Genomic DNA, 113,233 nt, shown 5'->3' with positions numbered 1-113,233 from the left:
TCGGGGCGGGCTGGCTGCGGGTGGGAGGTGACTGCAGCGCGGCTGCCACGGTGGCGCCCTCGCGGCGGCCTTCGACAGTGACGTGGGCGTGGTTCAGCGCCAGCGCAAACACGCCGTCGCCCTGCTGCAGCGCCAGGGCGGTACCCAGGGCAATGGTGGCGTGGCCGCAGAAGGGGACTTCACTCTCGGGCGAGAAGTAGCGCACGCGCCAGCCGTCGCCCACCGGTGTGGCAAATACGGTCTCTGAAAAGCCTACCTGGGCGGCGATGCGCTGCATGTCGGCATCGGGCGGCAGTGCGTCGGCCAGCACCACACCAGCCGGGTTGCCGCCGCTGGGGCCGTCGGAGAAGGCGGCGATTTTCTGGATGTGCATGGGGTTCTTTCTACAGCAGGTGGGCGACATGCGGCCCCAGCGAGGCCAGGTTCACAAAGCTGAGTGCGTGCAGGGCCGACAGCCCGGCGGCTTGCGCGTCGCTGAGGTCGGCGGCGCACAGGATGAAGCGGCTGCGGTCGATGCCCAGGCGGTGGCGCAGGCGCAGGCAGGCGTCGATGTCATTGCGCGTTGCCGTGGTGGTGCAGGCCACGCACACGGGCGGCTGGCCTGGCGGCAGGAACAGCACGTCCACCGTGTGCTGCACCTCCTGGCTGGGCACCAGCTTGGCACCCCGGGCGCAGGCATGGCCGGGTGCGCGGTGGGTGAACAGGTCTTGCAGGCGCAAAAACACCGCCCGTTGCAGCCAGCCGCCGTCGAAGAAGTCGCGGATGGTAACGGACGGGCGCAGCGTCAGCTGGATGGCTTTTTCGGGCTTTTGGTACTGGTAGCGGGCAAAGAAGCTGCGCACGTACAGCCAGCCGCACAGGGTGTTGACCGCCTGCGCGTCCTGCGGGGCCTGGCTGCCCAGGTCCAGGTGCACTACGGTGTGGCTGTTGCGGTAGGCGTAGCCGATGCGTTCGATCAGCTCGGCAAACCGGTTGTATTGCGCGCCGATCTGGCGCGCTGCGTCGTCGAAATAGCCGTGGGTATCGACCTGGGCGTGCTCGAAGCGGATGTCGATCTGGCGGGCGGCAAACCAGGCGGTGAGCGGGGCGGTGTGCTTGCTGTCCACGCTGGCCAGCAGCGGCAGCAGGGTGGCAGGCAGGGTGTACGGTGCGGGTGCGCTGGGGATGTCGGAGTTGTCGAGTGTCTGTAGGGCCTTGATTTCGCGCAGCGCAGCAGAGTAGCGCTTGATCAGCTTCTCCACGAAAAACACTGTGCCGTAGACCACGCAGGGCGCGCCGCAGCGGGCACAACCAATCTTTTCGCCGACCGGGGTGGACGTGTCTTCAGCGACAAAGCTGCACTGCTTGCATCGGTAAATCGGCATGGCAGGGTTACTCTGTTTTTGAGAGCAGCTTGTGCTTATGGAATGGGCACGGGGGCCTCATTTGGCTATATTTTTGGTGCCCGCAGCGCCGACTTGGGCCGAAACGCCTTGCACACCGCGTCATCGCTCTCCAGGTACGGCCCGCCGATCAAATCGATGCAGTAGGGCACCGCCGCAAAGATGCCGGGCACGCCGCGCTCGGGCAGGCCTTCCAACGTCTCGGCAATGGCCTTGGGCTGGCCGGGCAGGTTCAGGATCAGCGCCTGGCCGCGGATGACGGCGGTTTGGCGCGACAGGATGGCGGTGGGCACAAACTGCAGGCTGATCTGGCGCATCTGCTCGCCAAAGCCGGGCATGACCTTGTGGGCTACGGCCAGGGTGGCCTCGGGGGTCACGTCGCGCAGGGCCGGGCCGGTGCCGCCGGTGGTCAGCACCAGGCTGCAACCGGCATCGACCAGCTCGATCAAGGTGGCGCTGATGGTGGCCTGCTCGTCGGGGATCAGGCGGGGGACAAATTCAATCGGGTTCTTCAGGGCGCGGGTCAGCCAGTCTTGCAGGGCGGGCAGGCCCTTGTCTTCGTACACGCCAGTGCTGGCCCGGTCGCTGACCGAAACGATGCCGATCTTGACCGGATCGAAGGTGCTCATTCTTCCGCCGTGTCGGCTATGGTGCCGTCGTTCAGCGGGCCGTCGATGTCGGCCAGTTGCTCGCGCACCAGCTGGAAGATGTCGCGGTAGGCGCGGCCATGGCGGGGCAGGGCACCGGGCTTTTCGGGCACCAGGTCTTTGCGGGCCTGGCGCACCAGGGCACGCAGCTGCTGGGAGTCGGTTTGCGGGAACTCTGCAATCCACTCGCCAAAGGCATCGTCTTCAGCGATCAGGCGGTTGCGCCAGGTTTCGGCCTTGTGCAGGGCCAGGTTTTCCTGCGCCGAGCCCGAGTGCTGGATTTTCAGCGTAGCGCGGATTTCGTCGAGCTTTTCGGGCTCTTGCTTGCGCATGAGTTTGCCGATGAACTGCATCTGGCGGCGCTTGCCTTCGAAGTTGGTGATGCGCTTGGCTTCCAGCACCGCGTCATGCAGCTTCTCGGTGAGTTGCAGCTTGGTGAACAGGTCCAGGCGCAGGGTCAGCAGGCTTTCGCCCAGGGCTTGCAGTTCGTCGCTTTCTTTCTTGAGGTCGGTGCGGCTGGAGGCATCCGTGCCCTTGAGTTCGGCTTTGAGCTGGATGTCCAGTTCGCTCCCTTCGGCAACGAATTTGCCCTGGACGTAATAGCCTTTGGTGAGTTTGCGTGACATGTTTTTAGTGCGATGGGCGCGGTGAGCGGGGTATCCGATGGGGGTGCCGCAGAGTGGGCGGCGTGGCCGGTATCATAGCCGCCACCATGAAAAAACCAGTTTCCAACTCCTCTGAACCCGCAACCGGCTTCGCCTACAGCCGCCCCTTCTTCGAAGAACTCGTCGATAGCGCCCTGGCACACGCCAAAAAACTCGGTGCCACCAACGCCGGTGCCGAGGCTTCCGAGGGCTGCGGCCTGAGCGTTTCGGTTCGCAAGGGCGCGCTGGAAACCGTGGAACGCAACCGCGACAAATCCTTAGGCATCACGGTGTACGTAGGCAAGCGCCGGGGCAATGCCAGCACCTCCGATTTCTCCAAGGCCGCCATCCAGCAGACGGTGCAGGCGGCGTACGACATTGCGCGCTTCACTGCCGAAGACCCGTTTGCAGGCCTGCCGGATGCCAAGAACATCGCCAAGCGCCAGGTCGATCTGGACCTGTTCCACCCCTGGGCCATCACCAGCGAAGATGCCGCCCAGATCGCCATGGAATGCGAGGCTGCAGCCCTGCAAACCAGCAAGAAGATCACCAATAGCGAAGGCGCGGGCGTGTCGGCCCAGCAATCGCATTTCTTCAGCGCCCACACCAACGGCTTTCGCGGCGGCTATGCCAGCTCGCGCCATTCCCTGTCGGTGGCACCGATTGCGGGCAAGGGCAGCGGCATGCAGCGCGACTCCTGGTACAGCTCGATGCGCAGCGCCGAGGAACTCGCTTCGCCCGAGGCCGTGGGCCGCTACGCCGCGCAGCGTGCCCTGAGCCGCCTGAAGTCGCGCAAGATCCCCACGGTGGAATGCCCGGTGCTGTTCGAGTCGCCGCTGGCGGCCGGGCTGCTGGGCGGCTTTGTGCAGGCCGTGAGCGGCGGCGCGCTGTACCGCAAGAGCACGTTTTTGCTGGACTCGATGGGCAAGCAGATCTTCCCCAAGCACATCCAGTTGCTGGAAGACCCGTTTGTGAAGCGCGGCAAAGGCAGCTCGCCGTTTGACGACGAAGGTGTGCGCGTCAAGGCCCGCACCGTGGTGGACGCAGGCCGCGTCGAGGGCTACTTTTTGAGCAGCTATTCGGCCCGCAAGCTGGGCATGCAAACCACCGGCAACGCAGGCGGCTCGCACAACCTGGTACTGAGCTCCAGCCGCACCCGCCCCGGCGACGACCTGGATGCCATGCTGAAGAAGCTGGGCACGGGTTTGTTCGTCATCGAGCTGATGGGCCAGGGCGTGAACTACGTGACCGGCGACTACTCGCGTGGCGCCAGTGGCTTCTGGGTGGAAAACGGCGAAATCGCTTATCCCGTGGAAGAGATCACCATCGCAGGCAACCTGAAAGACATGTTCAAGGGCATCCAGGCGATTGGCGCGGATACCTACAACTATGGGGCGAAGACCGTGGGCTCGATTCTGGTTAACAAGATGAAGGTGGCTGGGAGTTGATGTAAGCCTTTTAGGCACCCAGCGCCCATTCCATAAGCGCCACCAGCTATTTAAATGATAGCTGGTGGCGTTTTTGTGTGCGGGGCTCTGGGTCGGGCTTATTTGCCGCGTTTCTTGGCCAGTTCGGCCTGCGTTTCCTGCCACAGTTCCATGCCCACATTGGTAGCGACCAGGGCGTTGACCTTGGTGAGTTTGTCGCGCATGCGAGCGGTCTCGGCGGGGGCGAGTTCGTTGATTTGCATGCCCTTGGTCTTCAGGTCGGCCAGGGCTTTGGCGGCTTCATCGCGGGTGTCTTTGCGCTCGAAGTCGCGGCTGGCCTTGGCAGCATCGAGCAGCACTTTTTGCTCGTCCTTGCTCAAGCCGTCCCACCACTTTTTGCTGGCCAGCACGATCCAGGGGCTGTAGACGTGGTTGGTCACGCTCAGGTATTTTTGCACCTCGTAGAACTTGCTGGAGACGATGGTGTTGAACGGGTTTTCCTGGCCGTCCACGGCCTTGGTTTCCAGCGCGCTGAAGAGTTCGCTAAACGGCAAGGGGATGGCGTTGGCACCCAGCGACTTGAAGCTGCTGAGGAAGACCTCGTTTTGCATCACCCGCAGTTTGATGCCGTCCATGTCTTCCAGCTTGGTGACGGGGCGTTTGTTGTTGGTCAGGTTGCGAAAGCCGTTTTCCCAGTAGACCAGGCCGACCAGGCCTTTTTCCTGCAGCTTGGCCATGACTTTCTGGCCGACCGGGCCGTCCAGCACCGCGTCGGCTTCGGCGGCGTTGTTGAACAGAAAGGGCGTGTCCCACAGCGCCATTTCCTTGGTGATGCCGACCAGGGTGGCGGTGGAGCCGACCATCATTTCCTGCGCGCCGCCGACCAGGGCCTGCTGCATCTGGGTGTCGGGGCCGAGGGCGGCGGCACCGATGGCGCGCAGCTTCATCTTGCCGCCCGAGGCTTTGGCGACCGCGTCGCTAAACACTTTGGCGGCGCGGCCCTGGTTGCTTTGCTCGTTCAGGCCATAGCCAAAGCGGATGATGCGTGGCTTGATGTCCTGGGCCAGCGCGTTGGTGGCGGCACCGACGGTAAGGGCGGCCAGGGTGGCGAGCGCGGTGCGGCGAAGTAGGTTTTTCATGGGGAGTCTCCTGGGGTAAATTGGAAAAAATGGTTTAGCGCATCCACGCGACGGGCGCGGTGACGAGCTGGGGAAAGGCCACAAACAGCAGCAGGATCAGCGTGTAGGTGATGAGGAAGGGGCTGACACCCTTGATGACGGTATGCATGGGCACCCGGCCCACGCCCGCCACCACGTTCAGCACCGTGCCCACGGGCGGAGTGATCAGGCCGATGGAGCCGTTGAGCACAAACATCAGGCCAAAGTACACCGGGTCGATACCGGCCTTGGCGGCGATGGGCAGCATCACCGGGGCGAAGATCAGGATGGTGGGTGTCAGGTCCAGCGCGGTGCCCACCACGACGAGCACCAGCATCATCACCAGCATCAGCAGGCGCGGGTTGTCCACCAGCGGGCCCAGCCAGCCGGTGAGCACCGAGGGCAGGTCGGCCAGGGTGATCATGTAGCTGGCCACCTGGGCCCCGGCGCACAGAAACATCACGATGGCGGTGGTCTTGGCGGCCCGCACCAGCACGCCGTGCAGGTCGCCAAAGTTCATCTCGCGGTGCACCACAAAGGCCACAAACATGGCGTAGAAGGCCGCCACCACGGCGGCTTCGGTGGGGGTGAAGACCCCGCTTTTCATGCCGCCGATGATGATCACCGGCATCAGCAGCGCCCAGAAGGCCCGCGCCGATACCAGCAGGCGCTGGGCAATGGGCAGGGGGGCATCGGCCTGCACGGTGAACTTGCGCAGCTGCATCTTCCAGGCAATGACCAGGCCCAGGCCCATCATCAGGCCGGGGGCAATCCCGGCGATGAACAGCGAGGAGATGGAAGTGTTGGTGGTGACGCCATAAATCACAAACGCCATCGACGGCGGGATGATGGGGCCGATCACGCCACCCGCCGCAATCAAGCCGGCCGACGGGCCCACCGGGTAGCCGTGCTTGCGCATCATGGGCAGCAAAATGGTGGACATGGCGGCGGCATCGGCCAGCGCCGAGCCCGACATGGCCGACAGCATGATGGCCGTGCCGATGGTCACATAACCCAGCCCGCCGCGCACATGGCCAAACCAGGCCTGCGCCATGTCGATGATGCGGCGGCTGATGCCGCCCGAATTCATCAGCTCACCGGCCAGAATGAAAAATGGCACCGCCAGCAGCGGAAAGCTGTCCACCCCGGCCACCAGGTTTTGCGCCAGCAACTGGGTGTCCCAGAAGTCCAGCACATAGGCCATGCCCGCGCCGGTGAGCACCAGCGCCAGCCCCATGTTCATGCCAATCCCCATCAGCACCAGCATGCCGAGGGAGAAAACGATAAATGCTTGGCCTTCGACCGACATCGCGATCACTCCAGGTCAGCGCCAGGACCGAGGTCCAGCGCTTGGTTACAGATAAGTTCGCGCAAGGCCATCAGGCCAATCGCCACCGAACACAGCAAGGCGGGCAGTGGCAGCAGGGCCGTGGAATAGCCCAGCACCACCGACTGGCTGCCCAGGCCCACCTGCACCTGTTGGTACGCGCCCCAGGCCAGCAGGCTGCAGCCCAGAATCACCAGCAGCCGGACCAGTACCGCCACAGCGGCCAGCAGGCGCGGCTTGTCGCGCAGCGCCACCAGCAGGCTGTTGAAGGCCATGTGCTCGCCGGTGGGGTAGGCGGCGGTGGCACCGATGAACACCATCCACACAAACAGCAGGCGCGACAGCTCTTCGCTGGCGGCCACGCCGCTGCCAAAGCCGTAGCGCAGCACCACGTTGACAAAGACCGAGACGGCCATCACCGCCAGGCACAGGGCCATGGCGTTGTTGGCCAGGCGCTGCGGCCAGGGGGTGTGGGTGGGCATATCAAGCGGCTGCATCGGGGGTCTCCTGCGTCCAGCGGACGGCGTGGGGGGTGAGGGCGGCCAGGGTCTGGGTGGCATCCAGCGTCAGCACACCGGGCTCGCCCTGGGGCGCCTCCAGCGTGGCGAACTGGCTATCCACCAGATTGGCCTGGAAGTAGTGGCCGCCCGCGCGCTGCGCCACGCGGGTGCGGGCGGCATCGATGCTCAGGGCCAGGTGCACAAAGCGCAGGCCGGGCAGGGCGGCGCGCAACTGGTCGCGGTAGGCGCGCTTGAGAGCCGAGCAGGTCAGCACCGCACCACCGGGGTGCCGTTGCAGCTCGGCCCCAAGTAGCGCCAGCCAGCCTGTGCGGTCGGCATCGACCAGCGGGATGCCGGCGCGCATTTTTTCCACGTTGGCGGCGGGGTGAAAGTCATCCCCCTCCACCAACGGCCAGCCCAGGGCTTGGGCAACCGCGTGGCCCAAGCTGGATTTGCCGCATCCGGCAACGCCCATGACAACCAAAGAAACCATATTGGACAGCGCTATCCCAAGAGGGTTGAAAAAAGCAGGCCACCACGTGAACGCAGGGCCTGCGGAAAATCCGGGTCTGCAGTTTGCAAATTTGGACAGCGCTATCCTAAGGGCGATGCCAGGCTTCCGTGCTCAGGGTTTTCACCAGCTACTGCTACTTATTTTTGCGATGCCAGGAACCGCTAAAACCAGGGAAAGCCGTGGTTAGAATCGCCTCCAAACCCCATGGACAGCCCTCCCACTCCTCCTCTGCGCCGCCGCGCCACAGGCCGCGCCACCCTGGCCGATGTGGCCGCTGCCGCTGGTGTCAGCGCCATCACCGCCTCCCGGGCACTGCGCGGTGCGCGGGCGGTAGACCCGCTGCTGGTGGAGCGTGTGCAGGTGGCGGCGCAGCAACTCGGCTACGTGCCCGACCCCGCCGCGCGTGCGCTGGCCTCGGCCCGCAGCACGCATGTGGCGGTGCTGGTGCCGCTGCTGTCCAATGCCTTGTTTGTGGAACTGCTGGAGGCCGTGCAGGCCACCCTGGCCCCGGCGGGCTACCAGACGCTGATGGGTGTGACGCACTACCAGCCCGCCGAAGAAGATGCCTTGCTGCGCAGCTACCTGGCGCACCGCCCGGCGGGCCTGCTGGTCACCGGCCTGGACCGCAGCGATGCCGCCCGCCAGATGATTGCTGCCAGCGGTGTGCCCTGCGTGCATTTGATGGAGACCGCGCCCACCCCCGGTGTCTACGGCGTGGGCTTGTCACAGATGGATGCGGCCCGCACTCTCACCGAACACCTGCTGCAGCGCGGTCGCCGCCGCATCGCCTACGTGGCGGGCCAGCTGGATCCCCGGGTGATGCAGCGCGCCGATGGCTACCGGGCGGCCATGCGTGCCGCCGGTTGCTACGACCCGCAGCTGGAGGTGCTGGACCCTGCGCCCACCTCGATGGCGCTGGGCGCGCGCTTGCTGGAAGACCTGCTGGCGCGCCACCCCGATGTGGATGCGGTGTTTTTCTGCAACGACGACCTGGCCCAGGGCGGGCTGCTGGCGGCGCTGCGTTTGCAGGTGGCGGTGCCGCAGCGGATTGCGGTGGTGGGTTTCAACGATCTGGCGGGCAGCGACCAGATGCTGCCGCCGCTGACCACCATCCGCACCCCGCGGGCCGAGATCGGCACCCAGGCCGCCCGCATGCTGCTGGCGTTGATGCGCGGCCAGGATGTGCCGCAGAACGCGCTGGACCTGGGCTTTGAGCTGGTGGTGCGCGGCAGCAGCTGAATGTGGTTTTAGCGGCTTTTTTCAGTGCCGAAATAGCCACTCAGCGCTTATTCCATCAGCACGAGCAGCTCTCTTTATTCATTAAAAAACCATAGCATGCCGCGCAGTCGGCAGAGCCGCGGCTTTACCGGCTTGACTCTTCACCGGAACGTTGGCCCGGCAACAGCAAGCGGCGGCGCGGCTCGGGTGCGCCCGGCTGGGGCTCCACCATCGGCGCGCGCGGTGCGGGGCGGGCCTGCTGCTGTTGTTGTTGTTGCGCCTGGGCGTCGCGCTGCTGCCTTTGCTGCTGGTCGCGCATCTCTTGCTGCATCCGCTGCTGCATCGTCAACTGTTGCTGTTGCTGCTGTATCTGTTGTTGCCGCTCTTGCTGTTGCATCTGCTGCTGTGCGGCCTCGCGCTGGCGCTGCATTTGCTCACGCTGGCCCTGTTGCTGCATCTGGTTGCGGTTTTGCTCTTGCTGCTGGCGTTCGCGGTCTATCTGCTGCTGGCGCTGCATTTGTGCCCGCTGCTCCAGCTCGGCCTGGTTGCGCGGGGCATCCTGCATGCGCAGTTCCGGGCGTGGATGGGGAATGGCCTGCGGCTGCTGCGGCCATACGCCCTGGGGCGCTGGTTGCACCATAGGCTCCACCCGCGTCGGGCGTGGGTCGTTCGGGCGCGGGGCACGGTTCCAGTCTTGCTGCTGGGGGCGGTTGAAGTTGTTGTTGGGGCGCTGGTACTGTGGGTTTTGCGGATACTGGGGCCGCCAGGTCTGGCCGGGAGCCAGCGGAGTCCAGTTGCCTTGCGGGGGGCGGCGGCGGTCCTGGTCGAAACGGTTGGCACCGTCAAACTGCACCAGGGCGGGCGCGTAGCTGGGGCGCTGCTGCCGTGGGCCGGGCACCCAGCCCCATTGCGCGCCAATCTGCGCCCAGCGGCCATAGTGGGAGGGCGCAAAGCCCCAGGGCGCGTTGTCTACCCAGGTCCAGCCCCAGGGGGCAATCCAGCGCCATTGGCCGTTTTGGTAGGGTGCCCATTGGCCCACGGTGACGCGTGGAAACCACACCGCCCCGTATTCGCTGTCGGTGCGCCAGTCGCCATGGCCGTCCAGCTGCTGGTAGCCAATGACTTCGCGCGACACGTAGCGGGCGCTTTGCGATTGGTCTTCGGCCTTGTCGCGGGCATACGACCAGAGGTCGAATGCGTCGCGTTGCAGGTTGGCGCGTATCTCTTCCTGGCCCAGTTGCCGGTCGAAATAGCGGGCTTGCTGCTGGCTGCCCAGGGTGCGGGAGACACCGTTTTCACCGTACACCACGGCACTGCCACTGCGCACGGTGACACCCGTGGTGCCAGAGCGGGCATCCACATCCAGCCGGTACTCGCCGGGCTGGCTGGCGGTGAAGGCCAGGTTGGGGGTGTTGACCTCCAGCGTTTCGCCGGGGTAGAGCTGGCGCACGCGCAGCGCCAGGCTGCCCTGGGTCAGGGTGAGGCGGGTGCTGTTGTCGTCTTGTTCGCTGAGCTCCAGCGCGGTTTGGCCGTTGATGCGCATGGCGGTGGAGCCGCTGTGCAGCTCGGCCCGCGCGCCGGGCGCGGTTTGCAGCCGGTCGCCATTGGTCAGGGGGCGGTTGAACTCTGCCGGGCTCCAGTCGTCGCTATCGGCTGGGGCGAAGCTGACCGATCCTTCCATCAGGCTCAGGCGTGCGACCCGGCCCGGTGGGACATCTTGGGCCAGGGCGTGGCTGGTGGCCAGGGCAATGGCCAGCGCGCCCAGCAGGTGGGCGGCTTTCTGCAAAAAGGTGGATGGCATGGCTTTTACGTCGCTTGCGACGTTCGCGAGAGTGATCACTCTGCTGTTAACGCGGCAGCCTGCCGTTTGGTTGGCTTAAGGCAACGCAAAACAAGTCCCTCGCGGTCTGCGCATCCCTGGCCTCGGGCGGTCTGCGTCGTTGCAAATCCTCGCCATAGCCCAAGCTATGTCTGCGGTTTGCGCCTAGCATCCCATCCCGATCCAGGGCGCGCATCCTCGCGGGGACTTATTCAGCGTCGCCTCACCCGGCTAATGCGGCCTTGACGGCAGCAGATACCTGGCCCATCTCGGCCTTGCCTGCCAATTGCGCCTTGGCGGCACCCATCAGCTTGCCCATGTCGCCCGCACCCAGGGCGCGACCCAGCTCGGCCACCATCGCGGCGGCCAGGGTACGCACCTCGGCGGCCACCTGCTCGGCATCCAGGCGCTGGGGCAGGTAGGCGGACAGCACGGTGAGCTCGGCTTTTTCGATGTCGGCCAGGTCGGCGCGCTCGGCCTTGGTGAAGGCATCGATGGAGTCCTTGCGCTGCTTGATCAGCTTGTCGACGATGGCCACCACGGCCGCGTCGTCCAGCACCACACGCTCGTCCACCTCTTTTTGCTTCAAGGCGGCCAGCAGCAGGCGCACCGTGCCCAGGCGAACGCTGTCCTTGGCGCGCATGGCGGTTTTCATGTCTTCGGTGATTTGTTCTTTGAGGGACATTGGTTGCTCCTGGATTTTCGGATTTTGCAAAACAAAAAGCCCGCCCTGGCGTCCCTGGGCGGGCTTGTCAAACTGCGGACAGTTTGAAAAGGCGCTTAGTACAGCTTTTTAGGCAGCTGCATGGAACGCACGCGCTTGTAGTGGCGCTTGACAGCGGCCGACTTCTTGCGCTTGCGCTCGGTGGTGGGCTTTTCGTAGAACTCGCGCGCACGCAGGTCGGTCAGCAGGCCGAGCTTTTCAATGGTGCGCTTGAAACGGCGCAGAGCGACGTCAAAGGGTTCGTTTTCTTTTACACGGATGGTTGTCATGACAGGAATGGGTTCCGATTTAGGTGCAGGTCTTGTCGAAAGGAAGATCAGGCCGTTGGACGCAACATCTGCGGTGTTCCCCTGCTATTAAATTGATCAGGCAGCAGGGGTTTGCCAGCAAAGCCTTGGATTATAGCCTGTAACCTGCCCGGTTGGCGCGTGCTTCCATCTGGTTAATAGCGTCGTAGTCGGTGAGCGGCAGCTCGGCGAAATCCGCGATGAGCAGCGCCTTGCGGGCATCGGCCAGGGCCGGGTCGCGCATGGCGTGCTGCAGGGCCTGGCGCAGGGCCAGCAGCACCTCGGGCGGGGTTTTGAGGGATGTGATCAGCGGCAGGCCCGGTGCCGGTGCGGTGTGGCCGCAGACCTGCACGCCGCGCACCATCTCGGGGTGGTCGCGCTGCAACAGCGCCAGGGTCACGCAGTCGATGGCGGCCAGGTCGGCCTGGCCGTTGCGCACGCTGTCCACCGAGGCATGGTGCGAGCCGGTGGCCACGGCGTTGCCAAAAAAGTGGCCATTGCGCGCCAGCGGGGCCACCAGCGCCCGCAGGCTGTTGTAGCCGGATTGCGAATCTTCCGAGTTATAGGCCACGGTGCGGCCCCGGAACCCGGCCAGAGGCAGCCCGGCATCGGCGCTGCGGCAGACCAGCTGGCTGCGGTAGCGCAGGCCGTCGCAGCCGGGGGCGGTGTAGCTAAAAGCGCCCACCACCTGCACCCGCCCAGCCAGCGCGTGGGTCAGGGGGTAGCCGCAGGTTTGGCTCAGCAATAGTTCAGGGTCCAGCCAGTGCGCCATCAGATCGCTGGGCTGGGCCAAGCTGACGGGGAGGTTCAACTGCGCGGCCACAGATTGCCACAGCGCGGCATTGGCGGCCGACCCCGCCGCGTACATCGGGAAAGAACTCAGCATCGGGTCAGTGGGTCGAGTGGCTCTTGGGGTGCAGCACCAGGTCTTCGGGCAAAACCGGCGAATCGATGGGCGACAGCGCAAACCGGCGCACCAGATGGCCGTAGCCGGGCACCAGAAAACCGCCGTTGCGTCGCAGGTAGCCCGCGCGGTCGGCCAGGTAAGTGGTGCGCAGCCGGTACCAGGGCATGCTGGGGGTTTCGTGGTGCACCACGTGGAAGTTGTTGTTCAGGTAGAGCAGTCGCCAGAAGAAGCCCGCCTCGTTGATGGCAATGCGGTGCGCCGGGCGGTCGGCCGGGCGGTGCTCGTACAGCGAGCGCAGCATGGCCAGGCCCAGCGCGGGGTAGACGACCAGCAGGTAGTGCAGCGGGTGGATGCCGGCCCAGTGCTGCAAGGCCCACAGCATGCTGGCCAGCAGCAGCAGGTGCTCGGCCCAGCTGGCCGTTTGCGACCAGTCGCCGCGCAGCGGCTTGCGCACGATGTCGGCCCAGGTCGGCACGATGGCCAGCGCCGGGCCTACCACCAGGCGGCCCAGCACCGAACGCTGCCAGCGCCAGCAGACCTTTTGCCAGGCGGGCAGGGCAGCGAACTGGGCGGCGGTGAGGTAGTTGCTCTCGGGGTCGATGCCGGGGCGGGTCAGGTGCTCGTCCTGGTGGTGGATCAGGTGGCTGTGCAGGTACAGGTCAAACGGGTACCACACGGCCAGCGGTGCCAGGCCCAGCAGGCGGTTGATTTTGGGCGATGCGGTGGGGTGGCCGTGCACCAGCTCGTGCTGCAGGCTCATGTACCAGCAGGTCAGCAACAGCAACGCGGCACTGCCCCAACCCGCCCCCAGCTCCGACCAGTAGCCCACCACCAGCCCCCAGCCCAGGTACACGCAGGCCGCCAAAAGCCAGGTCGGCCATTCAAAGCCGTGGGATGCTGCGTCGCTGGTGCGGGTCATGGGGAGGGTACTTGTATAGGGTGGTATGGACAGGTGATGCTAAATGAATTCACCCGGGTTGCGCAACTGAATAATGCGCATAAGCATATTCAATGCCAGTGGCAGGCCCTGGATGTATGCAAACCAAGGCACGCACTAGAATGTTTGTACAGGCTGCCGGTACATGTACATGCAGCCCGGTCTTTTCAACTCCCCTCCAAAGGTATTCCATGCTGAAAAAAATCTGCGCCGCGGCACTGTGCTTAGGCCTGGCCCATGCGGCCCTGGCCGACGACCTGCTCGACACCATCAAGTCCAAAGGCGTGGTGAAGATCGCCATGGAGGGCACCTACCCGCCGTTCAACTTCAAGGATGCCAAGACCGGCGCGCTGCAGGGTTTTGATGTGGACATCTCCAACGCCATTGCCGCCAAGCTGGGCGTGAAGCCCGAGTTCGTGGCCACCGAGTGGGCCACCATCCTGGCCGGTCTGCAGGTGGGCAAGTACGACCTGGTGGTCTCGCAGGTCACCATGACCGAAAAGCGCGCTATGGAATTTGATTTCTCGGTGCCCTACACCGTGTCGTTCGCGCAAATCATCCTGCGCAAGGACGACAAGGCCGAGTACGCCAACCTGGATGCCCTCAAGGGCAAGAAGGTTGGCGCGGGCCAGGGCAGCATCTACGCCGAAACCCTGGCCAAGGTCGGCGGTATCGACATCAAGGCCTACACCTCCGCACCGCTGAACCTGCAAGATTTGGCCAATGGCCGCATCGACGCCGCGCTGAACGACCGCCTGCTGGTGCCCTACATGATCAAGGAAGCCAAGCTGCCCCTGCGCCCCTCCACCGTGCTGCTGGACAACCCGCAAAAGCAGGGCATCGCCTTCCGCAAGGGCAGCCCCAAGCTGAAAGACGCGCTGGACAAGGCCCTGGGCGAGATCGTCAAGGACGGCAGCTACGCCAAGATTTCCATGAAGTGGTTTGGCGTGGACGCATCCAAGTAACGCAAATCCAATTCCTGTGACAATGCGCCCGCCCACCAGCGGGCGTTTTTGCGTGAAGGCCTTGCTAAGTGATCGACTACCTCCAACCCATCTGGGATTCCGCGCCGCTCATCGCCTGGGGCACGGCCTACACCATCGGCTATGCCTTGCTGGGCATGGTGTTTGGGCTGCCGGTGGCGCTGTTCATCACCTGGGCGCGGTTTGAAAAAATCCCGGTACTGGCGGGGTTTTTCGGCCTGTACGTGAGCTTCATGCGCGGCACGCCGCAGCTGATCCAGGCGTTTTTGATCTACTTTGGCATAGGCTCCATGGGGCTGGATTTGCCGCTGGTGGTGATCGGCACGCTGGTGCTGATCGTCAACGCCAGCGCCTACCTGTCCGAGACGCTGCGCGGTGCGCTGAACGGCATCACCCACGGCCAGTGGAGCGCGGGCCTGAGCCTGGGGCTGACCCAATTCCAGACCCTGCGCTTTGTGGTCACGCCCCAGGCGCTGCGGCTGGCGATTCCGGGCATCAGCAACACCTTGATCGGGCTGTTCAAAGACACCTCGGTGCTGTCGGTGATCACCGTGGCCGAGCTGCTGAAGATCATCAACGACGTGATTTCGGCCACCTTCAAACCCTTCACCTTCTACCTACTGGCCGCGCTGATCTACTGGTCGCTGTGCCTGGTCTACGAATACGCGGTGCACCGCCGCCTGGAAGCGCGCTACAGCAAGGCCTACGCGCGTTAAGTTTGCTATTTAATTTGTAGCTTATCGTGCTTATGGAATAAGCGCTAGAGGCCTATTTTTCTTAAATTCGGGCAGGGCTGCGGGGCCTTCACAAATGGCAGCGGCATGGGGATACTGGTTGTTACAACACCGGAGATTCCCATGGACAGTGCCACCGCCCCCGCCGCCTCCATGCCAACGCGGCCCGCGCGCGTCCAGCCCCGGGCTCTGGCCTATACCGGTATAGCGACCGTGGTGGTGTCGCTGAACCTGCTGGCAGCCCAGCAAGCCCTGCACCTGCCCGGCGGCCAGGGCATCGAAGACCTGCTGGGCTGGGTGCGCATCGACGCGGTGGGCCGGGCCGTCCACACCTGGTGCGCGCAGGCCGCCCAAGCCGCTGAGCTCACCAACGCAGCGGAGCAAGTCCAAAGCCTGCCGCAGCACCTGCGCTGGCGCATCGCGTCCGCCTACCTGCTGGTGGATAGCTTTCTGTTCATGCCGCTGTATGCCCTGCTGCTCTTGCTGGTTGGCGCTCAACTGCACCAGGCGATGGCCACCGGCCTGACACCGGTAGGCCTGCACTGGCGGCAAGGGCTGTGGGCCTGGACGGTGGCCGCCGTGGTGGTATTGCTGGCGCTGGACACCACCGAGAACCTGGGCGGAGCCGTGCGCATCGGGCTGGCTGCCGGGTGGATATGGGGGGCGACGGCCTGCGCCGTCGTGCTGGCCAGCGGGCTGTGGTGCCTGGGTTTGTTCGCCGATGCCCCGGTGCGCCAGCGGGCGATGAAAAGGGCCGTGGGTGCACTGCTGGCGGGCATGGCGCTGCTGTTGCTGTCTGTCTTTAACCCGCCGCCCCCGGCCTGCGTGGCGAATCTGTCACTGGACGACCTGCTGCTGGGCGGCTTTGCCCACAGCGTCAAATGGCCCGTGTTCGGCCTGGCCGTGGCCCCGGTGCTGCTGGCGGCGGCCATGTGGTTTTGGGGTTTGGGGCTGAAGCCTGCGGACGACCACAGGCGCCACCGCGCCAGCCTGCGCAGCGGCATCGCCGCCATCGTGGGCCGCAGCCGCTATGTGCTGGTGGGCCTGGCGGTATTTGCCGGGCTGACGCTGGGACTGGACCAGTGCCGCGACCTGCTACTGGGCCTGGCCAAACGGCCCAGCCTGGCGGAGCTGTCCAACGGGACGGGCGGGTGGGGCGTGCTGGTGCTGGTGGCCACGCCCATGGCCGTGGGTTTGTTGGTGTATTCCACCTGGCTGTGGACCCGGCTGGCCTGCCGCATCCAACAGGCGGGGTCGGGCGATGTCCCTGCGGAGGTGCACGCACAGCTGGGCCAGTTTGCCCAGGGCTGGGCGCGGCTGCTGGCCATGCTGCCGCTACTGTGCGTGTACGCACTCACCGCCTACGCGCTGGGCGATGCCTTCACGGCGGCCGCGCCCGCGGGCGGGCCGGTGAAGGAGGCCGATCGCCTGGTGGAAACCGTGTCGATGCTGCTGTTGTTTGGCAGCGGATGCGTGGGCATGGGGCTGGTCTTTTTGGGCTTGCGCACACGGCTGGCGCTGAAAGACCCCAAGGAATATTACAACCATGCAACGAGCGTGTACGACCTGCTGGCCGATGCAAACAAGCCCGAACAGCGGCTGCAGGGCCGGTTCGTGCAGCACACCGCGAAGCTGCTGCGCTGGGTGACCCCGCGCCACCTGCCCATCGTGGCTTTGCTGGGCATGCTGCTGCTGCGCGTGGCCATGGCCTGGGCCCCCGAGGTCACCGCCAGCGCCCCGGTAGCCCTGGCGGTGGTGGCCTTGGTGCTGGTGTGGTGGATGGGTGTGTTTGGCGCGCTGGGTTTGGTCGAGCAGGCCCAGGCGCGGCCCTGGCTGCTGGTGGGCGTGCTGATGGTGGGGGCCATGGGCTTTCTCGGCCTGTCGGACAACCACGCCTTGCCCTGGGCGCTGACCGATGCCGCCTCGCTACCCGCGTTGCGCTTCAGCAGCACCTGGCTACTGGCGACGCTGGTGCTGCTGTCCGTGCTGGCCTGGCTGCTGGTGACCTGGAAGGTGCCAAGCGGCCCATCCACCCTGCTGCGCCGCTGGGGCCGCCTGGGCGGATCGGTGCTGCTGTGGCTGCTGGCGGTGGCGGCGCTGCGGGTGTTCGACGCGCGGATGCCGCCCCCGGCTGCGCTGGCCGATGCCGCCAGCCGCCCCACCGTGCAGGCGGCGCTGAAAGACTGGGTGACCGGGCTGCCGCAGAACACCAAACGGGTGTATCTGGTGGCCAGCGAGGGCGGCGGCATCCGCAGCGCTTACTGGACGGCGCAGGTGTTGGGCAAGTTGCGCGTGCAGTTTCCCGATTTCCACCAGGCCAGTTTTGCGTTCTCTGGCGTGTCGGGCGGGGCGGTGGGCATGGCCGCCTACAGCGCCTGCCTGCGCCAGGGCGAGGCGGGGCTGGATACCTGCTTGAAAGCGGGTTTCAGGCAGCAAGATGCCCTGTCGCCACTGCTGGCCGTGGGTCTGTTTGAAGATGGCCTGGCCCGCCTTTTGCCCACCTCGGGCGGCCCCGGCTGGAACCGCTGCGAGCACCCCGGCTGCGGCAGCATGAGCCGGGCACTGGGCTTCGAGCGCGAATGGTTGCGGGCTTTCCCCGCGATGGCCCAACCCATCCGGAACGTGCCCACAGCGCCCACCGTGCCCAAAGACCAGCCGCATCTGCTGCTCAACAGCACCTGGGTGGAGAGCGGTGAACTGGCCGTGGCCAGCAGCCTGCGGGTGGACGACGGCAGCTTCCCCGCCACCCGTGACGTGCAAACCCGCCTGGGCGCACCGCTCAACCTCATGGCCGCCGCCCACGTGGCCGCGCGCTTTCCGTTCATCAACCCGCTGGCGCTGGTGCAGCCCGTCTCGGGCTACGGCGAAACCGGCCACCTGGCCGATGGCGGCTACTTCGACAACAGCGGCGTGACCAGCACGGCCCACCTGTGGCACGCCATGCAGCAGGCCTTCAAAGATGCAAACCGCACGCCCCCCGAGCCCCTGCTGGTGCTGATCCGCAACGGCCAAAAGAAACCCGGCTGCGACAAGCCGCCCGACACCGGCCCCGAGCCCCGGTGCATCGTCTCCGACCTCAGTCCGCTCAGCCCGCCCGCCGAGCTGGCCCCGCCCGTGCTGCGCGAAAGCTGGGGCCTGTACGCCGACCTGCTCGGCCCGGCGGTGGCCGTGCTCAACGTGTCGGGCATCGGTGCCCATGGCCGCCTGCCGCCCGCCGAAATGCGCCAGGCCCTGGGCGAAGTGCAGCGCACCGGTCCCGCAGCCAGGGTGCTGGTGATCGACCAGCTCACCGACGCGTCGCTGGTGCCGCTGGGCTGGTATTTGTCGCCCCAGGCCCGCGATGCCCTGGACCAGCAGGCCGATGGCGTAGCCCAAGCGTTAAAAGAGGTTTACGGAAATTGATAAGCCAAATCGGCCTCTAGTGCTTATTCAATAAGCGTAAGCAGCTATCAAACCGATAGTGAGCGGAGCTGTGTGAGCGATTGCCGCTGCTGCCCCTGCGCGTCAAAGTTGCCTGCCGCCAGCCACTGCGTGAAGGCTTCTCGCAGCACCGGCCATTCGGTGTCGATGATGGAAAACCAGGCGGTATCGCGGTTGCGGGCCTTGTAGACCACGGCCTGGCGGAAGATGCCTTCAAACTGGAAACCCAGCCGCTTGGCCGCCACCATGGACGGCGCATTCAGGCTGTCGCACTTCCACTCAAAACGCCGGTAACCCAGGTCGTCGAACGCGTACTGCATTAGCAAAAACTGCGCCTCGGTAGAGATGGGCGTGCGTTTGAGCAGGGGCGAAAACGCCACAAAGCCCACCTCGATCACGCCATTGGCCGGGTCCATGCGCATCAGCGCCAGCGTGCCCACGGCGCGTTCGGTGCGCAGGTCGATCACCGCGTAGTGGAGGAAGCCGGGGGCTGCCGCCGCCTGCGTGGCATGGGCCCGGTAGTCGGCCAGCGTGGCAAACGGGCCCACCGGCATGTAGGTCCAGTCGCGGCCATCCGGGGCCTGGCTGTAGGCGGCAAACAGGTCGTCGGCGTGGCGGGCGGCATCCAGCGGCTCCAGGCGGCAAAAGCGCCCCGGCAGCGGGCTAGGCGAGGGCAGGGCGCGGGCGCTCCACTGGGGCAGGGCATCGCCGATGGGCTGGTCGTAGGTGTTGGTGGTGGGCATGGTGCGGTCCTGGGTCAAATAAGCCCTAAAGTTACGCCATCCGTGGCTGCATGAAAAGCACCACATAGCCTTTGATTCATGGTGCCATGACTACTGCCCACGCCCTGTTTGACACTCCGTTGGATAAAGAATCCACCGCCGCGCCCCTGCAGCGCCAGCTGCACCACCGCCTCAAAACCGCCATTCTGGACAACCGCCTGGCCCCCGGCAGCCGCCTGCCCGCCTCGCGCGGCCTGGCCGAGGTGCTGGCCATTTCGCGCAACACCGTCACTGCCGCCTACGAGCACCTGGCGGCCGAAGGCTATGTGCTGCAAGACCGCCAGGGCACGCGGGTGGCGGCCTTGTCTGGCAGCCGCTCAGCGAAGCCCAAGGGGGCGCGCGAGCCCACCGCGCTCCCTGTCACTGCCCAGCGGCTGGCGCAGATCCGCCCCACCGCGCCGCACACCGCCACCGGTAATGCCTTGCGCCCGGGCATCCCGGCGCTGTCGCACTTTCCGCTGGCGGCCTGGCGGCGCGCCTGCGACCAGGCCATCCGCCGGGCCGGGCCCAGCGCCCTGGGCTACGGCGACCCGCTGGGCGAGCCGGCATTGCGCACCGCCATCGCCCGGCACCTGGCCGTGGCCCGCGGCGTGCGCTGCACGCCGGAGCAGATCGTGGTCACCGAAGGCGCGCAGGAAGCCCTGGCCCTGTGCGTGCGCCTGCTGTCCAACCCCGGCGACACCGCTTGGGTGGAAGACCCCGGCTACCGCGGTGCACGGGTGGCCATGCAGGGCGGCGACCTGCGCATCCTGCCGCTGCGGGTGGATGCCGACGGCCTGGTCGCCACCGAGGCCGACTGGAAAACCCAGCCCCCGCGCCTGGTCTACACCACGCCCTCGCACCAGTACCCGGTAGGTGCCGTGCTCACCGTGGCGCGCCGCCTGGCCCTGATCGCCCAGGCCCGCGCGCAGGGCGCCTGGATACTGGAAGACGACTACGACAGCGAATTCCGCCACGCGGGCGAGCCGATCGGCGCGATGCAGGGCCTGGTGGCGCAGGCCCCGGTGCTGTACCTGGGCACCTTCAGCAAAACCATGTTTCCGTCCCTGCGCCTGGGTTTTCTGGTGCTGCCCGAGGCCCTGCTGGAGCCCACCCGCACCCCGCTGCAAGAGATGCTGCGCGGCGGCCACCGGTTTGAACAGCTGGCCCTGGCCGACTTCATCGCAAGCGGCCAGTTCAGCCGCCACCTGGGCCGCATGCGCCGCCTCTACCGCGACCGCCAACAGGCTCTTCGCGAGGCCCTGACTGAGCACCTGGGCGTGCCCCACCGCATCGAAGGCGGCCACTGCGGCCTGCACCTCACCGTGCGCCTGGATACCTGCTACCCCGACACCGCCATCGCCCAGGCCGCCCAGCGTTACGGCATCGCGCCCACCGCGCTGTCCAGCTTCGCGCTGCAACCGCAGCCGCAAGACAACGGGCTGGTGCTGGGCTACGGCAACAACTCGGCGGAACTGTTCGCGCCGCTGGTGCAGCGGCTGGGGGCGCTGGCGCGGGAGCTTGGATGAGGTGCGGGCCTAGCCCGCCACGGCCAGCTTGGGCCTGCCGCCTTTGCGGCCATTGGCGCGGGCGGCTTCCAGTTTGGCGGGACTGCTCTTGCGGCCATTGCGGGCAGCCACCAGACTGGCGGCCATGTCCATGAGGGGCTGGCTGGCCGCTACCAATCCGGCAATCGATATGTGCAAATCGTGGGCATCCAGGCACAGCGCGCTGCCGCCAAAATCCACGGTAAAAGCCTCCAGATCGGCACGTGCCAGATCGGCCAGCTCCGGGTAGTTTTTGACCGGCAGCACCACCGCGCTATGGTCGATGAAGCCCACCAGCAACGACTTCAGTGCTGGGATATAGCGTACCTCCGTGGCATGCACGCCCTGGTCCACCCGCTTGCGCCCCCGTACCACCGCCTGCGCCAGTACCTCGGGGGTCACTGGCGCATCGAAACCGTCCGGGGCCAATGGGGTTTGGGGGCTTGTCATAGTTCAATCTCCACAGGGTGGCTGGAGCCAGCCAATTGCAAAATAGTCCGATAACGCAGAGCATCAAAGTGCGCTTCCAGGATCGTGTGCCTTTGGGCCATGGTTGGCGACGGGGCCAGCACCGTCTGCTTGGCATCGTCCCAATACTGGTTGACCAAGCACACAGATTGCACACTTTGCCACCAGCATTCGCGCGCCCGGCGCAAGTGCGCGGGTATTTTCAGCGCTTGCCGCAAACCCTCCAACACTGCCACTTTGGGTTGGTTTTTGCTTGGGACCACATCCCATAAGCGAACCCCGTTGTGCCAAAAACTGAATTCGAACCGAGCCTGCCATAAAATCCTAACAGCTGGGTTATTTTAGTCCAGCTGCTACAGCTCTGCCAGCCCCAGCGCCATGGCTTTCTGGTCCATGTCTTTCATGCCCGCGTAGGCCGCCGCATCCACCACTTCAAACCCGCCGATCAACAGCTCTGCCCGCGTGGCCGCCAGGGCTGGGTCGGCCATCGCCCGCTGCAGGCTTTGGCGCAGCAGGGCCAGCAGCGCGGGCGGGGTGCCCAGGGCGGTGACCAGCGGCGTGCCCGGAGCCGACGCGGTGCGGCCCAGGATGCGGATGCCTTCCACCACCTCGGGTTGGTAGCGCTGGAATTGCGCGTAGCTGATGCAGTCGATGGCCGCAATATCCGCCTGCCCGCTGCGCACCAGGGCCAGCGAATCGACGTGCGCGCCCGAAGCGACCGCCCGCGCAAAAAACTGCCCATTGACTGTCAGTGGCACCACCATGTCGCGCAGGCTGCGGTAGCCCGACTGCGAATCGGTGGAGTTGTAGGCCGCCACCCGGTGGCGGAACGCGGCCAGGGTGCGGGCCGGGTCGTCGGTGCGGCACACCAGGTGGCTGCTGTAATTTATGCCGTCGCAGCCCGGCGCGGTGTAGCGGAATGCACCGACCACCTGCACCCGCCCCTCCAGCGCATCCACCATCTGGTAGCCGCAGCATTGGCTCAGCAGCAGGTCGGGCCGCAGCCAGTGGGCGGTGAGGTTGGCGTTGGTGGGGATGTCCAGTTCGGCAGGTACATCGCCCGCCCCCGCCTGGCGCAGGCTGTCAGCGATGGTGCGCCACAGCGCGGCACTGCCTGCGGGGTGGGACAGGTACATGGGGAGGGAGGCGATCATGGGGATGCTATTGAAAAGAGAGCTGCTCGTACCTATGGAATAAGCGCAGAGGGGCTAAACGATACGCAAATTAGCTTGTATGTTAATCCGTCCCGTATGCAAGATTTTTTGACTTGCACCTCCTCGTATTAAAGAGTGCTTTAATAACGGCGTGCTAAATACAAGCCATCTTTAAAATGAAACGTACCTCTGGCAACTATGCCACCTCCACCACGTCAGGTGAGTCCGTGCAGGCTTTTGTGCCGTACCCGCTGCCGCCTGCAGCACCCCCGTTGGTGTTGGAGGGATTTTCCGAAGCCAACAACCGTGCCGAGTTGGCCCTGGCGCGCTTGTCCGGGGTGTCGGGGTTGGTGCCATCGGTGGACTGGCTGTTGTACAGCGCCATCCGCAAAGAGGCCTTGCTCACCTCGCAAATCGAAGGCACCCAGGCCACGTTGACCGATTTGTTTGACGAAGAAGCGGGCATCAAAGTGGGTAACACGGACGACGTGGAGGAGGTCACCAACTACCTGCGCGCCTTTCGCTACGTGCAAGACAATTTGCGCGACCCGCGTGGGCTGCCGATCAGCGTGCGGCTGCTGTGCGAGGCCCACCGCCTGCTGCTCGATGGCGTGCGCGGGGCGGGCAAGCAGCCTGGAGAGTTGCGGCGTTCGCAAAACTGGATCGGCGGCACCCGCCCGGGCAATGCCGCGTTTGTACCGCCACCGGCCGGCGAGGTGGCCCGTTTGATGGGCGAGCTGGAGCAATTCATCCACAGTGCGCCGCCTGGTTTGCCGCCGCTGGTGAAGATGGCCCTGGTGCACGCCCAGTTTGAAACCATCCACCCGTTTCTGGACGGCAATGGCCGGATTGGCCGCCTACTGATTGCCGCGCTGCTGGAGCATTGGGGCATGCTGGCCGAGCCACTGATGTACCTGAGCGGCTACCTCAAGCAACACCAGGCCGAGTATTACCGCCGCCTGTCCATCGTGCGCAGCGAAGGCGACTGGGAGGCCTGGATTGCGTTCTTCCTGGAAGGTGTCGCCGTGGCCGCTGGCGATGCCGAACGCAACATCATCGCCATCGCCAGCCTGGTCGCCACCGACCGCCGTCGCCTGCTGGCCGCACCCAAGGCGGGCTCCGCCAGCTACCGCTTGTTTGAGCTGCTGCCCATGATGCCGCGCTTCACCATCGAGCGGGTGCGCAAAGCCCTGGACACCAGTTTCCCTACCGCGAATGCTGCGGTGCAGGTGCTGGAGGAGTTGGGCATCGTGGCGGAGCTTACGGGGCAGAAGAAGAACCGGAGCTATAGCTACCAGGGGTATGTGGAGTTGCTGACGGGGTGATTGTCTGTTTTGTGCTTGGTTTGGAGAGCTTCAACGGAAAACTAAGTCGCTACTGGCTTGTCCCGATGACCAAAGTCTTCCAAGATCTCGAAATGGGTTAGTCCCATGTTCAATTTCATAGCTCGACGCAAATGACGCGTGTACCTGCTTATTGGCAAACTGAAAAAGCATCACCTGTGTGTGCGCATCAAAAATCCGGTGACGCTTTCGAAAGTACTGTCCCTTACCGAGGAATTGCATTTACTCAAGCAGTTCATTCCCGAAAATGGGAATCTTCATGCGTACTTCGCCGAGCACGGGTTCCGCGTTTACCGTCATTTGAATGAATCTTTCAGACGATCCACCATCTTGGTCAATGGCTTTGATCAGTGACGCTACCGCAAACTCGGTGTCATGCGACTGACTCTTTACAACTACCCCAAACAGGTAGTCGACGTGGCTTTTCTTCGAGTTGCAGCGTCGGCATGCAAGGAAGTCTCCTTTATCGTTCTTTCGCTTTTCGCGTAGAACCGTATTGGGCACAAGGTGCTCTACGGATTTGCTGTTTGGCTGATTCTCGGCTTTGATGAGGCGGACGGAGCAATAGGGGCATAGGGCATTGGTGAGCATGTATCACTGCCCAATGTGATGAGCATCGAAAGCCGCGATCTTTAGTGCCCCCCCACACGCAAACCCACTCGCCCAGGCCCACTGAAAGTTATACCCCCCCAGCCACCCGGTCACATCCACCACCTCGCCAATGAAAAACAACCCCGGCTGCTTCGACTCCATGGTTTGGGACGACAAATCCCGCGTGTCCACGCCTCCCGCAGTCACCTCGGCCTTCTTGTAGCCTTCCGACCCGTTGGGCGTCAGCTCCCAGCGGGCGAGCTTTTCGGCCAACTGGGCCAGGGCCTTGTCGGTGGCATCGCAGATGGGTTTTTGCCAGGCGGGGTCCTGGCCTGCCCAGGCATCGGCCAGGCGGGACGGCACCAACTGCGCCAGTTCATTCGCAATCAGTTTGCGCGATGTGGCTTTGGCGCGGGCCAGGGCGGGGGGCAGGTCGACCTCGGGGGCCAGGTTCAGGCGGATGGGGGTGCCCTCGCGCCAGTAGCTCGATATTTGCAGCACGGCCGGGCCGCTGAGGCCCCGGTGGGTGAACAGCAGGTCTTCCAGGAAGGCGGTTTTGGTTTTCTTGGCCCCCACCTCGATCTGCACCGGCAACGCCAGGCCGGACAGGTGGGCGTAGGGGGCCCAGGCTTCGGAGTCGAATGTCAAGGGCACCAGGGCCGGGCGGGGGGTGACCATGCGCAGGCCGAATTGTTGGGCGATGCGATAGCCAAAGTCGGTGGCGCCGATCTTGGGGATGGACAGGCCGCCGGTGGCGACCACGATCTGCGGCGTGGTGATTTGGCCATGGCTGCTATCAATGGTGTAGCTGCCTACGCTGGTTCCATAAGCGCTGGCGGCCGAAAAGGCGATGTTTTTGACGGTGCACGGCTGCCAGCGCGTCACGTTGCCTGCGGCGCATTCGGCCAGCAGCATGGTGATCAGGTCTTCGGCGCTGCGGTCGCAAAAGAGCTGGCCTTTGTGTTTCTCGTGGAAGGGGATGCCGTGGCGGGTCATCAGCGCGGTGAAGTCCTTGGGGCTATAGCGGCTCAGGGCGCTGCGGCAGAAGTGCGGGTTGTCGCTGAGGAAGTTGGCCGGGGTCACGTCCTTGTTGGTGAAGTTGGCGCGGCCACCGCCCGAGATGCGGATTTTTTCGGCCACCTTTTCGCTGTGGTCGATCACCAGAACCTTCAAACCGCGTTGCCCGGCGATACCGGCGCAAAACAAACCGGCGGCGCCTGCGCCGATGATGACAGCGTCAAACTTGTGCATTAAATCGGCCTCCAGCGCTTATTCCATGGGCGTGAGCAGCTACTAAATTCATTGCCCGGCTCCCAGCGCCTTGGCGCGGGCTTGGGTATCGGCCAGGGCCTTTGCATCCGGCGCGGCCTGGGTGGGCCAGCCTTGCAAATGGGTTTGCACGATGCTGCTCAAGGCGGTGATCCAGTCCTGTTCGCCGTTCAGGCAGGGGATGTAGTGGAACTCTTTGCCGCCCGCATTCAGAAAGGCGGCTTTGCCTTCCATGGCGATCTCTTCCAGGGTTTCCAGGCAGTCGCTGGTGAAGCCGGGGCAGACGACATCCACGCGCTTCACACCGGCCTTGCCCATGGCAATCAGGCTGGGCTCGGTGTAGGGCTCTAGCCATTTGGCGCGGCCCAGGCGGGACTGGAAGGTGAGTTTGTACTGCTCTTTGGTGAGATCCAGCGCGTTGGCCAGCAGGCGGGCGGTTTTCTGGCATTCGCAGTGGTAGGGGTCACCCAGCTGCAGAGTGCGCGCGGGCACGCCGTGGAAGCTCATCACCAGCTGGTCGGGCCGGCCGTGCTGTTGCCAGTGGCTGCGGATGCGGCGGGCCAGGGCGGCGATGTAGCCGGGATCGTCGTGGTAGCGGTTGATGAAGCGCAGCTCGGGGATGTTGCGGGTGTGGGCTGCCCAGTCGTACACCGCGTCGAACACGCTGGCGGTGCTGGTGGCCGAGTACTGCGGGTAGGCGGGCACGATGAGCACGCGGGTGACACCATTGGCCTTGAACTTGTCGAGCTGCTCGGCGATGGACGGGCTGCCGTAGCGCATGGCGTAGTCCACCTGCACCCGGTGGCCGCGCTCGCCCAGCCAGCCCTGCAGCAGCGTGGCCTGTTGGGCCGTGCCGGTGCGCAGCGGCGAGCCCTGCGGGGTCCAGATGCTGGCGTATTTGGCCGCCGACTTTGCGGGGCGGGTGCGCAAAATGATGCCGTGCAGGATCACGTTCCACACGATTTTGGGGATTTCGATGACGCGGTGGTCGCTGAGGAACTGCCGCAGGTAGGGGCGCACGGCCGCTGCCGTGGCCGCGTCGGGCGTGCCCAGGTTGCAGTACAGCACGCCGGTGCGGGCGGCTTGGGCGTGGTTAAAAGGGGGTTCTGGGCGAAAGGGAGAAGCAAATAGGGGCATGGCGGTATTCTCCCGTACCTATGCTGACTACTTCCTCCATCCAAGCCATATCCCTCGACCTGGACGACACCCTGTGGCCCGTGTGGCCCGCCATCGAGCGGGCCGAGGCCACGCTGCTGCAGTGGCTGGGCGACCATGCCCCGGCCACGGTGGCCCGTTTCCCCACCACGCTGGCGCTGCGCGCGGTGCGTGAGGAATTGGAGCTAGAGCGGCCCGATCTGCGGCACGACCTGAGCACGCTGCGTCTGGAATCTATCCGTCGGGCGCTGCGCCACGCGGGCGACGACCCGGCCTGGGCCGAAGAGGCGTTTGAGGTGTTTTTTGCCGCCCGCCAGCGGGTCGACTTCTACCCCGATGCCTTGCCCGCGCTGGCCCGGCTGGCGGCGCGCTACCCGCTGGTGGCTTTGAGCAATGGCAACGCCGACGTGCACCGCGTGGGCGTAGGCCATTTGTTCCACGCCGCAGTGAGTGCCCGCGAATTCGGCGTGGCCAAGCCCGACCCGCGCATCTTCCACGCCGCCGCCAGCGCCGCCCGGGTCGCCCCCGAAGCGGTGTTGCACGTGGGCGACGACCCGCTGATGGACGTGGTGGGCGCTGCGAATGCCGGCATGCAGACGGTGTGGGTGAACCGCGCGGGCCACACCTGGAGCCACCCCGTCCAGCCGCACCTGCATGTGGTGGAGCTGGGCGCGCTGTGCCTTGCGTTGGGGATTTAGACAAAATCGGCCTCCAGCGCTTATTCCATAAGCGCAAGCAGCTATTAAATGCATAGTGCGTGACGGCCCGGAGCAGCGGCGCTTTTTCCTACACACACGGCATGGCTTGGCTGACGTACAGGCCCCGCTGCCCGCAGGAAGATGGATGCACTTGCCGAGAAGCCTACCTATCCAGGTCAGGCGGCTCGGTTTCCATTCCACTTCTTGAAGGAACATCTTTATGTCGAACGAAATCAATCTTAACCCTGGCATGCTGGGCAATCTGGGCGTTCCCGTGGGCAGCATCGTTGACGCCGAGCCGACCATGGACAACGACGACGTGGTCGACACGCTGAACGACCTGATCGAAACCTGTTACGACGGCGAATACGGCTTCAAGGCCTGCAGCGAACGCACCAGGGCCTCCAATCTGCAGGCTGTGTTTGCAGCCCGTATGCACGAATGCGCCAGCGCCGCAGCCGAGCTGGCCAGCGAGGTGGTGCGCCTGGGCGGCACGCCCGAAGACAGCGGCACCGTCAGCGGCACGGTGCACCGCGGCTGGGTGGCCGTGCGCGAAATGCTGGCTGGCGACGATAACAACGACCTGGCTGTGCTGGAAGAGTGCGAGCGTGGCGAAGACATCGCCCTGGGCCGTTACCGCAAGGCGCTGAAGCAGGCGCTGCCGTCCGACACCCGCGCCCTGGTAGAGCGCCAGATGGTGGGCGTGCAAAAGAACCACGACACCATCAAGTCGCTGCGCGACGACCACAAGCCTATGCGCTAAAGCCGTTAAAGCCGTTAAAGCCGCTAATTCCGCTGCGCACCGCGCCCTCCAGCGTGGCCGGGTAAGGCCCGTCCACATAGTCGCCGCAGGCCACCAGGCCGGGCGCGATGTGCTGGGCGGGCCGCTGCAGCCCGGGCGTGCAGGCGAAGGTGGCGCGCTTTTCGACCACGGTTTGCACGGCGTGCAGGTCGGGCAGGGCGAGTTGGGTGCGGCCCTGGGCGATGACCGCATCTTCCAACGCCTGTTTGTCGCCCTGGCTGGCACTGGCCACAAAAGCCAGTTGGCCTGCCGGGCCGCCGAGTTGGCCCCGGTCGAACACAAATTGTGCGGGGCCACCCCTCAGGGACAGCATGGGCTGAAAAAGCCGCGCCGTGCTGGTGGCATATACGGTGGCGATGGACTCGAATTGCAGGGCGTGGGTGTGCGCCAGCCACGCGTCTGCCGCCACGCCGCTGCGCTCTACCAGCCGGGCGGCATCCCACGGCGGGCAGGCGAGCAGCACGCTGTCAAACACGTCCCCGTCCACTTGCCATTGCGTGCCTTGGGGCCGCAACGTCTGCACGCGGTGGCCCAGCGTGACGGTGGCTCCGTGGGCTTGCAACCAGCGGTGGGCGGGTACCGGGAACAGTGCGCCCAGGTCCACACGGGGCAGCAGCAGGTTCGAACCCCCAGGGGCTCCGAACAAGGAGTCCTGGATCACGCGCAGAAACACCTGGCCGCTGGAGCGCTGGGCGGGCGTGTTCAGCGCCGCCACGCACAGGGGCTCGACCAGTTCATCCACCACCCGTGGCGTGAGTCCCGCGCACAGGTCGGCCACCGATTGCTGGGGGCTGCACTGGAAGCGCGCCAGCTGCCAGCCCACCGCCGTGCGCAGCAAAGCCGCCTTGTCGCGCCAACCCCAGCCTCGGGCTTGCACGATGCCGACAAAGGCATCGAAAGGGGCGGGCAGGGCGGGCAAACGCAGGCCGTCGCCATTGGGGAACAGCAGGGTCAGCGGCAGGCGCAGCAGGGCCTGGTCTGGGTCCACGCCCACGGTGCGCATCAGCCGCAGGGTATCGGTATAGGCCCCGATCAGGATGTGCTGGCCGTTGTCGAATTGTGTGTCAAATAGGGCTCTAGCCCTTCCACCAACGGCACGGGCAGCTTCAAAAATTGTAGCATGGTGCCCGGCCTGGGTGGCGGTGACGGCGGCTGCCAGCCCGGCCCAGCCTGCGCCGATCACCGCAAGGTTCAGAGAGGACTTTCGCAGCGCCCCCTGTGCCGCCCGCTGGGCGCACAAGTGGTCTTGCGGAAGTCCTGTCATAACTTGTTGAGCGCCTGGACTTTCCATGCCAGCCACAGCTTGCGCAAGGGTGTGAGGCTGACGCGCTGGTGCAGCACCTGGAAGTTGTCGGCCTCGATTTCGCGCAGCAGGGTGCGGTAGATGCTGGCCATCATCAGGCCCGGCTTTTGGGCGCGGCGGTCGGCGGCGGGCAGCATGGCGAAGGCTTCTTCGTACAGGCCGTGCGCACGCTGGGCCTGGAAGCGCATCAGGGCGGTGAAGCGGTCGGAGTAGGTGCGCTTCAAGACTTCGTGGGCTTTCACGTCGAACTGCTGCAGCTCGTTAACGGGCAGGTAGATGCGGCCCATCAGCGCGTCTTCGCCCACGTCGCGGATGATGTTGGTGAGCTGGAAGGCCAGGCCCAGGGTGTGGGCGTAGTGGGTGGTGGCGGGGTCGGTCTGGCCAAAGATCTGCGCCGACACCTCGCCCACCACGCCCGCCACCAGGTGGCAGTAGCGCTGCAGGCCGGGAAAGTCGAGGTAGCGGGTCTGCTCCAGGTCCATGGTGCAGCCTTCGATGATGGCCTGCAGGTGGCGCTGCTCGATCTGGTAGTCGGCGGCCAGCGGCATCAGGGCCAGCATCACCGGGTGGGTGGGCTTGCCCGCAAACGCGTTGGCCACTTCGCCCTGCCACCAGGCCAGCTTGGTGCGGGCGACGCTGGCATCGGCGATTTCGTCCACCACATCGTCCACCTCGCGGCAGAAGGCATAAAAGGCGGTGATGGCGGCCCGGCGCGGCTTGGGCAGAAACAGAAAGGCGTAGTAGAAGCTGCTGCCTGAAGACGCGGCTTTGTTTTGGACGTATTGCTCGGGGGTCATAAATAGTGGCTCACCCCCAGGCTCCGCACTGCGTGTCTTCGCCAACCCCCTTGCAGGGGGCGATACCAGCAGCCCGGCAAAGCCGGTTCTGCGGTATCTCTGGCGTGTAACGTGCCGTGCACTGCGTTGGAGGGGTTGAAATGGCGTGTATTGTTACATCCACAGCGCGCGCCACAGCATCACGGCGTAGTCGGCTTTGCGCACAGTAGGCCTTTGGTGGCGGGTGGCACAGCCCATGGCTTCAATCTTGTCCAGAATGCGCAGGCCGCCTTGCACCACCAGGCGCAGTTCCCACCCGGCACGGCCCGGCACGCGGTGCACCAGGGGCGCGCCACTGAGCATCAAGGCGCGCGCCCAGGCCACGTTTTCTTCCATCAGCTTGGTGAGGGCGGGGCTTTGGGGATTTTGGGCCAGGGCGGCGGCACCTACGCCATGGTGCTGGCTGCGGTCTTGCGGCAGGTAGAAGCGGCCGCGTGGCAGATCGCGGCTGAGGTCTTGCCAGAAGTTGATGAGTTGCAGGGCGTTGCAAATGGCATCGCTGTGTTGCAGCGACTGCGCGTCGTCCACGCCATACAGGTGCAGCAGCAGGCGGCCCACGGGCGCGGCGGAGCGTTGGCAGTAGTCCAGCAGCTCGGTGCGGTCGGCGTAACCCATTTCTTCATCACTTTTGATGACGTCTTGCTTGAATGCGCTGAGCAGGTCGGCCAGCAGTGGCTCGGGCAGTTTCCAGGTGGCGATGGCCGCCTGCAAGGGGCCGAACACCCGGGGCCAGCGCTGCGAGGCGCTGCGGCCTGCTGCGGCATCGGCCAGGTCGGCCCGGTACGCGGCCAGGTCGGCTAGCCGCTGGGCAGCCGGGGCATCGCCCTCGTCGGCTATATCGTCTGCGGTACGGGCAAACCAGTAGATAGCGGCGATGGGCGGGCGCAGTCGGGGCGGGCACAAGACCGATGCCACCGGAAAATTTTCATAGTGGTCCACCGTTTGTGGGATAGCATTTTGTTTCAAAGTAGGTGGTGCGTTCACGCCAGGATTGTCGCTTGACCGGTCGGCGGTTTTGCTGTCTCACTAACCCGCGAGTCAGTAATAATGGTTCTGGAGGCGCTCTTGCCGTCTTTCGTAGTTTTTCCGACTTTTGCAGTGCCCTGGTGTGGGCCTTGGGTCCGCCGACGGACGCTGCGCCAGTCCTATTTTCTTAGGCTCGCCATGTCATATCCATTTTCGTTGCTGCCCCGCCTGCGTCCCCTGTTCCGTGCCAGCGTGTGCTGCCTCGGGGTGGTGGCGGTGCTGGCTGCATGTTCCAAGCCTGAGCCTGCCCCTGAGCCTATCCGTTCCGTCAAGATCTTGACCGTGGCCCCCAGCGGACTGCAGGCTTCGCTGGAGTTTGCCGGTGAAGTGCGGGCGCAGACCGAGTCGGCCCTGGGTTTTCGGGTGGCAGGCAAGATCACCCGGCGCCAGGCCGAGCTGGGCCAGCGCGTCAAGGTGGGCCAGGTGCTGGCCCAGCTGGACCCCAGGGACTACCAGTTGGCCGCCGATGCGGCCCGCGCGCAACTGGCCGCGGCCGCCACCAACCGCGATCTGGCCAGTGCCGACTACAAGCGCTACAAAGAGCTGAAAGAGCAGAACTTCATCAGCGGTGCCCAGCTGGAGCAGCGTGACAGCGCCCTCAAGTCGGCCCAGGCCCAGGTGCTGCAGGCGCAGGCGCAGTTGTCGTCCCAGGGCAACCAGGCGGCGTACACCCGGCTGGTGTCGGACGTGGCCGGTGTGGTCACCGCCGTAGCCGCCGAGCCGGGCCAGGTGGTGGCCGCTGGTGCGCCGGTGGTGCGCGTGGCCCGCGACGGTGCGCGCGACGTGGTGTTTGTGGTGCCGGAGGACCGGGTGGCGGCAGTGACGCTGGGCTCGGCCGTGGAAGTGCGGGTATGGGCCAGCAAGACCACGCTGGAGGGCAAGGTGCGCGAGGTGGCGGCCAGTGCCGATCCGGTGACCCGCACTTTCCAGGTGAAGGTGGCGATCGATGCCAAGACGGCACCCGGCCTGGGCACCACGGTGAGCGTGCTGCCCAAGGCACTGAGCCTGGCGGGCACGCCGGTCATCAAGCTGCCGACCAGCGCACTCAAGCAAGAGGCCAATGGCGCGACGGCGGTGTGGCTGGTCGACCCGGCCACGATGACGGTGAAGTCCCAGCCGGTGGTGGTGGCCACGGCAGATGGCAACGAGACGGTGATTGCCAGCGGTTTGCAGCCCGGCATGCAGGTGGTGGCCGCTGGTGTCCATGTGCTGGCCGAGGGGCAAAAAGTATCCATTTACCAGTCAAAACCGACTCCAGGGCAATCTGCACCAGCGCAAGCAGCTACTGAAAATGTAGCGCCACCCGTGGCGGCCCCCGCATCTGCTGCACAGTGAGTTTTTGATGACGCAACCCCATACCTCTGAGCAGCCCCAACCGGGCTTCAATCTGTCCAAATGGGCGCTGGAACACCCTGCGCTGACCCGCTACCTGCTGGTGGTGCTGATGGTGATGGGCTTTGCCGCCTATTTCCAGCTGGGCCAGGACGAAGATCCGCCGTTCACCTTCCGGGTGATGGTGGTCAAGACTTTCTGGCCGGGGGCTACGGCCCAGCAGGTAGCCGAGCAGGTGACCGACCGGCTGGAGCGTTCCCTGCAGGAGGTGCCTTATGCCGACAAGATCCGCAGCTATTCCAAGCCGGGCGAGTCGCAAATCATCTTCCAGGTGAAAGATTCGAGCAAAGGCAGTGATGTGGCCAACCTCTGGTACATCGTGCGCAAGAAGATTGGCGACATGGCCTACACCCTGCCGCCGGGCGTGCAGGGGCCGTTTTTCAACGACGACTTTGGCGATGTGTACGGCGTGATCTACGCGCTGGAGTCGGATGGCTTCAGCAACGCCGAGCTCAAGGTGTTTGCCGACGATGTGCGCCAGAAGCTGCTGCGCGTGCCCGATGTGGGCAAGGTGGAGCTGTTTGGCGTGCAGGACGAAAAAGTGTACGTGCAGGTGTCGCAAAAGCGCCTGGCCCAGCTCGGGCTGGACATGAACCAGGTGCTGACCCAGCTGGGCCAGCAAAACGCGGTGGAAAGCGCTGGCGCGGTGCAAACCCCGCTGGATGTGGTGCAGGTGCGGGTGGGCGGGCAGTTCCAGTCGGTGGAGCAACTGCGGGCCATGCCGATCCGCGGGGCTACCAGTACCACGGCGGGTTCCGGCCAGCTGCGGCTGGGCGATATCGCCGAGATCACCCGCGGCTACACCGATCCGCCCAGCGTGAAAGTGCGTTTCCAGGGCCGGGAAGTGATTGCCCTGGGCGTGTCGATGGCCAAGGGCGGCGACATCATCAAACTGGGCAAGGCCATGGATGCCATGGCGCTGCAGATCGGCAAAAGCCTGCCCGCCGGGGTCAAGCTGGTGCAGGTGCAAGACCAGCCCAAAACGGTGAGTACCTCGGTGAACGAGTTCATCCATGTGCTGATCGAGGCGGTGGTGATCGTGCTGGCGGTGAGCTTCATCAGCCTGGGCCTGCACAAGCGCCCGGGTAAAAACCCCCTGTGGCGCCGCTACACGCTGGATATGCGGCCTGGCCTGGTGGTGGGCATCACCATTCCGCTGGTGCTGGGCGTGACCTTTCTAGGCATGTGGTACTGGGGCATCGGCCTGCACAAGATTTCGCTGGGCTCGCTGATCATTGCGCTGGGCCTGCTGGTGGACGACGCCATCATCGCGGTGGAGATGATGGTGCGCAAAATGGAGGAGGGCTATGACAAGGTGCGTGCTGCCACCTTCGCCTACGAGATCACCGCCATGCCCATGCTGACGGGCACCCTGATTACGGCGGTGGGCTTTTTACCCATCGGCCTGGCCAAGTCCACCACCGGCGAGTACACGTTTGCCATTTTTGCCGTGACCGTGATGGCGCTGCTGCTGAGCTGGATTGTGTCGGTGTACTTTGTGCCCTACCTGGGTGTGGTGTTGCTGAAGGCCCCGCCGCATGCCAAGGTGCTGCCCGATGGCGCGCCAGAGGCAGGGGCGGTGCATGGGCATGAAAGCTTTGACAGCCCTTTCTACCAGGGCTTCCGCCGCCTGGTGGGCTGGTGCGTGCTGCACCGCTGGATCACCATCGGCCTGACCCTGCTGATCTTTGCGCTGGGCATTGTGGGCATGGGCAAGGTGCAGCAGCAGTTCTTCCCCGACTCCAGCCGACCGGAAATTCTGGTCGACCTGTGGTTCCCCGAGGGCACCTCGTTCGCGGCCAACGAAGCCACGGCCAAGCTGGTGGAGGCGAGCCTGTTGAAGGAGCCGGGTGTGAGCTCGGTGGTGGCCTGGGTGGGGTCGGGCGTACCGCGCTTCTTTTTGCCGCTGGACCAGGTGTTCCCGCAGACCAATGTGTCGCAGCTCATCGTTATGACCAAGGACCTGAAGGCCCGGGACGTTTTGCGCAACAAGCTGCCGACCCTGCTGGCCACCGAGTTCCCCGAGGTGCGCGGGCGGGCCAAGCTGTTGTCGACCGGCCCGCCAGTGCCGTATCCGGTGCAGTTCCGGGTGATTGGTGCCGACCCCGCCGTGTTGCGGCTGCGTGCCGACGAGGTCAAGGCCGAGATGCGCAAAAGCGCCAACACCCGTGGGGTGAATGACAACTGGAACGAGTCGGTCAAGGTGATGCGCCTGGAGGTGGACCAGACCAAGGCGCGTGCGCTGGGTGTCACCAGCCAGTCGATTGCCCAGGCGGCCAAGGTCATCCTGACCGGCGCCACCGTGGGCCAGTTCCGCGAAAACGACAAGCTCATCGACATCGTGCTGCGCCAGCCGCTGGACGAGCGCAGCGCCATCACCGACATTGGCAACGCCTATTTGCCCACCGCGTCGGGGCAGTCGATTCCGTTGCTGCAGATTGCCAAACCGGTGTTCGAGTGGGAGCCCGGCGTGATGTGGCGCGAAAACCGCGACTATGCCATCACCGTGCAGGCCGACATCACCGAAGGCCTGCAAGGTGCCACCGTCACCAACGAACTGCTGCCCACATTGCGCGCCCTGGAGGCGCAGTGGGCGGGCAAAGGCCTGGGGGCGTACCACATCGAAGTCGCCGGAGCGGTGGAGGAAAGCAGCAAGGGCTCGGCCTCTATTGCCGCAGGCATTCCCATCATGCTGTTTCTGACCTTCACCTTGCTGATGCTGCAACTGCAGAGTTTCAGCCGGGCCATGCTGGTGTTCTTGACCGGCCCGCTGGGCATTGCCGGGGTGGCCGGTGCCCTGATCCTGCTGGGCCGCCCGTTTGGCTTCGTGGCGCTCTTGGGGGTGATTGCGCTGATGGGCATGATCCAGCGCAATTCGGTGATTTTGATCGACCAGATTGAGCACGAACGGGCCCGGGGTGTACCGACCTGGGACGCGATTGTGGAGTCGGCCGTGGGGCGCTTGCGCCCGATCGTGTTAACCGCTGCGGCGGCCGTGCTGGCGATGATTCCACTGTCGCGCTCGGTGTTCTGGGGCCCGATGGCGGTGGCCATCATGGGCGGCCTGATCGTGGCCACCGTGCTGACCTTGCTGGCCTTGCCCGCCATGTACGCCGCCTGGTTCCGGGTCCAGCGCGACTCCCGTTGAGGCCCGGGTTGGCCCGCACAAAATCTGGTTTGCGAGCACGCTAAAATAGCGGGCTGACCGATTTCACACAAACGGTCTTGGGTTTACCCCCAAGACCGTTTGTTAGTTCTGAATCTGCGCGGGTGGCGAAATTGGTAGACGCACCAGGTTTAGGTCCTGACGTCCGCAAGGATGTGGGGGTTCGAGTCCCCCCCCGCGCACCACACTTTTTTATACGAGACCGAGACCAAGATGGCTGTTACTGTTGAAACCCTTGAAAAGCTGGAACGCAAAATCACGCTGTCCCTGCCTGTGGATGTGATCCAGAACGAAGTGGCTACCCGTCTCAAGAAGATGGCCCGCACCGTCAAGATGGACGGCTTCCGTCCAGGCAAAGTGCCCATGAACGTGGTCGCCCAGCGCTACGGCTATTCGGTCCACTACGAAGTGATGAACGACAAGGTGGGCGAGGCTTTTGCCGCTGCCGCCAACGAAGCCAAGCTGCGTGTCGCAGGCCAGCCCCGCATCAGCGAAAACGAATCCTCGCCCGAAGGCCAAATGGCTTTTGACGCGATTTTCGAAGTCTTCCCCGATGTCAAGATCGGCGACCTGAGCACTGCCGAAGTCGAAAAAATCACCACCGCGGTGGACGACGGCGCGATCGACAAGACCGTCGAAATCCTGCGCAAGCAGCGCCGTACCTTCGCCCAGCGCGCGCTCGAAGCCGCTGCCGAAGACGGTGACCGCGTGACGGTGGACTTCGAAGGCAAGATCGACGGCGAAACCTTCGAAGGCGGCAAAGCCGAAGCCTTCCAGTTCCTGGTGGGCGAAGGCCAGATGCTGAAAGAATTCGAAGATGCCGTGCGGGGCATGAAGTCCGGCGAAAGCCGCACCTTCCCGCTGGCATTCCCGGCCGACTACCACGGCAAAGACGTGGCTGGCAAGCAAGCCGACTTCATGGTCACCGTGAAGAAGATCGAAGCCGCCCACCTGCCCGCAGTGGACGAAGCCCTGGCCAAGTCGCTGGGCATTGCCGACGCAACGGTCGAAGGCCTGCGCGCCGACATCCGCAAGAACCTGGAGCGCGAAGTCAAGTTCCGCGTGCTGGCCCGCAACAAGCAAGCCGCCATGGACGCTTTGGTGTCCAAGTCGGAACTCGATCTGCCCAACTCCAGCGTGCAGTCCGAACTGAACCGCCTGGTCGAAAACGCCCGTGCCGATCTGAAGCAGCGCGGCATCAAGGACGCAGACAAGGCACCGATTCCTGACGACCTGTTCCGCCCACAGGCCGAGCGCCGCGTGCGTCTGGGCCTGGTCGTGGCCGAGTTGGTGCGCAGCAACACGCTGCAAGCCACCACCGAGCAGATCAAGGCCCACATCGAAGAGCTGGCAGCCAGCTACGAGAAGCCTACTGACGTGGTCCGCTGGTACTACAGCGACAACCAGCGCCTGGCCGAAGTCGAAGCCATCGTGATCGAAAGCAATGTCACCGAATTCGTCCTGGGCAAAGCCCAAGTGGTGGAAAAAGCGGTTGCCTTTGACGAACTGATGGCGCAGAACTGAAGGTTTTGCATTTTTAAAGCAATGGGGTTGGTGTGTGGATTGAACTCCCGCGCACCAGCCCCATTTGTTTTGTCTAAAGTAACATCTATCTAACCTTCGGAGTCATCCCATGTACAGAAACCAAGCTGACAGCATCCCGTTCGGCGCTTACGATTCACTGCAAACCGAGGCCCTGGGTCTGGTGCCCATGGTGATTGAGCAGTCCGGTCGCGGCGAGCGTTCGTACGACATCTACTCGCGCCTGCTCAAAGAGCGCGTTATTTTTCTGGTGGGCCCGGTAGAAGACTACATGGCCAATCTGGTGGTGGCCCAGTTGCTGTTCCTGGAAAGCGAAAATCCAGACAAGGACATTTCGCTCTATATCAATTCGCCTGGTGGCTCCGTCAGCGCAGGTTTGGCGATATTCGACACCATGAATTTCATCAAACCCGATGTATCTACGCTGTGCACCGGTATGTCGGCCAGCATGGGCTCTTTCCTGTTGGCCGCCGGTGCCAAGGGCAAGCGCTTTGCATTGCCCAACTCCAGCGTCATGATCCACCAGCCCTCGGGTGGCGCGCGCGGCATGGCCAGCGACATCGAGATCTCGGCCCGGGAAATTCTGAAAACCCGCGAGCAGCTCAACAAGATTTACGCCGAGCGCACCGGCCAGCCCGTGGAGAAAATTGCTCGTGACATGGAGCGCGATTACTGGCTGTCCGCCAATGAAGCGAAAGAATATGGCTTGGTAGACCAGGTCATCGCCAAACGCACTTAAGCCTGGAAATACGCGGCTAACAGGCCCATAACGGCGTTTTCTGCAACAGAAAGCGCCGTTTTTATTTGGTTATCATTCAGTAACGACTGAAAAGGCATTCCTCCCATGGCCGAGAAAAAAGGCTCCTCCAGCGAAAAAACCCTGTACTGCTCCTTCTGCGGCAAAAGCCAGCACGAAGTGAAAAAGCTGATTGCAGGGCCTTCGGTGTTTATTTGCGACGAATGCATCGACCTGTGCAACGACATCATCCGTGACGAGCTGCCCGCAGGCACCGAAGCCCGCGATGCCGGTGCTGCGTTGCCCACGCCGGTAGATATCAAGAACAACCTGGACAACTACGTCATCGGCCAAGAGGTCGCCAAGCGCACCCTGGCGGTGGCGGTGTACAACCACTACAAGCGCCTGCGCCACAAGGAAACTGCCAAAAAGGACGAGATCGAGCTCACCAAGAGCAACATTTTGCTGATTGGCCCCACCGGTTCCGGCAAAACCCTGTTGGCGCAAACCCTGGCCCGCATGCTGGACGTGCCCTTTGTGATGGCCGATGCCACCACCCTGACCGAAGCCGGTTACGTGGGTGAAGACGTGGAAAACATCGTCGCCAAGCTGCTGCAAAGCTGCAACTACGAAGTCGAGCGGGCCCAGCGCGGCATTGTCTACATCGATGAGATCGACAAGATTTCGCGCAAGTCCGACAACCCTTCCATCACCCGCGACGTGTCGGGCGAGGGCGTGCAACAGGCCTTGCTCAAGCTGATCGAAGGCACCATGGCCAGCGTTCCGCCACAGGGCGGGCGCAAGCACCCCAACCAAGACTTCCTGCAGGTCGATACGACCAACATCTTGTTCATTCTGGGGGGCGCGTTTTCGGGGCTGGAAAAAGTTATCGGCAACCGCACCGAATCGTCGGGCATCGGCTTTGGCGCTGCGGTCAAAAGCAAGGCGCAACGCAGCCTGACCGAGGTGTTCCGCGATGTCGAGCCCGAAGATCTGATCAAGTTTGGATTGATTCCCGAGCTGGTGGGTCGTATGCCGGTAGTCGCCACTTTGGCCGAGCTCAGCGAAGATGCGCTGGTGCAAATTCTGACCGAGCCCAAAAACGCCCTGGTCAAACAGTACAGCAAGCTGTTGGCCATGGAAGGCGTGGACCTGGAAATCCGTCCGTCGGCTCTCAAAGCCATTGCCAAAAAGGCACTGGCCCGCAAGACCGGCGCGCGCGGCCTGCGCTCGATTCTGGAGCTGTCCTTGATCGACACCATGTTCGATCTGCCCACCAACCACAATGTGGATAAAGTGGTGGTGGACGAATCGACGATTGACGAAAACAAGCCGCCGCTGCTGGTGTACCGCGAAGCCGCCAAGAAGGCCTGACAGGAGTCAACCGGCCCCCGCTGCAAAATAGGAAGCGGGGCCGGTTGAAAATTACCGCGCGAAGTCCATATTCAACAGGTTACTCAAAGGATCTTCATGTCCGGACACACTCCACTACCTGCCGAACCCCTCGACCTGCCCCTGCTGCCTCTGCGCGACGTGGTGGTTTTCCCCCATATGGTGATCCCCCTGTTCGTAGGGCGACCCAAGAGCATCAAGGCACTGGAAGCCGCGATGGAGTCCGACCGCCGCATCATGCTGGTGGCCCAGAAGGCCGCCGCCAAGGATGAGCCCTCGGTGTCCGACATGTTCGATGTCGGCTGCATCTCCACCATCCTGCAGATGCTGAAACTGCCGGACGGCACGGTCAAGGTGCTGGTCGAAGGCCAGCAACGGGCCCGCGTCAACCACATCGACGACGGCGAATCGCATTTCACGGCCAACACTACGCCGGTGGTCGCCGCTGCGCCGGTGCAGAAAACCACCGAAATCGAAGCCCTGCGCCGCGCCGTGATGCAGCAGTTTGACCAGTACGTCAAACTCAACAAGAAGATTCCGCCCGAGATCCTGACCTCGATCTCCAGCATCGACGACCCAGGTCGCCTGGCCGACACCATTGCCGCCCATTTGCCGCTCAAGCTCGACAGCAAGCAGGTGGTGCTGGACCTGTCCGATGTGCGCGAGCGCCTGGAAAACCTCTACGGCCAGCTAGAGCGCGAAGTGGACATCTTGAATGTCGACAAAAAAATCCGTGGCCGCGTCAAGCGCCAGATGGAAAAGAACCAGCGCGACTTCTACCTGAACGAGCAGGTCAAGGCCATCCAGAAAGAATTGGGCGAAGGCGAAGAGGGCGCAGACATCGACGAGATCGAGAAAAAGATCAAGCTCGCCAAGATGTCCAAAGAGGCCTTGAAAAAGGCCGAGGCCGAGCTCAAAAAGCTCAAGCTGATGTCGCCCATGTCGGCCGAAGCCACGGTGGTGCGCAACTACATCGACGTGCTCACCGGCTTGCCGTGGAGCAAAAAGACCAAGATCAAGCACGACCTGCGCAATGCCGAAGGCGTGCTCAATGAAGACCATTTCGGGCTGGACAAGGTCAAAGACCGCATCCTGGAATATCTGGCGGTGCAACAGCGTGTGGACAAGGTCAAGGCACCCATTCTGTGTCTGGTAGGCCCTCCGGGTGTGGGTAAAACCTCGCTGGGCCAGTCGATTGCCAAGGCCACCGGGCGCAAGTACGTGCGCATGGCCCTGGGCGGCATGCGTGACGAGGCCGAAATCCGCGGTCACCGCCGCACTTACATCGGTGCCTTGCCGGGCAAGGTGCTGCAAAGCCTGAGCAAGATCGGCACCCGCAATCCGCTGTTTTTGCTGGACGAAATCGACAAACTCGGCACGGATTTCCGTGGCGACCCGTCGAGCGCGCTGCTGGAAGTGCTGGACCCCGAGCAAAACCATACCTTTGGCGACCACTACGTGGAAGTGGACTTCGACCTGAGCGACGTGATGTTTGTCGCTACCTCGAACTCCATGAACATCCCTTCGGCCCTGCTGGACCGCATGGAAGTGATCCGCCTGTCGGGCTACACCGAAGACGAAAAAACCAACATCGCCATCAAGTACCTGCTGCCCAAGCAGTTGAAGAACAACGGCCTCAACGAGTCCGAGCTGTTGGTCAGCTTCGACGCGGTGCGCGACATCGTGCGCTACTACACCCGCGAAGCCGGTGTGCGCTCGCTGGAACGCGAACTCTCCAAGATCTGCCGCAAGGTGGTCAAGGGCCTGTTGCTTAAAGAAATGCAGCCGCAGGTCAAGGTCACGGCCGACAACCTGAACGACTACCTGGGCGTGCAAAAGTACACCTATGGCCGTGCCGAGCAGCAAAACCAGATCGGCCAGGTGGTGGGTTTGGCCTGGACCGAAGTGGGCGGCGATTTGCTCACCATCGAAGCCGCCATCATGCCCGGCAAGGGCGTGATCACCCGCACCGGTTCGCTGGGCGACGTGATGAAAGAGTCGGTGGAAGCGGCCCGTACCGTGGTGCGCAGCCGTTCCAAGCGACTGGGCATCAAGGACGAAGTGTTCGAGAAAAAGGACATCCACATCCACGTGCCCGATGGCGCCACGCCCAAGGACGGCCCCAGTGCGGGCGCGGCCATGACCACCGCCTTTGTGTCGGCCCTGACCGGTATTCCGGTGCGCGGCGATGTGGCCATGACCGGTGAAATCACCCTGCGCGGCGAAGTCACGGCGATCGGCGGCCTGAAAGAAAAGTTGCTGGCTGCTTTACGCGGCGGCATCAAGACGGTGCTGATCCCTGAAGAAAACGCCAAGGACCTGCAGGACATTCCCGAAAATGTCAAAAACGGCCTGGAAATCATCCCGGTGAAGTGGATCGACCAGGTGCTGGAAGTGGCCTTGGAGCGCATGCCCCAGGCCTTGCCAGATGAAGAGCCGGTGGCGGTGGCCCCTGCGGCCCTTGAGGCTGCGGTGGTCGCACCAGCGGTTTCGGTTAAGCACTAGGTTTGCAGGCTTAAACAGAAGGCCGATGGGACGTTGGCTCCATCGGCCTTCTGTCGTTTTAGACCGGGTTTTGCAATTTCAGAGATAATCGGGGTTTACCCACGCCACGTGGGTGCAATTTGCTATTGTTTGAATAGCCACAACCCCTCCGGAATTGATGAGCGATACCCCCCTGGATTCTTTCTCGCAGCTGCAGCTTGCAGAACCCCTGTCACGTGCTGTGGCCGACATGGGCTACACCGCCATGACACCCATCCAGGCGCAAGCCATTCCGGTGGTGTTGCAAGGCCGTGACGTGATGGGCGCGGCCCAGACCGGCACCGGCAAGACGGCAGCTTTCTCGCTGCCCTTGCTGCAACGCATGCTCAAGCATGAAAACGCCTCCACCTCGCCCGCCCGCCACCCGGTGCGCGCCCTGGTGCTCTTGCCCACGCGCGAGCTGGCCGACCAGGTGGCCCAGGCCGTCAAGTCGTATGCCAAGCACACCAACCTGCGCAGCGCCGTGGTGTTTGGCGGCATGGACATGAAACCGCAAACGCTGGAGCTGAAAAAAGGCGTGGAGATTCTGGTCGCCACCCCAGGCCGCCTGCTGGACCACATCGAAGCAAAGAACGCGGTACTGAACCAGGTGGAATACGTGGTGCTGGACGAAGCCGACCGCATGCTCGACATCGGTTTCTTGCCCGACCTGCAGCGCATCCTGAGCTACCTGCCCAAGCAGCGCACCACCTTGCTGTTTTCGGCCACGTTCTCGCCCGAAATCAAGCGTCTGGCCAGCAGCTACCTGCAAGACCCGGTCACCATCGAAGTGGCCCGCTCCAATGCCACCGCCTCCACGGTGGAGCAGCATTTCTACAGCGTCAACGCCGACGACAAGCGCCGTGCCCTGCACCAGGTGCTCAAATCGCGCGGCATGAAGCAGGCCTTTGTGTTTGTGAACAGCAAGCTGGGCTGCGCCCGCCTGGCCCGCTCGCTGGAAAAAGAAGGCCTGAAAACCACCGCCCTACACGGTGATAAAAGCCAGGACGAGCGCCTGAAAGCCCTGGACGCGTTCAAAAAGGGCGAAGTGGACTTGTTGGTGTGTACCGATGTGGCCGCGCGCGGCCTGGACATCAAGGACGTGCCTGCGGTGTTCAACTTTGACGTGCCATTCAATGCCGAAGACTATGTGCACCGCATTGGCCGTACCGGCCGTGCCGGTGCATCGGGCTTGGCGGTGAGCTTTGTGGCGGGCAGCGATGCACGCCTGGTGGCCGATATCGAGAAGCTGATCAAGACCAAGATCGAACTCGAAGCCATGGAATTCGAAGAAGACACCCCCAAGATCCGCGAACAAGGCCGTATCAACGACGGTCGCCGCGCCTGGGGTGGTGATGATCCGCGCGATGTGATCGATGCGCCGCGCCCCCCACAACATAACGTGCGTCCCCAGCGCCACAGTGCGCCGCGCGATCCGTTCTTTGACAAGCCCTACGAAGCACCTACGGCCACTACCGTAGCTCCCAACTGGGAAGCGGCGGCCAAGCACGCTACCGTGCGAGGCATTTCCGCCAACATCAAGCCCAAGCGCAAAGTCGCGGCTTTGTTCAAGGCCGTTGCCCAGCCGGTGGCAGCTTAACTTCCTGGGCGCTGCGCCTGCTCGCAGCGCACCTGGATGAGTTCGTTGGCGGCCGGGCTGGCCCCGATCTTCAGCGCGCTCAGCGATCCACCCCATACACAGCCGGTGTCCAGCGACAGCAGGTCGCTGCGTCCCAGCCAACCCAGCGTGGACCAATGGCCAAAAGCCACGGCCATGTGGGCGGTCTGTCGGCCCGGCACATCAAACCAGGGCATGTAGCCCTCGGGGCGGGTGCCCGCGCCTTCCTTGCTGTCGAATTCCATCACGCCGTCGGCGGTGCAAAAGCGCAGCCGTGTCAGGGCATTCACGATCACCCGCAGCCGGTCCGCGCCCTGCAAGGCCTCGCTCCACTGCGCCGGGGTGTTGCCGTACATCTGGCCTAGAAACGCGGCCAGGTTGGGGCCGCGCAACACCGCCTCCACTTCACCTGCCAGCGCCATGGTCTGGGCCGCGCTCCAGCTGGGCAGCACTCCGGCGTGCACCATCAGGATGTCCTGGCCCTCCAGCGTCTCGCGCAGGGCCAGGCGCTGGTGGCGTAGCCAGTCGAGCAGCGCGGCGCGGTCTGGGGCCTGCAGGATGCCTTGCAGCGTGTCCAGGCGGTGGGTGGGGCGGATGCCATGGGCGGCGGCCAGCAAATGCAGGTCGTGGTTGCCCAGCAGGCAGCGGGCGGCATCGCCATAGCCCATCAGGCGGCGCAGCACTTCTAAAGAAGACGGGCCGCGGTTCACCAGGTCGCCCAAAAAATACAGGGTGTCGCGGCTGGGCGAGAAGTCCAGCCGGTCCAAAAGCCGTTGCAGCGGACTATCGCAGCCCTGCAAATCCCCAATCAAGTAAAGTGCCATGTGTTCATTTTGTTTGAAGATCCATGGATTTATTGCTGATTTTGCTGTTGACCTTGCTCAACGGCGTGTTTTCGATGTCAGAGCTGGCGCTGGCTTCCAGCCGCAAGGCGCGGTTGACGGCCATGGCCGAGTCGGGGGACAAGGGGGCCAGGGCGGCCCTGGTGTTGCTGGAAAACCCCACGCAGTTTCTGTCGTCGGTGCAGGTGGGCATCACCTCGATCGGCATGGTCAACGGTATTTTGGGCGAGGCCGCTTTCAGCGACGGCGTGTCGGCCTGGGTGCAGAGTTTCGGTGTCGCCGTGGGGGCCGCCGATGTGACCGCCACGGTGGTGGTGGTCACGGTGATCACCTTCATCACCATCGTATTTGGCGAGCTGGTGCCCAAGCGCATTGGCCAGTTGTACCCCGAGCTGGTGGCGCGCCATGTGTCGCGCCCCATGACCTATGTGGCCTCGGGGGCCAAACCCTTTGTGCGCCTGCTATCGGTCAGCACCCACGCGGTGCTGAAGCTGCTGCGTATCGACAACGCGGCCGGTCGTGCCGTTACCGAAGAAGAAATTGTGGCCAGCCTGGAGGAGGGCGTGGACGCAGGCGTGATCGAGGAGCACGAGCACCAGATGGTGCAAAACGTGTTCCGGCTCGACGAGCGCCCTCTGACCTCGCTGATGGTGCCGCGCACCGACGTGGAATGGATGGATGCCTCGCACACCGTGGCGCAGTGCCTGCAAAAGGCCAGCAGCAGCGCGGCCAAGGGCTCGCACTCCTGGTACCCGGTGTGCCGGGGGTCGCTGGACGATGTGGTCGGCGTGATCAGCGTGGGCCGCCTGCTGGAGCTGGGGCCTGACTTGCCCGGCCCGGTGGAGGCGCATGCATTGCCCGCCGCGTTTTTGCCCGAGACCCTGAGCGGCATGGAGCTGCTGGAGCAGTTTCGCGAAAAAGCCGGCCGCATGGTGTTTGTGGTGGACGAGTACGGTGTGGTGCAGGGCCTGATGACCCCGCGGGACCTGCTGGAGGCCATCACCGGCGAGCTGCAGCCCGGTGCGCAGACGGATGCCTGGGCCACCGAGCGCGAAGACGGCTCCTGGCTGCTGGACGGGCTGATGCCGGTCAACGAGCTCAAGTCGCGCCTGGACATCAAAGACCTGCCCGAAGAAGACCGGGGCCGCTACAACACCGTGGCCGGCCTGCTGATGTCGGTGTCGGGCCGCATGCTGGCCACGGCCGAGCGCATCGAGTGCGCAGGCTGGGTGTTTGAGGTGGTGGACCTGGACGGCAAGCGCATCGACAAAGTGCTGGCCTCGCCGCTGGCCGTAGCGGATTAGGTTTTTGCCTGGCGCAGCCGGGCCAGCTGCTCGTCTTCCATCTGGCGGCGTTTTTGCTGCTGCTTGAGCAGCTCTTCGGCGCGCAGGGCTTCGATTTCTTCGGCGGTTAGCGCCTTGTCAAACGTCAGCTCCATGCCGCCCGCCGTGGCGGGCTCGCCCCGGGCGCTCTTGAGCTTCATGTTCAGGCGCAGCTCGTTGGTGGAGTCGGCGTTGCGCAGGGCTTCCTCGTAGGAGATCTGGCCGTCGTTGTACAGCTCGAACAGCGCCCAGTCGAAGGTGCGCATGCCCAGTTCGCGCGATTTTTCCATCAGCGCCTTGAGGTCGCCAAACTGGCCTTTGAAGATACGGTCGGCCACCAGCGGGGTGTTGAGCAAAATCTCTACCGCCGCACGGCGGCCCTTGCCGTCTTCGGTGCGTACCAGCCGCTGCGACACAATGGCGCGCAGATTGGCCGACAAGTCCATCAGCAGCTGGTTGCGCCGCTCTTCGGGGAAGAAGTTGATGATGCGGTCCAGCGCCTGGTTGGCACTGTTGGCGTGCAGCGTGGCCAGGCACAGGTGGCCGGTTTCGGCGAAGGCAATCGCGTGCTCCATGGTCTGCGGGTCGCGGATTTCGCCGATCAAGATCACGTCCGGGGCCTGGCGCAGGGTGTTCTTCAGCGCGTGGTGCCAGGAATGCGTGTCCACCCCCACCTCGCGGTGGCTCACCAGCGACATCTTGGAGGTGTGTACGTACTCCACCGGGTCTTCCACGGTGATGATGTGGCCGCCTGAGCTGCTGTTGCGGTGGTCGATCATGGCCGCCAACGATGTGGACTTGCCCGAGCCCGTGCCGCCCACCACCAGCACCAGCCCGCGCTTGTGCATGATGACTTCCTTCAGCACCGGCGGCAGCGCCAACGTGGCAAAGCTGGGAATCTCGGCCGCAATGGTGCGGATCACCATGCTGACGTTTTGCTGCTGCACAAACACATTCACCCGAAACCGCGCCACGCCCGGCAGTGCCATGGCGAAGTTGCACTCCATTTCCTTGGCGAACTCGGCGTTTTGCCGCTCGTTCATCAGCGACTGGGCCAGCATGCGGGTGACATCGCCGCTGAGCTTTTGGGCGGACAGCGCCTTCATCTCGCCGTGCGCCTTCATGCTGGGCGCGAAGTCGCTGGCGATGAACAGGTCCGAGCCGCCCGCCTGGTGCATTGCCGCCAGCAGCTTGTGCATGTAGCTGCGGGCCTGGTCTTCGGTAAGTGCGGACATGGCGGACCTCTATGCTACATTTTAAATAGCTGCTCACGCTTAAGGAATAAGCGCTGGCAGTCCATTTTGTATAAATTTACGCTACCACTACCGCAGCGCCTTCGCCGCGTGCGCCGATCACGCCGATCTGGTAAACAGCCTCGCCCAGGCCACGCAGAGTGGCTGCGGTGGCGGCAGCGTTCGCCGCGTCCACCACCACCACCATGCCAATGCCGTTGTTGAAGGTGCGGTTCATCTCGAAGTCGTCGATACCGGCGGTGGTTTGCAGCCAGGCAAACAGCTCGGTCTGGGGCCAGCTGCCCTTGACCAGGTGCGCTGCCGTGCCTTCGGGCAGCACGCGGGGGATGTTCTCCAGCAGGCCGCCGCCGGTGATGTGGGCCAGGGCCTTGATGGGGTGCTCGGCCAGCGCGGCCAGCACGTTTTTCACGTACAGGCGGGTGGGCTCCATCAGGGCTTGCTTGAAGGGCTTGCCGTCCAGCGTGGCCGGGGCTGCGTCACCGGCGCGCTCGATGCACTTGCGCACCAGGCTGAAGCCGTTGGAGTGCACGCCGCTGCTGGCCAGGCCGAGCACCACGTCGCCGGGCTGGATGTCGCGGCCCGTCAGGATCTTGGATTTTTCGACCGCGCCCACGGCAAAACCGGCCAGGTCGTACTCGCCCGCAGGGTACATGCCGGGCATTTCTGCGGTTTCGCCGCCAATCAGCGCGCAGCCGCTCAGTTCGCAGCCCTTGGCGATGCCGCCCACCACGGCCGCGGCGGTGTCCACGTCCAGCTTGCCGCAGGCAAAGTAGTCCAGGAAAAACAGCGGCTCGGCACCTTGCACCAGCACGTCGTTGACGCTCATGGCCACCAGGTCGATGCCCACGGTGTCGTGCATGTTCCACTCAAACGCCAGGCGCAGCTTGGTGCCCACGCCGTCGGTGCCGCTCACCAGCACCGGCTCTTTGTAGCGCTTGGGCACTTCAAACAGCGCGCCAAAGCCGCCAATGCCCGCCAGCACGCCTTCGCGCATGGTCTTTTTGGCCAAAGGTTTGATGCGTTCGACCAGCGCGTCGCCTGCGTCGATGTCGACCCCTGCGTCTTTGTAGGAGAGGGGGGCGGTGTGGGAAGAAGTCATGGTCGGTGCGTTCACGCGGGGTGAATCAAGAGGTGGAGGGCGGTAAAACCGCCCAGATATCAGGGCCAGCGGGATTTGCCCGCGTAGCCCTCTACAATTTGCACGGATTTTAAGGGCAGGCGGCATGCCGCCGAATTGGCCCGAATCTCTGTTTTCATTCCACACTGAGCCCCACACCCTCCATCCGATGCAATTTACCTCTACCCAACGGCGCGCCCTGGCCTGGTTCTCGATCGCCGTGGTGGCCGTGCTGGCCCTGTGGCTGCTGGGGCCGGTGCTGACCCCGTTTGTGGTGGCTGCCGTGCTGGCCTACATGCTCACGCCGCTGGTAGACCGGCTCGACAGCCTGTGCCGGGGCCGCGTGCCGCGCGCGCTGGCGGTGGCCGTGGTGGAGCTGCTGTTCATCGTGGTGATGCTGGCCATCCTGCTGCTGATCGTGCCCATCCTGGTCAAGGAAGCGCCCTTGATGCGCGAGCAGCTGCCCTTGCTGCTGGACGGCCTGGCCAACTGGCTCAAGCCCCTGCTGGCCCAGCTGGGTGTGAAGGTGGCGCTCGATCCGGTCAGCATCAAGGCTTTTGTGTTCAAGTACCTCAACGCGAATGTGGAAGACGCGCTGGGCTCATTGGTGTCGTCGGTGCGGCTGGGTGGTAGCGTGGCCATGGCGGTGCTGGGCAACCTGGTGCTGATTCCGGTGGCGCTGTTTTACCTGCTGATGGACTGGGACCGCTTCATCGCCCAGCTGGTATCGCTGGTACCCACCCGCGTGCGCCCGGGTTTTGACAGCTTTGTGGCCGAGGCCGACGAGGTGCTGGGCCAGTACCTGCGCGGCCAGTTGCTGGTGATGCTGATCATGGCGGCGTTCTACGCCATCGGCCTGTCGCTGTTCGGGCTGGATCTGGGCCTGCCCATCGGCCTGTTTACCGGGCTGGCCATGTTTGTGCCGTATCTGGGCTTTGGCGTGGGCTTGGTGCTGGCAGCGCTGGCCGGGCTGCTGCAGTTTGCGTCCATCAAGGCGGTGGTCATGGTGGCGGTGGTGTTTGGCATTGGCCAGTTTGTGGAGAGCCTGTTTCTCACGCCCCGGCTGGTGGGTGAGCGCATCGGCCTGCACCCGCTGGCGGTGATTTTTGCCCTGCTGGCCTTTGGCCAGGTGTTTGGCTTTGTGGGTATTTTGGTAGCGCTGCCCGCCAGCGCCGTGCTGTTGGTGGCCATACGCCGCATCCGCGACAGCTACCTGGCCAGCAGGCTGTACCAGGGATAGGTCAGGATGCAGCAACTGGTACTCGATATCGGCCTGGGCACCAGCCCCACGCTGGCCAACTTCTTTGGTGGCCCCAACGCGGCGGCGCTGCAGCATGTGCAGCAGGCCGTGGTGGCTACCGGTCGCCCGCTGCAAACCTACCTGTGGGGCGGCCCCGCCACCGGCAAAACCCATATGCTGCGCGCCGTGCGCGAGGCCTACCGCATGCAGGCCGCGCGCGTGGGCTGGATGGACCCCAGCGTCTACGAGCCACCCGAATTCGACGACGCCTGGGCGGCGGTGCTGCTGGACGACGTGCACCTGTACAACCCCGCGCAGCAGCACATGGCCTTCAAGTGGTTTGTCAACGCGCAAACCTGTAGCTGCTGGGTGCTGGGCGCGGGCGACGTGCCGCCGGCCGACCTGCAACTGCGTGAAGACCTGCGCACCCGCCTGGGTGGTGGCAATGTGTTTGCCCTGCAACTGCTCAGCGAAGCCGAGCTGCGCACCGTGCTGGGCCAGGAGGCGCAGGCCCGTGGCGTGGCGCTGAGCGCCGAGGTGGTGGACTACCTGCTGCGCCGCTTCAGCCGCGACCTGGGCAGCCTGATGCAGCTGCTGGAACACCTGGACCGCTACGCCCTGCAAACCCAGCGCGCCATCACCATCCCTTTGGTTAAATCCATGCTGGAAACAATCTGAAAGTGACCCCCATGAAACTGGCCCTGTTCGACCTCGACCACACCTTGCTGCCCCTGGACTCCGACTACGCCTGGGGCGACTACACCGCCACCATCGGCTGGGCCGACCCGGTGGCCTTCAAGCAGCGCAACGACTACTTCTACGCCCACTACAAGGCCGGCACGCTTGACATTGCCGAGTACGTGCTGTTTGCCACCGAAGCCGCGCGCAAGCATGGTGCTGCAAAATCCATAGCTGCCCACGCCGATTTCATGCGCACGGTGATCCTGCCGGCCATACAACCCGTGGCGCGCGATCTGCTCAAACAGCACCAGGACGCGGGCGACCAGATCATCATCGTCACCGCCACCAACACCTTCGTCACCCGCCCCATCGCCGATGCCCTGGGCGTGGCCGAGCTCATCGCGGTCGACCTGGAGCACGGTGCCGATGGCTGGATGACCGGCCAGATCCAGGGCGTGCCGTCGTTCCGCGAAGGCAAGATCACCCGCGTCGAGAACTGGCTGGCCGCACGGGGCTTAAGCTGGCACGACGTGGACGCCACCTTCTACTCCGACTCCATCAACGACCTGGCCCTGCTCGAAAAAGTGCAGCACCCGGTGGCCACCAATCCCGATGCGCCCCTGCGCGCCATCGCCACCCAGCGCGGCTGGCGCATACTGGACCTGTTTACTGAGCAACCATGATCAAGACCTTCATCGACAAAATACTCGGCAAAAAGCCTGCCGCCAAAACGCCCAAGTTTGGCAAACGCGTCGAAATCCCCGTCTCCGAGCACGGCATCAACCCCAACCTGGTCGACGAGCGCGCCCTCAACGTGGTCAGCACCCTGCAGCAGGCCGGTTTTGAGGCCTACATCGTCGGCGGTGCAGTGCGCGACCTGCTGGTCGGCCTGCGGCCCAAAGACTTCGACGTGGCCACCAACGCCACGCCCGAGCAGGTCAAAGGCCTGTTTCGCCGCGCCTTCATCATCGGGCGGCGCTTTCGCATCGTCCACGTGGTCTATGGCCGGGGCCGCGAGAACGAAGTCATCGAAGTCTCCACCTTCCGCGCCTACATGGACAACGCCGCCGCCGAGCAGGTTGCGGGCAACGAGCGCACCAGCAAGAGCGAGCTGGCCAACATGAAGCACGCGGTGGACTCCAGTGGCCGCGTTCTGCGCGACAACGTCTGGGGCCCGCAGGAAGAAGACGCGGTGCGCCGCGACTTCACCATCAACGCCATGTACTACGACCCCCAGAGCCAGATCGTGGTGGACTACCACGGTGGCCTGAAGGACAGCAAAAACAAAGTCATCCGCATGATTGGCGACCCCGCCACCCGCTACCGCGAAGACCCGGTGCGCATCATCCGCGCCGTGCGCTTCTCCGCCAAGCTGGGCCCGCTGGGCTTCGCACTTGAGCCCAAAACCGCCGCCCCGCTGGTGAATTCGCAAAAGCTGCTGGCCGACGTGCCGCAAAGCCGTTTGTTTGACGAAATGCTCAAGCTGCTGCAAACCGGCCACGCCGTGGCCACCATCGCCCAGCTGCGCAAGCTCGGCATGGCCACCGGCATCTACCCGCTGCTGGATGTGGTGGTGGAGCGCGCCGACCAGCCCTTTGTGCTGGCCGCCCTGCAAGACACCGACCGCCGCGTGGGCGAGGGCAAACCGGTCGCGCCCAGCTTCCTGCTGGCCTGCGTGCTGTGGGCCGACGTGCGCGACGGCTGGGCCGCCCGCTCGGGCCAGCAGCCCTCGTTTGCGGCGCTGCAAGACGCGGTGGAAGACGTGTTCAACGCCCGCATCGGCGACGTCTCAGGCCGGGGCCGCCTGGCCGGGGACATGCGCGAAACCTGGCTCATGCAACCCCGCTTCGAGAAACGCGTGGGCAGCGGCCCCTACGGCATGATCGACCAGCCGCGCTTCCGCGCCGCTTTCGACTTCATGCGCCTGCGCGCCGATGCCGGAGAAGTCGACCAGCTGATCGCCGACTGGTGGCAAGAGTTCACCACCGGCAGCGACGACCAGCGCGAAGACCTGCTGGCCCAGGCCCGCGAAGAGCAGGCCCGCCGCCAGAAGCCGGTGCGCGTGCCCCGCGTGGTGCCCGTGGCCAGTGCCGGTGCTACTGCAGACGCGGCGCCCCAGACCGATCCCGACGCCGCCCCCAAAAAACGCCGCCGCCGCCGCAAGCCCGGCGGTGCTGGTGCCGCACCAGGCTCCGATGCCTGAGCCGGTGACTGCCTACATCGCCCTGGGTGCCAACCTGGGCGATGCCGCCAGCACCGTGCGCAAGGCCATGGACAGCATCCACGCCTTGCCCGGCACCCAAGTGGTGCACCGGTCTGCGCTGTACCTCACCACGCCCATCGACTCCGACGGGCCCGACTACGTCAACGCTGTTGTAGAGGTTTTAACCACCCTGTGCCCGCCACACCTGCTGGAGCAGCTGCAAAATGTAGAGCGCTCAGCAGGTCGCAAACGCCCCTACCGCAACGCGCCGCGCACGCTGGATCTGGACATTTTGTTGTTTGGCAGCGGGCAGGTCAGCAGCCCGGCATTGACCATCCCCCATCCGCGCATGCAGGAGCGGGCCTTTGTGCTGCGGCCCCTGGCTGAGATCGCACCACAGCACGTCAGCGCCAAACAGCTCAGGGCGGTGCGGGAGCAGGTGGTGGAGAAGCTATAAGAAAAATAGGCCGCTAGCGCTTATTCCATAAGCGCGAGCAGCTATTAAACCTGTAGCGTACGTCTTCAGTACGCTTTTTTGTCGTTCAAAACCACCAGCACGGTTTTCACGATGATCCACAGGTCAAACCCCAGCGACCAGTTGCGCAGGTACTCCAGGTCGTACTCGATGCGCTTTTCCATTTTGTCGATGGTGTCCGTCTCGCCGCGGTAGCCGCTGACCTGCGCCCAGCCGGTAATGCCAGGCTTTACCTTGTGCCGCACCATGTAGCCCTTGACCAGCTTGCGGTAGGTCTCGTTGTGCGCCACCGCATGCGGGCGCGGCCCCACGATGCTCATGCGGCCTTGCAGCACGTTGAGGAACTGCGGCAGCTCATCCAGCGACGTCTTGCGCAAAATATTGCCCAAGGGGGTGATGCGGCTGTCGTTCTTGGTCGCCTGCTTGACGACAGCACCGTTGTCTTCGGTGGTCATCGAGCGAAACTTGTAGACCAAAATCTCTTTGCCATCCAGCCCGTAGCGGCGCTGTTTGAAGATGATCGGGCCGGGCGAAGTGAGTTTGACCGCCAGGGCCAGCAGCAGAAAAATCGGCGCACCCAGCAGCAACACCAGCAGCGAAATCACAATGTCGGAGGCACGCTTCACCAGTCCGCTGGTGCCGTTGAACGGGGTTTCGCACACCGCCATCACAGGCATGGGGCCTACATTCGTCAGCCGCCCCTGGATCAGGTCGGTCATGAAGATGTCGGGCACAAAATAGATCGATGCCGTGGTGTCCTTCAGATCGTCCAGCACGCTCAAAATGCGGGGCTGCGAAGCCATGGGCAGCGCCAAATAGATGGCCTCCACATCGGTTTCTTTCATGTAGTCAGCCAAGTCGGCCATGCGTCCCAGCATCGGTACGCTGCCGAGCTCGCTCAAACGTTCTGAATTACGGTCGTCAAAAAACCCCAATACCTGGGTGTTCAGGTAGGGGTTGGATTCAAACTCCCGCAATAAGCGAAGTCCGACTTCATTCACACCTGTGATCACCACTTTTCGCTGTTGACCGCTCTTGGCAATTGCTTTGGGCATGGCCCAGCGCAGAAAAAAGTGGCTGCCAATTTGCACAAACGGCGTGACGATGGCCCAAGCAACCAACACCGGTCGGGTAAACGTCTGCGCATAGCCGGTGGCAAGGCCAAAGCCGCCCAGAATCACCAAAAACACCAGCCAATTGGTCAATAACTTACGCACCATGCGCCGCGGGATTTCATGGAAACCAACGTTGCCGGGGAACGATAAAGAAAACGTGATCACGCCCAAGATGAGATAGCGCGCCGAAGGCGGGTGCGCAAACCACGCCAGGCAGGCTGCCAACGTGGCCATTGCAATCAATGGATCGAGAAATGCCTCAATGGCGCTGGTTAGCGTAAAGCTCGGGCGTAAGAAATTTTTGTGTTTGTCAAGAGCGTTGATCATGGGCAAGTAGAAAAACAAAGCCTTTTAGTGAAATGTATGCACAAATGTAGCGATATCTGCGCTTCGCATGTGTTCAAAAGTTGTATGCCATGTCGGTATTTTTTACATTTCAGCCATCTTAGCGTGGCCAGACGTAAGTGTAAAAAATATTGTTGCAATGCAACATATTGTTTTGATTGGGCATTTTTTGGCAAATTAAGGGTTTACCATCGGTTGGGCATGGATGTTGCTGATTGCTTTTCATCCAAATTTAACGCTGGAGTTTTTTATGGCCAACCTGATCAAAATCATCGCGAGTTTCGTGCTTTGCCTTGCATCGGCATCAGGTGCCTGGGCAGCGACAGCGGTCAATGCAACGGCGCACCAGTCTGTTTTGTCGGCAGGTTTGGGGATTGCGAAGGACACGGCTGGAATGGATGCACTTGTAGATTCTCTACAAGGCGGGAGCATGGTGAAGGTGTCCTTGTCCTCTCCGCTACTGCGTAGCCGTACCGACGACAAAGCGGCTTTCTCGGCACCTGCTGCGATGGATCGCACCGAAGAGGCTACTGAGGTTGATCTGCGTATGTTGATAGCGGGGCTGGTGCTTGTCGGTGTGATTGCTCTGCGGCGAATGTCTTAAGAGTTTTTGGTTTCAATTTTTACTTTTCTTACAGCGAGCAGGCAACGCCCCGGGTTGGTGCTTCGCCGGTGCCCAGGACACTCGGGCTTCTTTCGGGTCTTTTGGAGTCTGCGGCACGGGCCTTTGTACTTTGCCAAACCTCTGTGCCTTAGGCCTCGCACTCTCTCCGGTTTAAGCTGTTTTCTGTGCTTGCATCCACAGAGATCTGTGTTTTTGCGGCGTTGCAAAAGCGTGTCTGGAATCTTGATGGTCATGGCACAGTGCCAAAATGGTGCGTAGTTTGTTGGGCGGTGTGGCCATTGCGGCAATTGCTGAATGTTTTGGAATTTGACTAAAGGGCGTCTGTTATGAAGATCACGGTCATTGGTACCGGCTATGTGGGCCTTGTGTCGGGCGCTTGTCTGGCCGACGTGGGCAACGACGTGTTGTGCCTGGATGTAGACCCGACCAAGATCAAGATCCTGGAAGAAGGCGGTATCCCTATCCACGAACCTGGCCTGCAGGAAGTCGTGCGGCGCAACGTCGAGGCGGGGCGGCTGTCGTTCACCACCGATACCCAGCGCGCGGCCCAATTTGGTGCCATCCAGTTCATCGCCGTAGGCACCCCCCCCGACGAAGACGGCTCCGCCGATCTCAAATATGTATTGGCTGCGGCGCGCAACATCGGCAAGCACATGGACGGCTACCGCGTGGTGGTCGACAAATCCACCGTACCCGTGGGCACCGCAGACAAGGTCCGCGCAGCGATACAGGCTGAGTTGGCCGCCCGCGACAGCGGCCTTGATTTCAGCGTGGTGTCCAACCCCGAGTTTTTGAAGGAAGGCGCCGCCATTGAAGACTTCATGCGCCCGGACCGTATTGTGGTCGGCGCGGATGACGACAAGGCCATTGGCCTCATGCGCCAGCTCTACGGACCTTTTCAGCGCAACCACGAAAAGCTGGTCCTCATGGATGTTCGCTCGGCAGAGCTCACCAAATATGCGGCCAACGCCATGCTGGCCACGCGCATCAGCTTCATGAACGAGTTGGCCAATCTGGCCGAAGCCCTGGGGGCCGATATTGAATTGGTGCGCATGGGCATCGGAAGTGACCCGCGTATTGGCAGCCACTTTCTCTACTCGGGCTGCGGCTACGGTGGCTCCTGTTTCCCGAAAGATGTCAAGGCGCTGATCAAAACCGCCGGCCAGCATGGCAATGTCTTGCGCGTTTTGAGCGCTGTAGAAGAAGCCAACGATGCGCAAAAGCATGTGCTGGTCCAAAAAATAATCCAGCGCTTTGGTGAAGACCTGTCGGGTCGGCGCTTTGCGCTGTGGGGTTTGGCTTTCAAGCCCAATACCGACGACATGCGCGACGCCCCCAGCCGGGTTGTGGTGGCCGAGTTGTTGCGTCGCGGTGCCACCGTCACCGCCTACGACCCTGTGGCCATGACCGAAGCGGAGCGCATTTTTGGCGATGAGCCGCGCCTGAGCTTCGCAGGCCGCCCCAAAAGCGCTCTGGATGGTGCCGATGCCCTGGTCATCGTGACGGAGTGGAAAGAATTCCGCAGCCCCGATTTCGATGCCATCAAGAGCCGTATGCGCCAACCCGTGGTGTTTGATGGGCGCAATTTGTACGACCCGGCCTTGGTAAGAGACCTGGGTATTGAGTATTTCAGTATCGGCCGGGCATGAGCGGGCGCGAGATTATTTGTTACGCAAAGGTTCCGACGCAGTCATTGTGCAGTGCAGCAAAGTAAGCTAAAGTTCTCAGAAAGTGCCAAAACTGTTACCAAGAGCGCAAAAGGAATATTAATTTTTGCATTTTGTCTGTCGTCAAATATTCCAAGGTGTGATAGCCATTTTGGGGGAAACCAGGGCCTGTAACACCCGACTGGTAAAGTGAGTCGCTAGGCCATTTGGGTGCAACAAAACGCCGCTATTGAAATTTGTATGTTGAACCAGGTTTGTACGCTAATCAGCGGGCCTGCTGTTTCCCCAGAAAGTTCCTCCAAAATCTTATGACCCACCGTCTGGTTCGCGCATTCTTTTTATCCATCGCTTTATTCGCTATCAACGCCTGGGCACAGCCAAAGCAGGAATTCGTGCTGGGTGCTGGCGACACCATCCGTGTCCAGGTTTTTCAGAATCCAGATCTCACTATTGAAGCCCGTGTTTCAGAGGGCGGCGCCATTACCTATCCGCTGGTGGGGGCGGTTCAATTGGGTGGCTTGTCTATCGGTGCCGCAGAGCAAAAAATTGCAGATGCCCTGGTGCAAGGGGGCTTTGTTCGCAAACCCCAGGTCAACATCATTCTTTTGCTGGTGCGCGGTAGCCAGGTGTCTGTGCTGGGGCAGGTCACCAAGCCTGGGCGTTTTCCGCTGGAAATTGTCAACACGCGCGTCAGTGACATTTTGGCTGCCGCCGGTGGTGCTATCACCGGTGGGGGAGCTTCTCCGGGCGGTGGCGATGTGGTCATCATCACCGGCTTGCGTGAGGGCAAGCCTTTCCGCAAAGAGATAGACATCCCTTCGCTTTACCTGACCGACCGACCCGACGAAGATATTCTGGTGATGGGTGGCGACACGGTGTATGTGCCGCGTGCGCCGGTTTTCTATATCTACGGCGAAGCACAGCGCTCAGGTGTGTACCGCATCGAACGCGGCATGACCGTCATGCAGGCACTGGCCACCGGCGGTGGCCCCACCTTGCGCGGCACCGAAAGAGGCGTGCGCCTGCACCGCAAAAATGCTGCGGGCCGCGTGGAAGAAATTTCTCCGCCCATGACCGATCCGGTTCTTCCCAACGATGTGCTTTACATCCGTGAAAGCCTTTTCTAGGCACGCCCATCTACTATGACCCCCCAGCTTTTTCTGCTCATCCTGCGCGCGCGTTACAAGATAGCGCTCTTGACGCTGATCGCCATTGTGGTTACGACCTTTGTGGTCAGCGTGCGCTTGCCCAAGCAATACATCGCCAGTACCGCACTGGTAATCGATGTCAAGTCGCCCGATCCGGTGGCCGGTGTGGTTCTGCCAGGCTTGATTGCGCCTAGCTACATGGCCACCCAGCTCGACATCATCAACAGTGACCGAGTTGCCCAGCGTGTGGTGCAGCTGATGCACCTGGAAGACCTCCCTGGCATGAAAGAGCGGTGGATGACCGCCACCAAAGGCAAAGGCCAGCTCAACCTGTGGCTCGCTTCGGGCTTGCAGCAAAAGCTGGATGTCAAGCCCTCCAAAGAAAGCAACGTCATCAGCATCGGCTTCTCGGGAACCGACCCGGCCTATGTGGCGGCGGTGGCGAATGCTTTTGCCCAGGCCTACATCGATGTCAACCTCGACCTCAAAATCGAGCCCGCCCGGCAATATGCCAACTGGTTCGAAGGCCAGGCCAAAACTTTGCGTGACCAGCTCGAAAAAGCCCAGGCTGCCCTGACCCAATACCAGGAAAAGAACAACGTCCTGGCCATGGACGAGCAGCGGGTGGACTATGAAAAGGCCAAGCTCAGCGAACTCTCGCAGGTCTTGACCACCGTGCAGGCCCAAACCTCCGATAGCTCCAGCAAGCGCCAATCCAGCGGCAACTCAGACACGCTGTCGGATGTGATGCAAAACCCGGTCATCGTGAGTCTCAAGTCCGATGTCAATCGGCTCGAATCCAAATTGCAAGACAGCAATGTCAATCTTGGCCAAAACCATCCGCAAACGCAAAGCATGCAGTCGGAGCTGGCATCCCTGAAGAGCAGGCTGGCGGCAGAAACCCGGCAAATTTCCAGCAGCATCAACACCTCCTACCAGGTGGGTCGGCAACGCGAAAAAGAACTGGCCCAGGCGATTGAGTCGCAGAAAAAGCGCGTGATCGATCTGAGCCAGCAGCGCGACGAAATCACCATCCTCAAGCGCGAAGTCGAAACCGCGCAGCGCGCTTTCGACACCGTCAGCACAAAATCCATGCAAACCCGCATGGAAAGCCAAACGGTGCAGACCAACGTGGCCGTTCTTACCCCTGCCGCGGAGCCCACGGCACCGGCCAAGCCCAATATCTTGATCAACGTTGCCGCCTCCATCATCATGGGAACCATGCTGGGGCTGGGCATTGCGCTGCTGCAAGAGCTCATCAACCGCCGCGTGCGCTCTGCGGAAGACCTGGCATCCATCACCAACCTTCCAGTGCTTGCCTCTATTGCATCGGTGGCCACACCGCCGCGGTGGCGTGATCTTCTGAACCCCTTGTTTAAGCGCCGATCGCGTGTCGGTGCGGCAGCGACTTGAATGCGATTCGGAACCCAATTATGAAAGCGATGGACGCTCCCCTCTACGCCAACCTGGGCACCGCTGGTGCTACCCGCTCTATCGGCGCCATTCTGGTCGATGCAGGCCGCCTCACCCCTGAGAACGCCGAACGCATCCTGCGCATGCAAAAAGAGCAGGGCAAGCGCTTTGGTGATGCCGCCATCCAACTAGGGCTGCTCACCGAGGACGACATTCGGTTTGCCCTGTCGCACCAGTTTGACTACTCCTACCTGCCTGCCCGCGACTCCAGCTTTGGCACAGAGCTGGTGGCCGCCTACACGCCTTACAGCAAGGTGGTGGAGCAACTGCGTGCATTGCGTAGCCAGCTCATGCTGCGTTGGTTTGATGCCGAGACGCACCGCAAGGCGCTGGCCATCGTCAGCCCGGGTGCTGGCGATGGCCGCAGTTTTATTGCCGCCAACCTGGCCATCGTGTTCTCGCAACTGGGCGAGCGCACCCTGCTGATCGATGCCGACCTGCGCAAGCCACGCCAGCACGAACTGTTCAAGCTAGGCAACGAATCGGGCCTGTCCAGCATTCTGGCGGGGCGGGCTACCACCCAGGCCATAGTCCGTATTCCATCCCTGCTGGCCTTGTCGGTTCTGCCTGCCGGGCCCACACCGCCTAACCCCCAAGAGCTGCTGGGCCGCCCCGCGTTTTCCGAGCTCTTGCAATCCGTGAGCGCAGATTTCGATATTGTGATTATCGATACGCCCTCTGGTACTGCCTATGCCGACGCGCAAACCATTGCGGTGCGTGCCGGTGCTGCCTTGCTGCTGGCCCGTGAAAACCGCAGCCTGGTTCCCGAGGTGGCACAGCTTATGCTGAGCCTGCAGCAAGCAGGGGCCACGCTGGTGGGTTCCGTCATCAACGATGTTTGAATGCCTTCGCGTACTTACAGCGTATTTGCCAACGGGTAACTCCGTTGTGTGCAAATACAACCATTCAGTCGGCTAAATACCCGCCTCCCATAATCTGGGAGGCACAACCAATCTTTCGTAACTGGAGTTTTAATTGACCACACATAAGATCGCTCTCATTACCGGCGTCACCGGCCAAGACGGTGCCTATCTTGCAGAGTTTCTGCTTAAGAAGGGCTATGAGGTGCACGGTATCAAGCGGCGCAGCTCGCTGTTCAATACCGACCGTATTGACCACCTGTACCAAGACCCGCATATGGACGGTCGCAAGTTTGTGCTGCATCACGGTGATCTGACCGACTCCACCAGCCTGGTCCGCATCATCCAAAAAGTGCAACCCGACGAAATCTATAACCTGGCGGCGCAAAGCCACGTGGCGGTGTCGTTCGAAGAACCCGAGTACACCGCCAACGCCGACGGCATTGGCGCGCTGCGTATCCTGGAAGCCATGCGCATCCTGGGCCTGGAAAAGAAGACCCGTTTCTACCAGGCATCCACCAGCGAACTTTATGGCCTGGTGCAAGAAATCCCCCAAAAGGAAACCACGCCTTTCTACCCGCGCAGCCCTTACGCGGTAGCCAAGATGTATGCCTACTGGATCACGGTGAACTACCGCGAGGCCTATGGCATGTACGCCTGCAACGGCATTTTGTTCAACCACGAAAGCCCCGTGCGCGGCGAAACCTTCGTGACCCGCAAGATCACGCGCGCCATCTCCCGCATCGCGCTGGGCCTGCAAGAAAGCCTGTTCCTCGGCAACATGAGCGCGCTGCGCGACTGGGGCCACGCACGCGACTACGTCGAGATGCAGTGGCTGATGCTGCAGCAAGACAAAGCCGAAGACTTCGTGATCGCCACTGGCGTGCAATACAGCGTGCGCCAATTTGTGGAGTTTGCAGGTGCCGAGCTGGGCATCACCATTCGCTTTGAAGGCGAGGGCGAGAACGAAGTCGGCATCGTCGACAAGGTCGAAGGCGACCAGGCCAAGTGCAAGGTGGGTGACGTGATCGTCAAGGTCGACCCACGCTACTACCGCCCCACAGAAGTCGAAACCCTGCTGGGCGATGCCACCAAGGCGCGCGTCAAGCTGGGCTGGACACCGGCGACTTCGCTGCGCGAACTGGTGAGCGAAATGGTGCAGTCCGACTATTCCGCCGCCAAGCGCGACGCGCTGGTCAAACTCGCCGGTTTCAACACCTACGACCACCACGAGTAATGCCCATGGACCGTGATACGAAAATATTCGTTGCCGGCCATCGCGGCATGGTGGGCTCGGCCATTGTGCGCAAGCTCCAGGCCAAAGGCTACAGACATATCGTCACCCGCACCCACAAGGAACTCGACCTGCTGGACCAGGCTGCAGTGCGGAAATTCATGCAGTCTGAGAAACCGGGCTACATCTTTCTGGCCGCGGCCAAGGTGGGTGGCATCCACGCCAACAACGTCTACCGTGCCGACTTCATCTACCAAAATCTGATGATCGAGGCCAACGTCATTGGTGCGGCGCACGAAGCCGGTGTGCAGCGCATGCTGTCGCTGGGCTCCAGCTGCATCTACCCGCGCGACTGCCCTCAGCCTATCAAGGAAGAGTATTTGTTGACCGGTCCGCTGGAAGCCACCAACGAGCCCTACGCCATTGCCAAGATCGCAGGCGTAAAGATGTGCGAGTCGTACAACCGCCAGTACGGACGGCATTACGTCAGCGCCATGCCCACCAACCTGTATGGCCCCAACGACAACTACGACCTGAACAACTCGCACGTGCTGCCCGCGCTGATCCGCAAGGCACACGAGGCCAAGCTGCGTGGTGACAAACAACTTGAAGTCTGGGGCTCCGGCAAACCCATGCGCGAGTTTCTGCACGTGGACGACATGGCCGATGCCAGCGTGTTCCTCATGGAAAACGAAGGCGTGAACGACGGCCTGTACAACGTGGGCACCGGCACCGATGTCACCATCCGCGAGCTGGCCGAAACCATCAAGGCGGTGGTGGGGTTTGAGGGCGAGCTGGCCTTCGATGCCTCCAAGCCAGACGGCACCCCGCGCAAGCTGCTCGACGTATCGCGACTGGGTGCCATGGGTTGGACAGCCAGCATTGATTTGAAGCGCGGCATTGAAATGACGTACAAGGACTTTAGTGCCTCGGTGGCGTGACGGACGAGGCCTATTACAGCGGAGCGAAGCCGTGCGCAATTCGGACCAGCCTTGCAGATTGGATGTCTCATGAATGCCGGCTGGTTTAAGTACCTCCCCATCTCTGTTCGGAAGAGACTCGACGGGCGCCAGGGGCTCCAGGCAATACTTGGAAATAGCAGCTGGCTCTTTGCAGACAAAATTCTCCGGATGGGAGTGGGGCTTATCGTCGGAGTCTGGGTGGCAAGGTACTTAGGTCCATCAGGACTTGGAGTTCTTAGCTATGCCGGAGCTTTCGGTGGGCTGTTCGGTACCTTTGCCTCACTGGGTTTGGATAACATCGTTATCCGTGAATTGATAAAGAACCCAGAAAGAGAAGATGCGTTACTAGGTACCGCATTTGCTTTGAAGTTAGTTGGCGGAGTATTAACTATTCTTATAACGATGGTTGCAATAATGTTTTTGCGCCCAGGTGAAACGGAAGTTTTTATACTTGTTGGGTTAACTGCTGCTGGCTTTATATTTCAATCGTTCAATGTCATAGATTTCTATTTCCAGGCTACGGTAAAGTCAAAATACACCGTAATTGCGGCAAATAGTGCATTTGTACTAATGACACTAGTTAAGATAGTGATGCTATTAACTTCCGCGTCACTTATTGGATTTGGCCTGGTTGGTTTGGGTGAAGTTGCCTTGACCTCATTTTTTCTAGTTCTGGCGTATAAGAAAAATCTAAAAAAAATTAAAACTTGGCGATACAGAAAAGACGTAGCCCGCGAAATGCTTTCACACAGTTGGCCATTGATTCTATCTGGCTTAACTGTAATGATCTACATGCGGATCGATCAAATCATGATCGGCCAAATGCTTGGAGATAAAGAGGTTGGACTATTTTCTGTTGCTGTCCGACTCAGTGAGATTTGGTATTTTGTACCGATGGGAATTGCCAGTTCTGTTTTTCCTGCAATTATGAGTGCCAAGAAGCAAAGTGAAGCACTCTATCTTGCAAGAATTCAACAGTTATACGATTTCATGACTTGGCTCGGCATATTTGTGGCGGTAGTTGCAACGTTGCTGGCTCCATTCGCTATTAATTTAATGTATGGCGAAGCTTACGCTGAAACCGCATCTGTTTTTTCAATACAGATATGGGCAGGAGTCGCGGTATGTATGTCGTTCGCTCATGGAAAGTGGCTTATTACAGAGAACTTACAAAAGTACAGTATGTATTACACCGCTTTCGGGGCAGTTCTGAATGTGGCATTTAATTTAATCCTAATTCCTATTTATGGAATAAAAGGTGCAGCAATTGCTACGCTTATTGCTCAATTTAGTCCGAATATTTTGCAAATTTTTATAAGACCGGCGCGCCAGAATTTAAAGATGATGTTGATTTCATTGATTGCGCCTTATAAGTACGGATGTAAATTTTTTAAAAAACTGAAACGACTGTAGGTCTTTAATGATTATTCATAAAATTATTAAAAGAATTCAATATTATCGATGGAAATTCGATGACTATTACTGGCGTATTAGTGTTCCAAAAATTTTAAAGGAACAAGGGCTGATTTTTCAGAACTGCCGATTTTATGGCTTGCCAATAATTGAGAAGCATGAGAAGTCTGTAATTGAACTGAGCAAAAACGTTGTTCTGTGCTCGGTGTCGACTCATACCGCTTTGGGTGTTAATCACCCCGTTATTCTTAGGACATTGCGCGAAGGTGCTCAGATTAGGGTTGGCGAAAACTCCGGATTGAGTGGGACGAGTATCTGTGCAATGAAATCTGTATCGATTGGCCGTAACTGCTTGATAGGTGCTAATGTAACTATTGCTGATACAAATTTCCACTCATTAAAATCTGAAAATAGGCGATTTAATAATAAATTTGAAGAAATCGATAGTTCTCCGGTTGTAATTGAAGATAATGTTTTTATTGGAACTGGATGTTTTATTTTAAAAGGGGTCACTATTGGGGAAAATAGTGTCGTAGGAGCTGGATCGGTTGTAACTAGAAGCATCTCGGCAAATAAGATTGCGGCTGGTAATCCGGCTAAAATTATTGGGGAAATTTGACGTGGATAGTTTGTATATTATATTGCCCGTTCATAATCGCATAAAAATAACAGAGAAATTTATTGATTGCTTATCTCGGCAAACATTTCGGAACTATAAATTAATTTTAATAGATGATGGTTCTACAGATGGTACCGCTGATATGGTTTCTGAAAATATTTCAAATAGCGTTATTTTGCGTGGACAGGGTAATTGGTGGTGGGGCGGGAGTTTGGAGAAAGGGCGAAAATGGTTGGAAGACCAATCTGTTGCAGCAGACTCACTGATTTTGATAATCAACGATGATGTGGCGGTGGAGGAAAATTATCTCCAGCAAGGCATTGATATGATGAAATCAAGAAAGGGATGTTTACTACTTTCTCAATACAAGAGTGAAAATGGTAAGGTTTCCGAATCTGGCGTTCATTTTGATTTGAAAAATATTACTTTTCAACCGGCAAAAAATTCTCATCAAATTAACTGCCTCTCAACCCGCGGCCTTTTTCTACATTGGTCAGATTTTTTGGTTATAGGCGGATTCTATCCAAAATTGCTGCCCCATTATTTATCCGATTACGAGTTTACTATTCGTGCCCATAGAAAAGGGCTTAAATGTCAGACCGACCCCGAATTATTTCTCGTTCAAAATGAGGAAACTACGGGGTACCATAAAATTGAAGAAGTTAGTTTTCTTAAGTTTTTAAAGAAGTTTTTTTCCAAGCGATCTACAAATAATCCGATTTACTGGACTGTTTTTATATTTTTAGTTGCCGATAGAAAATTTTTGATGAAAAATTTGTACTGGTTTTGGAAGAACTCTATTCATGTAGTAATGCAGGCTTACCGTAGTTCGAGGACCCAATGACTGCTCCAATAGCTTTGTTTGTTTACAACCGACCAGAACACACAAAAAAAACTGTAGAGGCTCTTAAGAAAAACTTTCTTGCCTCAAAGAGTGATTTGATAATTTTCTCGGATGCACCTAAAAACTCAAATGCAGTGGAAGCTGTGAGTCTGGTGCGAAAGTACATCAAGACAATTGATGGATTCAACTCTGTAGTTATTGTCGAAAGAGATTCGAACTGGGGATTGGCTCGTTCAATAATTGATGGCGTAAGCCAGCTTTGCAACAAGTATGGTCGGGCTATCGTTCTTGAAGATGATTTGGTCAGTTCTCCTTATTTCTTGACTTTCATGAATGAGGGGCTGAACTTTTACCAAGACAAACCAGAGATCATGCATATCTCCGGTAGCACCTATCCTGTTGATGTAAATAAAAAAGTCGATACTTACTTTTTGAAATTGCCATTGTGTTGGGGTTGGGCAACTTGGGATAGAGCCTGGCGTGATTTTCAAAAAGATATCGCTGTCATGGATAAATTTACGCCAGATTCCATATCGAGATTTAATTTTGATAATTCAAATCCTACATATTGGGGTCAACTTGAAGCCAATCGCCAAGGTAGGATAAGCACTTGGTTTATATTTTGGTATGCAACTATTTTTTTAAAGAATGGATTGGTTCTTTTCCCTCAGCAATCATTGTTGCAAAACATCGGAATGGATGGCACGGGTGTGCATTGCGATGCTAATGATGACTACACCGTTGAAATGAGTTCAGAGCCTATAAAAATAGCGGATATTCCACTGGTTGAGTCTAACGAGGCTTTTGCTAGGCATAAGAAATACTTTAAAACACTGCAGCCATCTATTTTCTCTAGAGTAGTAGGGAAAATTAATCGCATCATCGGTGGTTTAAGTAAATGAGATCGGAAATAACCGATCGATTAATTTGGTCACTGTACAGACGGCATAAGCTTGCTCGTAGAGTTGAATGTTTAACTACGTCCCCAATTTCATATGTTAACGGGAATACCAAGTTTGAGGGCTTTAATCGGGTATTTGATAGGGCGGTAGTTGGGGATGCAACGGTCGGTCGTTTTACATATTTTGCTCCTGATTCCCGGGCTTACAATGTTTCAATAGGCCGATTTTGCAGCATTGGTCCCCATGCTTTAATCGGTGGTATGGGTGTTCATCCTAGTAACTGGTTGTCGAGTCATCCAGCTTTCTTCTCCACAAAAGGTCAAACGGGGCCGGTAACATTTTCCGATAAGGACTATGTGGACGAGCAACCGTCTGTGACTATTGGCAATGATGTTTGGATTGGTGCCCGCGCAGTCATTTTGGATGGCCGAAAAATTGGCGATGGGGCAATTATTGGTGCTGGTGCAATAGTTGCTAGGGATGTTGAACCATATGCAATTGTGGGTGGTGTACCTGCCAAGTTGATCAGAATGCGGTTTAGTCCAGAAGTTGTACGTAAATTATTGGAAATAAAGTGGTGGGACTGGTCCATAGATAAGCTGAATGGCGCTGCGCATATATTTCGTGGCGGGGATGATCATGCTGTTCAGGCGTTAATGGACGAGAGTTATAAAATTGATGCTAATGATTGGAAACCAAATGCCCGGCATTAAAATTTCCGTGGTCACCGTCTGCTTCAACGCCGCAAAAAGCATTGAGCGAACGATCCAATCCGTGATGTCCCAGCAGGATGCCGATATTGAGTATGTGGTGGTGGACGGTGCCTCTACCGATGGCACCATGGCCATCGTCTACAAGTACGCAGACCGCATCACTACCATCGTCTCTGAAAAAGATGGCGGCATCTTTGATGCCATGAATAAGGGCATTGCGCTTGCTACCGGCGATGTGGTGTATTTTTTGAATGCCGACGATGCGTTTGCCGACGACCGCGTGCTGGCCGATGTAAGCCGTGCGTTTATGGAAGACCCGTCCAGAACATTCGTTTACGGCAACGTGATCCTGGAAGACGAGCCGGGTGGCCGACTGCGTTTTCCGGCCAGTGCGTTCAAGAAGCGGTCTGTATCGGAGTTTTTGCACAACTCTTTTTGCCACCAGGCGGTGTTTGTGCGGCGCTCGCTGTTCTCGCATCTGGGCACGTTCGACAAGGCCTATAAATATTCGGCCGACTACGAGTGGATCATTCGCGCGTTCAAGCGCAATGGCGGTCGGGACTTCTATTTTCTTGAGCGCGACATCGCTTTTTACTCGTGCCTGGGGCGTAGCAACCAGCATGTGCTGGTGACCCGCAAAGAGGTCAACCGCATGCAGCGCAAGCATTTTGCGTCGCTGGAGTACGCATGGTATTTTTTCCGCTATGTCTGGGTGCGCGGCTTGAAGAAGCGCCTGATGAACGAATCGTATTGAAGTATTGAGAAAGAATTTGCCATGACACCAGCCAGCGTTACAGCTGCACCGCAGGCCACGCTTCCGAAAGTCACGGTGATCACCGTGGTGCTCAATGCCGTGGACCTGATAGAGCGCACGCTGCAAAGTGTGATTGCGCAAGACTATCCCAACCTCGAGTTCATCGTGGTGGATGGCCTGTCCACCGATGGCACGCTGGACATCGTGGCCAAGTACAGCCACGGCATCACCAAGATGGTCAGCGGCAAAGACGGTGGCATTTACCAGGCCATGAACAAGGGTGCCGACCTCGCCACCGGCGAGTGGGTGCTGTTCCAGAATGCGGGCGATTTTTTTGTGGATAGCGGCGTAATCTCGCGGTCGTTCCAAGCCTGCGACTCGGCAAAGTGCGATGTTATCTACGGCGACAGCATCTACGTGTTTGAAGACTACCGTTGGGTCGAGCGCGCCGTGCCACAGGCCACGATGGAAGATGGCCTTGGTTTCTGCCACCAGTCGTGTTTTGTGCGCACCGCCTTGCAAAAAGAATATGGTCTGGATGCCACCGAGCGCGTGGCGGCAGACTATGACTTGGGCCTGCGTTTGCTAAAAGCCGGCAAGGTGTTTCAGCATGTCGATGTGCTGATTACCGAGTTTTTGACGGGCGGCTACTCCGCGCTGGCACCCCAGGATACGGTGCGCCTGCGCCACCGCGTGTACACCAAGTATTTCCCCCGCAGCAAGTTGGTGATGTACGCCAAGCTCTCCAAGCTGGCAGTCAAGCGTAGCCTGAAGGCGGTGTTTCCCAGCAAGGCCTGGGGCGCGCTAAAGCGCCTTCGAGACCGTGGCAGAGCGCTGCCCGCAGAGGGTAGGTAGTGGTGATGGTGAAGCCCGCAGCGCTTATGGGCGGCCTGGCCTGGCTGGCACTGTGCGTGGTGGCGGGCATGGGTGCGGTGTCGTATGGTGCCTGGGTGGACGAGAAGTTGATTCGTATCGTTCTGGTGCCCGCGGCGCTGTTTTTGGTGTTTCTGTTTTTTGCAGACAAAGCCAGGCTGTTCCTGCTGCTGATTTTGGTGCGGGTGGCCATCGACCCCGTGATTGAGGCCACGCGGGCCGGTGCCTTGAGCGCGGGCGCCTTGATGAACCTGCTGGTTTTGCTGATCGCCTTTTTGATGTTCGTGGAAAAGCCCAAGGTGGTGGCATCGGTGGTGATTCCGATGTGGCTTCCACTGGTGTTGGTCATGGCGCTTGCCGCATTGCGTGCGCCCGAGCTGGGCAAAGGTATTCGGGTGTTTCTGGGCTACCTGACCAGCGTGGCCGTGTTCATCGTGCCTTTTTACCTGAAGCAATGCCAGAAGGATTTGGGCTTCACCATTCGCATCGTGCTGCTGTCATCGGTGGTGCCCGCGTTCTACGGTTTTGTCGACTTTGCGCAAGGCGGTATGGGCGGTGTTAATGGCAACCGGGTAAGCAGCGTGTTTCCGCATGCCAACATTTTTGCGTTTTACCTGCTGGTGGTGATCACGCTGGCTTTCTACATGGCAAAGAGCGAGGTACTGAAGGTGCCGCGCGTGCAGCGGTGGATACTTTTCGCCTATATCGGCGTGCTGTTCGCCGATCTGCTGCTCACCAAAACCCGCAGTGCATGGGCCGCTTGCGCGGTGGTATTTTTGATGTACGGCCTGATTTTTGAGCGCCGTTACCTGGTCTACATGGTGATTGGGGGCATGCTGGCCATGCTGGTGCCCGACGTGCGAGAGAGGGTGCTTGAGCTGGATTCGGCCAAGGTGTATTGGACCAACAACATGCCGTCCAACTCCTACGAATGGCGCAAGATGATCTGGGAATCGGGCATCGGCTTCATGCAGTGGTGGTCGTACCCGCTGGGTTACGGATCGCAGTCGTTTGCTTTTTATTCAATCGATTTTTTCCCCTTGGCCAATGGGGGTAACTGGGGGGCGCACAATGTGTATGTGCAGTGGCTGTTTGAAGCCGGCATTCTGGGTTTGGCTTGTGCCGCCTGGCTGTACTTCCGCATCTTTTCCATCCTCAAGCTGGGCATGCAGGGCGACAAGCTTGGCACCGTGATCGTGATTGCGGTGGTGATTGAATACTTGGTAGTGTCTTATTCAGACAATATGCTGGACTACCTTGCGTTCAACTGGTACTTCTGGTTTGTGATTGGTACCGCCTGCGCCATCATCGTGCGGCAGCAGGCACTACTGGCTAGTCCGCAGGTGAATCCGCAGAACAGTGTGGGCTTGCGGCCCGACCCCTTGACTTCCACGTCTGTCTAGCGGGGTTTCTCCGCAGAAAGGTCTTCGCCATGAAAAGCACCACCAAGTTCATATTTCGCACCGGGAGCGCATGGCTCCTGGCCGCGCAGCTCGCACTGGTTTCTATGCCGACCCAAGCAGACATCCCTGCGGCTGCTGCGGACGCTTTGATGACAGATTCTGTGTTTGCGCCAGAAAGCTTTTGGTACACGCCCATTCCCGCAGATGCGCCGCTGCACGCCAATTCAGCCCGCTTTGTAGAGTCGTTTCTGAGGCAGAAAAAAACTTACTACAACACGGTGGCCATCAATTTCGAGTCGTGGGCAAGCCCCGTGTATGTGGTGGGCCCCGACACGCCCAAAAAGCGCATTGACCAATGGGTGTGCATGCCCAAGTTTGGACGCGACCCGGGCCTGCCGCAGCAGTGGGCCGAGGTGCCGTGGCCCGACTACGCGGTACCCGCTGGCGGCAGCGATGCGGAAATGACCATCTACCAGCCGTCCACCGACACCATCTGGGAATTCTGGCTGACCCGCAAGGTAGGTGAACAGTGGCAGGCCTGCTGGGGAGGGCGCATGCAAAACGCTTCCAAAAACGATGGACGCTGGCCTGGTTACTATGGCACCACGGCCACAGGCCTGCCATTTCTGGGCGGGCAGATCACGGCCGAAGAGCTGCGCCGCGGCGAGATTCGCCACGTGATTGGCATTGCCCTGCCCGAGCTGGAGGCGGCCAACGTTTTCTCTTGGCCCGCCAAGCGGTCCGATGGGGCGAATCCCCAAAAAGAGCCCAACCGCATTCCGGAAGGCCTGCGGTTCCGTCTGGACCCCAGCGTCAATGTAGATGCCTTGAAAATGCGCCCCGCGGGCAAGGTGATCGCCAAGGCTGCGCAGATTTACGGGTTTGTGGTGTGGGACTACGCGGGTGCCATCGGTATCCGTGCCCAAAACCCCAAGTCTTACACTGCCGCCGGGCTGCCCAATCCGTACCCCGCCATTTTGAACAACGCGCCGGCCTGGGCCATTCTGGATGGCTTCCCCTGGGACAAGCTGCAGTTTTTGCCCCATGACTACGGCAAGCCGTAATGGGCACGTCGGGCCGCATCCACTAGAACACCTTGCTTAAATTTCTCAAATTGGCCGCCATGGTGGTCAGCGGCATACGTCTTGTGCCCCATATGCTGCTGCTATGCATTAGTGCCCGCCGCACCGTCATCCACCAGGACCTGGACCGCTGGGGTGCCGTGATCTGCGGGGCGCGGCCCCACGGAACCCTGGCATCTATGGGGCTGTTTGTGCGGTTCATGACCTTCAATCCAGAGTACCGCAACCTCTTCTACTACCGCGTGGGAATCGTCGGGTTGCTGTTGTCATGGCTGTGCCGCCCCATGCCGTCGCTCTACATCCACACAAAAAAAATCGGTGGTGGGCTGTTCATCCAGCATGGCTTTGCCACCATCATCGCGGCGGCGGAGATCGGACAAAACTGCTGGATCAACCAGCAAGTGACCCTAGGCTTCTCAAACGCTACAGATGCCCCCACGCTGGGCGACAACGTGACCATCTCCGCAGGGGCCAAGGTCATCGGCAAGGTGACGGTGGGCGCGAATTCGCAGGTGGGTGCCAATGCGGTGGTGGTCAAGGATGTACCGCCAAACTGCACGGTGGTGGGCGTGCCTGCCTACATCGTTCGAAAAGATGGCATCAAGGTGCGCATGGACCTGTAGTAGAAGCCACGCTTGGCACGCACTTCGCTTGGGGTATTTCCATGGATAGAGGGTCTGCGCCGGGGCGCGGCGCAATTTTTACCGAGTGACTCGGCCAGTGTTTAAACCGGAGCCTGCTCAAGCACCATGCAACACCACACACACTTCAAGGTCCTGGACGGCTGGCGCGGCCTGAGTATTTGCTTGGTTTTGGTGGCACATATTGTTCCACTGCCTTTTGGCCCCAAAACCATGGATTGGTTGTTTCACAAGCTAAATGCCTGGTCACCGGGGTTTCTGGCCCATGCACCCCAGGCCTGGGCGGTCAATGATTCGGTGGGTATTCTGGGCATGGTGCTGTTTTTTAATTTGTCCGGGTTTTTGATTACCAGTTTTTTATTGCGGCCTAGCGCCACGGTGTCTGATTTTCTGATTCGGCGTTTTTTTCGCATTGTGCCGCTGGTGTGGCTGTTTCTGGCGCTGGTTCTGCCTTTCAGTGAAAGGGCTAATCTTGAAACATGGGCCGCGCATTATTTCTTCTACGCCAACCTGCCACCATCCCATTTAGTGCAATTGACCGATCACCTTTGGAGCCTGTGCGTCGAGATGCAGTTTTATATTGGCGTTGCTATTTTGTTCTTTTTGTTCAGGGCGAAAGGCATTCTGGTTCTTCCCCTTTTTGGTTTGTTTTTTACGCTGTTTCGCATTTACCACCATGTGTACGCGTCCAGCGTCACTTACTTTCGCATGGACGAGATATTGGCGGGGTGCACGTTGGCCCTGGTGTACCAGGGGCGGCTGGGCAGGGTGGGTGAGGGGCTGCTGCGCTTCATGCAAACGGTACCTCGCTGGCCCTTGGTGTTGTTGTTGATCGCTTCTTGCTTTCACCAGGGCGAGTGGCTGAACTTTGCGCGTCCGTATCTGGCTGCTGCGTTGATTGGCGCGACCCTGCTCAATCCGGGCATCGCCATGGTGCAGCGGCTGCAGGCCCGCCCATGGATCTACCTTGCAGGCATTTCCTATGCCTTGTATGTGTGGCACGTAGGGTTGACTGGCACCTGGCTTTGGACCGGTGACACCGTGATGGAGCGCATGGCAAAGCGCCCCTTGTTCCTGGTGGTGCTGTTTGTGCTGGCACACTGCTCCACCTATTACTACGAACACCGCTGGATGGCGCTGGGCAAGGCCCTGTCCGCCAAGTTGCGACCTGCGGCGATCTAGAGCCTGGTCAGCGCCTTTTTGGCTGCGGGTGATAGCAGGCTGCGGTACACACCCAGCGTCTCGTCTGCAATGTTGTCCCAATTGAAGGCCCTGGCGATGTAGGCGATCTGTGCCGCTTTTTGTTCTGGCGTAAAGCTGCACTGTGCGTGGGCCTTGATTCTTTCGCTGGCCAGCGCGATGTTGCCCGCCGGGAAAAACCGGTCTTCGCTGATCTCCACCTGGCGGTTGGCCGGTATGTCGGAAACGATGACCGGTAATCCGTAGCCCATGGCTTCCAGCAGCACAATGGGCAGGCCTTCATGGTACGAGGGAAGGGCAAACAACCCGGCGTGGCTATACAGTTGGACCAGGGGTTGGCCGGTCACAAAGCCGGTCATCACCACATGGGGCATGGCCGATGCTTTGGCCTTGAGGGCCAGGCTATAGGCATCTTCGTGGTCGGCTCCTCCCGCAATGACTAGTTTCCACCCTTCCAGTTGGGCCATGGCAAATGCATCGAGCAGGTCGTGCAGGCCTTTTTCTGGCACAAGGCGGGCGACAGCCAGCAGGTAACGCCCAGGCTCCAGGCCGAACTGTTGCAGCGTGGTGACCGACTCCGACGGAGCCCGCGGCACCACGCCATTCGGTATGACAAAGGGTGTGCAACCATGCCGCTGCCGCAAATGCAGCGCGATGGGTTCGGAGATGGCTACCACCGCACTGGAAAAGCGGCTGCCCATGGTTTCGCCGATGCGCAAAATCGACCGTGCCATGTGGCCCCACTTTGCGCGGTCGTAGTCGGGCCCATGGTTGGTGCTGACCACCCTCAGGCCCAGCAGCCGGGCCAGTGGCACAAAAAGTGAAGGCCCGATGGCATGGATATGAAGAATGTCGGGGTTCAGGGTTCGAGCCTTCAGAACACCCAGAAAGGTGTGCAAAAAAGCCTCCAGCGAGCGCTTGCGTGGGCATGGCAGCGGCACCAATTGCACGCCTTTGTACTCGGTGACCGAAGCGTCCATGTACGGCTTGCGGCCTAGCACCAGTACCTCGTGGCCGCGTGATGCAACCCGGGTGTAGAGATGCTCGCAGTGGGTCTCTACACCCCCCTGGATGTTGGGAAAACCGCGTAGGCCCAAAACAATGATTTTCATGGGTGTGCGCTCATGTAGCCATCACCGACTGGATCCGCTGTGCGATGCCATCGGCCACGTCTTCCCAGGTTTGGTGCTGGGCGAAAGCGATGCGCTTTTCTCGGCTGGCGGCGCTGTCGCCGTCGATGGCTTGGCGCAGCAGCGCGCTGTACTCCGGGTACGAGCGGGCAATGGCCACGTACTCCCGGAAATGCTCGACTTCCAGAATCGACACCGACACGATGGGTTTACCGGTCGCCAGGTACTCGAGCAATTTTTTGGGATTGCGGTAGTTGTTGAATGTGGCTTCGGTCTTGTAGTAGAGGCAGCAAACGTCGAAGCACTGCAGATAGGCGGGCAGCTGCTCGTAGGTGCGTTTGCCCAGAAAGTGCACGTTTTTCAGCGCGTTGACCACCTGCATGTCAGCAAAGATGTCGCCAATGAACACGAAAGAAATGTCGGGGTTGTTCGTGGCCAGGTAGACCAGAAGGTCAATGTCCAGGCTGTTGATTTCGCCCATGTAGCCTGCAATCGGCCCTTGGATTGCGGCGATGTCATCGGGCGTTGCCAGCGTGCGGCTCTGGGCTTGCGAGAAGTGCGGGTAGTTGACACCGTGCCCGGTGTAGAAAGTGTTGGGGTTGAAGGATCTGCGTTCTTCTAATAGCGTGTGGTTCACAAACAGCGCGAGATCGGCCTTGCGGTGCAGGTCGTTTTCTAGCGCGATCATGTAGGCGTGGTCTACACCCGGATAGTGGGGTGTGTTGTCTACGCAGTAGTACACCAAGCACTTGCCATCATCTGCCCGCAGCTTCAAGGCCACGTCTTTGGCGACCAGCACCGTGACCCAGAGGATGGGGTTATCCAGCTTGAGCCACCATTTCAAAAAACGGATCTGAAACAACAGCATCGCCGTATTGAATGCCGATATCGATTTTTGGTACTTTGGAATAATCGGTATCGCAAAAGGCGTAAACACCCAAATATTTTCTTGGGCCTGTTTTACAAACCGTGCAAAGCTTTTTAGCTTCTTGAAAACCCGCTTGTAGGCAAATTTGTCTTTCTTGAAATCCGGCATTTTGATACCGGGAGAATTGACAAACAAAATGCGGTTACGCGCCGACAGCGCCTGCATGATGTGCAGGTTTGAATGGGGGTTGTGAAACCACCAGTCTTCGCCTGCGAAACAAATGATGTTTTGGTTTTGGAGTGTCATTCTTCGAAGTGTTTGGAAGCCGGAGGGGCGGGCGATACGGTAGGCATTTATCGCTGAGTGCGGTTTTGTTACAAATTGATTCTACCGGCAAAGTATTTTGCAAATATTACATATTGTCGCAATACCCGTGCCAACAGGCGTGGCAAACACCCTTACGGGTCTACGCTGTTGCCGCTTTCTAAGCACCTAGCCTGTGGGTACCGGCGCACCTCTCTCCACACCATGACCAGCCTCGGCTTTTTGAGGAGCTAGCTCGGTTTTCGTCTGCGCATTGCCGCTTGCATGGTTCCAAAACCATTCCAAACGTAAGCGGATGCGACTGAATGGGGCGCTGATTCTCCGTGGGGCCTCACTCTGGGGCATCGCGTTGATGTTACTTACATTTGGATTCATTTTGGATGGCTTGATAGCCACAGCGCGTCGGTAAGCTGAAATCGAAATCGGTCAACGGAAACTTCGATGGTCAAAAAGCAAAGCAGGGGGTCCGAATTTCGCGCGGACATCAATGGATTGCGCGCCTGGGCTGTTGCGGTTGTGGTGCTCTACCACTTTGGGGTTCCGGGATTTGCCGGAGGGTTCGTGGGGGTGGACGTCTTTTTTGTGATCTCAGGGCTTTTGATGACCGGGATCGTGGTGGAGGGATTGGAGCGCGGCAGTTTCTCTGTGCCCGCGTTCTACATGGCCCGGGCGCGGCGCATTGTTCCGGCGTTGATGGTTGTGTGTGCTGTGCTGTTGTGTCTGGGTTGGTGGCGGATTCTTCCTGCGGACTACCAGCGACTTGCATCGCATGCGCTTTCCAGCATCTTCTTTCTCTCCAATATGGTGTTCTGGAAAGAGGCTGGGTATTTCGATGTGCACTCGCATGACAAATGGCTTCTGCACACCTGGTCGCTGGCGGTGGAGTGGCAGTTCTATCTGGTGCTGCCGGTGGCTTTGTGGGGGTTATGGAAGTGGGTGCCGGGTCGCCGCTCGGCTACCTGGGCCTTGGCGGTCAGCTTTATCGTTTCACTGGGATTGTGCGTTGCCGTAACCGCATCGAAACCTTCCACGGCCTTCTTTTTGCTGCCCACTCGGGCTTGGGAGATGCTGGCGGGAGGGTTGGTGTATTTGCTGGCCAGTCCCACGGCACTTACTACACGCCACCGCGTTGCACTGGAGCTGTGCGGCCTGGGCTTGATCGTGGCTTCCGTGTTGAGTTTTGACGCAGGCTCGGCTTGGCCTGGCTGGCGTGCGCTGCTGCCGGTACTGGGCTCCGCCATGGTTTTGGCGTCGGGCCGTGGCCAATCCCTATGGACCGGCAACACCCTGGCCCAGTGGCTGGGCAGCAGGTCCTATTCGCTGTACCTGTGGCATTGGCCTATCGTCGTCGCCTTGCGTTATGCCGACCTCCAAAGTGCGCACTGGGCCGTGGCAGCAGGGCTGGCGTTGACGGGGATGTTGGGACACTTGTCTTTCCACCTAGTCGAAACGCCCGCACGGCGCTTGTTCAGTCGGCTTTCATTCGGTGTGAGTGTGGGCAGTCTGGCCGGAACAGCCGCCCTATTGGCAATGGGATGCGGGGCGGTAGTACTCAAAAATGGTGTTGCGGGACGCTTTGACCCGACCATTGAGCAGGCCAGCCAGGCCGCGCTGGACCGCAATCTGCGACGTGCCGACTGCCATGCGGGCAAAGGGATGGCCTCGCCCTCATGTCTTTATGGCACTGGCCCGCTCAAGGCCATCGTGCTGGGCGATAGCCATGCGGATGCAGTCATGTCGGCAGTGGCCGCAGCGGTACCGTCTGATGCGCCTGGCTCCGTGATGCAGTGGTCCTACAGTGCATGCCCGATCATTCAGGGCGCACATCGAACCGCAATGGACCCGACCAATGAATGTGCTGGCTTTGTGGACTGGGCCTTGGCGCAGCTGGAAAAAGTGCCCAGTGATGTCCCGGTGGTTGTGGTAAATCGCCACGGCCAATACGCCTTCGGTAAATTCGTCGAAGGCCCTGCCAACGTGCCATGGGTTTACTTTTCTCGCCCCTACGCGACATCCGAGCCCGCCTTCCTCAAAGAGTATGCGCAACATTTGACCAGCACCGCTTGTACCTTGGCCAAGCGCCACCGTGTGTTCCTGGTCCGACCCATCCCGGAAATGGATGTCGATGTGCCGGGCACTGCTCGTGCCATGCTGTGGGGACGACGCAGCGAAGTGACGGTGTCTTTGGCAGGCTACCACCACCGTAATGCTCTTGTTTGGGCCGCCCAGGACGCTGCACGAGACCAATGCGGTGTCCAAATTCTGGATCCGCTTCCGTACCTGTGCCGTGGGGCGGACTGTTACGGGAAAGAGGCGGGCCGACCGCTCTACTACGACGACAACCATTTGAGTGAGCACGGCAACAAGCTTCTGGTGCCCATGTTTGCCAAAGTATTTGGTGGTGGTTGAAGGTAGGGAGCGGGGCACTTTTTCTGTGCTGGCGATCTACATGGCTCGGGCGGGCCGAATGTTTACGCCTCGGTTGTTAGGTGTGCAATAGGTTGGACACCCGTGCAATACGGGCAAAGCTGGGGCGCGTAAGTCCATGGTGTGGCGTTCATCTAGCACGGACAAAGTGTTATGCTGAAATTGCACTCCAGGCCATAAATCAATCTAAAAATTTAATAGCTGCTTGTGCCTATCTAATGGGCGATAAGTGCAAATAAAGTTCGTATTCTAGTAAATATAGATATTCTTAAAACACATATCATCTTTGGGTAGTGATGGATGGACTGTCCGCAAACCATTTTTTCCCGCCCTGTTTGTGCTCTACGGGGCAATCAAGCCCACCCAAACGCGGCCTCAACTCCTAACCGGCGCGCTTGTAGACATCGCCAAGGCCTTAGCCGCCGCAGGTGTATAGGGCTTAAGGGTATGGGTCATGCACGCATGGGTCGGGGGACTGCGTGGACATTGCACCGGTTGATGCTGTGCCTTTGTCGCGAAAGAGCGTGGAGGCTATGGCTTGCCTGCATTGCGCCCGCCAACGCGCTGACACATTGCCATCCCTACAATGGGACAAGTCGAAAATTATTTTTCGGCGCATTAAGACGGACGCGATGGTCGATTAATCCCCGGATGCATTGTGGTGTACTTGGGAGGGGCTAATTTACAAGCTTTATTTTTGCTTGGGCTCATTTCTTGCATGGCCGAAGTGAGGGCTAGGGACTTATTGCTGGATAGAATATTGCCTAATTAATGTTTCTTGGTCCAAATAATACAAATTGTAAGATCGTAACGCATGAACTATACAACCGTAGATTTCTTCTGGTTTTTCGGGGTGGTTTTTATATTATTTTATGTTTTGCGCAGTGGGCCTGCGCAGGTACTATTGTTGGTGTGTGCGTCCTTGTTTTTTTATGCATGGGAATCGCCAAAATTGCTGGTGGTGTTTTTGTGTTCTTGGCTGATAACTGGTTTATCCAGTTACCAGGTTTTGACGGCGACTGACGCAAAAATGGCCAAATTATTTGCAACCACAGGTGTGGTGGCGAACTTGGCTTTACTTGCATTTTTTAAATACAAATTTCTGGTTCTGGATTCTGCATTTATCCAGGCGGATGAAGCAAGTGCTTCTATTGGCGCGCAGCTTTTGCTGCTGCCGTTGCCGATTGGCATTTCTTTTTATACCTTTCATGGAATAAGCCTGCTGGTAGATGCGTACCGGGGGAGCGATGCCATCAAGATTAGTCCGGTGAAGGGGTTGGCCAAGCACCTTACCGATACCTTGCTCTACCTGGTGTTCTTTCCACAGTTGATCGCCGGGCCTATCATTAAGGCCAAGGATTTTTATCCCCAGGTCAAGCTGAAGGAATTTAAAAATATCGATTGGTTAGGATGCTTTCGTATTTTGATTGTGGGGTATTTTTTAAAGTCGGTGATTGCCGACAACCTTGCTGAGCAAACATTTTGGATTGCCTACCCATATTTTCAGTGGAAGTCTTCCATTGATTTGTTGCTGCTGCTGTATGGCTACTCTGCCCAGATTTTTGCAGACTATGGCGGGTACTCGTTAATTGCCATTGGTTTGGCAAAGTTGCTGGGGTATGAGTTGCCCCATAACTTCAATTTTCCGTATATTTCAACCTCGGTTTCTGAATTTTGGCGGCGATGGAATATTTCACTTTCAAGTTTTCTGCGCGATTATCTTTATATACCGTTGGGCGGTAACAAGAAGGGTGAATTTCGCACCTACCTGAATCTGATTATTGTGATGTTCTTAGGTGGCCTGTGGCACGGGGCCGCATGGAGCTTCGCTATATGGGGGCTGTGGCATGGCGTTGGGTTGGCCATCGAGCGCCCCTTCATGCACACCCGGTTCATGAAGAGTCATTCAAAACTAGCGCGGGGTCTGCGCATGTTTATGGTGTTTAACTTTGCAACGATAGGGTGGCTATTCTTCAAGCTGCAAGAATTTCAGCATGCACAGCTTTACCTTAAAAGCCTATTTTCCAGTAGTGCGCATGGACTGAATATAAATGCAGCTTATTATATTAGTGTGCTCAGCATTCCTGTAGCGCTATACCACATTGCCTATCTTTACAAAGATAAAATATCAACAGGTTGGAAGGATGTGGCGTACGGGTTGATGGTGTTTTTCATCATTACCAATGCTGGTCCGGTTACTCCCTTTATTTATTTTCAGTTCTGAAATAAAAAAATCACTTCTTGTGGCATTGCTGGCGACGGCGCTATATGCTTTATTCTTGCATTTTGCACCAGAGCCCAAAGAATTGAAGTTGCAAAGCCAGTGGCAGAGCAATAGATTTCTTCTGGAAAAATATATGGCTTCACCCGAGGCTGCGCCCATTGTTTATGTGGGTAGTTCTTTAACCAAACGGCTTGATTTCAAAGATTACGCCCCCTGTGTTACCAACCTGTCTTTGGATGGTGAATCTACTTTAAGTGGTCTGGTCTTCGTTGATAAAAGTAAATTGATTCCCAAAAGGGTTTATGCGGAAATCAATGTGCCAGATCGCCTGGTCAACAAAGAGCTTGTAGATGGTGCGTCGGGAATACTCCCGCAGCTATCTGCGATATTCCGCACCGAAAACGCTCCGACGAACCTGGTGTTCAGCTACCTGTGGGGATTAAAGTCGCACAAGCCCTACGTCAGCGAATTTAACCAAACGATTGTAGACAACGAGCTGGTCCGGCATAAACGAAACTACGAGACAAAAATCAAGCCTGCCTTGCTGGAGGCCCAACTGGCCGAATACCGCCGTGTGATCAGCAGTATTGAGAAAAAGGGCGTAAAAGTGGTATTGGTAGAGATGCCGGTTCATCCATCACTGGAGCATTTGGCGCGGGCAGAGCAGGTGCGGAGTGAATTCAAACGCGTATTCCCCTCCAATACTTTCATAAGCTCGGCCGAGCTCTCCAATGGGATTGTCGTCAATACAGTAGATGGTTTGCATTTGGGTGCCAACGAAGCCAAAGCTGCCACTTTGCAACTCGCCAATACCTATGCAGATATTTGCCCTAAAAAGCCTGTTTGATTGGTATTTCGAATGACGGTTTGAATGGAAGCCAGGCCGGCTGGACTTACTTGCCCTGCATACCTTACTTGTTATTGGCCCACGCCCGCGCTTTCATCAGAAATGCGGGATTGCCCACCATGTACCGGTGAAACAGCCGACTGGGTTCCTGGGCGAAGCGGTAGAGCCACTCCAGCCCTGCGCTGCGCATGACCCTGGGGGCACGGGTCACTTTGCCGCCCAGAAAATCAATGATGGCACCGCCACACACGATCAATGGCGCGCCGTGTGCGTGGGCTTTGAGCAATTGCGCCAACTGCTCTTGCTTGGGCATCCCCATGCCCAATACGATCAGGTCTGGCCGGGTATGGGAGGCCAGCTTCAGGTAATGGTCGAGGCTCTCGAAACCACCTTCGCAGGAGGTGAGCTTTACGCCGAACTCGCTTTCGCTGCGCAGTTTGGCTTGTGCCAAAAAAGGTTCTTGGGTGCCCCAGAAAGCCACGTTGCGGCCTTTGAACGCAGACAGGATTTTGGGGATGAAATCCGTGCCGTTCATGTTGATGCCTGGATTGCGCTGCGCTTGCTTGTAGAGCATGGCCATTCCAGAGCCATCGCGCAGCAAGAGATCGGCGCTGACCAGGGCATCAAAAAAGGCCTTGTCGGTGGCGCAGGAGTTCATGGCATGCGCATTGACGAAGGCCAACACCTGGGGTTGGCTGGCGCTGGCCAGGGCAGACAGCAGTGCCTGCTCGGCCTGGGGCGTTTCCACTAGGCGAATTTTGTCGATCACTGCAGTCCAGCGGAGCTTCCACGTCATCGGGGCTCCTTCAGGACTGGTCGCGTTTGGAGCGGATCCAATCGACTTGTTTGTGGACCAAGAACTTGGCATAGAGGGGGATTTTTCGAAGCGCATAGAGGGGCGCATAGGCCAGGCGCGCAAACGTAAGCACTTGCCGACCGAAGAACACCCAGGCCAGCAATATCGCCATCCCCAGAAAGAGCAGCGTTACCGCCGCGAATTGCAGCACCACGATTTCGCCCGTAACCGCAAACACGGCAGTGCCCAGGGCACAGGCCGCAAGCACCAGCAAGGTCAGCAGCGCAAGCGGTGGAACGCAGAGGTCTAGCACCAGCGCCAGGAGCGCGCCGTTGCGTGTCTTGAGCGCTTGCAAGAAATAGCGTGGTGCCTCGCTGGCGATCATGCCCAGGTGGCCGTGTTCCCAACGGGTGCGTTGGGACTGGGTGCCCTCCTGGTTTTCAGGAAAGGTGCTGGTGACCAATGCACCTGGGCAAAAGACCGGCGCAAAGCCTTTGTCGGCCAGCTCGATGCCCATTTTCAGATCTTCGACGATGTGGCCGCTGGCCAGCGAGACTTGGGTAATCACGGGCCACGGAAACGCCATGCCGGTGCCCATGAGTTGGCAGGGTTGTCCAAGCTGGTGGTAGCCCAGGGGGCGCACCAGGTTCTTCACCACCCAGGCGAACTCGGCGATGGGTGCCATGGGGCCTGCGGATGCGGGCGTTTTCATCAGGTACAGAGCCTGAACCGGTTTGCCCTGGGCCATGGACTGCCTCGAGATGGTTTCCAGAGCGTGGGGCAGCACGATGCAGTCTGCGTCCACGATCACTGCGACTTCGGGTGCATCAAGAGCGAGGTGCGCAACCCCAAAGGCCAATGCATAGCCTTTACCGCGGCGGGACGTGTCGTGCCGTACCAGCACCTCCGCACCATTGGCTGTCGCAATCTGTGCCGTGTCGTCGGTGCAGTTGTCTGCAATGACGATGATGCGATCACCCGCAGCCAACTGGGGCCGAAGAGATGCCAGCGTCGCAAGAATGCCGCTGGACTCGTTGTGCGCGGGCACCAGCACGCCGATCCGTGGGCGGTGGGCCGTAGGTGCCGGTGTGGGCTGGAGGCGGCGCGCTGTGAGCGCGGCAAGCACCTGGATCAACAGCAGGGACGAGACCAACAGCAGGATTCCGACCGGTACCAGCAGGACAGCATTCAATGCAATATTCATGAAAATTGAGAGATCAACTCTGTGACGGTGCGTACACCAGGCAACAAAGGATCGAAGTAAAAGGCACGCAGTGTCGTACCGAAGTGAATATGCGAAATAGGTTGGGTTGCGGTATGCATTTATTCCAGATGGAGGAAATATTTTTCGATATATAAATAACCTATTGTATATGCAAGTTTTTTTGCATCCGCTGTGATATAGTTTTCCCCAAATTTATCCATCTTAACTCGTAAAAATGTGTTGATATGTATGCAAGTGCAACTAGTGCCACAAATAGAATCGGGCGTTTGGCATATTTTTCGAATATATCCCCGCTACCAAGCCAAGAATGCGCCAGCATGGGATGTATGACGTACAGCGCATACGATATGCTAGCCGCAAATAATAATGGCCGAATGCTCAGCAGGCGTGAAAACTTCGAATCTGCATGGAGCATGGTAACTGCCACCGCCAGCGCTGCGAAATAAGGTCTGAATAAATACAACTTTCCAATATGCAGGCAAGAGGCAATCAATAATGATAAAATGACCCACAGCGGTATTTTCTTGATTTTTTCAAGTAGGCCTTTGCCCACGTGGCCATGCCAAATTAACGCGAGAGTGCATCCAGCCAGTATTTCGTCAATGCGGTAATAGGTCGCAATCACCGCGTCCACGCTGTTCCAGGCCCGCAGCGCGGTGAAAGACAGTGCCAGCCATGGCAGCATATACAGCCCACGCACACCCGCAAATTTAAACCAAATGGCGATGGCCACATAAAACTGCACCTCCACGCACAGACTCCACATGTGCTCGGTCATGGGAATAAAGTCTTCTGGCGGTAGGTTGGCGTAAAACAAAAAGTGGGGCACCCAGCTTCTGGGCGATGCGCTCCACAGCAGCATGACCACGATGCAATATAGCCAGGCAAGTGGAATCACCCGAAAGAACCGGCGTGCAAGAAACTGGGATACCGAAATATTCGTCAGGAGTATTGAAGTAATCAGAAAGCCGGACAATATGAAAAATATCACCATACCCAGTACCCCGGTGGCAAAGTTCAATTCCCAGCTTTTGGGGCCTAGGGGTAGTAAATGCGCCGCTAGTACCAACAGGATGCTCATACCCCGCCAACCATCCAATACCTTGATGTGTCCGTTTGAATTCATGTGCATTCAATAGCTATTTTTGAAGTGCGCGTAGTTCCAGCGCAGCTTGTGCCGCATGCCCGGCAGGTCAGTCCACCAACTCGAAATAAAGCTTTTCGAGCTGGGCCGCCGTGGTGTGGATGTCGAACAGACGGCGGCAGGTCTCATGCCCCTTCATGCCAACGCGTTGGCGCAAGTCGGCGCTGTTCGCCAAGGTGGTGAGGGCATCAATCCAGGGTTGCTCCTGAAAAGGGTCGCACAGAAAGCCGTTTTCACCACTCTCAATAAACTCCCCGTTGCAGCCCACGTCTTCCGATACCACCACGGGTACTTTCATCTTGAGCGCTTCCAAAATGGCGATCGAGTGGAGTTCGAGAAATGAGGGGAGTAAGTAAATATCAGACGTTGCCAGCAACGCGTACATATCCTGGTGAAACCCCATAAACAGTACGTGCCCATCCAGACCTGATTCTCGGCAGCGCTGGCGGTATTCATCCAAATGCGCACCATTGCCCGCCACCAGAAAAAATGCATTGGGTGCCGCCTGTACCACCCGCTTGGCGATGCGAAGGATCAAATCGACGTTTTTGGTGGGGTCCATGCGTGCACTGGTCAAAATGACCACGGCTTCAGCGGGAATATTGAGTTTGGCCCGGAGGTTATTGGCCTCGCCAGTGGGCGTATCATCCAGCGGGATACCATTTTGCATTTCTACCACCTGCTGTGGCTGCGCGAAACCATTATTCACCACGTACTCCATGTCACCCTGGGTCAGCACGATCACCCGATCAGCTTGGTTTTTAAAGTATTTGGTGAACCGGTATTGATCTTGCAGGCCATGGCGACGGGCCAATTCGTGCGTAGCGGTATACCGAAAATCGTGTACATGCTCAATGAGCTTTGTTCGGCTCAATTTTGCAGCCATCAGTCCCCACACATGGCCATTGAAATTATGGGTCTGGATGATATCAATTTTATGCTTTTTGATATATTGAACCAGTTTCATAACAATCAATAAGGTGTGCAGGCTTTTGACGCGGTGACTTTGATCGGCATATTTAAAAAGCCGCATGCCTGCGTTGCTAAACCGTTGCTCTATTTCGCCGCCATAAGAATAGGCGACATGGGTTTCTATTTTTTGAGGGTCAAAGGCACCAGCCAGATTCAATAAATTGGTTTCTGCGCCTCCCAGGCCAAGCGTCTTGATGATGTGCAGAACTTTGATTTTTTTCGTCATAAAGATTTTTTTGATCTTGCCTGGAAAATTAGTTTTTAAATGTCAATGAATTTCGGAGTTTTAGAGGCTAAAAAATAAACCTTGCAATGACCGAGACGCTGTTGTTTTTGTAGCCCAAGCTGGGGTCGCTGGCCGATCTGCGAGAGTTTTGCAGTGTGGTGCTGATGTCTACGGAGGTGAGAGGGCGCCAACCCAAAACCAGGGATGCATCCCGGCTGGAATCGCTTCTCTCTGAGACGACTCCGAGCCCGGGGTCTCCGCCGTAACTTCTGTTGGTCAGGCTGTATTGCATGCCTAGCCTGGTATGGGCAGTCAGTTGCCAGGCGGGGCCAATCGAATACTTATCGACCGTGGAGTAGTTGAAGCTGGATGTCTGAAGCGCAGAAATATCCCGGCGCCATTCCACATTGAGTGCAGATTTGGCCGATATGAGCCAGGTCAGCCGGGTATTGCCTGCCAAGCCGCTGTAGTTGCGCTCAGAGAAGTTGGCGTGCTGGCGCCGCAGGTAAATAAGGGCGGCGTTCGCAGTGGTTTTGTCGCTGAGCTTCCAGAGCATGTTGACTTCGCCATCGCGTTGGGTGAAGGCGTTTTCAAGCCGATTGGCCACCGAGGGGGCCTGGTCGGTGTAGGTGCCGTCGTAGTTTCGCAGTACGAATCCCATATACGTTCCCGATGGGAATTCATACCGCAGGCCTGCATCCATGACGGTTTGCCGGGACCCACTTTCGGTGGTCAATGGTTGGCGGTTGGTTTGCTCGGTTTGCATAAGTGAACCCAGCACACGCCATCTGGCCCCCATCTCGTAGATGGCGTCGATGCCGGTGCTGGTATTGATGCGCTCGTTGCGCTGCTTGGCACCCAGAAAATCCGAGAAGCTGTTAAGTGTCTTATCCCTTGAGCTGGTCAGGTTGCCATGGAGGTGGGGGGTTACGCTCCAGCGCCAGCCCGCGCGGTAGTTGATCGCGGAAAAGTTCAAATAGTCAAAATTTTCATAGCGGTAGTCGACCGCGCTTATATCAATTTGCACCCTTTGCAGGCTGTATTCCTTGTCAAATTTGAGTCCCAGGGTGGTGGCCGAAATGGTTTCAGCCGGGGACGAGCGTCCGATCAAGGCCTGCGCGTTGTCGAGCGGGGAGAGCCGGAACAGGTTGCTTTCGTGCCGCACGTTTTCCGACACGTAAAACTTGGTGGCGCTTCCTTCTTCTGCGTGCGCCGAGCCGATGGCTGCCAAGCACAAGGTTAGAAAAAAACGGGAGCGGGTCAATGAGAACAAGAGCAAAGCGCCTTTTGGAGGTGTTGACAAGATACTGGCTGCAGCAGCATCGTATTTTGATTGCGGAGTTTCTGTGCCGTTGTTTGCCGCCGTTTATGTGCAGCCGTTGTTTTTAGAGCGTGTTGCGACGGTTTTGTCGACGCGGATAAACCCTGAGCCCACGAACGCCGATGGTCTCATACATCACGCTTGGACTCCGCAAAAGTCGGCAACAGTTCGTATCGATAGCCTTGTAGGCCCCGGTTAAACTCTGCGCTGTCATCCATCCGTCACATTTCTGACGCAATCCCCCCACTAGGAGTCCGCCATGCTGTTTGGCAAGTTGTTGCCGCGTGAAGGCAATTTTTTTGAAATGTTCAACCAGCATGCAGACCGCATCGTGGAAGCGGCGCGGGCCTTTTCGCAGTTGGTGGCGAACTATGGCGATCCGTACCTGCGCGAGCAGTACAACCGCGAGGTGGACAACGCCGAAAGCGCGGCCGACAGCGTTACGCGCGAGGTCAACCAGCTGTTGCACAAGACGTTCATCACGCCCCTGGACCGCGAGCAGATCCATACCCTAATCAACACCATGGACGATGTGGTGGATTTGATCCAGGATTCGGCCGAAACCATGGCTTTGTACGATGTGCGCCACATGACGGAAGAGATCACCCGCTTGACCGATCTGAGCGTGAAGTGTTGCGAACGCCTGAAAGATGCCGTGTACATGCTGGGCAAGATTGCCGAGCCTGCTACGGCCGAGGCGGCGCTGAAGACCTGCGAAGAGATTGACCGCCTGGAGTCGGATGCCGACCGCGTGATGCGCTCGGCCATGAGCAAGCTGTTCCGCGAGGAGCCGGATGTGCGCGAGGTCATCAAGCTCAAGGCGATCTACGAACTGTTGGAAACCATTACCGACAAGTGCGAAGACGTGGCGAATGTGATCGAGGGCATCGTCCTCGAAAACTCCTGAGCCGGGGATTTCCATGGAAACGGTGCAGGTTGCTTTGTGGGTGGTCGTGGTGCTGGTGGCGTTGGCGCTGGCATTCGACTTTATGAATGGTTTCCACGATGCGGCAAATTCGATTGCCACTGTGGTGTCTACGGGTGTGCTCAAGCCCGGCCAGGCGGTGGTGTTTGCGGCGTTCTTTAATTTTGTGGCGATTTTCATCTTCCACCTGAGCGTGGCGGCCACCGTGGGCAAGGGGATTGCCGATCCGGGGGTGGTGGATGTGCACGTGGTGTTTGGCGCATTGGTGGGAGCGATTACCTGGAATTTTGTGACCTGGTACTACGGAATTCCCAGCAGTTCGTCGCACGCGCTGATCGGCGGCATTGTGGGTGCGGTGATGGCCAAGGCGGGTTCCAGCGCGCTGGTGTCCAGCGGCATTTTGAAAACCGTGGCCTTCATCTTTATCTCGCCCGTATTGGGCTTTACGCTGGGTTCGCTGATGATGGTGGTGGTGGCCTGGGTGTGCCGGCGTGCCACGCCGTCCAAGGTGGACCGCTGGTTTCGCCGTCTGCAGCTGGTGTCCGCAGGGGCGTACAGCCTGGGCCACGGCGGCAATGATGCGCAAAAAACCATCGGCATCATCTGGATGCTGCTGATCGCCACCGGCTATGCGTCGGCTGCCGATGCCGCGCCCCCTACCTGGGTTATTGTGTGCTGCTACACCGCAATTGCGGTGGGCACTATGTTTGGCGGCTGGCGGATCGTGAAGACCATGGGCCAGAAGATCACCAAGCTCAAGCCGGTGGGTGGCTTTTGTGCCGAAACTGGCGGTGCGTTGACGCTGTTCCTGGCCACCGCTTTGGGCGTGCCAGTGTCCACAACGCACACCATCACCGGTGCGATTGTGGGTGTGGGCTCTACTCAGCGGGCCAGTGCGGTGCGCTGGGGCGTGGCGGGCACCATTGTGTGGGCCTGGATTTTCACCATCCCTGCCAGCGCCTTTGTGGCAGCTATTGCTTACTGGATCAGCCTGCAGATTTTCTAGGCTACGGGCTTATTGGCTCAGCTTTTGGCCTAGTTCGATCTGGTATTCGAAGTAGCGCTGGAAGCTGAACGCCAGGCTGGCCATCAGGGTGCCGGTGCCGACCAGTAGCGCACAAACGAGCGCGCCCACCGTGAACCAGTTGGTTTGGCCGGGCAGGGCATCGGCGGGGTTGCGGGGGTTGAATCGGGCATTCCATTTTTCCGGGGCCATCAGGCCGTAGACGATGGCGGTCAGGGCGCTGGCGGCCACGCTGAAGCCCAGCATCGGAATCAGCACCCAGCTCCAGTGGTCGTCCACCCCGGCCACTTGTACCCGCTGGATGCCGTACAGCCCCAACGCGGTAGGAATCCAGTACAGCCAGCCCCACAGGTCGCCCAGGCTGTGGAGATAAAAGCGGTGCAGGCCCAGTGGGCCGCCGACGAATGCCAGCCAGGCGGCCAAAGTTTTGTTTTTCATGGGCCCGATTATTCCGGCGAATTGCTATCCGCCGCGCCCAAGGCCTTTTCCATCATCACCACGTCCAGCCAGCGGCCAAACTTCCAGCCACAGGCGCGCAGCACGCCCACGTGGGTAAAGCCCAAAGATTGGTGCACGCCGATCGAGCCCGCGTTGGCCGAGTCGCCGATCACGGCGATCAGTTTGCGCACACCCACACGCTCGGCCTGGGCAGCCAGTTCGGCCAGCAACAGCCGCCCCCAGCCTTTGCCGCCACTGTCGGGGGCGAGGTAGACCGAGTCTTCGGCAGAAAAGCGGTAGGCCGGGCGCGGCTTGAACCAGTTGCAGTAGGCAAAGCCCAGCACCTGGTCGGCATCAAGCAGCACCAGGTAGGGCAGGCCCTTGGCCAGCACGTCGGCGCGGCGGGCGGCCATGTCCTCGGCATGGGGCGGCGCGGTCTCGAAAGTGCCGGTGCCATGCAGCACGTGGTGGGCGTAAATGGCGGTGATGGCGGCGATATCTTCGTCGCGGGCAGGGCGGATGGTGGGCATGTCTAAAGTGGAGCTTGGTCGCGGTATAATGGAAGGCTTTTCAGCGTGTCACTGGCTAGGTGGTCAGTTGCGTGTCTCAACGCTGGGATAAAACGTCAAGTAAGCGCCAACTGCCTACTTGGTGCACTTGATAAACGGCTGAAACCATTTTCAGCCACCCCGAAGGATAAATCATGGTCGTTATTCGACTCGCCCGTGGCGGTGCAAAAGCACGCCCGTTTTTCAATATCGTTGTGACCGACAAGCGCACCCGCCGCGACGGTCGTTTCATTGAGCGTATCGGTTTTTACAACCCTATCGCTACCGCCAATGAAGAAAGCATCCGCATTGCACAAGACCGCCTGACCCACTGGCGCAGCGTTGGTGCCCAGGCTTCCCCCACCGTGGAACGTCTGATTGCACAAGCTGCCAAAAAAGCAGCCCCTGCCGCCTAAATGGGACCCGCGGGCGAACAGCTTTAAGCTTTTTGCCTGCTCCGCAGCACCATGATGCCCTTACTCGAAGCCGCTGATTTACCGGCGGATGCCATAGAAGTAGGGCGCATCGGTGATGCCTGGGGGATTAAAGGCTGGTTCAAGGTCGTCTCCCACAGCGCCGCACCCGAGGCGCTTTTTTCTTCCAAACGCTGGTTTCTGCAGCCCACCGAGCGGGGTGCCAAAACCTTTGTCGGCACCAAGCTGCTGCGCGTGATCGAAGCCAAAGAACATTCCGGCGGTGTGGTTGCCCAGGCCCATGAGGTCGTGGGGCGCGACGCTGCCGAGGCATTGCGCGGCTCCCGCATCTTTGTGGCCCGTACCAGTTTTCCTAGCGTGTCTACCGATGAGTACTACTGGGTCGATTTGATCGGCCTGGACGTGGTCAACCGCGAAGGCGTGGCGCTGGGGCAGGTCAAAGAGCTGCTGTCTACCGGCGCGCAAACCGTGCTGGTCATCGCCTACCAAGAGGCCGACGAAGCCGGTGTGCTCCAAACCCTGGAACGCATGGTGCCGTTTGTGGCCGTGTACGTCGATAAGGTCGATTTGCCTGCGCGCCTCATCACCGTCGACTGGCAGCCCGACTACTAGTCCTGCACGCACTGCGCATGCGGTTCGACATCATCAGCCTTTTCCCCGAATTGTTTACGCCGTTTTTAACCAGCGGCGTAACGCGCCGTGCGTTTGAATCGGGCCTGGTCGAGCTGCACTTGTGGAACCCGCGTGATTTTGCCGATGGCAACTACCGCCGGGTAGACGACCGGCCTTTTGGCGGCGGCCCCGGCATGGTGATGCTGGCCGAGCCGCTGGCACGCTGCTTGGCGGCCATCCAGGCGGCCCGCGCCGATGTTGCCCCCGTTGTTCTGTTTTCCCCCTTGGGCTCCGCGCTCACGCACGCCACCGTGGAAACTTGGTCGGCCAGCGCAGGCGCGGTACTAGTGTGTGGCCGCTATGAAGGCATAGACCAGCGCTTCATCGACCGTTTTGTCACCCACCAGATCAGCCTGGGCGACTTTGTGCTGTCGGGTGGCGAAATTGCAGCCCTGGCCTTGCTGGACGCGGTGGCGCGCTTGCAGCCCGGCGTGTTGAACGACGCAGGCAGCCACCAGTTCGACAGCTTCAACCCCGCGCTCGACGGCCTGCTGGACTGCCCGCACTACACCCGACCGGAAACCTGGGAAGGCCACGCCGTGCCTGCCGCCCTTTTGTCGGGCCATCACGTGCAGATCGAGCGTTGGCGGCGGGACCAGCGGCTGCAGCTCACCGCGCAGCGCCGCCCTGATCTGCTGCAAGCCGCGCGCACTGCAGGCCGCCTGGGTCGCGACGATGAGCGCTTTTTGAAGAGCCTGCCACCCGTCTGAAAAGTATGTGTAGCCCGAAATGCTATACTCAAAGGCTTTTCGATCCTATACCCGGCCGCTTTCCATTCTGGGAAGCATTAGCTAATTTTGGCGCGGGCATGATCACTAGAGGAAAACCATGAACTTAATCGAAATCCTGGAACAGGAAGAAATTGCCCGTCTGGCCAAAGTGATCCCGTCGTTCGCCCCTGGCGACACCGTGATCGTGAGCGTCAACGTGGTTGAAGGCGCGCGCAAGCGTGTGCAGGCCTATGAAGGTGTCGTGATTGCCAAGCGCAACCGTGGCCTCAACAGCGGCTTCACCGTGCGCAAGATCTCCAGCGGCGAAGGCGTGGAGCGTACGTTCCAAACCTACAGCCCGTTGATCGCCGGCATCGAAGTCAAGCGCCGTGGTGACGTGCGCCGCGCCAAGCTGTACTACCTGCGTGACCGCAGCGGCAAGTCGGCGCGTATCAAGGAAAAGCTGCCCAACCGTATCAAGGTTGCAGCAGCCAAGGCCGCCGCTTAATCCGCGTTGTTGCTTTGAAAAAGCCGCCACATGCGTCAAGCTGTGGCGGCTTTTTTGTGGGCCAATAATCCTCTGAGATGTCGCAACTACCGCTGACCCCCTTATCGAAGCTGCCTAACTTTGACCCGCGCCAGGTACCGGTGCTGGGCCATGACGCGCACCTGCCTGCGGTGGCCGCAGCCCAGCTGCTGCCCGAGGCCCTGCGCCAGCGTTTTCGAAGCCCGCCGGTGTGGCAGCCCGAGGTGCGCGCCGAGCCGCGCTTTACCGACCGCGCACCCCGCCACGCTGCGGTGCTGATCCCCATCGTGCTGCACAGCCAACCGACCATCCTGCTGACCCAGCGCACGGCCCACATGTCGTCCCACGCCGGGCAAATCGCCTTTCCGGGTGGCAAGGTCGATGCCACCGATGTGGATGCCCGTGCCGCCGCGCTGCGCGAGGCCTGGGAGGAGGTGGGCTTGCCGCGTGACTACGTGCAGGTGATCGGCCAGCTCCCGGCCTACGTGACCGGCACAGCCTTTATCGTTACGCCCGTGGTGGCGTTGGTGCAGCCGGGTTTCACACTGCTGCACCAGCCCGAAGAAGTGGCCGATGCCTTCGAGGTGCCGTTGGCTTTTCTGATGGACCCGGCGCACCACCGCCGCCACGCGTTCGACTGGGAAGGCGTGCAACGCGAGTGGTTTTCCATGCCTTACACCGACGCGCAGGGCGAGCGCTTCATTTGGGGTGCCACGGCGGGCATGCTGCGCAATTTCTACCGATTTTTGGCGGCCTGAAAACCCGTCACGGCAGCCCGTTATCATCCTGCCATGAGCTTTTTTGCGATCATGTTTGCGCTCTTGCTGGAGCAAGTGCGCCCCGTAGCCCGAGACAACCCCATCCACGGCCTGGTGCGTGCTTGGGTGCGGGCCTCCAGCCGCAACCTGGACGCGGGCACACCCCAGCATGGCTGGCTCGCCTGGGCCCTGGCCGTCGTGGTGCCCAGCTTGGCTGCGCTGGGCCTGCACTGGTTGCTGGTGTGGGCCATCGGCTGGCCGGTGGCAGTGCTGTGGAACGTGGCCGTGCTGTATGCCACGCTGGGTTTTCGCCAGTTCAGCCACCATTTCACGGATATCCGCGATGCGCTGGAAAGTGGCGACGAACCGCTGGCCCGCGAGCGGCTGGCGCATTGGCAACAGGTGGATGCCAGCGAGCTGCCACGCAGCGAAATCGTGCGCCACGTGATCGAGTACTCGGTGATTGCCTCGCACCGCCACGTGTTTGGCGTGCTGGCCTGGTATTCGGTGCTGGCCGCGTTGGGCCTGGGGCCTGCGGGCGCAGTGTTTTACCGCCTGTGCGAATTCGTCTCGCGCTACTGGAAGCACAAGGCCCGCGACCGGCACCAACCTGCCAGCGTTTCGCTGCAAAAAGCCGCCGCCAGTGCCTGGACCGCCATCGACTGGCTGCCCGCCCGCGCCACGGCGCTGGGCTTTGCCGTGGTGGGCAGCTTTGAGGATGCGATTGACAGCTGGCGCAACTACGCCCAGCGCTTTCCCAACGACAACGACGGCGTGGTGCTGGCCGCCACCTCGGGCGCGCTGAACGTGCGCCTGGGCGGCGAGGCCCTAAAAACTGTCGAGGCCATTGGCTACAGCCAGGCCGCACCCTTGGAGCAGGGCGTAGATACCGAGTCCACCCCGGGCCGCGACCCCGAGCTGGCCCATTTGCGCAGCGTGGTCGGCCTGGTGTGGCGCGCGGTGGTGCTGTGGATGGGCATGCTGGCCTTGTTGACCCTGGCCAACTTGCTGGGCTAGTCTTTTAAAGAAAATACGGCTCTAGCGCCCATTCCATGGGCGGTGGCAGCTATGAAAGTAGTAGCATTTTGACTTCTTCCCCTTTCTGGAGCCCGGTGGTTGCCGGGCTGGTGCCGTATGTCCCCGGCGAGCAGCCCAAGGTCGCTAACCTGACCAAGCTCAACACCAACGAAAACCCGTACCCGCCGTCGCCCCAGGTGGTGGCCGCCATCCAGGCTGCGGCCCAGCAGGGCTTGCAGCTCTACCCCGACCCGGAATCGGTGGCCCTGCGCACCGAGATTGCCCGGCAGTACGGCCTGCAGATGGACCAGGTGTTTGTGGGCAACAGCTCGGACGAAGTCCTGGCGCATGCCTTCTTCGCCCTGTTCCAGCAGGGTGCGCCGCTGGTGATGCCCGACGTGACCTACAGCTTTTACCAGGTGTATTGCGGGCTGTATGGCATCCCCATGCACATCGTTCCCTTGGCAGACGGTTTGCGTGTCGACGTCGAGGCGCTGACGGCCCCCACACTGGCGGGCGTGGTGATTGCTAACCCGAACGCGCCCACCGGCATCGGCCTGCCGCTGGCGCAGATCGAGCGCCTGCTGCAAATGCACCCGCAGCATGCGGTGCTGGTGGACGAGGCGTATGTGGATTTTGGCGGCACTTCCGCTGTGGGTTTGATTGACCGCTACCCGAATTTGTTGGTCACGCAAACCCTGTCCAAATCGCGCTCCCTGGCCGGTTTGCGGGTGGGTCTGGCCTGCGGCCAGCGGCCCTTGATCGAGGCGCTGGAGCGGGTGAAGAACAGCTTCAACTCCTACCCCCTGGGCCGCCTGGCGCAGGCCGGTGCACTGGCGGCGTTTGAGGATAAAGCCTACTTTGCCCAGACCTGTGCCGCCGTGGTCCACAGCCGAGAAGGCCTGGTGTTGCAGCTGGAAGACATGGGTTTTGAGGTGTTGCCGTCGCAGGCCAACTTTGTGTTTGCCCGGCATCCGCAGCATGACGCGGCAGAGCTGGCGGTGCAACTGCGGGCGCGGGCGGTGCTGGTGCGGCACTTCAAGCAGGCCCGCATTGCCCAGTACCTGCGCATCAGCGTGGGTACGCCTGCGCAGTGCGACACCTTGCTGGAAGCTTTAGCCGCGATCCTGGGTTAGAACTTCGGCGCGTCCAGTTCGGCAAACAGGTCTCTATAGATTTTGTAGCGCCTGTCGCTGATGGAATGGGCGCTGGAGTCACTTTTGACGTTGGCAATCACGCCGCAGCCCGGCTCGTGCAGGTGTGTGCAGTTGTAGAACTTGCACTGCTCCACAAAGGGTTTGATGTCCGGCATCAGGCCCGACAAATGCCGGGCATCGATGTGGTGCAGGCCAAATTCCTGGAAGCCGGGCGAGTCGATCAGCGCGGTATTTGCTTCTTTGTCCACCCAGTACCAGGTGGTGCTGGTGGTGGTGTGCTTGCCGGTGTTCAGCGCCTGCGAGATTTCGCGGGTGGCGGCCAGCGCGCCGGGCACCAGGTGGTTGGTCAGCGTGCTTTTGCCCGCACCCGAGGGGCCCAGCACCAGCGTGGTCTTGCCCGCCAGCTCGGCCTTCAACGCATCCAGGCTATCGCTGGAACCTTTGAGCGACAGCGGCAGCATGCGGTAGCCCATGTCGCGGTAGGCAGCCAGCCAGCCCCAGGCGCGCTCGAAAGGCACGGTCAAATCCTGCTTGTTCAGCACGATCAGCGGGCTGATGCGCTCGGCCTCGGCGGCGATCAGTGCGCGGGAGAGCTGGGTTTCCGAGAACTCGGGTTCGGCGGCGATCAGGATCAGCACCTGGTCCAGGTTGGCGGCAAACGACTTGGTGCGGATCTCGTCCTGGCGGTAGAACAGGTTGCGGCGCGGCTGCAGCTTCTCGATGGTGCCGTCGTCCCCCTGGCCCTCGGCACCGGGCAGCCATTGCACCGTATCGCCCACCACGGCGGTGCTTTTCTTGCCGCGGGGGTGGCAGATGAGGCGGGTGCCGTCGGGGCGCTCCACCATGCAGTGGCGGCCATAGGTGGCAACCACCAGGCCGGGCAAGAGGGCAGGGCGGCCGCTCAAGCGGCGGCTTTCGTCACCAGCAGGCCATTCACCAGCGCCGCGCAGTCGAAGTCACTCACCGACAAACCCCCCACGTCGTGCGTGTTGAAGCGCACCACGCAGCGGTTGTAGCTGACCTGCAAATCCGGGTGGTGGTCTTGCGTGTGGGCCACAAAGGCCACGGCGTTCACAAAGGCGATGGTCTCGAAGTAGTTGGCAAAGCGGAAGGTCTTGGTGATGGCCACCGAGGCCCCATCGCCGTCCAGTTGCCAGCCGTCCACATGGGCCAGCTTTGCTACGATTTGTGTAGCTGTCAGCGCAGGTCGCTTAAGCACAGACCAGTCTTTTGGTTTGAAATCAGATGTCATGCAAACGCTCCTTGGGCCATGCGCGCCAGCCGCTCGGAGGCGGGCGGGTGCGAGTAATAGAACTTCACGAACACCGGGTCGGGGGTGAGGGTGGAGGCGTTGTCTTCATATAGCTTGAGCAGGGCGGTGGACAGGTCTTGCCCGCTGGTGTGCCGCACCGCGTAGGCATCGGCCTGGAACTCGTGCTTGCGCGACACCTGGGCCGATAGCGGCGCGATGAAAAAGGTCACCACCGGTGTCACCAGCATGAACAGCAGCAGTGCCAGCGCGTCGTTGGGTGCGCCGGACATGTTGGGTATGACGCTCAGGCCAGTGTAGAACCACACCTGGGTCGACAGCCAGCCCAGTAGCGCAAAGCCCAGCAGGCTGAAGGCAAACATCGTCACGATGCGCTGGATGACGTGCTTGTGCTTGAAATGGCCCAACTCGTGGGCCAGCACCGCATCCACCTCGGCGGGGGCCAGTTTGCTGAGCAGGGTGTCGTAGAAGACCACGCGCTTGGCCGCGCCGAAGCCGGTGAAGTAGGCGTTGGCATGCGCGCTGCGCTTGCTGCCGTCCATCACAAACAGGCCTTTGGCCGCAAAGCCGCAGCGCTGCATCAGGGCGGTGACGCGGGCTTTCAGGGTCTCATCTTCCAGCGGCTGGAACTTGTTGAACAGCGGGGCGATGAAGGTGGGGTAGACCATCAACAGCAGCAGGTTGATGCCCATCCAGGCGCACCAGGCCCACAGCCACCACATCGGCCCGGCGCTGCCCATCAGCCACAAAATCAGGGCGGCAATCGGCAGGCCGATCACGGCACCCACCAGGCTGGACTTGAGCATGTCGCCCAGCCACAGCGCAAGCGTCGTCTTGTTGAAACCGAAGCGCTCTTCGATCACAAAGGTTTTGTACAGCGCCAGGGGCATGTCGATCAGCCCGCTGATGAGCACAAAACCCGCCAGCACGGCGAGCTGCTGCAGCATGCCGCCGCCCAGCCAGGCCAGCAGGCTTTGGTTCAGCAGGTTCAGGCCGCCCAGCAGCGTCCAACCCATCAGCACCGCGGTGCCCAGCGACAGCTCCAGCAGGCCAAAACGGGCCTTGGTGATGGTGTAGTCGGCGGCTTTTTGGTGGGCTTCCAGGGTGATGCTGCCCGCGAAGGCGGCGGGGACGGCGTGGCGGTGCTGGGCCACGTGGCGGATCTGGCGCGAGGCCAGCCACATCTTGACGATGATGCCAATCAACAGCACGGTGGCAAAGCCCAGACTTAGAGCTAAAGAGGGAGAAAACACGTTGGGATCTTGCATGCCCGCGAGTTTAGGCCATCGGTGACAATGCGGCCCATGGCTGAAATCAACACCCTATCCCCTGTATTGCTGGCCAAATCGGACCAAAACCTGATCTGGCTGGACTGTGAAATGACCGGCCTGGACCCGGAAGTCGAACGCCTGATCGAAATTGCCGTGGTCGTGACCGGCCCGAGTCTGGAACCCCGCATCGAAGGCCCGGTGCTGGTCATCCACCAGTCGGATGCGCTGCTGGACAGCATGGATGCCTGGAACAAGGGCACGCATGGCCGCAGCGGCCTGATCGACAAGGTCAAGGCCGCCACGCTGACCGAAGCCGAGGCCGAGGCGCAAATCATCGCGTTCTTAGCCCAGTACATCCCCAAAGGCACTTCGCCCCTGTGCGGCAACAGCATTGGCCAGGACCGCCGCTTTCTGGCCAAGTACATGCCCAAGCTCGAAGCCTTTTGCCACTACCGTAACCTGGACGTGAGCACGCTGAAAGAGCTGGCCAAGCGCTGGCGGCCCGAGGTGGCGGCCTCGTTTAAAAAGCAGCAAGCCCACACCGCGCTGGCCGATGTGCATGAATCGATTGAAGAACTTGTGCACTACCGCACACACTTTTTGAAGATGGCTGCCGATTAAATTAGGTGGAAACCCGAATCCGGGCTATAATTCGAGGCTGCACTGAAAACACTTTAGTGCACTTTGCACATCTCCCTTCACACATCTGGCGCACAAAGTTGCGCCAACTGGTACCAGGTCTCTAGACCGTTTCAAGTACCGGCCCCGTTTGATGGTTGATGTTTTTTAACCATTAACGGGCCACATCGCTACCTTGGCGGTGTCTCCGTGTGAGTAATTAAATGAACGACTCTTTTGACGTCGCGGGTGATTTTTCGCCTGCCGCTAACTTTTCTTCCGCCAACGACACCTTCGTGACCGAGACTTTGCTGTCCGTCGAAGGCGCTGAAGTGGTTGTTGCCGCCGAAGCCGAAGCCGCTCCCGCACTGCCCAATGGCTTTGTGACCCTGGGCCTGGCCCCTGAGCTGGTGCAAGCCGTGGCCGACCTGGGCTACACCCAGCCCACCGCCGTGCAAATGCAAACCATCCCCATGGCCATGCAAGGTGAGTCCGCCCGTTTTGTCGACCTGATGGTGTCCAGCCAAACCGGTAGCGGCAAAACCGCTGCTTTCCTGCTGCCCGTGCTGCATACCTTGCTGAAACAGCAAGCCGAAGCCGAAGCCGCTGAGCGCGCTGAATACGAAGCTGCTGTGGCCGAAGCTGCCGCCAATGGCGAACCCGCTCCCAAGCGCGCCAAGCGCAAGGACCCCACCAATGCACGCAACTTCAAGGCCGCCACCCCCGGTGCCCTGATCCTGTGCCCCACCCGCGAGCTGGCCCAGCAAGTGGCCCACGACGCGATTGGCCTGGTGGCCCATTGCCGTGGCCTGCGCGTGGCCAACGTGGTGGGCGGCATGCCTTACCAGTTGCAAATCGCCAAGCTGCAAAACGCCAACCTGGTGGTTGCCACCCCAGGCCGTTTGCTCGACTTGCAGCGTTCGCAGCAAATCAAGCTGGACCAGGTGCAATTCCTGGTGGTGGACGAAGCCGACCGTATGCTCGACCTGGGCTTCTCGGACGACCTCGCCGACGTGAACCAGATGACCATTGGCCGCAAGCAAACCATGATGTTCAGCGCCACCTTCGCGCCGCGCATCCAGCAACTGGCCCAGCGCGTGATGCGCGAACCCCAGCGCGTGACCATCGACAGCCCGCAAGAAAAACACCAGAACATCAAGCAAATCCTGTTCTGGGCCGACAACGCCCAGCACAAGCGCAAGCTGCTCGACCACTGGCTGCGTGACACCTCGATCGCCCAGGCGATTGTGTTTGCCAGCACCCAGATCGAGTGCGATGGCTTGGCCAACGACCTGCAACAAGAAGGCTTCAGCGCCGTCGCATTGCACGGTGCCCTGAGCCAGGGTCTGCGCAACCGCCGCCTGATGGCCCTGCGCCAAGGCCAGGTGCAAATCCTGGTGGCTACCGATGTGGCAGCACGCGGTATCGACGTGCCCAGCATCAGCCACGTGTTCAACTTTGGCTTGCCCATGAAGGCCGAAGACTACACCCACCGCATTGGCCGTACCGGCCGCGCTGGCCGCGACGGTATCGCCGTGACCTTCGCCGAAATGCGCGACCGTCGCAAGATTTTCGACATCGAAAGCTACAGCCACCAGCAGTTCAAGGCGGAAGTGATCCCCGGTATGGAGCCACAACAGCGCCAGCCCGATTCGCGTCCTCCCCGCGCCGGTTTCGGCGGTGGCAGCCGTGATGGCGCGCCCCGTGGCCGCAGCTTCGGTCCTTCGCCCCGTGGCAATGACCGCGGTGGTTTCGGTGGCGGCGGCTTCGGCGGCGACCGTGGTGCAGACCGTGGCGGTCAGCGCGATGGCGGCGGCTACGGCGGTGCCAGCGGTTTCAACGACCGCAACAGCCGTCCTCCAGCCCGTACCGGTGGTTTCCAAGGTAACCGTGATAACGGCGGCGGCTTTGGTGGCGACCGTGGTGCTCCACGCGGTGACTTCGCTCCCCGTGGCGACCGTGCCGACTTCGCCCCGCGTGGTGATTTCGCTCCCCGCCCTGACTTCGCCCCCCGTGGCGACCGTGCCGAGCGTGGTGACTTCAATGCACCCCGTCCCGCCTTCTCCAAGCCTGCTTTCAGCAAGCCCGGTGTCGGTGCTGGCAACGGCGGCAAGGTGTTTGTGCCCCGCGACACCAAGAAGCGCCTGGCCCCCAAGCCCGCACGTTGATTCGTAAGCTTCTCAGCTTCTAAAAAACCAGGCCCCTGCGGCCTGGTTTTTTTTCGTCCAAAGCATCCTGGCGTTCTATTGGCACCATGGCGAGCCGCCACAATACCGGCATGACCGCTACCCACGTGCCCCCGATCTCATCCCCCGCCGACTACACCCAGCTGTTCACGCTGGCCCCGGTATCGCTCTGGCTGGAAGACTTCAGCGCGCTCAAGCGCCTGTTTGATGGTTGGCGCGCCGAGGGCATTACCGACCTGCGTGCCCATATCGCTGTGCACCCCGAATGCCTGGCCGAATGTGCCGCATCGCTGCAGGTGCTGGAGGTCAACCAGCGCACGCTGGAGCTGTTCGGTGCCAGCAGCCAAGAACATTTGCTGGCCAATCTGTCGCAGGTGTTCCGCGGCGACATGCTGGACCACCTGGCGCAGCAGATGGTTCCGATGTGGGACGGTGAAATGGGTTTTGCGGTGCAAACCGTGAACTACACGCTGGATGGCCGCAGGCTGGATGTGAAGGTGCAGGCCCGCGTGCTGCAAGGCCACGAAGTCTTGTGGGACCGCGTGATGCTGTCGCTGCAAGACATCACCCAGGAGCTGCAAAGCTCGCGCCTGCTGGCCGACAGCGAACAGCATGCGCGCAACCTGTTCGACTACTCGCCCGTGTCGCTATGGGTGGAAGACTTCAGTGCCGTGAAGCGGTTGATCGAAGACGTGCGCATGCGCGGCATCGAAGACTTTCGCACCTTCATCAACGTGCACCCCGAGTTTGTGTCGCGCTGCATGCAGGAAATCCGCGTCATCGACGTGAACCAGCAAACCCTCACCATGTTTGGCGCGCAGAACAAGGCCGAGCTGCTGGCCGGTCTGGGCAAGGTGTTCCAGGGTGAAATGCGCGACTCGTTTGCCGAGCAATTGATCGAGCTGTGGCAGGGCAAAACCACCCTGATGCGCGAGGTGGTGAACTACCGGCTCAGTGGTGATCTGGTCAACATCCACATGCAGTTTGCCGTGCTGCCCGGCCACTTGGCCGAGTGGGACCTGGTGCTGGTGTCGCTGGTGGACATCACCGCGCGCAAAAAGGCCGAGGCCTACCTCGAATACCTGGGCAAGCACGACTCGCTGACGCAGCTGCGCAACCGCGCCTTCTACATGGACGAGCTCAACCGCCTGTCGCGCAAAGGCCCCTGGCCGCTCAGCGTGCTGGTGATGGACCTCAACGGTCTGAAGCAAATCAACGACGAACACGGCCACGTGGCGGGCGATGCACTGCTGCGGCGCGCGGGCGAGGTGTTCAGCAAAGTGGTGGCGCCCCAGGCCTGTGCGGCCCGCACCGGCGGCGACGAATTCGCCATGCTGCTGCCCGGCACCGACGAGCGCGGCGCGCAGGCCACCATCGACCGCATCCATTCGATTCTGGAGCTCAACAACCAGTTCTACACCGGCCACAAACTCAGCATCGCCATCGGCATGGCGACCTGCATCAGCAGCGACCAGCTGGAGGCCACGCTGATCCGCGCCGACCGTGCCATGTACACCGAGAAGACCCGCTACTACCAGGAGCAGCACATCGAGCGGCGCGGGCTCCACGGCTAGGCCACCATGGTCCAGACTGTGGTGGATACCGTCCGCGCGTTTGCGCCCACGCTGCCGTTGACGGTGGCGTTCAGCGGCGGGGCCGACTCCACGGCCTTGCTGCTGGCCTGTGCCGAGCGCTGGCCCGGTCAGGTGCACGCCGTGCACATCCACCACGGGCTGCAGGCCGCCGCCGACGATTTTGTGCGCCACTGCGAAGCCTTTTGTGCCGGGCTGCAGGTGCCGCTGCAGGTGCTGCATGTGCAGGCCCAACCCGCGCCGGGCGAAAGCCCGGAGGATGCCGCCCGGAAAGCACGTTACAAGGCTTTTAAGGCTCTAGCGCTTATTCCATCAGCGCAAGCAGCTATCAAAACCATAGTTTTGGCGCAACACGCCGACGACCAGGTCGAAACCCTGCTGCTGGCCCTGAGCCGGGGTGCGGGTCTGCCGGGCCTGGCCAGCATGCCTGCCAGCTGGGTGCGCGACGGCGTCCAGTACCACCGCCCGCTGCTGGGCGTGCGCGCCGACCACATCCGCGACTGGCTGGCGCAGCGCGGCGTGGCGTATGTGACCGACCCGACCAACGCCGATGAACGCTTCACCCGCAACCGCATCCGCGCCCAGTTGCTGCCGGTGCTGGAGGCGGCGTTTCCTGCGTTCCGCGAGACCTTTGCCCGCAGCGCCGCCCACGCCGCCCAGGCGCAAACCGTGCTGGCGGAGGTGGCCGTACTCGACCTGGCATTGGTCGGTAACCCGCCCAAGATCGCCGCCTTGCAAGCCCTGTCGTACGCCCGCCAGGCCAACGTGCTGCGCCACTGGCTCACCGGCACGCACAGCACCACGCCCAGCACCGCGCAACTGCAAGAGCTGCAGCACCAGATCGTCGCCTGCGCCACGCGCGGCCAAAAAATCCATATCAAAGTAGGCGCGGGCTTTGCCGTGCGCCGGGGCGTGTTACTGGATTGGTACAATCCGAAGGCTTTGCCTACCGCATCCGCGACACCTGCAAAGCCCGGGTAATTTGTGCCGTCAGGCATTCAACTTCTAGCGTCTTCAACATTCCATGGCATTGATCGTTCACAAATACGGCGGCACGTCGATGGGCTCCACCGAGCGCATCCGCCTTGTCGCCAAGCGCGTCGCCAAATGGGCACGTGCGGGCCACCAGATGGTGGTGGTCCCCAGCGCCATGAGCGGCGAAACCAACCGCCTGCTGGGCCTGGCCAAAGAGCTGGCGCCTTCCAAACTCACCGAAGCCTACCAGCGCGAGCTCGACATGCTGGCCTCTACCGGCGAGCAGGTCTCGGTGGCCTTGCTGGCCATTGCACTGCAAGGCGAGGGCATGGAGTCGGTCAGTTACGCCGGCTGGCAGGTGCCCATTTTGACCAACAGCGCCCACACCAAGGCCCGCATCGAGTCGATCGACGACCAGAAGGTGCGCGTTGATCTGGCTGCGGGCAAGGTCGTCATCGTCACCGGCTTCCAGGGCGTGGACGAGGCGGGCAACATCACCACGCTGGGCCGTGGCGGTAGCGACACCTCGGCCGTGGCCGTGGCCGCCGCCATGAAGGCTGCCGAATGCCTGATCTACACCGACGTGGACGGCATCTACACCACCGACCCGCGCGTCGTGCCCGAAGCGCGTCGCCTGCAGACCGTGGGCTTTGAAGAAATGCTGGAGATGGCCTCCATGGGCTCCAAAGTGCTGCAGATTCGCTCGGTCGAATTTGCGGGCAAATACCGGGTGCCGCTGCGGGTGCTGTCCAGCTTCACCCCGTGGGATATCGACATCGACATTGAAGCCAAATCTGGCACCCTGATTACTTTTGAAGAAGACGAAAATATGGAACAAGCCATTGTCTCGGGCATCGCGTTCAACCGCGACGAAGCCAAAGTCTCCGTGCTGGGCGTGCCCGACACCCCCGGTATCGCCTACCAAATCCTGGGTGCCGTGGCCGATGCCAACATCGAAGTCGATGTGATCATCCAAAACGTCAGCAAAGACGGCAAGACCGACTTCAGCTTCACCGTGCACCGCAACGACTTCGCCAAGACGGTCGATCTGCTGAAAGAAAAAGTGCTGCCCAAGCTGGGTGCTACCGAGATCATTGGCGATGCCAAGATCTGCAAGGTCAGCATCGTCGGCATCGGCATGCGCAGCCATGTGGGCGTGGCCTGCAAGATGTTCCGCTGCCTGTCGGAAGAGGGCATCAATATCCAGATGATCTCCACCAGCGAAATCAAGACCTCGGTGGTGATCGACGAGAAGTACATGGAACTGGCCGTGCGCGCACTGCACAAAGCTTTTGAACTCGACCAGCCTGCGGCCTGAAAACCGCTAAAAGTCGTGCGATAATATTGGTCTTGGAGACGTGACCGAGTGGCCGAAGGTGCTCCCCTGCTAAGGGAGTATGGGACTTAAAATTCCATCGAGGGTTCGAATCCCTCCGTCTCCTCCAAAAACACGAAAGCCCTGCAACTGCAAAGTTGCAGGGCTTTTTTGTTGGAATTTTTTCCGCAATACCCCAGCGCCAGACCCAAATTCGCAAATCGGCGACAGTCAGCCCATGAGCGTTGTTGTCTGGTTGAAAAAGATCTGCGGTCGGCGGACCACGCACCGCTGGCAGCTGCGGCGGCCCTGCCGGGCGCGGCCTTGGCGGTGTTTGTGATTGAGCCCGAATGGCTGGCAAGCCCCGAGTGCGATGCCCAGCATGTGGAATTCACCCTGGCCTGCCTGGCCGAGTTGCGTTTGGCGTTGGCCGCGCGTGGCCTGCCGCTGCTGGTGCGGGTGGGGCCGGTACTGCAGGTGTTTGCCGAGCTGCAGCAGAGCCACGGCTTCCAGCACCTTGTAAGCCACGAAGAAACCGGCCCTGGCTGGACCTATGCACGCGATCTGGCAGTGGCCGACTGGTGCCGGGCGCAGAGCGTGCAATGGCAGGAATTTGCGCACACCGGGGTCATTCGCCGCCTGCGTTCGCGCAACGGCTGGGCGGCGCGCTGGCAGCAGCGCATGGCGGGGCCGCAGGTTGCGATGCCCGCAGGCTGGGCTGGTGCGCGGGTGGCCGTGGCGGACTTGCCTACGCTGGCCCAACTGGGTTGCACGCCCCATGGCCGCCAGGTGCAGGCGGCAGGCGAGGGTGCGGCACACGCCACCTTGCACAGCTTTCTGCACCTGCGCGGTGGGGACTACCGGCAGTCGCTGTCCAGCCCCTTGACGGCCGAGGACGGCTGCAGCCGCCTCAGCCCGCACCTGGCCTTTGGCACGCTGTCGGTGCGGCAGGTGCACCAGGCGACCGAGGCCCGCATTGCGCAGATCAAAGGGGAGGGCGGCCCCGACGGGCGGCACTGGGTGGCGGCTTTGCGCGGTTTCTCGGGGCGGCTGCATTGGCACTGCCACTTCATGCAAAAGCTGGAGGACGCGCCGCGCATCGAGTTCCAGAACTTCGCCCGCGTGTGCGACGGCCTGCGCGAAAACGACTTTGACGCGGCCCGCTTCGATGCCTGGTGCGCAGGCCAGACCGGCTACCCCATGGTCGATGCCTGCATGCGCAGCTTGCGCGCCACCGGTTGGCTGAACTTTCGCATGCGCGCCATGCTGGTGTCGTTTGCCTCCTACCACCTGTGGCTGCACTGGCGGGCCACGGGCCTGTTTCTGGCGCGGCAGTTTCTGGACTTTGAGCCCGGCATCCACTGGAGCCAGATGCAGATGCAAAGCGGCACCACCGGCATCAACACCTTGCGCATTTACTCGCCCACCAAGCAGGCGCAAGACCACGACCCGGCCGGCGTGTTCATCCGCCGCTGGGTGCCCGAGCTGGCGCAGGTGCCGCTTGCCTTGCTGGCCACGCCGTGGCGCATGGGGGCGGCGCAGCAGCGCGCCGTGGGCTGCGTGCTGGGCCAGGATTACCCCGTGCCCATCGTGGACGATGCGGTGGCCGTCAAGGCGGCCAAAGAGCGGCTGTATGGCCTGCGCGGCACGGCGGCATCGCGCACCGAAGCGGATGCGATCCAGGACCTGCACGGCTCGCGCAAAGCCGGTTTGCCGCGCACCGGCATGGCCCGCAGCAAGGCCGCACGCGCACTACCGCCTTCACCGCAAATGGACTTGTTTGCGGATTAAGGAGTGGAGATAAGCTATTGAATGTATAGCTGCTCACGCTTATGAATTAAGCACGAAAAGCCATTTTCATTCAAATTTTCGTCCTCACCAGGGCCCCAGCGCAGCATCTCCCTGGGTGCGGTAGGGCGCAAACTGTTCCAGCAAGAAGTCCACCAGCGCCCGGGTTTTGGCGGGCAGCCTGGGCTGGGCCTGGAACACCAGAAAGATGTCGGCGGCGGGCGGCTGCCAGTCGGGCAGCACGGCCTGCAACTGGCCCGCGCGCAGCAGGGCCGCCGCCTCCCACTGCGAGCGCACCAGAATGCCGTGCCCGTCCAGCGCCCAGGCCAGCGCCGAGGGGCCGTCGTTGGTCGATAGCGGGCCGCGCACTTTCACGCTCTCGCTGCGCGCACCGTTCGACAGGTGCCAGGTGCCAAAGGTCTCGTCGCTTTCGCGGATGAAGATGCAGGCGTGCTGCGCCAGGTCACGCGGCGTGGCGGGCGTGCCCGCGCGTTGCAGATAGGCCGGGGCGGCGCACAGCAGGCGGCGGTTGTGCGCCAGCAGCCGGGCGGTCAGGCGGGCATCGGGCAGCTCGCCAAAGCGCACCAGCAGGTCAAAGCCTTGCTCCACCAGGTTCAGCGGCTGGGCCGATTGGTGCAGTTGCACCTCCACCTCAGGGAAGCTGCGGGCAAATTGCGACAGCGCGGGCACCAGGTGCTGGCGGCCAAAGCCCAGGGTGGCCCCCATGCGCACGGTGCCCTGCGGCGTGGCGCGGCTGCCGCTCACATTGCGCTCCAGGGCCCCCAGCGCTTCCAGCACCCGCGTGCCCTCCGTCAGATAGGTTTCGCCCTCGGGCGTGAGGCTGGTGCGCCGCGTGGTGCGGTTCAGCAGGCGCACGCCCAGCCGCCGCTCCAGCGCTGCCAACCGCTTGCTGACGGCGGGCGGCGTGATGCCCAGCTGCTGCGCTGCCGCCGCCAGGCTGGGCTGCTGGGTCAGCAGCACAAAGAACGCCAGATCAGAAAATCCATCCATGGTAATTGTTAACTTTTAAGACCGTAAGAAGTGAATTTGGAATTATTGTGTTTTATGGGTTCATGCGTAGCATAGCCCCAACCCACACAAAAACAGGAGACCTTGATGCAACGCCGCCCCATCCTCACCACGCTCGCGCTGTGCGCCCTGGCCATGGCCAGTAGCGCCAACGCGCAAACCTATCCCGACCGCCCGATCAAACTCATCGTGCCCTACGCCCCCGGTGGCAGTGCCGACCTGGTAGCCCGGCAGATCACCGACGAATGGGCCAAGGCCCTGGGCGGCACGCTGGTGGTGGACAACCGGGCCGGGGCGGGCGGCAACCTGGGCGTGGATGCGGTGGCCAAGGCGGCCCCCGACGGCTACACCATCGGCCTGCAGACCGTGTCGCTGGCGATCAACCCCGCGCTCAGCGCCAAGATGCCCTACGACACGCTGAAAGACCTGGCTCCCATCGGCATGGTGGCCAGCTCGCAGCATGTGCTGGTGGTCAACAACAACCTGCCCGCCAAGGACGTGAAGGGCCTGATTGCCTTGCTCAAGGCCGGGCCCGGCAAGCACAGCTACGGCTCGGCAGGGGCGGGCAGCACCTTCCACATGTCGGCCGAGTTGTTCAAGGCGGTGGCGGGTGTGTCCATCCTGCACATTCCCTACCGGGGCGGTGGCCCGGCTTTAGTGGACACCATTGGCGGGCAGGTGGACATGAGCTTTCCGGTGTTGTCTGCCGCGCAACAGCAGGTGCAGGCGGGCAAGCTGCGGGCTCTGGGTGTCACCGGCTCCAAGCGTTCGGCATTGCTGCCTACGGTGCCCACCATCGCCGAAGCCGGTCTTGCGGACTACAGCTTCGAAACCTGGTTCATCGTGTTTGCGCCCGCCGCCACCCCCAAGCCCATCGTGGACAAACTCAACCAGGCGCTGAACCAGGCCCTGGGCGTGGCCGCGCTGAAAGAGCGCATGGCCCGCGACGGTTTCGACCCCATTCCCTCCACCCCCGCCCAGGCCGCCAGCCGCCTGCAGCAGGAAATGCCCCAATGGGCCAAACTCATCAAGGAGCGCGGCATCAAGGCCGATTGAACATGTCCCACGATACCCTTTTTCCCGGCTTCACCAGTCACTCGGTGCCCACCGATACCGGCATCCATATCCACACCGTGGTCGGCGGTAGCGGCCCGCCGCTGTTGCTGCTGCACGGCCACCCGCAAACCCATGCCATCTGGCACAAGGTGGTGCCGGTGCTGGCGGCGCAGTTCAGTCTGGTGCTGTGCGACCTGCGCGGCTATGGCGATTCGTCCAAGCCTGCGGGCGATGCCGACCACGGCAACTACAGCAAGCGGGTGATGGCGCACGACATGCTGCGGGTGATGCAGTCGCTGGGCCATGCCCGGTTCGACGTGCTGGCGCACGACCGGGGCGCACGCGTGGCGCACCGCCTGGCCGCCGACTACCCGCAGGCGGTGCAGCGCCTGGTGCTGCTGGACATTGCGCCCACCCTGGCCATGTACGCGCAAACCACCGAAGCCTTTGCCCGCGCTTACTGGCACTGGTTCTTTTTGATCCAGCCCGCGCCGTTGCCCGAGCGCCTGATCCAGGCCGACCCCGCCGCCTATATCCGCGATGTGATGGGCAGCCGCAGCGCAGGGCTGGCCCCGTTTGACCCGCGTGCGCTGGCCGAGTACACCCGCGCGCTGGCCCTGCCGGGCACCGCCCACGGCCTGTGCGAAGACTACCGCGCCGCCGCCAGCATCGACCTGGAACACGACCGCGCCGACCGTGCCGCCGGGCACCGCCTGCCGATGCCGCTGCTGGCGCTGTGGGGCGCGCAGGGCGTGGTGCACCGCTGCTTCCAGCCGCTGGCCGAATGGCAGCGCGTGGCCATGGACGTGCGCGGCGAGCCGCTGCACTGCGGCCACTACATCGCCGAAGAAGCGCCCGAGGCCCTGCTGGCCAAGGTGCTGTCCTTCCTGATGGGAGCCACGGTATGACGGCCCTTATGACCACCCGCACCCTGTACCAAAAACTCGTCGCCAGCCACACCGTGGCGGTGCTGGACGCACAGAACGTGCTGCTGTTTTGCGACCTGCACCTGATGAACGAATACACCAGCCCGCAGGCCTTTGCCGGGCTGCAAGAACAAGGCCGTGGCGTGCCCATGCCGGGGCAAAACGTGGCGGTGGTTAGCCATGTGATCCCGACCACGCCTACGCCTTGGCGGGTGATTACCGATGCCGCCCCGGCCCTGCAAGCCAGCAACCTGCAGCGCAACTGCGTGCAGCACGGCATCCCGCTGTTTGACACCAACGACGCGCTGCAGGGCATAGAGCATGTGATTGCGCCCGAGCACGGCATGGTGCGGCCCGGCATGGTGATTTTGTGCGGCGACAGCCACACCACCACCTACGGCGCGCTGGGGGCACTGGGCTTTGGCATCGGCACCTCGGAGGTGGAGCATGTGCTGGCCACCCAGACCCTGGTGTACCGGCTGGCGCAAGATATGCGCATCCGCATCGACGGCCAGTTGCCCGCGGGCACCACGGCCAAGGACCTGATCCTGATGGTGATCGGCCAGATCGGGGCCCAGGGCGCGCGCGGCTTTGTAGTGGAGTTTTGCGGCAGCGCCATTGCAGCCTTGTCGGTTGAGGCGCGCTTCACCCTGTGCAATATGGCGGTGGAGGCGGGCGCACGCGGGGCGCTGATTGCACCCGATGCCACGGCCATCGACTACGTGCTGGCCCGCGCGCCCGACATCCAGGGTGCGGTGCAAGATGGCGCACTGGCCCATTGGGCCACGCTGCACAGCGACCCCGGCGCGGTGTTCGATGTGGAACACCGCTTCGATGCCCGCAGCGTGGCACCGCACGTCACCTGGGGCACCAGCCCCGACCAGGTGGTGGCGATAGACGGCTGCGTGCCCCGGCCCGAGGCCCAACCCGAAGGCCCGGTGCGCCGCAGCACCGAGCAGGCCTTGCGTTACACCGGGCTGGCAGCAGGCGCGGCCATTGCGGGTACGCCGGTGCAGCACGTGTTCATTGGCTCCTGCACCAACGCCCGCATCGAGGACCTGCGCGCCGTGGCCGCCGTGGTGCGCGGGCGGCACGTGGCTGCGGGCGTGCGGGCCATGGTGGTACCGGGCTCGGGCGCGGTGAAGCAGCAGGCCGAGCGCGAAGGCATTGCCCAGCTGCTGCTGGACGCGGGCTTCGAATGGCGGCAACCCGGCTGCTCGATGTGCTTGGCGATGAACGGCGACCTGCTGGCACCCGGCGTGCGCTGCGCGTCCACCACCAACCGCAACTTCGAGGGCCGCCAGGGGCGCGGGGCCATCACCCATTTGATGGGCCCGGCCATGGCCGCCGCCGCCGCTGTGACCGGCTGCATTACCGATGTCCGCACCCTGGAGCTGCACCATGCTTGATACCACCCAGATCGAAGGCCGCATGGCCGCCATCCGCACCGAAAACCTCGACACCGACCAGATCATGCCCAAGCAGTTTCTGCACGGCATCGACAAATCTGGCCTGGCCCAGGGCCTGTTGTACGACCTGCGCTTTGACGGCCAGGGCCAGCCGCGCCCCGACTGCGTGCTGAACCAGCCCGCCTACGCCCATACCCGGGTGCTGGTGGCCGGGGCCAATTTCGGCTGCGGCTCCAGCCGCGAGCATGCCGTGTGGGGGCTGCAGCAGTACGGCATCCAGGCGGTGGTTGCACCCAGCTTTGGCGAGATTTTTTACTCCAATGCCATGAACAACCGCCTGCTGCTGGCCATGCTGCCGCAGGCGCAAATCGACGCACTGGCCCAGGATGCCGACCAGCACGGCACGGTGCAGATCGACGTGCAAGGCATGCGGGTGCGCAGCGCCAGCGTGGATGCCGCCTTTGCCTTGAGCGACCGGCACCGCCAGATGTTTTTGGAAGGGCTGGACGTGATCGGCCTGTCGCTCACCTACCAGCCGCAGATCCAGGCCTTTGCCGCCCAGCACTGGCAGCAGCACCCCTGGCTGCGCGACGTGGCGAGTCGCACGCGCCAGCGCTTGGGGTAAATTTATATAAAAAGTGCCTCCAGCGCTTATTTGATAAGCGTGAGAAGCTATAAAGAATATAGCATATTCAGCAGTGACTCAGTCCCGTTACCATGCTTGGCGCGGCTGCCAGCGGGCGGCCATCCAATCAAGGAACATGGAATGGGCAAGCTAGAAGGCGCACGCCTGCGCTGGGTGATGTACCTGGTGACCGGCGCGATGTTCATGGAGGTGCTGGACGGCAACATCATCGCCACCGCCTTGCCCGACATGGCGCGCTCGTTTGGCGTGCAGGCGGTGCAGCTGAATGTGGCGATGAGTGCCTACCTGCTGGCGCTGGGCGTGTTCATCCCGGTGAGCGGGTGGATCGCCAACCGCCTGGGGCCGCGCAATGTGTTTGCCTGCGCGATTGCCGGTTTTACCTTGACCTCGGTGGCCTGCGGCTTGGTCACCGATTTGCACACCTTCATCGCCCTGCGGGTGCTACAGGGGGCCAGCGGCGCGCTGATGGTGCCCGTGGGGCGCTTGCTGGTGCTGCGCCACACGCCGCAGGCCGGGCGCATGGCGGCCATGTCCAACCTGGTCTGGCCCGCGCTGGTGGCCCCGGTGATTGCGCCGCCGCTGGGCGGCTTTATCGTGAACCACGCCAGTTGGCACTGGATCTTTTTTCTTAACGTGCCGTTGGGGCTGGTGGCCTTTGGCCTAGCGTTGTGGCTGATTCCGAAGATGGAGCCCGAGCCCCGCAAGCCCTTCGACTGGACCGGTTTTGTGCTGTGCGGCGCAGGCATGTTTGCCCTGCTGGGCGCGCTGGAGCAACTGGCCAACACCGTGGATGCGGCCACCGTGTTGGTGTGCATTGGCGGCGCGCTGCTGCTGGCCGCTGCGGTGCGGCATTTCCACCGGGCGGCCAGCCCGATGCTGGACCTGGCACCGATGCAGATCCCGACCTTTCGCGCGGCCATGGTGGGCGGCTCGATCTCGCGCATGGGCATCAGCAGTCTGCCGTTTTTACTGCCTCTGATGTTCCAGCTAGGGCTGGGCATGGATGCCCTGCATTCGGGCTAAGAACTTGTCCGCAAATTATCCGGGGTCGCGTTGGGGTGCAATCGGGATGAGTTGGTTGTTGGAGACCGCAGCATGGGCTCCCCGCCCATGCAAGGGTTCCGGCAGACAAATCGCCCGATTTCACCCCAACCCGAAGGGCAGGTGCCTTTTCGGGCGCTCAGCGTTGTTACAAAACCAGCCAAGGCGGAAAGCCTTGGCTTGGGTTTTGCGCCTAGCTGTGCATCCCGAACAGGCACCTGCGCGACCCCGGATAATTTGCGGACAAGTTCTTATGGCTGCTGGTAATGTTTGCAGGCAACCTGGCCATGAAGACCGTGACCACGCCCATCCTGCGGCGCTTTGGCTACCGCCCGGTGATGCTGTGGAACGGCGTGCTGGCCGCGCTGTGCCTGGCCGCCTGGGCGCTGGTGGGGCCTGCCACGCCCGCCGCCGTGCTGGTGCCCATGCTGTTCATCAGTGGCATGACGCGCTCGATGCAATTCACCAGCCTGGGCACCATCGCCTTTGCCGACGTGCCCGAGCGGCAAATGGCCGATGCCAACGGCCTGTTCAACGTGGTCTCGCAAGTCAGCATGGCCGCGGGCATCACCCTGGGCGCGATGGCGATCCGCCTGGGCGAGGGGCTGGTGGGCCACGTGGCTGTCACGGCGGTGGAATACAAAGTGGCCTTTGTGGTGGCCGCTGCGTTCGCCCTGGCCGGGCTGCTGGACACCCTGCGCCTGCCCCCAGGTGCGGGCGACCATTTTGTAGCCCGCAAGGCACCGTAAATATCGGTGGCGTGGGCGGTCTGAACCGCATTAACATGTAACGAATGCGTTGCATATTGGCGGTTTCTTTCCACTGGCATTTGTTTACAACCTGGGTCGTTTTCGTATGCTGCGCATGAAGCACCCACCCCGGTTTTCCCAGCGGTTTCTGCTTTTTGCAGCCACCTACACCGTGCTCTGGCTGTCCACCTGGTACTGCGCCAGGCTGCTGGACGTGCTGGGCAGCGCCAGTCTGTGGTTTCTGCCCGCAGGCTTGCGCTTTGCCTGCCTGCTGCTGCTGGGCTGGCCCGGCTTGCTGCTGGAGCTGGTGACCAACATGGCGGTCAGCCTGCTGCAACTCGGCCTGTCGGGCGCAGGTTTTCCTGGCCTGCTGTCGGAGCGCATGTTCTGGCTGGGCTACGAGTGGTACGCCTATGCGCTGGCCTACGCGGTGGTAGTGCTTCCGCTGCGCTGGTACATCCGGGACCACTGGGATCTGAGCCGGCCTGCCCACTGTGTGCTGTTCATTGCTGCCGCCTTGGCAGCCAGCACCCTGGCCGCGCTGGCGGGCACATTCCAACTGTTGACGACCGGCGCGATTGCGCCTGCCCTGGGGGCCGAAGTGGCCGTCAGCTGGATGATCGGCGACTTCATCGGCATCACCATCCTGGCACCCGTGCTGCTGGTGCGCGTATGGCCCCGGCTCCATCGGTAT

The 113,233-nt window shown here is 61.0% G+C and carries 104 protein-coding genes, 2 tRNA genes and 1 pseudogene (2 of these 107 running past the window's edge); 68 read left to right on the top strand and 39 right to left on the bottom strand.

Annotation, left to right across the window (positions count from 1 at the left end; genetic code table 11):
* From AC097O_RS06240 to yjgA, 4 genes are all read right to left on the bottom strand, one after another.
* A protein-coding gene (locus AC097O_RS06240; RefSeq protein ID WP_479591973.1) for a PhzF family phenazine biosynthesis protein crosses the window boundary here: on the bottom strand, positions 1-373 show its start. 461 nt of this gene lie to the left of the window's left edge; the window shows 373 of its 834 coding nt (coding positions 1-373); its start codon is at positions 371-373; its stop codon lies beyond the left edge, outside the window.
* A 10-nt stretch (positions 374-383) separates the two neighbouring features.
* The gene (locus tag AC097O_RS06235) at positions 384-1,364 is read right to left on the bottom strand and encodes a hypothetical protein (RefSeq protein WP_479591972.1); all 981 of its coding nucleotides are present in this window, start codon (positions 1,362-1,364) and stop codon (positions 384-386) included.
* A 65-nt stretch (positions 1,365-1,429) separates the two neighbouring features.
* Positions 1,430-2,011 (bottom strand): molybdopterin adenylyltransferase, encoded by a 582-nt coding sequence (gene mog, locus AC097O_RS06230; protein WP_479591971.1) that lies wholly within the window; start codon positions 2,009-2,011, stop codon positions 1,430-1,432.
* The gene (gene yjgA, locus AC097O_RS06225; protein WP_479591970.1) at positions 2,008-2,655 is read right to left on the bottom strand and encodes a ribosome biogenesis factor YjgA; all 648 of its coding nucleotides are present in this window, start codon (positions 2,653-2,655) and stop codon (positions 2,008-2,010) included. The genes mog and yjgA overlap by 4 nt, the downstream gene beginning before the upstream one ends.
* Positions 2,656-2,741: 86 nt before the next feature.
* Here yjgA and pmbA point away from each other — a divergent pair, with 86 nt between their 5' ends.
* Positions 2,742-4,121: a metalloprotease PmbA gene (gene pmbA / locus AC097O_RS06220; protein ID WP_479591969.1), complete on the top strand. Its 1,380-nt coding sequence runs from the start codon at positions 2,742-2,744 to the stop codon at positions 4,119-4,121.
* Between the two features lie 98 nt (positions 4,122-4,219).
* Here the strand turns inward: pmbA and AC097O_RS06215 are convergent, their stop codons facing one another.
* Genes AC097O_RS06215 through AC097O_RS06200 form a run of 4 tightly spaced genes read right to left on the bottom strand, consistent with a single transcriptional unit; the run spans position 4,220 to position 7,577 of the window.
* Positions 4,220-5,239, bottom strand: a complete 1,020-nt coding sequence (locus tag AC097O_RS06215; protein ID WP_479591968.1) for a TRAP transporter substrate-binding protein — start codon at positions 5,237-5,239, stop codon at positions 4,220-4,222.
* A 34-nt stretch (positions 5,240-5,273) separates the two neighbouring features.
* On the bottom strand, positions 5,274-6,566 hold the full coding sequence (locus AC097O_RS06210; RefSeq protein WP_479591967.1) for a TRAP transporter large permease: 1,293 nt from the start codon (positions 6,564-6,566) through the stop codon (positions 5,274-5,276).
* A 5-nt stretch (positions 6,567-6,571) separates the two neighbouring features.
* A complete protein-coding gene (locus tag AC097O_RS06205; protein ID WP_479591966.1) occupies positions 6,572-7,081 on the bottom strand; it encodes a TRAP transporter small permease in 510 nt (169 codons plus the stop codon).
* A complete protein-coding gene (locus tag AC097O_RS06200) occupies positions 7,068-7,577 on the bottom strand; it encodes a gluconokinase (protein ID WP_479591965.1) in 510 nt (169 codons plus the stop codon). The genes AC097O_RS06205 and AC097O_RS06200 overlap by 14 nt, the downstream gene beginning before the upstream one ends.
* A 225-nt stretch (positions 7,578-7,802) precedes the next feature.
* Here AC097O_RS06200 and gntR point away from each other — a divergent pair, with 225 nt between their 5' ends.
* Positions 7,803-8,837 carry an HTH-type transcriptional regulator GntR gene (gntR, locus tag AC097O_RS06195; RefSeq protein ID WP_479591964.1) on the top strand — a complete coding sequence of 345 codons (1,035 nt, stop codon included), beginning with the start codon at positions 7,803-7,805 and terminating at the stop codon, positions 8,835-8,837.
* A gap of 124 nt (positions 8,838-8,961) precedes the next feature.
* On the opposite strand, the gene AC097O_RS06190 is transcribed toward gntR, so the two are convergent.
* The 5 genes from AC097O_RS06190 to AC097O_RS06170 all read right to left on the bottom strand — a co-directional run bounded on the left by AC097O_RS06190 (position 8,962) and on the right by AC097O_RS06170 (position 13,472).
* The gene (locus AC097O_RS06190; protein ID WP_479591963.1) at positions 8,962-10,617 is read right to left on the bottom strand and encodes a DUF6600 domain-containing protein; all 1,656 of its coding nucleotides are present in this window, start codon (positions 10,615-10,617) and stop codon (positions 8,962-8,964) included.
* Positions 10,618-10,858: 241 nt separating this feature from the next.
* Positions 10,859-11,320 carry a GatB/YqeY domain-containing protein gene (locus AC097O_RS06185; protein WP_315189922.1) on the bottom strand — a complete coding sequence of 154 codons (462 nt, stop codon included), beginning with the start codon at positions 11,318-11,320 and terminating at the stop codon, positions 10,859-10,861.
* A gap of 95 nt (positions 11,321-11,415) precedes the next feature.
* Complete coding sequence (gene rpsU / locus AC097O_RS06180) at positions 11,416-11,628, bottom strand: 30S ribosomal protein S21 (RefSeq protein WP_092756237.1); 213 nt, start codon at positions 11,626-11,628, stop codon at positions 11,416-11,418.
* A gap of 130 nt (positions 11,629-11,758) precedes the next feature.
* On the bottom strand, positions 11,759-12,532 hold the full coding sequence (locus tag AC097O_RS06175; protein ID WP_479591962.1) for a phosphate/phosphite/phosphonate ABC transporter substrate-binding protein: 774 nt from the start codon (positions 12,530-12,532) through the stop codon (positions 11,759-11,761).
* A 4-nt stretch (positions 12,533-12,536) separates the two neighbouring features.
* On the bottom strand, positions 12,537-13,472 hold the full coding sequence (locus tag AC097O_RS06170; protein ID WP_479591961.1) for a fatty acid desaturase: 936 nt from the start codon (positions 13,470-13,472) through the stop codon (positions 12,537-12,539).
* 209 nt (positions 13,473-13,681) lie between these two features.
* Here AC097O_RS06170 and AC097O_RS06165 point away from each other — a divergent pair, with 209 nt between their 5' ends.
* The 3 genes from AC097O_RS06165 (at position 13,682) to AC097O_RS06155 (ending at position 18,609) form a co-directional block, all read left to right on the top strand.
* Entirely contained in the window at positions 13,682-14,455 is a 774-nt protein-coding gene (locus AC097O_RS06165) for a transporter substrate-binding domain-containing protein (protein WP_479591960.1), read from the top strand.
* A gap of 68 nt (positions 14,456-14,523) precedes the next feature.
* Positions 14,524-15,189 (top strand): amino acid ABC transporter permease, encoded by a 666-nt coding sequence (locus AC097O_RS06160; protein ID WP_479589527.1) that lies wholly within the window; start codon positions 14,524-14,526, stop codon positions 15,187-15,189.
* A 141-nt stretch (positions 15,190-15,330) separates the two neighbouring features.
* Positions 15,331-18,609 carry a hypothetical protein gene (locus AC097O_RS06155; protein ID WP_479591959.1) on the top strand — a complete coding sequence of 1,093 codons (3,279 nt, stop codon included), beginning with the start codon at positions 15,331-15,333 and terminating at the stop codon, positions 18,607-18,609.
* A 62-nt stretch (positions 18,610-18,671) separates the two neighbouring features.
* Here AC097O_RS06155 and AC097O_RS06150 read toward each other — a convergent pair.
* Positions 18,672-19,370: pseudogene (locus tag AC097O_RS06150) on the bottom strand (GNAT family N-acetyltransferase); the annotation flags it as partial.
* Positions 19,371-19,456: 86 nt separating this feature from the next.
* Here AC097O_RS06150 and pdxR point away from each other — a divergent pair.
* Positions 19,457-20,917: a MocR-like pyridoxine biosynthesis transcription factor PdxR gene (gene pdxR / locus AC097O_RS06145; RefSeq protein ID WP_479591958.1), complete on the top strand. Its 1,461-nt coding sequence runs from the start codon at positions 19,457-19,459 to the stop codon at positions 20,915-20,917.
* 9 nt (positions 20,918-20,926) lie between these two features.
* Here pdxR and AC097O_RS06140 read toward each other — a convergent pair whose 3' ends face one another.
* Together AC097O_RS06140 and AC097O_RS06135 are read right to left on the bottom strand one after the other, a co-directional pair.
* Entirely contained in the window at positions 20,927-21,385 is a 459-nt protein-coding gene (locus AC097O_RS06140; RefSeq protein ID WP_479591957.1) for a DUF2442 domain-containing protein, read from the bottom strand.
* A gap of 371 nt (positions 21,386-21,756) precedes the next feature.
* Positions 21,757-22,557 carry a phosphate/phosphite/phosphonate ABC transporter substrate-binding protein gene (locus AC097O_RS06135; RefSeq protein ID WP_479591956.1) on the bottom strand — a complete coding sequence of 267 codons (801 nt, stop codon included), beginning with the start codon at positions 22,555-22,557 and terminating at the stop codon, positions 21,757-21,759.
* 176 nt (positions 22,558-22,733) lie between these two features.
* Here AC097O_RS06135 and AC097O_RS06130 point away from each other — a divergent pair, with 176 nt between their 5' ends.
* Positions 22,734-23,882, top strand: coding sequence for a Fic family protein (locus tag AC097O_RS06130; RefSeq protein ID WP_479591955.1), 1,149 nt, complete (start codon positions 22,734-22,736; stop codon positions 23,880-23,882).
* Positions 23,883-24,122: 240 nt separating this feature from the next.
* Here the strand turns inward: AC097O_RS06130 and AC097O_RS06125 are convergent, their stop codons facing one another.
* Genes AC097O_RS06125 through hemH form a run of 3 tightly spaced genes read right to left on the bottom strand, consistent with a single transcriptional unit; the run spans position 24,123 to position 26,897 of the window.
* The gene (locus AC097O_RS06125) at positions 24,123-24,491 is read right to left on the bottom strand and encodes a hypothetical protein (protein ID WP_479591954.1); all 369 of its coding nucleotides are present in this window, start codon (positions 24,489-24,491) and stop codon (positions 24,123-24,125) included.
* Between the two features lie 3 nt (positions 24,492-24,494).
* Positions 24,495-25,742: a BaiN/RdsA family NAD(P)/FAD-dependent oxidoreductase gene (locus AC097O_RS06120; RefSeq protein ID WP_479591953.1), complete on the bottom strand. Its 1,248-nt coding sequence runs from the start codon at positions 25,740-25,742 to the stop codon at positions 24,495-24,497.
* Positions 25,743-25,790: 48 nt separating this feature from the next.
* Positions 25,791-26,897, bottom strand: a complete 1,107-nt coding sequence (gene hemH / locus AC097O_RS06115; protein ID WP_479591952.1) for a ferrochelatase — start codon at positions 26,895-26,897, stop codon at positions 25,791-25,793.
* 20 nt (positions 26,898-26,917) lie between these two features.
* On the opposite strand from hemH, the gene AC097O_RS06110 reads away from it, so the two are divergent.
* Together AC097O_RS06110 and AC097O_RS06105 are read left to right on the top strand one after the other, a co-directional pair.
* Positions 26,918-27,613: an HAD family hydrolase gene (locus AC097O_RS06110; protein WP_479591951.1), complete on the top strand. Its 696-nt coding sequence runs from the start codon at positions 26,918-26,920 to the stop codon at positions 27,611-27,613.
* A 220-nt stretch (positions 27,614-27,833) separates the two neighbouring features.
* A complete protein-coding gene (locus AC097O_RS06105; protein ID WP_479591950.1) occupies positions 27,834-28,376 on the top strand; it encodes a ferritin-like domain-containing protein in 543 nt (180 codons plus the stop codon).
* On the opposite strand, the gene hpnE is transcribed toward AC097O_RS06105, so the two are convergent.
* From hpnE to hpnC, 3 genes are all read right to left on the bottom strand, one after another.
* Positions 28,366-29,610, bottom strand: a complete 1,245-nt coding sequence (gene hpnE, locus AC097O_RS06100; RefSeq protein WP_479592094.1) for a hydroxysqualene dehydroxylase HpnE — start codon at positions 29,608-29,610, stop codon at positions 28,366-28,368. The two genes, AC097O_RS06105 and hpnE, sit on opposite strands and share 11 nt — an antisense overlap.
* A gap of 65 nt (positions 29,611-29,675) precedes the next feature.
* Positions 29,676-30,515: a presqualene diphosphate synthase HpnD gene (gene hpnD, locus AC097O_RS06095; RefSeq protein ID WP_479591949.1), complete on the bottom strand. Its 840-nt coding sequence runs from the start codon at positions 30,513-30,515 to the stop codon at positions 29,676-29,678.
* Positions 30,516-30,668: 153 nt separating this feature from the next.
* Positions 30,669-31,538: a squalene synthase HpnC gene (gene hpnC / locus AC097O_RS06090; protein ID WP_479591948.1), complete on the bottom strand. Its 870-nt coding sequence runs from the start codon at positions 31,536-31,538 to the stop codon at positions 30,669-30,671.
* A 180-nt stretch (positions 31,539-31,718) separates the two neighbouring features.
* On the opposite strand from hpnC, the gene AC097O_RS06085 reads away from it, so the two are divergent.
* The 8 genes from AC097O_RS06085 to AC097O_RS06050 all read left to right on the top strand — a co-directional run bounded on the left by AC097O_RS06085 (position 31,719) and on the right by AC097O_RS06050 (position 43,931).
* The gene (locus AC097O_RS06085) at positions 31,719-32,915 is read left to right on the top strand and encodes an efflux RND transporter periplasmic adaptor subunit (protein ID WP_479591947.1); all 1,197 of its coding nucleotides are present in this window, start codon (positions 31,719-31,721) and stop codon (positions 32,913-32,915) included.
* 7 nt (positions 32,916-32,922) lie between these two features.
* The gene (locus AC097O_RS06080; RefSeq protein ID WP_479591946.1) at positions 32,923-36,120 is read left to right on the top strand and encodes an efflux RND transporter permease subunit; all 3,198 of its coding nucleotides are present in this window, start codon (positions 32,923-32,925) and stop codon (positions 36,118-36,120) included.
* A gap of 116 nt (positions 36,121-36,236) precedes the next feature.
* Positions 36,237-36,323 (top strand) — tRNA-Leu (locus AC097O_RS06075).
* A gap of 28 nt (positions 36,324-36,351) precedes the next feature.
* A complete protein-coding gene (tig, locus tag AC097O_RS06070; protein ID WP_479591945.1) occupies positions 36,352-37,662 on the top strand; it encodes a trigger factor in 1,311 nt (436 codons plus the stop codon).
* A gap of 109 nt (positions 37,663-37,771) precedes the next feature.
* A complete protein-coding gene (clpP, locus tag AC097O_RS06065; RefSeq protein ID WP_479591944.1) occupies positions 37,772-38,419 on the top strand; it encodes an ATP-dependent Clp endopeptidase proteolytic subunit ClpP in 648 nt (215 codons plus the stop codon).
* A gap of 105 nt (positions 38,420-38,524) precedes the next feature.
* The gene (gene clpX / locus AC097O_RS06060; RefSeq protein ID WP_315189983.1) at positions 38,525-39,790 is read left to right on the top strand and encodes an ATP-dependent Clp protease ATP-binding subunit ClpX; all 1,266 of its coding nucleotides are present in this window, start codon (positions 38,525-38,527) and stop codon (positions 39,788-39,790) included.
* A 96-nt stretch (positions 39,791-39,886) separates the two neighbouring features.
* Positions 39,887-42,313, top strand: coding sequence for an endopeptidase La (gene lon, locus AC097O_RS06055; RefSeq protein WP_315224397.1), 2,427 nt, complete (start codon positions 39,887-39,889; stop codon positions 42,311-42,313).
* 157 nt (positions 42,314-42,470) lie between these two features.
* Complete coding sequence (locus tag AC097O_RS06050) at positions 42,471-43,931, top strand: DEAD/DEAH box helicase (RefSeq protein WP_479591943.1); 1,461 nt, start codon at positions 42,471-42,473, stop codon at positions 43,929-43,931.
* Here the strand turns inward: AC097O_RS06050 and AC097O_RS06045 are convergent.
* A complete protein-coding gene (locus AC097O_RS06045) occupies positions 43,928-44,773 on the bottom strand; it encodes a symmetrical bis(5'-nucleosyl)-tetraphosphatase (RefSeq protein WP_479591942.1) in 846 nt (281 codons plus the stop codon). The genes AC097O_RS06050 and AC097O_RS06045 overlap by 4 nt on opposite strands.
* 23 nt (positions 44,774-44,796) lie before the next feature.
* Here AC097O_RS06045 and AC097O_RS06040 point away from each other — a divergent pair, with 23 nt between their 5' ends.
* Positions 44,797-46,095 carry a hemolysin family protein gene (locus tag AC097O_RS06040; RefSeq protein ID WP_479591941.1) on the top strand — a complete coding sequence of 433 codons (1,299 nt, stop codon included), beginning with the start codon at positions 44,797-44,799 and terminating at the stop codon, positions 46,093-46,095.
* Here the strand turns inward: AC097O_RS06040 and AC097O_RS06035 are convergent.
* Both AC097O_RS06035 and purM read right to left on the bottom strand, forming a co-directional pair.
* On the bottom strand, positions 46,092-47,348 hold the full coding sequence (locus AC097O_RS06035; protein WP_479591940.1) for a PilT/PilU family type 4a pilus ATPase: 1,257 nt from the start codon (positions 47,346-47,348) through the stop codon (positions 46,092-46,094). The two genes, AC097O_RS06040 and AC097O_RS06035, sit on opposite strands and share 4 nt — an antisense overlap.
* Before the next feature lie 76 nt (positions 47,349-47,424).
* Positions 47,425-48,465: a phosphoribosylformylglycinamidine cyclo-ligase gene (gene purM / locus AC097O_RS06030; protein ID WP_479591939.1), complete on the bottom strand. Its 1,041-nt coding sequence runs from the start codon at positions 48,463-48,465 to the stop codon at positions 47,425-47,427.
* A gap of 187 nt (positions 48,466-48,652) precedes the next feature.
* On the opposite strand from purM, the gene AC097O_RS06025 reads away from it, so the two are divergent.
* Genes AC097O_RS06025 through folK form a run of 5 tightly spaced genes read left to right on the top strand, consistent with a single transcriptional unit; the run spans position 48,653 to position 53,064 of the window.
* Positions 48,653-49,723 carry an AI-2E family transporter gene (locus AC097O_RS06025; protein WP_479591938.1) on the top strand — a complete coding sequence of 357 codons (1,071 nt, stop codon included), beginning with the start codon at positions 48,653-48,655 and terminating at the stop codon, positions 49,721-49,723.
* A 6-nt stretch (positions 49,724-49,729) separates the two neighbouring features.
* Complete coding sequence (hda, locus tag AC097O_RS06020) at positions 49,730-50,401, top strand: DnaA regulatory inactivator Hda (protein ID WP_479589437.1); 672 nt, start codon at positions 49,730-49,732, stop codon at positions 50,399-50,401.
* Between the two features lie 11 nt (positions 50,402-50,412).
* Positions 50,413-51,087 (top strand): histidinol-phosphatase, encoded by a 675-nt coding sequence (locus tag AC097O_RS06015; protein ID WP_479591937.1) that lies wholly within the window; start codon positions 50,413-50,415, stop codon positions 51,085-51,087.
* Entirely contained in the window at positions 51,084-52,607 is a 1,524-nt protein-coding gene (gene pcnB, locus AC097O_RS06010) for a polynucleotide adenylyltransferase PcnB (RefSeq protein ID WP_479591936.1), read from the top strand. The genes AC097O_RS06015 and pcnB overlap by 4 nt, the downstream gene beginning before the upstream one ends.
* 4 nt (positions 52,608-52,611) lie before the next feature.
* Positions 52,612-53,064 (top strand): 2-amino-4-hydroxy-6-hydroxymethyldihydropteridine diphosphokinase, encoded by a 453-nt coding sequence (folK, locus tag AC097O_RS06005; RefSeq protein WP_479591935.1) that lies wholly within the window; start codon positions 52,612-52,614, stop codon positions 53,062-53,064.
* Positions 53,065-53,129: 65 nt separating this feature from the next.
* Here the strand turns inward: folK and AC097O_RS06000 are convergent, their stop codons facing one another.
* Complete coding sequence (locus AC097O_RS06000) at positions 53,130-54,431, bottom strand: undecaprenyl-phosphate glucose phosphotransferase (RefSeq protein ID WP_479591934.1); 1,302 nt, start codon at positions 54,429-54,431, stop codon at positions 53,130-53,132.
* Between the two features lie 316 nt (positions 54,432-54,747).
* On the opposite strand from AC097O_RS06000, the gene AC097O_RS05995 reads away from it, so the two are divergent.
* From AC097O_RS05995 to AC097O_RS05910, 18 genes are all read left to right on the top strand, one after another.
* Entirely contained in the window at positions 54,748-55,146 is a 399-nt protein-coding gene (locus AC097O_RS05995; RefSeq protein ID WP_479591933.1) for a hypothetical protein, read from the top strand.
* Positions 55,147-55,493: 347 nt separating this feature from the next.
* Positions 55,494-56,816, top strand: a complete 1,323-nt coding sequence (locus tag AC097O_RS05990) for a UDP-glucose dehydrogenase family protein (protein ID WP_479591932.1) — start codon at positions 55,494-55,496, stop codon at positions 56,814-56,816.
* 326 nt (positions 56,817-57,142) lie between these two features.
* Positions 57,143-57,961, top strand: a complete 819-nt coding sequence (epsE, locus tag AC097O_RS05985; RefSeq protein WP_479591931.1) for a polysaccharide export protein EpsE — start codon at positions 57,143-57,145, stop codon at positions 57,959-57,961.
* A 15-nt stretch (positions 57,962-57,976) separates the two neighbouring features.
* Positions 57,977-59,395 carry a chain length determinant protein EpsF gene (epsF, locus tag AC097O_RS05980; RefSeq protein ID WP_479591930.1) on the top strand — a complete coding sequence of 473 codons (1,419 nt, stop codon included), beginning with the start codon at positions 57,977-57,979 and terminating at the stop codon, positions 59,393-59,395.
* A 20-nt stretch (positions 59,396-59,415) separates the two neighbouring features.
* On the top strand, positions 59,416-60,297 hold the full coding sequence (gene epsG, locus AC097O_RS05975) for a chain length determinant protein tyrosine kinase EpsG (protein WP_479591929.1): 882 nt from the start codon (positions 59,416-59,418) through the stop codon (positions 60,295-60,297).
* Between the two features lie 133 nt (positions 60,298-60,430).
* Complete coding sequence (gene gmd / locus AC097O_RS05970) at positions 60,431-61,552, top strand: GDP-mannose 4,6-dehydratase (RefSeq protein ID WP_479591928.1); 1,122 nt, start codon at positions 60,431-60,433, stop codon at positions 61,550-61,552.
* 5 nt (positions 61,553-61,557) lie between these two features.
* Positions 61,558-62,490, top strand: a complete 933-nt coding sequence (gene fcl, locus AC097O_RS05965; protein WP_479591927.1) for a GDP-L-fucose synthase — start codon at positions 61,558-61,560, stop codon at positions 62,488-62,490.
* 69 nt (positions 62,491-62,559) lie between these two features.
* The gene (locus AC097O_RS05960) at positions 62,560-63,924 is read left to right on the top strand and encodes a flippase (RefSeq protein ID WP_479591926.1); all 1,365 of its coding nucleotides are present in this window, start codon (positions 62,560-62,562) and stop codon (positions 63,922-63,924) included.
* A gap of 7 nt (positions 63,925-63,931) precedes the next feature.
* Positions 63,932-64,543: an acyltransferase gene (locus AC097O_RS05955; protein ID WP_479591925.1), complete on the top strand. Its 612-nt coding sequence runs from the start codon at positions 63,932-63,934 to the stop codon at positions 64,541-64,543.
* Position 64,544: 1 nt separating this feature from the next.
* Complete coding sequence (locus AC097O_RS05950; RefSeq protein WP_479591924.1) at positions 64,545-65,387, top strand: glycosyltransferase family 2 protein; 843 nt, start codon at positions 64,545-64,547, stop codon at positions 65,385-65,387.
* Positions 65,384-66,289, top strand: coding sequence for a glycosyltransferase family protein (locus tag AC097O_RS05945; RefSeq protein WP_479591923.1), 906 nt, complete (start codon positions 65,384-65,386; stop codon positions 66,287-66,289). The genes AC097O_RS05950 and AC097O_RS05945 overlap by 4 nt, the downstream gene beginning before the upstream one ends.
* Positions 66,286-67,002, top strand: a complete 717-nt coding sequence (locus AC097O_RS05940) for a CatB-related O-acetyltransferase (protein ID WP_479591922.1) — start codon at positions 66,286-66,288, stop codon at positions 67,000-67,002. Before AC097O_RS05945 ends, AC097O_RS05940 begins: the two co-directional genes overlap by 4 nt.
* Positions 66,989-67,756 (top strand): glycosyltransferase family 2 protein, encoded by a 768-nt coding sequence (locus AC097O_RS05935; RefSeq protein WP_479591921.1) that lies wholly within the window; start codon positions 66,989-66,991, stop codon positions 67,754-67,756. Before AC097O_RS05940 ends, AC097O_RS05935 begins: the two co-directional genes overlap by 14 nt.
* Before the next feature lie 21 nt (positions 67,757-67,777).
* Complete coding sequence (locus tag AC097O_RS05930; protein WP_479591920.1) at positions 67,778-68,611, top strand: glycosyltransferase family 2 protein; 834 nt, start codon at positions 67,778-67,780, stop codon at positions 68,609-68,611.
* Between the two features lie 5 nt (positions 68,612-68,616).
* The gene (locus AC097O_RS05925; protein WP_479591919.1) at positions 68,617-70,032 is read left to right on the top strand and encodes an O-antigen ligase family protein; all 1,416 of its coding nucleotides are present in this window, start codon (positions 68,617-68,619) and stop codon (positions 70,030-70,032) included.
* Positions 70,033-70,181: 149 nt separating this feature from the next.
* Positions 70,182-71,096 (top strand): DUF4124 domain-containing protein, encoded by a 915-nt coding sequence (locus tag AC097O_RS05920; RefSeq protein WP_479591918.1) that lies wholly within the window; start codon positions 70,182-70,184, stop codon positions 71,094-71,096.
* Positions 71,097-71,128: 32 nt separating this feature from the next.
* The gene (locus tag AC097O_RS05915) at positions 71,129-71,737 is read left to right on the top strand and encodes a serine O-acetyltransferase (protein WP_479591917.1); all 609 of its coding nucleotides are present in this window, start codon (positions 71,129-71,131) and stop codon (positions 71,735-71,737) included.
* 126 nt (positions 71,738-71,863) lie between these two features.
* Complete coding sequence (locus AC097O_RS05910; RefSeq protein WP_479591916.1) at positions 71,864-72,937, top strand: acyltransferase family protein; 1,074 nt, start codon at positions 71,864-71,866, stop codon at positions 72,935-72,937.
* Here AC097O_RS05910 and AC097O_RS05905 read toward each other — a convergent pair.
* Both AC097O_RS05905 and AC097O_RS05900 read right to left on the bottom strand, forming a co-directional pair.
* The gene (locus AC097O_RS05905; RefSeq protein ID WP_479591915.1) at positions 72,934-74,067 is read right to left on the bottom strand and encodes a glycosyltransferase family 4 protein; all 1,134 of its coding nucleotides are present in this window, start codon (positions 74,065-74,067) and stop codon (positions 72,934-72,936) included. The two genes, AC097O_RS05910 and AC097O_RS05905, sit on opposite strands and share 4 nt — an antisense overlap.
* A 10-nt stretch (positions 74,068-74,077) precedes the next feature.
* Positions 74,078-74,953 carry a glycosyltransferase gene (locus AC097O_RS05900; protein ID WP_479591914.1) on the bottom strand — a complete coding sequence of 292 codons (876 nt, stop codon included), beginning with the start codon at positions 74,951-74,953 and terminating at the stop codon, positions 74,078-74,080.
* Positions 74,954-75,718: 765 nt separating this feature from the next.
* Between AC097O_RS05900 and AC097O_RS05895 the strand changes: the two genes are divergently transcribed.
* The 3 genes from AC097O_RS05895 (at position 75,719) to AC097O_RS05885 (ending at position 80,775) form a co-directional block, all read left to right on the top strand.
* Positions 75,719-77,686, top strand: coding sequence for an acyltransferase family protein (locus AC097O_RS05895; RefSeq protein WP_479591913.1), 1,968 nt, complete (start codon positions 75,719-75,721; stop codon positions 77,684-77,686).
* A gap of 832 nt (positions 77,687-78,518) precedes the next feature.
* Positions 78,519-79,928, top strand: a complete 1,410-nt coding sequence (locus tag AC097O_RS05890; RefSeq protein ID WP_479591912.1) for an MBOAT family O-acyltransferase — start codon at positions 78,519-78,521, stop codon at positions 79,926-79,928.
* Positions 79,888-80,775 carry a hypothetical protein gene (locus AC097O_RS05885; protein ID WP_479592099.1) on the top strand — a complete coding sequence of 296 codons (888 nt, stop codon included), beginning with the start codon at positions 79,888-79,890 and terminating at the stop codon, positions 80,773-80,775. Before AC097O_RS05890 ends, AC097O_RS05885 begins: the two co-directional genes overlap by 41 nt.
* Positions 80,776-80,839: 64 nt before the next feature.
* On the opposite strand, the gene AC097O_RS05880 is transcribed toward AC097O_RS05885, so the two are convergent.
* The 5 genes from AC097O_RS05880 to epsL form a co-directional block, all read right to left on the bottom strand.
* The gene (locus AC097O_RS05880; protein ID WP_479591911.1) at positions 80,840-81,571 is read right to left on the bottom strand and encodes a WecB/TagA/CpsF family glycosyltransferase; all 732 of its coding nucleotides are present in this window, start codon (positions 81,569-81,571) and stop codon (positions 80,840-80,842) included.
* 10 nt (positions 81,572-81,581) lie between these two features.
* Positions 81,582-82,775: a glycosyltransferase family 2 protein gene (locus AC097O_RS05875; protein WP_479591910.1), complete on the bottom strand. Its 1,194-nt coding sequence runs from the start codon at positions 82,773-82,775 to the stop codon at positions 81,582-81,584.
* Positions 82,776-82,935: 160 nt separating this feature from the next.
* Entirely contained in the window at positions 82,936-83,922 is a 987-nt protein-coding gene (locus tag AC097O_RS05870) for an acyltransferase family protein (RefSeq protein WP_479591909.1), read from the bottom strand.
* A 67-nt stretch (positions 83,923-83,989) separates the two neighbouring features.
* The gene (locus tag AC097O_RS05865; protein ID WP_479591908.1) at positions 83,990-85,138 is read right to left on the bottom strand and encodes a glycosyltransferase family 4 protein; all 1,149 of its coding nucleotides are present in this window, start codon (positions 85,136-85,138) and stop codon (positions 83,990-83,992) included.
* 67 nt (positions 85,139-85,205) lie between these two features.
* A complete protein-coding gene (epsL, locus tag AC097O_RS05860) occupies positions 85,206-86,369 on the bottom strand; it encodes an XrtB/PEP-CTERM-associated polysaccharide biosynthesis outer membrane protein EpsL (RefSeq protein WP_479591907.1) in 1,164 nt (387 codons plus the stop codon).
* Here epsL and AC097O_RS05855 point away from each other — a divergent pair.
* Genes AC097O_RS05855 through AC097O_RS05845 form a run of 3 tightly spaced genes read left to right on the top strand, consistent with a single transcriptional unit; the run spans position 86,359 to position 88,390 of the window.
* A complete protein-coding gene (locus tag AC097O_RS05855; RefSeq protein WP_479591906.1) occupies positions 86,359-86,658 on the top strand; it encodes a hypothetical protein in 300 nt (99 codons plus the stop codon). The genes epsL and AC097O_RS05855 overlap by 11 nt on opposite strands.
* A gap of 60 nt (positions 86,659-86,718) precedes the next feature.
* Positions 86,719-87,366: a DUF47 domain-containing protein gene (locus AC097O_RS05850; RefSeq protein ID WP_315190075.1), complete on the top strand. Its 648-nt coding sequence runs from the start codon at positions 86,719-86,721 to the stop codon at positions 87,364-87,366.
* Between the two features lie 13 nt (positions 87,367-87,379).
* Positions 87,380-88,390 (top strand): inorganic phosphate transporter, encoded by a 1,011-nt coding sequence (locus tag AC097O_RS05845; RefSeq protein WP_479591905.1) that lies wholly within the window; start codon positions 87,380-87,382, stop codon positions 88,388-88,390.
* 9 nt (positions 88,391-88,399) lie between these two features.
* On the opposite strand, the gene AC097O_RS05840 is transcribed toward AC097O_RS05845, so the two are convergent.
* Both AC097O_RS05840 and AC097O_RS05835 read right to left on the bottom strand, forming a co-directional pair.
* On the bottom strand, positions 88,400-88,846 hold the full coding sequence (locus tag AC097O_RS05840; protein WP_479591904.1) for an NINE protein: 447 nt from the start codon (positions 88,844-88,846) through the stop codon (positions 88,400-88,402).
* 8 nt (positions 88,847-88,854) lie between these two features.
* The gene (locus tag AC097O_RS05835; RefSeq protein ID WP_479591903.1) at positions 88,855-89,376 is read right to left on the bottom strand and encodes an N-acetyltransferase family protein; all 522 of its coding nucleotides are present in this window, start codon (positions 89,374-89,376) and stop codon (positions 88,855-88,857) included.
* A gap of 173 nt (positions 89,377-89,549) precedes the next feature.
* Between AC097O_RS05835 and rpsP the strand changes: the two genes are divergently transcribed.
* The 7 genes from rpsP (at position 89,550) to hisC (ending at position 94,647) form a co-directional block, all read left to right on the top strand.
* Positions 89,550-89,810 carry a 30S ribosomal protein S16 gene (rpsP, locus tag AC097O_RS05830; RefSeq protein ID WP_092756165.1) on the top strand — a complete coding sequence of 87 codons (261 nt, stop codon included), beginning with the start codon at positions 89,550-89,552 and terminating at the stop codon, positions 89,808-89,810.
* A 51-nt stretch (positions 89,811-89,861) separates the two neighbouring features.
* Positions 89,862-90,440, top strand: coding sequence for a ribosome maturation factor RimM (gene rimM, locus AC097O_RS05825; protein ID WP_479591902.1), 579 nt, complete (start codon positions 89,862-89,864; stop codon positions 90,438-90,440).
* Between the two features lie 17 nt (positions 90,441-90,457).
* Positions 90,458-91,210, top strand: coding sequence for a tRNA (guanosine(37)-N1)-methyltransferase TrmD (trmD, locus tag AC097O_RS05820; RefSeq protein ID WP_479591901.1), 753 nt, complete (start codon positions 90,458-90,460; stop codon positions 91,208-91,210).
* 118 nt (positions 91,211-91,328) lie between these two features.
* Complete coding sequence (gene rplS, locus AC097O_RS05815) at positions 91,329-91,718, top strand: 50S ribosomal protein L19 (RefSeq protein WP_315203203.1); 390 nt, start codon at positions 91,329-91,331, stop codon at positions 91,716-91,718.
* Positions 91,719-91,795: 77 nt separating this feature from the next.
* Entirely contained in the window at positions 91,796-92,494 is a 699-nt protein-coding gene (locus AC097O_RS05810; RefSeq protein WP_479591900.1) for a CoA pyrophosphatase, read from the top strand.
* Between the two features lie 33 nt (positions 92,495-92,527).
* Entirely contained in the window at positions 92,528-93,511 is a 984-nt protein-coding gene (locus tag AC097O_RS05805) for a CobD/CbiB family protein (protein WP_315190098.1), read from the top strand.
* Positions 93,512-93,579: 68 nt separating this feature from the next.
* The gene (hisC, locus tag AC097O_RS05800) at positions 93,580-94,647 is read left to right on the top strand and encodes a histidinol-phosphate transaminase (protein ID WP_479591899.1); all 1,068 of its coding nucleotides are present in this window, start codon (positions 93,580-93,582) and stop codon (positions 94,645-94,647) included.
* Here the strand turns inward: hisC and rsgA are convergent.
* The 3 genes from rsgA to AC097O_RS05785 are packed head-to-tail and all read right to left on the bottom strand — an operon-like array spanning position 94,644 to position 97,206.
* Positions 94,644-95,513 carry a ribosome small subunit-dependent GTPase A gene (gene rsgA / locus AC097O_RS05795; RefSeq protein ID WP_479592093.1) on the bottom strand — a complete coding sequence of 290 codons (870 nt, stop codon included), beginning with the start codon at positions 95,511-95,513 and terminating at the stop codon, positions 94,644-94,646. The genes hisC and rsgA overlap by 4 nt on opposite strands.
* A 56-nt stretch (positions 95,514-95,569) precedes the next feature.
* A complete protein-coding gene (locus AC097O_RS05790) occupies positions 95,570-95,920 on the bottom strand; it encodes a 4a-hydroxytetrahydrobiopterin dehydratase (protein ID WP_479591898.1) in 351 nt (116 codons plus the stop codon).
* Entirely contained in the window at positions 95,917-97,206 is a 1,290-nt protein-coding gene (locus tag AC097O_RS05785) for a M48 family metallopeptidase (RefSeq protein WP_479591897.1), read from the bottom strand. The genes AC097O_RS05790 and AC097O_RS05785 overlap by 4 nt, the downstream gene beginning before the upstream one ends.
* A gap of 27 nt (positions 97,207-97,233) precedes the next feature.
* Here AC097O_RS05785 and orn point away from each other — a divergent pair, with 27 nt between their 5' ends.
* From orn to AC097O_RS05750, 7 genes are all read left to right on the top strand, one after another.
* The gene (gene orn, locus AC097O_RS05780; RefSeq protein ID WP_479591896.1) at positions 97,234-97,830 is read left to right on the top strand and encodes an oligoribonuclease; all 597 of its coding nucleotides are present in this window, start codon (positions 97,234-97,236) and stop codon (positions 97,828-97,830) included.
* 221 nt (positions 97,831-98,051) lie between these two features.
* Positions 98,052-99,995: a DEAD/DEAH box helicase gene (locus AC097O_RS05775; protein ID WP_479591895.1), complete on the top strand. Its 1,944-nt coding sequence runs from the start codon at positions 98,052-98,054 to the stop codon at positions 99,993-99,995.
* Between the two features lie 110 nt (positions 99,996-100,105).
* Complete coding sequence (locus tag AC097O_RS05770; protein WP_479591894.1) at positions 100,106-101,587, top strand: sensor domain-containing diguanylate cyclase; 1,482 nt, start codon at positions 100,106-100,108, stop codon at positions 101,585-101,587.
* A gap of 6 nt (positions 101,588-101,593) precedes the next feature.
* On the top strand, positions 101,594-102,586 hold the full coding sequence (gene tilS, locus AC097O_RS05765) for a tRNA lysidine(34) synthetase TilS (RefSeq protein ID WP_479591893.1): 993 nt from the start codon (positions 101,594-101,596) through the stop codon (positions 102,584-102,586).
* Between the two features lie 43 nt (positions 102,587-102,629).
* The gene (locus tag AC097O_RS05760) at positions 102,630-103,898 is read left to right on the top strand and encodes an aspartate kinase (RefSeq protein WP_315190118.1); all 1,269 of its coding nucleotides are present in this window, start codon (positions 102,630-102,632) and stop codon (positions 103,896-103,898) included.
* A 34-nt stretch (positions 103,899-103,932) separates the two neighbouring features.
* Positions 103,933-104,025 (top strand) — tRNA-Ser (locus AC097O_RS05755).
* A 122-nt stretch (positions 104,026-104,147) separates the two neighbouring features.
* A complete protein-coding gene (locus AC097O_RS05750) occupies positions 104,148-105,686 on the top strand; it encodes a cryptochrome/deoxyribodipyrimidine photo-lyase family protein (RefSeq protein WP_479592092.1) in 1,539 nt (512 codons plus the stop codon).
* An 84-nt stretch (positions 105,687-105,770) separates the two neighbouring features.
* Here AC097O_RS05750 and AC097O_RS05745 read toward each other — a convergent pair whose 3' ends face one another.
* A complete protein-coding gene (locus AC097O_RS05745; protein ID WP_479591892.1) occupies positions 105,771-106,694 on the bottom strand; it encodes a LysR family transcriptional regulator in 924 nt (307 codons plus the stop codon).
* A gap of 105 nt (positions 106,695-106,799) precedes the next feature.
* Here AC097O_RS05745 and AC097O_RS05740 point away from each other — a divergent pair, with 105 nt between their 5' ends.
* From AC097O_RS05740 to AC097O_RS05710, 7 genes are all read left to right on the top strand, one after another.
* Positions 106,800-107,768 carry a Bug family tripartite tricarboxylate transporter substrate binding protein gene (locus AC097O_RS05740; protein WP_479591891.1) on the top strand — a complete coding sequence of 323 codons (969 nt, stop codon included), beginning with the start codon at positions 106,800-106,802 and terminating at the stop codon, positions 107,766-107,768.
* Positions 107,769-107,770: 2 nt separating this feature from the next.
* Positions 107,771-108,676: an alpha/beta fold hydrolase gene (locus AC097O_RS05735; RefSeq protein ID WP_479591890.1), complete on the top strand. Its 906-nt coding sequence runs from the start codon at positions 107,771-107,773 to the stop codon at positions 108,674-108,676.
* 8 nt (positions 108,677-108,684) lie between these two features.
* Positions 108,685-110,103: a 3-isopropylmalate dehydratase large subunit gene (leuC, locus tag AC097O_RS05730; RefSeq protein ID WP_479589111.1), complete on the top strand. Its 1,419-nt coding sequence runs from the start codon at positions 108,685-108,687 to the stop codon at positions 110,101-110,103.
* A complete protein-coding gene (gene leuD / locus AC097O_RS05725; RefSeq protein ID WP_479591889.1) occupies positions 110,096-110,728 on the top strand; it encodes a 3-isopropylmalate dehydratase small subunit in 633 nt (210 codons plus the stop codon). The genes leuC and leuD overlap by 8 nt, the downstream gene beginning before the upstream one ends.
* Positions 110,729-110,869: 141 nt before the next feature.
* Positions 110,870-111,772, top strand: coding sequence for an MFS transporter (locus AC097O_RS05720; RefSeq protein ID WP_479591888.1), 903 nt, complete (start codon positions 110,870-110,872; stop codon positions 111,770-111,772).
* Positions 111,773-112,056: 284 nt separating this feature from the next.
* Entirely contained in the window at positions 112,057-112,539 is a 483-nt protein-coding gene (locus AC097O_RS05715) for an MFS transporter (protein WP_479591887.1), read from the top strand.
* A 115-nt stretch (positions 112,540-112,654) separates the two neighbouring features.
* A protein-coding gene (locus tag AC097O_RS05710; RefSeq protein WP_479591886.1) for a diguanylate cyclase domain-containing protein crosses the window boundary here: on the top strand, positions 112,655-113,233 show its 5' portion. Its footprint extends 1,731 nt past the window's final position; the window shows 579 of its 2,310 coding nt (coding positions 1-579); its start codon is at positions 112,655-112,657; its stop codon lies beyond the right edge, outside the window.

This window comes from Rhodoferax sp. LS1P39, from assembly GCF_056521425.1.
The sequence above is the reverse complement of the archived record's forward strand: the minus strand, read 5'-3'. Positions and strand labels throughout refer to the sequence as shown.

Bases quoted from the DNA above. Each gene is read 5' to 3' on its own strand.
- AC097O_RS06235 (WP_479591972.1), bottom strand. From the start codon at position 1,364: ATGCCGATTTACCGATGCAAGCAGTGCAGCTTTGTCGCTGAAGACACG.
- mog (WP_479591971.1), bottom strand. From the start codon at position 2,011: ATGAGCACCTTCGATCCGGTCAAGATCGGCATCGTTTCGGTCAGCGAC.
- yjgA (WP_479591970.1), bottom strand. From the start codon at position 2,655: ATGTCACGCAAACTCACCAAAGGCTATTACGTCCAGGGCAAATTCGTT.
- pmbA (WP_479591969.1), top strand. From the start codon at position 2,742: ATGAAAAAACCAGTTTCCAACTCCTCTGAACCCGCAACCGGCTTCGCC.
- AC097O_RS06215 (WP_479591968.1), bottom strand. From the start codon at position 5,239: ATGAAAAACCTACTTCGCCGCACCGCGCTCGCCACCCTGGCCGCCCTT.
- AC097O_RS06210 (WP_479591967.1), bottom strand. From the start codon at position 6,566: ATGTCGGTCGAAGGCCAAGCATTTATCGTTTTCTCCCTCGGCATGCTG.
- AC097O_RS06205 (WP_479591966.1), bottom strand. From the start codon at position 7,081: ATGCAGCCGCTTGATATGCCCACCCACACCCCCTGGCCGCAGCGCCTG.
- AC097O_RS06200 (WP_479591965.1), bottom strand. From the start codon at position 7,577: ATGGTTTCTTTGGTTGTCATGGGCGTTGCCGGATGCGGCAAATCCAGC.
- gntR (WP_479591964.1), top strand. From the start codon at position 7,803: ATGGACAGCCCTCCCACTCCTCCTCTGCGCCGCCGCGCCACAGGCCGC.
- AC097O_RS06190 (WP_479591963.1), bottom strand. From the start codon at position 10,617: ATGCCATCCACCTTTTTGCAGAAAGCCGCCCACCTGCTGGGCGCGCTG.
- AC097O_RS06185 (WP_315189922.1), bottom strand. From the start codon at position 11,320: ATGTCCCTCAAAGAACAAATCACCGAAGACATGAAAACCGCCATGCGC.
- rpsU (WP_092756237.1), bottom strand. From the start codon at position 11,628: ATGACAACCATCCGTGTAAAAGAAAACGAACCCTTTGACGTCGCTCTG.
- AC097O_RS06175 (WP_479591962.1), bottom strand. From the start codon at position 12,532: ATGCTGAGTTCTTTCCCGATGTACGCGGCGGGGTCGGCCGCCAATGCC.
- AC097O_RS06170 (WP_479591961.1), bottom strand. From the start codon at position 13,472: ATGACCCGCACCAGCGACGCAGCATCCCACGGCTTTGAATGGCCGACC.
- AC097O_RS06165 (WP_479591960.1), top strand. From the start codon at position 13,682: ATGCTGAAAAAAATCTGCGCCGCGGCACTGTGCTTAGGCCTGGCCCAT.
- AC097O_RS06155 (WP_479591959.1), top strand. From the start codon at position 15,331: ATGGACAGTGCCACCGCCCCCGCCGCCTCCATGCCAACGCGGCCCGCG.
- pdxR (WP_479591958.1), top strand. From the start codon at position 19,457: ATGACTACTGCCCACGCCCTGTTTGACACTCCGTTGGATAAAGAATCC.
- AC097O_RS06140 (WP_479591957.1), bottom strand. From the start codon at position 21,385: ATGACAAGCCCCCAAACCCCATTGGCCCCGGACGGTTTCGATGCGCCA.
- AC097O_RS06135 (WP_479591956.1), bottom strand. From the start codon at position 22,557: ATGATCGCCTCCCTCCCCATGTACCTGTCCCACCCCGCAGGCAGTGCC.
- AC097O_RS06130 (WP_479591955.1), top strand. From the start codon at position 22,734: ATGAAACGTACCTCTGGCAACTATGCCACCTCCACCACGTCAGGTGAG.
- AC097O_RS06125 (WP_479591954.1), bottom strand. From the start codon at position 24,491: ATGCTCACCAATGCCCTATGCCCCTATTGCTCCGTCCGCCTCATCAAA.
- AC097O_RS06120 (WP_479591953.1), bottom strand. From the start codon at position 25,742: ATGCACAAGTTTGACGCTGTCATCATCGGCGCAGGCGCCGCCGGTTTG.
- hemH (WP_479591952.1), bottom strand. From the start codon at position 26,897: ATGCCCCTATTTGCTTCTCCCTTTCGCCCAGAACCCCCTTTTAACCAC.
- AC097O_RS06110 (WP_479591951.1), top strand. From the start codon at position 26,918: ATGCTGACTACTTCCTCCATCCAAGCCATATCCCTCGACCTGGACGAC.
- AC097O_RS06105 (WP_479591950.1), top strand. From the start codon at position 27,834: ATGTCGAACGAAATCAATCTTAACCCTGGCATGCTGGGCAATCTGGGC.
- hpnD (WP_479591949.1), bottom strand. From the start codon at position 30,515: ATGACCCCCGAGCAATACGTCCAAAACAAAGCCGCGTCTTCAGGCAGC.
- AC097O_RS06085 (WP_479591947.1), top strand. From the start codon at position 31,719: ATGTCATATCCATTTTCGTTGCTGCCCCGCCTGCGTCCCCTGTTCCGT.
- AC097O_RS06080 (WP_479591946.1), top strand. From the start codon at position 32,923: ATGACGCAACCCCATACCTCTGAGCAGCCCCAACCGGGCTTCAATCTG.
- tig (WP_479591945.1), top strand. From the start codon at position 36,352: ATGGCTGTTACTGTTGAAACCCTTGAAAAGCTGGAACGCAAAATCACG.
- clpP (WP_479591944.1), top strand. From the start codon at position 37,772: ATGTACAGAAACCAAGCTGACAGCATCCCGTTCGGCGCTTACGATTCA.
- clpX (WP_315189983.1), top strand. From the start codon at position 38,525: ATGGCCGAGAAAAAAGGCTCCTCCAGCGAAAAAACCCTGTACTGCTCC.
- lon (WP_315224397.1), top strand. From the start codon at position 39,887: ATGTCCGGACACACTCCACTACCTGCCGAACCCCTCGACCTGCCCCTG.
- AC097O_RS06050 (WP_479591943.1), top strand. From the start codon at position 42,471: ATGAGCGATACCCCCCTGGATTCTTTCTCGCAGCTGCAGCTTGCAGAA.
- AC097O_RS06045 (WP_479591942.1), bottom strand. From the start codon at position 44,773: ATGGCACTTTACTTGATTGGGGATTTGCAGGGCTGCGATAGTCCGCTG.
- AC097O_RS06040 (WP_479591941.1), top strand. From the start codon at position 44,797: ATGGATTTATTGCTGATTTTGCTGTTGACCTTGCTCAACGGCGTGTTT.
- AC097O_RS06035 (WP_479591940.1), bottom strand. From the start codon at position 47,348: ATGTCCGCACTTACCGAAGACCAGGCCCGCAGCTACATGCACAAGCTG.
- purM (WP_479591939.1), bottom strand. From the start codon at position 48,465: ATGACTTCTTCCCACACCGCCCCCCTCTCCTACAAAGACGCAGGGGTC.
- AC097O_RS06025 (WP_479591938.1), top strand. From the start codon at position 48,653: ATGCAATTTACCTCTACCCAACGGCGCGCCCTGGCCTGGTTCTCGATC.
- hda (WP_479589437.1), top strand. From the start codon at position 49,730: ATGCAGCAACTGGTACTCGATATCGGCCTGGGCACCAGCCCCACGCTG.
- AC097O_RS06015 (WP_479591937.1), top strand. From the start codon at position 50,413: ATGAAACTGGCCCTGTTCGACCTCGACCACACCTTGCTGCCCCTGGAC.
- pcnB (WP_479591936.1), top strand. From the start codon at position 51,084: ATGATCAAGACCTTCATCGACAAAATACTCGGCAAAAAGCCTGCCGCC.
- AC097O_RS06000 (WP_479591934.1), bottom strand. From the start codon at position 54,431: ATGGCCACGTTGGCAGCCTGCCTGGCGTGGTTTGCGCACCCGCCTTCG.
- AC097O_RS05995 (WP_479591933.1), top strand. From the start codon at position 54,748: ATGTTGCTGATTGCTTTTCATCCAAATTTAACGCTGGAGTTTTTTATG.
- AC097O_RS05990 (WP_479591932.1), top strand. From the start codon at position 55,494: ATGAAGATCACGGTCATTGGTACCGGCTATGTGGGCCTTGTGTCGGGC.
- epsE (WP_479591931.1), top strand. From the start codon at position 57,143: ATGACCCACCGTCTGGTTCGCGCATTCTTTTTATCCATCGCTTTATTC.
- epsF (WP_479591930.1), top strand. From the start codon at position 57,977: ATGACCCCCCAGCTTTTTCTGCTCATCCTGCGCGCGCGTTACAAGATA.
- epsG (WP_479591929.1), top strand. From the start codon at position 59,416: ATGAAAGCGATGGACGCTCCCCTCTACGCCAACCTGGGCACCGCTGGT.
- fcl (WP_479591927.1), top strand. From the start codon at position 61,558: ATGGACCGTGATACGAAAATATTCGTTGCCGGCCATCGCGGCATGGTG.
- AC097O_RS05960 (WP_479591926.1), top strand. From the start codon at position 62,560: ATGAATGCCGGCTGGTTTAAGTACCTCCCCATCTCTGTTCGGAAGAGA.
- AC097O_RS05955 (WP_479591925.1), top strand. From the start codon at position 63,932: ATGATTATTCATAAAATTATTAAAAGAATTCAATATTATCGATGGAAA.
- AC097O_RS05945 (WP_479591923.1), top strand. From the start codon at position 65,384: ATGACTGCTCCAATAGCTTTGTTTGTTTACAACCGACCAGAACACACA.
- AC097O_RS05940 (WP_479591922.1), top strand. From the start codon at position 66,286: ATGAGATCGGAAATAACCGATCGATTAATTTGGTCACTGTACAGACGG.
- AC097O_RS05935 (WP_479591921.1), top strand. From the start codon at position 66,989: ATGCCCGGCATTAAAATTTCCGTGGTCACCGTCTGCTTCAACGCCGCA.
- AC097O_RS05930 (WP_479591920.1), top strand. From the start codon at position 67,778: ATGACACCAGCCAGCGTTACAGCTGCACCGCAGGCCACGCTTCCGAAA.
- AC097O_RS05925 (WP_479591919.1), top strand. From the start codon at position 68,617: ATGGTGAAGCCCGCAGCGCTTATGGGCGGCCTGGCCTGGCTGGCACTG.
- AC097O_RS05920 (WP_479591918.1), top strand. From the start codon at position 70,182: ATGACAGATTCTGTGTTTGCGCCAGAAAGCTTTTGGTACACGCCCATT.
- AC097O_RS05910 (WP_479591916.1), top strand. From the start codon at position 71,864: ATGCAACACCACACACACTTCAAGGTCCTGGACGGCTGGCGCGGCCTG.
- AC097O_RS05905 (WP_479591915.1), bottom strand. From the start codon at position 74,067: ATGAAAATCATTGTTTTGGGCCTACGCGGTTTTCCCAACATCCAGGGG.
- AC097O_RS05900 (WP_479591914.1), bottom strand. From the start codon at position 74,953: ATGCTGTTGTTTCAGATCCGTTTTTTGAAATGGTGGCTCAAGCTGGAT.
- AC097O_RS05895 (WP_479591913.1), top strand. From the start codon at position 75,719: ATGGTCAAAAAGCAAAGCAGGGGGTCCGAATTTCGCGCGGACATCAAT.
- AC097O_RS05890 (WP_479591912.1), top strand. From the start codon at position 78,519: ATGAACTATACAACCGTAGATTTCTTCTGGTTTTTCGGGGTGGTTTTT.
- AC097O_RS05885 (WP_479592099.1), top strand. From the start codon at position 79,888: ATGCTGGTCCGGTTACTCCCTTTATTTATTTTCAGTTCTGAAATAAAA.
- AC097O_RS05880 (WP_479591911.1), bottom strand. From the start codon at position 81,571: ATGACGTGGAAGCTCCGCTGGACTGCAGTGATCGACAAAATTCGCCTA.
- AC097O_RS05875 (WP_479591910.1), bottom strand. From the start codon at position 82,775: ATGAATATTGCATTGAATGCTGTCCTGCTGGTACCGGTCGGAATCCTG.
- AC097O_RS05870 (WP_479591909.1), bottom strand. From the start codon at position 83,922: ATGAATTCAAACGGACACATCAAGGTATTGGATGGTTGGCGGGGTATG.
- AC097O_RS05865 (WP_479591908.1), bottom strand. From the start codon at position 85,138: ATGACGAAAAAAATCAAAGTTCTGCACATCATCAAGACGCTTGGCCTG.
- AC097O_RS05855 (WP_479591906.1), top strand. From the start codon at position 86,359: ATGGCTGCCAAGCACAAGGTTAGAAAAAAACGGGAGCGGGTCAATGAG.
- AC097O_RS05850 (WP_315190075.1), top strand. From the start codon at position 86,719: ATGCTGTTTGGCAAGTTGTTGCCGCGTGAAGGCAATTTTTTTGAAATG.
- AC097O_RS05845 (WP_479591905.1), top strand. From the start codon at position 87,380: ATGGAAACGGTGCAGGTTGCTTTGTGGGTGGTCGTGGTGCTGGTGGCG.
- AC097O_RS05840 (WP_479591904.1), bottom strand. From the start codon at position 88,846: ATGAAAAACAAAACTTTGGCCGCCTGGCTGGCATTCGTCGGCGGCCCA.
- AC097O_RS05835 (WP_479591903.1), bottom strand. From the start codon at position 89,376: ATGCCCACCATCCGCCCTGCCCGCGACGAAGATATCGCCGCCATCACC.
- rpsP (WP_092756165.1), top strand. From the start codon at position 89,550: ATGGTCGTTATTCGACTCGCCCGTGGCGGTGCAAAAGCACGCCCGTTT.
- rimM (WP_479591902.1), top strand. From the start codon at position 89,862: ATGATGCCCTTACTCGAAGCCGCTGATTTACCGGCGGATGCCATAGAA.
- trmD (WP_479591901.1), top strand. From the start codon at position 90,458: ATGCGGTTCGACATCATCAGCCTTTTCCCCGAATTGTTTACGCCGTTT.
- rplS (WP_315203203.1), top strand. From the start codon at position 91,329: ATGAACTTAATCGAAATCCTGGAACAGGAAGAAATTGCCCGTCTGGCC.
- AC097O_RS05810 (WP_479591900.1), top strand. From the start codon at position 91,796: ATGTCGCAACTACCGCTGACCCCCTTATCGAAGCTGCCTAACTTTGAC.
- AC097O_RS05805 (WP_315190098.1), top strand. From the start codon at position 92,528: ATGAGCTTTTTTGCGATCATGTTTGCGCTCTTGCTGGAGCAAGTGCGC.
- rsgA (WP_479592093.1), bottom strand. From the start codon at position 95,513: ATGGTGGAGCGCCCCGACGGCACCCGCCTCATCTGCCACCCCCGCGGC.
- AC097O_RS05790 (WP_479591898.1), bottom strand. From the start codon at position 95,920: ATGACATCTGATTTCAAACCAAAAGACTGGTCTGTGCTTAAGCGACCT.
- AC097O_RS05785 (WP_479591897.1), bottom strand. From the start codon at position 97,206: ATGCAAGATCCCAACGTGTTTTCTCCCTCTTTAGCTCTAAGTCTGGGC.
- orn (WP_479591896.1), top strand. From the start codon at position 97,234: ATGCGGCCCATGGCTGAAATCAACACCCTATCCCCTGTATTGCTGGCC.
- AC097O_RS05775 (WP_479591895.1), top strand. From the start codon at position 98,052: ATGAACGACTCTTTTGACGTCGCGGGTGATTTTTCGCCTGCCGCTAAC.
- AC097O_RS05770 (WP_479591894.1), top strand. From the start codon at position 100,106: ATGACCGCTACCCACGTGCCCCCGATCTCATCCCCCGCCGACTACACC.
- tilS (WP_479591893.1), top strand. From the start codon at position 101,594: ATGGTCCAGACTGTGGTGGATACCGTCCGCGCGTTTGCGCCCACGCTG.
- AC097O_RS05760 (WP_315190118.1), top strand. From the start codon at position 102,630: ATGGCATTGATCGTTCACAAATACGGCGGCACGTCGATGGGCTCCACC.
- AC097O_RS05745 (WP_479591892.1), bottom strand. From the start codon at position 106,694: ATGGATGGATTTTCTGATCTGGCGTTCTTTGTGCTGCTGACCCAGCAG.
- AC097O_RS05740 (WP_479591891.1), top strand. From the start codon at position 106,800: ATGCAACGCCGCCCCATCCTCACCACGCTCGCGCTGTGCGCCCTGGCC.
- AC097O_RS05735 (WP_479591890.1), top strand. From the start codon at position 107,771: ATGTCCCACGATACCCTTTTTCCCGGCTTCACCAGTCACTCGGTGCCC.
- leuC (WP_479589111.1), top strand. From the start codon at position 108,685: ATGACCACCCGCACCCTGTACCAAAAACTCGTCGCCAGCCACACCGTG.
- leuD (WP_479591889.1), top strand. From the start codon at position 110,096: ATGCTTGATACCACCCAGATCGAAGGCCGCATGGCCGCCATCCGCACC.
- AC097O_RS05720 (WP_479591888.1), top strand. From the start codon at position 110,870: ATGGGCAAGCTAGAAGGCGCACGCCTGCGCTGGGTGATGTACCTGGTG.
- AC097O_RS05715 (WP_479591887.1), top strand. From the start codon at position 112,057: ATGTTTGCAGGCAACCTGGCCATGAAGACCGTGACCACGCCCATCCTG.